Below are 115,343 nucleotides of genomic sequence, written 5' to 3'. Positions count from 1 at the left end.
AAGTTGTTGCATCACTACTCGCAGTCACTACCGTTTTGATGGTGCAATTGCCCTGGCACTTGCCAGTCTGGGCGATCTTTATCAGCTGGGCCGGAACCTTTGCAATGGGCGGGCCGACACCGGCCAACCTCAAGCGCATCTGGCCGACATTACCGATAGGATCGATAGCCGGCTTTTTGGTCGTCACAGGTTTTGGCATCGCATCGAAGAATTTTTCCGGCAACACGCTGGTGATTGCCGAGATGGTGATTTTGTTCTGTCTGAATGCGGGCATGATGTTGTTGGCGCGCATACCATTTTTCGGCTTTATCCCTGGCATGTTCTTCGGCTTTGCGTCCTTCTTTGCGACGATGTTCGGTGGCTTCGGTCCGGTGGCAAAAGATCCATTCTCCGCTTTGTATATCGTGATCATCATGAATGCAATCGGCCCGGTCTATGCATGGATCACCGCCAATTTCTCGCATCGTCACGTACCGCTGGAAAACACCTTCCCGAAATCTTCAGCACACGGTCACGCGCAAAATAAAGTTTGAGAGTGCTCCCAGCCGCCATCTAGCCCCGGTGCTTCATGGCGGTTTTTTTTCGGGAAAAAATGAAACAAGCTTGCCAGCGTGCGGACCGCAAATGGTGCGCACCGCTGGTCTCCATCATGGATACGGAGAGCATATGAGAAACAGATTTTTACCCAATATGAATAGAAGAGATTTCCTGTCTGCTTCGGGGGCAATGGCGTTAGGCAGCATGACACCTTTGTCGATGGCGCTTGAAGCAAAATCTAAAAGCATGTTGGCAACATCGAGCAAGGGCATGGTGACCAGCCCGCATGAATTGGCAACCACTGCCGGCCTCGATGTATTGAAGTCAGGTGGCAATGCGCTTGAAGCAGCGATTGCAATTGCATCGTGTTTGAACGTCACCTATCCGCATTTTTCCGGATTCGGCGGCGATGCCTTCATGATCATCAGCGATCGCAATGGCAAAGTCAGAACGCTATCCGGCATCGGTCAGGCACCTGCTGTGCTGCCGAATTACAGTGGCACGATTCCGGTGCGTGGTCCGCAATCGATGCTGACAACCGCTGCGAATGTCGACACCCTGGGCAAGGCTTTTGACATCAGCCGCAATGAACTCGCAGGAACCAAGAGTTGGGCAGAATTATTGAAACCGGCAATCGGCTTCGCACGCAATGGTTTTCCCGTTTCGCCATCCGAACGTTTCTGGATGGATTTCCGCCAGAAAGAAATGAATGAACTGCCGGGCGTGGCGCAAAACTTCATGGTCGATGGCAAGGTGCCGGAAGTGGGGCAACTGTTCAAACAGCCGAAACTGGCAGATACGTTGGAGATGCTGGCCGTGCGTGGTTACCGTGATTTCTACGATGGTAAACTGGCGGAGCGTATCGCTCAAGGTTTGAAGAGTGCGGGCTCGCCGTTGACAGCTGCCGATCTCGCCGCGACGCAGGCGCGCATAGAGCCACCGCTGCGCGTCGCTTATCGCGATGGTGTTTTGCTGGCCAATCAGCCGCCTACCCAAGGCATTACTACGCTGGAAATCATGGGCATACTCGATCGCTTCGATTTGAAAAAGATTCCCGAAGGCAGCGCCGATTATTATCATCTGCTGGTGGAAGCGGTGAAGCGTGCTTTCATCGATCGCAACAACTATGTGGCCGATCCAGAGTTCGTGAATGTGCCGTCGGCGAAATTGCTATCGAAGTTGAACCTGGATCAGCGAGCCGGCAGCATACAAATGGAATACGCACTGGCGTGGCCGCATGTATTCAAGACTGGCGATACCGTGTATATCGGCGCCACCGATGCACAAGGTAATTCAGTCTCCATGCTACAAACGGTTTACTTCGATTGGGGTAGTGGCGTGATGGCGGGCGACACCGGCATCCTGTGGCATAACCGCGGCGCGTCATTCAGTCTGAAGCCCGAGCACCCGAATGTTTTGCAAGCCGGCAAGCGGCCTTTCCATACCCTCAATCCGGGCATGTACCTGAAGAATGACAAACCACATATTCTGTACGGTACGCAGGGCGCCGATGGTCAGCCGCAGACTTTGACGACGATACTGACGCGCATGATTGATTACGGCATGGACCCTTTGACGGCCTTGTCCCGACCGCGCTTCCTGTTGGGGAAAACATTCTCGGATAGCCGCGATTCATTGAAGCTGGAGAAGGATGCAGGAGAACAGGTATTTAACGAGCTGGCAAGACGTGGTCATGAGATGAGTGTCATCTCTGCACAAAGCCCGTTGTCAGGGCATCCGGGAGCGATTGTGATTGATCAAAAGACGGGCGTCTTTTCAGGTGCTCACGATCCGCGCAGCGATGGCAGAGCGTTGGGCGTGTGAATCGGAAAATCAAAATGGCCTGGTCAGTATCCGGTCTGACCAGGCACAAAAAGACAGGCGATGCCTGTCTTTTTATTTGCAGCTAACGATTCAGCTTAGGCGGCAGGAGCAGCTGCTTTTGCTTTCTTTTTGCTGGTGTGTTTCTTTGCGTGTGTTTTCGATTTTGTTGTCTTGGCGTGCGCTTGAGTTTTAGCAGCAACTGGAGCCGGTGCAGCAGCAGGTGCTGGCGCAGCAGCTTGTGCGAAAACGGTGGAGGCAAACAGACCGGCAACCAGGGCAGCGATTAATTTATTCATTTGTATGCTCTCTTAAATAAGTAAAAAATAGTGCGAACTGTATGTTCAGTTCGTATGTGCATAACGCCAGCCGGATGAAGTGGTTGACGATTTTTTCGAATTATTTTTTATCGTTTTTCATAGGAGAAAAGCGATGTTTTGCGTGAAGATTGCGTTAAGAATTCGTGGGAATATTTTTGGGAATTTCAAAGTTCGATTTTTTAATGCGTACCTGATTTTTGTTTATTTTGGTCGCGGTAGTCGAAGACCTTTGTCGGGAACCGATAAGTGGTTAGCCCTGAGTTCAACCACCGCCACCGCTACTGCCCTAGCGACATTTTTTACTTCTTCCTGCATCGCGTGATCATGATCCAGCGTCTCGTGGCTTTCCGCATACGATTCGTAATAGCCTATGTATCTATCCAGTTTTGAAAGTGCCCCCGCATCGATCAAGCCCATCCAGTCCAGCCAATCGCATAGTCCGCGTCGCACGCCTTCAATGCCGGCGACATCGCCATGTACGACAACGCCATACGCGCGGCCTGCAAGATGTTTGGGATACGACCATCCATCCAGTTCTATTGCCTTGGCTTTCTCCGCATTCTTACCCGAGGTGGTAGTTGGATCCGGATTGCCGCCATCGGCGCATACCAATCTGTCTATCATCAACTTCAAGACGCTAGGCGTTTGATACCAATAGACAGGTGTCAGAATAATTACCGCGTGGGCTGCGGTCCATTGTTCATAAATTTCTGCCATCCAGTCGTTGACCTGGCGTTGCGCATGATTCGGGTAACAACTGCATGGCCAGTGACAAAGTGGCATCGCAGTCGATACGCAACCCTTGCATGGATGAATATGACGTTCGTAATCGGAAGTGAGCAAGCTCAGATCGAGCAGATCCACTTCGATGCCGCTGCCCTCCAGTACTTGCTGTGCAAGTTCAGCCATGCGGAAGGTCTTGGACATTTCGCCTGGGCAGGAGCCATCGTTTCTGGCAGAGCCACAGATCAATAAAACGCGCGATGGCGTCGTAGAATCCTTTTGTCGTGCTTCAGCAGCAAGTAATTTGTCGCGGGTGGCGCGCCATTCATCCGACAAGTCGTAATCGGGATCTGCGAACTCTGGGCCGGCTTTTGCTGTGAATGGAGCTTTATGTGAGTGGCTGTAGTTGTTCCATGCAATTTCTTCTATTTGCGCTATCGCCTCATGTGCAAGGTCAAATGTCGGATCTTTGAACGATCCTGAAAAACGTAGATGGAATTCATTGCGATCCAGCTTGGGTGGAGCTTGTCCTGTGCGTGGCTTGGTCATGGCGTCCTTTTCCTGTGGGATGGGGTGTTGCAGCATGTGTATCCACGCTATTAAGCGTACTCACATCAGAACAGACCATATAAACCGGGAAAAGTTTGCACCAGAGTGCAGCTTGTGTAGAGTTGCGGTTTAGGTGAACATGAGCGCCTAAAATGTCATATAGCGCTAAATTCAATCAATGGTCGGATCGTCTTGTAGGTACAAGGCCGCCGTCAAGGCAATAGACACTGGACACGCTGATGCGATTAAAACAAGTAGACAGATTGCGACTTGCCACACTGGTGACCATAGGTGTGTGTGCAACTGTCCTCGTCACGATGCTGGCGTTATTGATTCTTGTTGATCATTTCGCAACGGGTTACGCTAAACAGCAGGCTTATGAACGTCTGCAGCAATTGTCATGGCAAATGCGTGATTCTCTCGATAGCGGTATTGACCGCGTCATTGATCAGACGCTTGTAGTGGCGGATATGAACACAGTGCGTGACGCGAACAGTTCTGACGATATACGTCAAATTTTTGACAATCTGCAAAGTAAATTTACCGACTATGCGTGGATAGGGCTGACGGACGTATCCGGCGTCGTTTTTGCTTCTACCGGCGGGCTGTTGCAAGGTGTTGATGTGAGCGCGCGGCCATGGTTTCAAAACGGCAGGCAGCAGTTATTTACCGGCGATTATCATCCTGCCCTTTTGCTCGAAAAGAAATTGCCCGAGATCGAGGGAAACTGGCGCTTTGTCGATGTGTCGTTGCCTGTCAGGCGCGGTAATGGCGAATATCGTGGCGTGCTGGGTGTGCACCTGAGCTGGCAATGGGCACGCGGTGTCGCCGATGCCTTGCTGATCCCTGCCGACAGGCAGTATATGGTTGAAGTGCTGGTGGTGCGCGATGACGGCATGATTATTCTCGGTCCTGATTATCTGCAGGAAACCAAGATCAATACCTCCAGTTTGAATTTGGCGCGCTCCGGCAAGGCCGGTGCCATCTCTGAAAAATGGCCGGATGGAAGGCGTTATCTGACCGGCTATACGCAGACCGGCACGAACTCCAACGAGTCTTCACTTAAGTGGTCGGTATTGATACGTCAGCCTGAAGAAGTGGCGCTGGCAACCTTTCACGATTTGCAGCAGCAGATTTTGATGGTCGGGGGCGGTATTGGCTTGTTGCTCGCCATTGTTGCTGTTGGCTTGACGCGGCGGCTGGCCAAGCCGCTGGACGATTTGAGCGCTGCCATCATGCGACAACGTGAAGACGGCATGATAGACGCCATTCCCATTCTGCACGGCTACCATGAGGTGCACTTGCTTTCGATGACGCTGGCGAACATGGTGGAGCGTGAACGACAGCATGTCATGCACTTGCAGTCCTTGAATGAGAACCTTGAGCAGCTGGTGCAAGAGCGTACCAGCGAGATCGAACAAAAAGCCAGGGCGCTGGAAGAGTCGCTCGCGCAGCAAATGCTGATTCAACAGCGGCTGCAGGATAGTGAAGCAGAATTGCGCGCGACTTTGCAAAATGCGAATGATGCTTTCATTGCAATGGATCAGGACGGCATTATTGTGGACTGGAACGATCAGTCGGAACGCTTGCTGGGCTGGGCGCGGCACGAGGCGATTGGGCGCAAGGCCATAGACTTGATGATACCGGCGGCGTTGCTGGATGGCCTCCAGCAGGATATGCATCGCTTTTTGCTCACAGGCGAAAGTAATTTCCTCAATCGCCGCCTGGAGTCTACTCTTGTCCGCCGCGATGGCGTCGAGTTTTCGGTAGAGATTGCATTGGCGACTGTGCCGCTACAGCAGGGCTACCGTTTTATCGCCTTCCTGCACGACATTACAGAAAGACAAATACAACAGGCATCGTTGAAGGCGATGGCATTGAAGGATGCGTTGACCGATTTGCCAAATCGCCGTGCCTTGTTGCTGAAGTTGCCCGAATCGATGGCGCGTACCAAGCGTATCGGAAAGCCGCTGGCTGTATTCTTTCTCGATCTGGATGGTTTCAAGGGTGTGAATGACGGATACGGGCACGAAGCAGGCGACGAATTGTTGCGGACGCTGGCGCAACGCATTGTGAGCGTCGTGCGTACCACCGACACCGTGGCAAGGCTGGCGGGAGACGAGTTCGTCGTGGTGCTCGAAATGCTGAACGGTAATGCGGATGCACTCGAAGTGGCTGAGAAAATATTGCAGGCGTTGCAACAGCCTTTTGAGCTGACAGCAGCAACACTTACCTTATCGGGAAGCATCGGCATCACCATGTACTGGCCCGAAGATCCAACGAACGCAGATCAATTGATCACGTTGGCGGATGGCGCAATGTATGCCGCCAAAAAAATGGGGAAAAATCGCGCCGTCATAGTCTGAACCTAGTGATGGTCCGATGTGAGTAAGCGTTGTTTGCTGCGCTTTTCGGCATACATGTTTGCGTCCGCTTGCTCGCATGCCGCGATCAAGCCTTTTTCCGGATGACGACTGGCAACGCCGATTGAGGCCGACACGGCGGCTTTCTCAAAACTGCGACGCAAGCGATCTACCAACACTGCAGCATCCTCGGGGGTGCATTCCACGCACAGGATGGAGAATTCATCGCCGCCTACTCGTGCAGCGATGTCATTCAAGCGAATGACATCATTGATCGCCGCGCCTGCTCTGACTATGAGTTGATCCCCTGCGGAATGTCCCTGGCTGTCATTGATTATCTTGAGTGCATCCAGATCGATAGAAATCACGCACGTTGGATTGCCATAACGGCGGCAGCGATCTTCTTCGCGCATCAGTAGCTCGTCCCAGCCGCGGCGGTTATACAGTGCTGTCAAGCCATCGCGCGCTGCTTCTGCTTCGGCACGTTCGGCACGCCGCGTCGCATCGGCAACCGCCAGTTCCTTGTGCAGGATGCTGCTGAGCAGGTCTGCCATCATTTCGATCAGTTTCTGTTCTTCCCGGATACTCTCCGGCTGCGGGTGAGGGTCGATTGCGCACAGTGTGCCGAAGAGAGTTCCATCTTCTCGCATAATCGGGACGCCGACGTAAGCGCCTATCTTGATCCTGGAGGCAATCGGTGTGGTTCTATAGACTTCTATCGCATCCGATTGTGGTGCGACGCGCGGCCCTACGCCTTCAACCATGCGTGAACAGAATGAGTCGGACCAGTTGAAAACCTTGCCGGCTTTGACGTCGTAGTACGATTCTTCTACCGCCAGGACGATCCAGTCGTTGCCTTCCGTGCGAGTGATCATCCATAAATCGAGATCGAATCGATTACGTAAAAACTGGATGATTGCATTAGTCGCCGAAGCAAAATCATGAACCATTTGGTCTCCTTTTTTAATATATTTTTGCGTAAGTATGTACCGATTTTTGACGCGAATAAACCGGATTTTTAAAGCGAGAGTTGAATGAAAGTTGAATGGTAGGCAGCGGTATATCCACAATATTTTTTCGCTACATAACTTTTATTCTATGTTTTCCCATGCATTCGGTTCCTTGCGGATATCCAGCAGGCGCCGGTAACGGCGCCCACCCAGCCATAGGCTCAATGCAATCAAGGTAAAGAGCAGTTGGCCAAGTGCCAACGCAACCGGCGAGTGCGACAGGATTGGCGCAATCACACCGGCCACCAAGGCGCCCAGCATGGTCAGCGTAAATGATTGGCAGGATGCGACGATGCCGCGAATATTCGGGAACAGATCCAGGACCAGCAAAGTCACGCCGGGTGCCACCATCGACATGCCGAAGGTATAGAAAAACAGCGGTGCAACCGACCACGGCAGCATAGGCGGGAACAGCGCGTGATACAGTAGGTTGAAACTCCCCGCGCCGATCAAAAAAGCAAATCCAATCAATACCTGGCGCCCGACAGGAATATGGCCAGCCAGGCGATTGGCGGTCAATGCACCGCAGAAAATACCTCCCACAGTCGGGACAAACTGCCAGCCGAATTGATCCGGCCCCAGACCCAGATGTTCAACCAGGAAGACCGGCGCTGCCGCGACATACAAAAACATGCCGGCAAAATTGAAGGCAATCGCACCGGATTTCAAATGAAACAGCGGCGAGCGAAATACACGCTTGTAGCTTTGATATAAAAATTCAGGATTGAAGGGTTGTCGCTTCTCAGCTGGCAGGGATTCCGGCAAGCGTTTGTAGCAATAGATCAGCAGCAGTACTGCATAGGCAAACAATCCAAGGAAAATGGCGCGCCAATCCATGTGCTTGACGACCCAGCCGCCCAGTATCGGTGCGATTGCCGGTGCGATCGAAAAAATCATGGTCACTAGCGACAGCAGTTTCTCTGCTTCGGAGCCCGCGTATAGATCACGAATAATCGCGCGACCGATGACTACCCCCGCGCCGGCAGCCAAGCCCTGCAGCATACGGAACGCCCACAGGTATTCGATGCTATGGGCCGATGCACAACCGAGGGTGGCAACGGCAAACACGGCCAAGGCAACCAGAATAATATTGCGTCGCCCAAATGCGTCCGACAGTGCGCCATGCCAAAGAATCATGACTGCAAAAGAAAACATATAGGCGGTCAGTGTTTGCTGAACTTCGATCGCACTGGCGCCCAGTGATGCCTGAATATTCGGAAAGGCCGGTAAATACGTATCGATGGAAAAAGGCCCTAGCATGGACAGTGCCGCTAGCATGATCGCGAGTGCGCTACTGTTGATGGCGATTGACGTGCTGGCGACGGACGATGGGCGTGTTTTTTCAGCGGACATCAGACTGCTTTCTTTGCGGGGTATGTACGGGTTTTTCTTGCTGGCGTGATGCGACCGCGCTAGCCGTCGTGCCATCGATACAGAAGAAGCCAAATTATGCGCTTTTCTGTCAATAAGGTTTTACGTCGGCAAATATCAAGGGCCGGCACCATGCGCACGCTGTCTGCTACATCGCGTTAATCCATCACTTTTCATCACCTTGCTAGCGTGATGAAAAGTGGGAGGGCGAACAGCATTATTTGAAAAACAATCTGCGGAAGAAAAATCCTGGTCAAGCGCAGTCTTACAAGCCGAGATCCGACAGGCCGGGATGGTCATCCGGACGGCGACCCAAGGGCCAATGGAATTTGCGGTCCGATTCCTTGATAGGCATATCGTTGATGCATGCATGTCTATGCGTCATCAAGCCATCGGCGTTGAACTCCCAGTTCTCATTGCCGTATGAGCGGAACCAGTTACCGGCATCGTCATGCCACTCATAGGCGTAACGAACCGCGATGCGATTGTCGGTGTAGGCCCACAGTTCCTTGATGAGACGATAGTCAAGTTCCTTGTTCCATTTGCGTTCGAGGAAGGCTTGCGCTTCTTGCCGACCATTGATGAATTCTGCGCGATTGCGCCATTTGGTATCCACACTGTAGGCGAGCGAAACTTTTTCTGCATTGCGGCTATTCCAGCCATCTTCTGCTCCGCGAATTTTCTGCATCGCGGTTTCGCGGGTGAAGGGGGGCAGCGGTGGGCGGGCATTAGGATTGACTGACATCTCGATCTCCATTGGTTGAGTGGGACTGCATGGGATTCAACTCAGGTGATGGGTAAAAAAACAACTTCAAGGTTGCAGCAACTTGCGCGCGAGCTTCTTTGCATCGCGTACCGCTTCCTTGTTGCCCATTACCAAAGCAACCGTAATCGCGCCATCGATCAGAATGAGAAATTCCATCGCCAATTCATCCGGATTTTCAGCGCCATATTCTTCTGCCAGCTCGCGCAAAAAATTGCGCAGCTTGATCTTGTGTTCCTTTGCGACAGCACGAATGGACGTACTCGCATCGCCGATTTCTCCCGCCGCATTGATGAAGGCACAACCGCGGAAATCAGGCGTGAAAAACCATTCTTCCAGCGCGTCGAAGGTGGCCAGCAAACGTTCCTCCGGAGTATCCGCCTTGTTGCTGGTAGCGATAAACCAGCGCATCCAGTGCTCATCACGTTTACTCAAGGCCGCGGCAACCAGCTCATCCTTGGTGGCGAAATAACGGTAAATGGTTTTTCTGGCGACACCTGAGGCCTTGACGATCGCATCCATGCCGGTCGCGCAAATGCCGCCTGCGTAGATCAGGCGTTCTGTTGCGGCCAACAGCTTGGCCATCGTTTCGGTTGTTGCGCTATCTTCCATGCGACAAATGGTAGAATGATCGTTCTACATGCGTCAAGCTTTTTTTATAAGGCTAAAAACCTGACGAATAGGGAAGCGATTTGGAGCCGATTTATTTTTGTATGTATGATGTATGCGCGTGAAATACCGGATGGCAGTACGCATCATGCAGAAGCGCTCCTGACAGCTTGGTGTCAGGAGCGCTTCAGTCTTTCCGTGATAAGTATTGCTGCAGTTGCCGCGGTCAACGCTGCGGCATTAAAAGCCTATTCGGCGGATTCTGCTTTCGGTTTGGCTTGCTCGCGGCGATTGAAGCCGGCCACCATATCAAAGCGGAACAAACGGCATTCGAGGGCGCCGTTGAAGAACGGCGTCTTGCGTGCTTCTTTCAGGCGCAGCAATTTAGGCAAGCCCAGATCTGCGGTAAACAAAAACACCTGCCAGCCGGCGAAGCGCTGTTTCAATGTTGTGCCAAACGCGCTGAAGAAATCCTTGGCCATGTCGTCCGCTTCGATGGTGCTGTCGCCGCGTACGCCGATACGTTCGCCATAGGGTGGGTTGGTCAGCAGGATGCCTGGCACTTCGCTAGGTGCTTTCACTTCCTGTGCTTCGATCTGCTTCAACGGTACCTCGAAGCGGATGCCTGCCTTGTTCAGATTGTTGCGTGTCATCGCCACCATGTCGCCGGAAATATCGCTACCGAAAATCGTTGGTTCGGTCGGCAACATGTTGGGTTTGACGCTGTTCTTGATCGCGGCCCATTCTGCCTTGTCAAAGCCGGCGAATTTCTCGAAGGCGAAATCGCGGTGCAAACCGGGTGGAATGCCCGCCAACATTTGCGCAGCTTCAGCCAGGATGGTCCCTGAGCCGCACATAGGGTCGAACAAGGTCATGCCGGGTTTCCAGCCTGAAGTGCGCAGCAGACCGGCTGCCAGGTTTTCGCGCAAGGGCGCGTCACCGGTTTCCATGCGCCAGCCGCGCTTGAACAAGGCCTCGCCGGACGTGTCGAGATAGACGGTAAAGTTGCGGGCATCGAGAAAGCCGACGATGCGCATGTCCGGCATTTTGGTATCGACGGATGGGCGTTCGTTGTAGATATCGCGGAAACGGTCACAAATCGCATCCTTGATTTTCAAGGTTGTGAATTCCAGGCTGCGGAGCGGCGATTTAATTGCGGTGACATCGATACGGATAGTGTGATGCACGGCGAACCAGTCTTCCCACGGTTGCGCCAGCGTCAAATCATAAATGTCGTTTTCAGTCGTGTAGCTTGCGTGTGCCATGCGCATCAAGACGCGCGATGCAATGCGTGAATGCAGGTTGATACGATAGGCATCCTGCAAGGTGCCTGAGCAATGCACGCCGCCGGGAACCTGCAAATGTACCTTGAGTGTGTTGCCGCTGCCGGGCGCTGCCGCGATCTCGCTGAGTTCTTCGGCGAGGGCGATTTCCAAACCGCGCGGGCATGGACAGAAATAGGAATGGGGTGCTGACATGAGGGGGACCTTTTATCCGTTATGAAAATAGACGCGCGACCGCATCTTGGTGATGCGCCGCGCGAACCGGGTGTTGTAGTACTTCTTTAAAAACTGTTCAGTCAAACTTGCGAGGTGAAGCGGGGCAGGGAAACGCGTCAGGCACCTTGAAAAGCGCGCTCAACGAAGTCCAGTCTATCCTGACCCCAGAACGCCACGCCATCGACGACATACCAGGGGGCGCCAAATACGCTGGCGGCCATGGCATCATTGGTGAATTGCTCGTACTCATTTTGCACTGCTGTCGTTTCTGACGATTTCAGCAAGGCGTGGCCGTCGTGGCCGGCCGCATTTGCCAGTGCGATCAGCGTATCTGCATCCATGATGTTCTTGTCTTCTGCCCACAAGGCACGCATCACCGCAGTGGTCAGCGCGAGCGCCGCATCAGTGCCATGTGCGAATTTGGTGGCGATGATCAATTTGGCCGATGTATCGCCCGATACCGGGGAAAACTTAGGTTGCGGATTCAAAGGCAAGTCCAGATGTTCGCTCCAGCGTTTTAATTCAATCAGGCGATAAGCCTGACGTTGCGGCGGACGTTTGGCCAGGGGCAAGCCGCCGGATACGCTGAAAATTTTCGACAGATCGATAGGCTTCATCTCGATCTGTACATCGTATTGTTGCGCCAGCGTGAGCAGGCGTTCATGGCCGAAATAAGACCATGGCGATTGCGGTGCAAAATAATATTCACAAACCTTGGCCATGAAGCCTCCCAATTTAAAACGGTTTGACAACGACCAGGATAACAATCAGCAGCAATAGGATAACCGGCGCTTCGTTGAACCAGCGATACCATACGTGACTGCGCCGGTTTGCGCCGCGCTCGAATTTTTTCAACAGCGAACCACAGGCATGGTGGTAGCCGATCACCAGCAATACCAAAAACAGCTTTGCATGCAGCCAGCCATTTCCAGGTCCTTGTCCAAAACCATACATCAGCAAAGCGCCACCAAAAATCAGGGCGGGAATCGCGAGTATCGTCGTGAAGCGGTACAGCTTGCGCGCCATCAGCAGCAAACGGGTGGTCGTCGTGGTATCGGTTTCCATTGCCAGATTGACGAAAATGCGCGGCAGATAGAACAAGCCGGCAAACCACGACATCACAAACACGATATGCAGCGCTTTAATCCAGAGCATGGTGTTTCCCGGATGAAGAAATGACTGTGCGCAAATCAGGCGTGGACTTCACCTTTGTTAAGCAAGAAGGTCGCGCGTCATGGCCCTGTACCTGCGTAACTGTGTTGCCGTGCAAGACAACACTCCGTCTGCATGGCTGTTGGTCCGACATCACGTACGAATTTCTCCATGCCCGAAGACGACATATTTCAAAGACGTCAATCCATCCAGACCGACCGGGCCACGTGCATGCAGCTTGTCGTTGGAGATTCCGATTTCTGCACCCAAACCATATTCAAAGCCATCGGCAAAGCGTGTCGATGCATTGATCATCACTGAAGCGGAATCGACTTCGCGCAGGAAGCGCATCGCGCGCGTGTAGTCTTCCGTCACGATGCTGTCTGTGTGCTGCGACGAATAGTTATTGATGTGCTCGATCGCTTCATCCATATTCTCGACAACTTTAACTGCGAGGATAGGTGCCAGATATTCTTCGCTCCAATCCTGTTCAGTGACTGCGGTCAAATGCGGGTAACCTTGCAGGATTGCGCGCGCTTCATCATCAGCGCGCAATTCCACTTCTTGCGTTGCATACAATTTCGCCAGCTCTGGCAAAACCGTAGGTGCGATTGAACGCGCGACCAACAAAGTTTCCATCGTGTTGCATGTGCCGTAACGATGGCATTTTGCATTGAATGAAATATCCACTGCTTTCTTCAAGTCTGCACTGCTGTCGATGTAGACGTGGCAAATCCCGTCCAGATGTTTGATCATCGGCACTTTGGATTCCTTCATCAAGCGCTCGATCAAACCTTTGCCGCCACGTGGCACGATGACGTCCACGTATTCAGGCATGGTAATCAATTCACCGACTGCGGCTCTATCCGTGGTTTCCACAATTTGCACTGCATCGGCAGGCAAGCCCGCGCCAGCCAAACCTTCGCTGACGATTTTTGCCAGCGCCTGATTGCAGTGAATCGCTTCTGAGCCGCCACGCAAGATGGTCGCGTTACCGCTCTTGATGCACAAACCTGCAGCGTCGACGGTTACGTTTGGACGTGCTTCATAAATGATGCCGATCACTCCGAGAGGGACGCGCATCTGACCAACCTGAATCCCGGTTGGACGATATTTCATATTCGAGATTTCGCCGATAGGATCGGGCAGCGCAACGATTTGCTCCAAGCCTTCTGCCATCGTGGTAATCGCTTTATCGGACAAAGTCAGACGGTCGAGCAATGCCGGTGCCAAACCGCTGGCACGCGCTGCATCCAGATCCTTTTGATTTGCTGCGCGCAAGATATCGGCGTCGCGATGAATCGCAGCAGCGATCAGCGACAAAGCCTTGTTCTTGGCAGCGGTATCAGCCTTGGCCATTGCACGCGAAGCCTTGCGTGCACGTTGACCGACTTCTTTCATGTATTGCTTGATATCCATTTTGTTCAGGAATGGTTGGTACTTCGATTAATTAAAGACAACGCGTACAACGAAAACTGTTTGCAACGATTTCTCGGAATTGATGGGCTGGCTACTGCTGTCACTATTGACATAGTCCCCGAGCTTCCTCATACATGGCTGCGGCAAGCTTTATCGCAAGTGTTCGGTAATCTGCGTACTTGTTCAATCAACCGCGTGCGATCTTCAATCCCAGTTGCAGCATTGCATCCCAGGCATCACCAGAAAACTTCTTGGCGCGTAAACCTTTTACCATCTTATCGATTTGTGCCGCTTCCTGCAGCGCGCTTTCCAGTGTCGCTAATTTTAGTCTGCGCAATGCCGGCTCTATCAAGCGTTCACGCGGACCCCAGATCCGATGTTCTTTTGTTAACTGGCTTAATGGGCGGCCTTGTGCCATCCCGGATTTTAATTTCAGCAAGGTGCGAATTTCTTCCGCAACGGCCCACAACACCAGCGGTAATGCCTCGCCTTCACCTTGCAGACCTTCCAACATACGCACCAGTCTTGCAGTATCGCCGCTCAACATTGCTTCATTCAGCTTGAATACATCGTAGCGCGCGACATTGAGAACGGCGTCATGGATTTGTTCGAAGCTCAGCGCACCTTCAGGATAAAGCAGTGCCAGCTTTTGTATTTCTTGATGCGCGGCCAGCAGATTGCCTTCGACACGCTCCGCAATGAAGTCCAGGCATTCGCGGTTCGCACTTTGGCGCTGCGCTGCCAGACGCATGCCCAGCCAAGCCGGTAATTGCGCACGCTCGACCAGCGGGATGTCGATGAAGACGCTGGCTTGCTGCAAGCTGGCAACCCACACCGCTTTTTGTGTGGCCCAGTCCAGCTTGGGCAAAGTAATCAGGGTGACGTTGTCGGGACTAAGCGACGCAGAATAATCCTGCAAGGCCTTGCCACCATCCTTGCCGGGTTTGCCGGTAGGGATACGCAGCTCTATCAACTTCTTGTCGCCAAATAGCGATTGCGATTGATTGGCTGACAGCAGTTCGCCCCATTTAAAGCTGCGATCGACGACTAGTACTTCGCGTTCGGAAAATCCTTGCGCGCGCGCTGTCTTGCGTATTTTGTCTGCAGCTTCCAGTGCCAGCAGATGTTCATCGCTCGTGATCACGTACAAGCCGGCTAGCGGCTTGCTCAAATGCGTGTCCAGAGCGTCGAAGCGCAGTTGCATTGTGGCGGCGCAGTCTTATTGCGGCGTCGCGCTGCTATCCACCGGCTTGATCGCTGCCATGCGGCGCAGAATCTGTTGCACGAGATCTGACTGCATGTCGCGATACAGCATCGCTTCTTCGGATTCTTTGGCCAGCACCTGGTTTTCGTTGTAGCTGATGTCGCGTTTCAAGACGATCTGTGTCGGCGCCAGCAACTCGACATTCTTGCTGTCGCGCACACGGATGTTGACGCGGTAGTACAGCACGTATTCGCGCACGCGACCCTGACTGTTAAGCGACAAAATCACCTTTTCACGTATTTCATTGGTGATATCGAGAGTCGCCTCCGCATCTTCCTGTCTATCCTTGATCTCGAGCTCGCCGCTGCCGCGTATATAGCGGCGCAACTCTATACCCAGCGCCGAGGTTTCCGGCACGGCCAGAAAAATCGATTTAAATGGCAGATTGCTGCCGAGGATAGAGCCGCGCAGCTTGAAACCGCATGCCGAAAGCATGACAGTCGAAGCCAGAGCGATACAGAGAAGACGGCGATTTTTTAGCATGGGTAATCCTGCGTGATTTTTACTTTAAACCAGTACTTCAAAATGAGCACTTCAACTAATACTTCAAAAGCGATGGCGTTACCTTGATTGCTCAATCCCATCAGCCATCACATTTACGAACAAATCAGGCAACGATGTTGACCAGCTTGCCAGGCACCACGATGATTTTCTTCGGTGTGCCTTCGATGAACTTCTGTACGGTTTCATTTGCCAGTGCGGCGGCCTCGATGCTGGCCTTGTCCGCGTCCTTCGCGACGATGATGCTACCGCGCAGTTTGCCGTTCACCTGAATCATCATTTCAATTTCCGCTTGTTCCAGTGCCGCTGCATCGACTTGAGGCCACGATGCGTCGAGTATATCGCCATGTACTTTTGCAAAGCCCAACTCTTGCCACAGCGCGTGCGTAATGTGTGGTGCGATCGGATTGAGTATGCGCAGGAAGATAGACAAGCCTTCGCTGATCACTGCATTCGATGCAGCAGAATCATCCAGCTTGGCAGCTTCCAGCGTATTCAACATTTTCATGCTGGCAGAAACGACGGTGTTGTATTGAATCCGTTTGAAATCGCTGTCGGCTTGCTGCAGAATTTTGTGCACTTCGCGACGCAAGGTTTTTTGCGCTTCGGTCAGCTTGCTCAAATCAATAGTCGTTGCTGCTGCAATGCGTGCCGATTGATTGTACGAATAAGCCCATACGCGACGCAGGAAACGATTCGCACCTTCGACGCCAGCGCCCGACCATTCCAGCGTCTGCTCTGGTGGCGATGCAAACATCGTGAACAGACGAGCGGTATCTGCACCGTACTGATCAATTTGCGCTTGTGGGTCAATGCCGTTGTTCTTCGACTTTGACATTTTTTCCGTGCCACCGATTGCAACCGGTTGACCATCGGTAGTGAGTTTTGCAGAAACGGGGCGACCTTTTTCATCCAGCTCAAGTTGTACGTCGGCCGGGTTGTACCAAGTTTTCTTGCCGTTGCTTTCTTCGCGATAGTAGGTTTCGTTCAGCACCATGCCCTGCGTCAGCAGATTGGTGAACGGCTCGTCGAATTTGATCAGGCCAAAGTCGCGCATGACCTTGGTCCAGAAGCGTGCGTACAGCAAATGCAGAACTGCATGTTCGATGCCACCGATATACTGATCCATCGGCATCCAGTAATCGTTGCGGCTGTCGACCATTGCATCGCTGCTGTTAGGCGAGCAATAGCGCATGTAATACCACGACGAGTCGACGAAGGTATCCATCGTATCGGTTTCGCGACGAGCAGGTTTGCCGCATTTCGGGCAATCACATTTAAGGAAGGCTTCGTGCTTGTTCAGTGGATTGCCGCTACCGTCCGGTACACAATCTTCCGGCAGGACGACCGGTAAATCTTTTTCCGGTACAGGTACCGCACCGCAATCGGCGCAGTTGATCATCGGGATCGGTGTGCCCCAGTAACGCTGACGCGAAATGCCCCAGTCGCGCAGGCGATAGGTGATTTTCTTTTCGCCGAGGCCGAGCTCTTCCAGATCAGCGGCGATCGTATCAACTGCCTGCTGATAATTTAGGCCATCGTACTTGCCGGAATTGATGCAGCGACCGTTTTCCTTGTCGGCATACCAGTCGTGCCAGCTGACGTCTGAAAAAGTTTTACCTTCCACATCGATGACCTGATGAATAGGCAATACGTATTTTTGTGCGAATGCGAAATCGCGCTCGTCATGCGCCGGCACGCCCATCACTGCGCCGTCGCCGTATGTGATCAACACGTAGTTGCCCACCCATACTTCGACCAGTGAGCCCGTCAATGGATGTTTGACGAAGAGGCCGGTCGGCATGCCTTTCTTTTCCATCGTCGCCATGTCTGCTTCAATCACGCTGCCGAGTTTGCATTCGGCGATGAAGTCGGCCAGCTCAGGATTCGATTTTGCTGCGAAAGTCGCCAATGCGTGTTCCGGCGCAACCGCGCAGAAAGTCACGCCCTTGATCGTGTCAGCACGCGTTGTGAAGACCCACAACTTGCCATCGTTGAGGAGTTTGTCGTCGTCTTTGATATCGTGCGTGAATGCGAACCGTACGCCTGTCGATTTGCCTATCCAGTTGGATTGCATGGTGCGCACGCGTTCCGGCCAGCCCGGCAATTTATTGTCGACGTGGTCCAGCAATTCTTCTGCGTAATCGGTGATGCGCGCGTAGTACATCGGGATTTCACGCTTCTCGATCAGCGCGCCTGAGCGCCAGCCGCGACCATCGATGACTTGTTCGTTGGCCAGAACTGTTTGATCGATGGGGTCCCAGTTTACGGTGCCGGTTTTTTTGTAGATGATGCCTTTTTCGAGCATCTTCAGGAACATCCATTGGTTCCATTTGTAATACTCAGGCTTGCACGCGGTCATTTCGCGCGACCAGTCGATCGCAAGGCCCATGGACGCCATTTGCGTCTTCATGTATTCGATGTTCGAATAAGTCCATTGCGCCGGCGGCACGTTATTCTGCATCGCTGCGTTTTCTGCCGGCATGCCGAAGGCATCCCAGCCCATAGGCATCAGCACGTTGTAGCCGTTCATGCGCAGATAGCGATACATCACGTCGTTGATCGTGTAATTGCGCACGTGACCCATGTGCAGCTTGCCGGATGGGTAAGGCAGCATCGAGCATGCGTAGAATTTTTTCTTGTCTTTGCCGTTTTTATCTTTGGCGTGTTCGACGGCTTTGTATGCGTCGATTGCCTGCCAATGGTCGTGCGCCGATTTTTCTACTTCGGCGGGGCTGTATTTATCTTGCATGACGGATGGAGCCAAAAGTGAGGGTGAATGTAGATACGAACCCATGATTATACTGGTTCGCCCACCCTGATGGCGTGTCGGTAGCGAGGCGATTGCAAGCCGGCCCTTGCTTGCCTCAGATGGGTTTCACTTTCACCAAGTTTCGGTGTTCACGCGAGTTTGAGTTCAAGCGCAGGATTTTCGCCATAATCGGCGTAGCGCTCGTTGATACCTTCTATGCAGAAGGTGACTTCTTCGAGGAGATCGGGGGCATTTTTACGCAGGATGTCTGCATGATCGACGACGATTTGCAGCTTCTCATTCGGTTTGAGAATGAATTTCGTCATGTTTTCTTCATCGCGCAAATAACTCAGGCAATCGACCCACGCATCCATGCTGCAGCCATAGAAATCGGGGAAGCCGAATACAGTCTTGCACGCGGTATGAAAAGTATTCCAGTCAGCGATGGTTTCGCCATTCAAATGTACGACAGCCATGAATTTACTTTTTTGTTGGTGGCGCCGAGGTCGGCACGTCAGTGACGAAACCCAACTTGGTCAAGCCATTGGTTTGCGCCGCGGCCATGACTTGCGCGATGACTTCGTAACGCGTGCCTTTATCGGCGCGCAATTGCAATTGCGGTTGGGGTTGCTGCTTGGATGCAATAACCAATCGACTATTTAGTGCTTCTTGCGTAATCGGATCGTTGTTCCAGAAAATCGCGCCTTCGCCATTGATGGAGAGGGAAATCGTGCTCGGTTCGGTAGGTGCAGGCGCAGATTGCGCAGCCGGCAAGTCGAGCTTGATTGCATGCGTGAAGAGTGGCGCAGTGATGATAAAAATCACCAGCAACACCAGCATCACGTCGACCATGGGCGTGACATTGATGTCGGCCATCGGTGCCGGCTGCTTGTTGTCGTTGAATCCGCCGAATGCCATGTTTTGTGTTCCTACGCCTTTTTGTCCATGTTCATTGGAAAGGGCAATGTCATTTGCCGACGCGTGTGCCAGTTGTCAGGTAGGCATGCAAGTCATGCGCAAATGCATCCAGTTCTGCCAGCGTGACGCGATTGACGCGGGTAAAGGCGTTGTAAGCCAGTACCGCGGGAATTGCCACTGCCAAGCCCAGCGCTGTCATGATCAGCGCTTCGCCAACCGGGCCGGCCACCTTGTCGATTTGTACCGTCCCAGATGCCGAGACGGCGACCAGTGCATGATAAATCCCCCACACCGTACCGAACAAACCGACGAAAGGCGCGGTAGAACCAACCGATGCCAGCAAGGTCAGTCCGCTTTCGAGCCGTGCTGAAACGCGATTGATCTCCTGACGCAGCGTGCGCGTGATCAATTCGCCCGGATCGGTATTGGCGTTGAGTGAGTTGGCGTGCGGTTTGATATTGGCGGCTTCGGCACTTTGTGCAGCCAGCGGCGTATAGACGTTTTCACTGTCAGCCAGCTTGATGGTGGCAATGGCATCGGTCAGTGTGGGCGCCTGCCAGAAACCTTCCAGCGCTGCGGCGCTGCGCCGTATGCGCCATGAACTCCAACCTTTGGACAGGATGTAGTACCAGCTGAGTATCGACATGATCAACAGCGCATAAGCGACGGCGTGCGAAACAGCATCACCTTGTGCCCAGTAATGGGCCAGACCCAATCCTTGTTCTGCAGTGGAGTTCATGATGTCGATCTGAGTAGGCTGGATGTAAGCTGGATTGATCGGTTAAAGCTTGCAGTGCTTGCGGTTCTGTTGCCTGAGCTGTGGCCTCTTAAATTGCGCGCAGGCCCAATACGTCCTGCATGTCGAACAAGCCGGTTTTTTTAGTTGCCAGAAAGCGTGCGGCGCGCAAACTGCCATGCGCGTAGGTCACGCGACTCGACGATTTGTGTGAAATCTCGATGCGTTCGCCGATACCGGCAAACAGCACGGTGTGATCGCCGACGATGTCACCGCCACGTATGGTGGCAAAACCGATCGAAGACGGATCACGTTCGCCGGTCACGCCTTCGCGCGCCCATACGGCGACGTCGTTCAATTCCTTGCCCAAGGCGCCAGCAATGACTTCGCCCATTTTGATAGCGGTGCCGGATGGCGCATCGACTTTGTGGCGGTGGTGTGCCTCGATGATTTCGATATCGTAGCCTTCGGAAAAACTCTTGGCCGCCATTTCCAGCAGTTTCATGGTGACGTTGACGCCTACACTCATATTCGGCGCAAACATGATCGCGGTTTTTTCAGCTGCGGCGGCAATCGCGGCCTTCCCTGCAGCGTCGAAACCAGTCGTGCCTATGATCATCTTGATGCCGTGCGCCGCGCAATATTCAAGATGCTTGAGCGTACCTTCAGGACGCGTGAAGTCGATCAGGAAATCGGCATCGGCCAGGCCTTTGGCGAAGTCCGATTCGATCAACACGCCGGATGGCTTGCCGAGAAAAGCTGCGGCATCGGTGCCGACGGCAGGGGAGGCGGCGATATCCAGTGCGCCGGAAAGCGCCGCATCCGATGCTTCCAGGATGGCTTCGATCAACATGTGGCCCATGCGGCCGGACGCGCCTGCAACCGCGATTTTCATTTGATTCATGGCTAAATGGTGTTCAGTGTGTTCAGGGAATTATTTAACTTTTGCTTTGTCGGCAATGCGTTCCAGATAGTCTTTTTCTGTCGGCAGATCGCCGCCTTCAAAACTCGAGACCAGCTTGTCCTTGAAGAAAACTGTCACGCGGCTGGTGGTGATTTCGCCATTGCCTTTTTGCAGGCGGAAGGCGTAGTCCCAGCGATCGGCGTGAAACACATCGGTCAGCAAAGGTGTGCCAAGCAGGAATACGACCTGATCTTGCGTCATGCCGGGTTTCAGTTGTGCGACCATTTCTTGCGAAACGAAGTTGCCTTGCTGAATGTCAGGACGGTAAGGGCGGAAAATGCCGAGGAAGCGGTTTGCCTGCTTGGTTTGCACGCCCGTCGATGTGCCTGCGCGTGCGGTGACTGGCGCGGCAGCCGCTGCGACCGGCGCTTCTGGCGAAGCTTGCGTGGCGGCGGGAACGACTGGAGTCGCGCTTGCCGTGGCGGACGCAGGTGTATTCTTTTGTTCGGCGACTGGCGTTGCTGCAGGTGTTTGTGCAACCGGCGCGGCGGCTGGTTTGGCTTTTGCCGCAACGGGAGTTGGTTCTTCCATTAATGGGTTTTTCGATGCGCAACCCGTCATGGCAGTTGCCAGCAACAGACAAAATGCACCGGCGATAGCCGGGGTACGATTAAAATAAGAGGGCAGCATGTGCATATGAAGTCTCAAGGGATTGAGCAATTGTACGAAAACGCTATATGATAAGGCAGATATCCTTAATCTGAACAAAACATGCCCAACAATCCATCCGAGTTAAAAGCCAGCGGTCTGAAAGCGACGCTGCCCCGCCTGAAAATCCTCGATATTTTTCAAAATGCCGAAGTCCGTCATCTGAGCGCAGAAGACGTCTACAAGATGTTGTTGGCAGACAATCTCGATGTTGGTCTGGCAACCGTTTATCGCGTTCTGACGCAATTTGAGCAGGCCGGATTGCTTCAACGGAATCATTTTGAAACCGGTAAAGCGGTGTTTGAATTGAATGAAGGCTCACACCATGACCACCTTGTTTGCCTCGATTGCGGCAAGGTAGAGGAATTTTTTGATGCCGAAATCGAAAAACGCCAGGTAAAGATTGCGCATGAACGCGGCTTTGAGATCGCCGATCACGCATTGGCTTTATACGGTCACTGCAAGGATTGCCGCAAACCCAAGAAATAAATTGCGACGACGTTAATGTCGGCCGCATTTGAAAAAACGCCATGCACTTGTTATCGAGTGCATGGCGTTTTTAATTGGGGGCGGCCGATGTAACTTCAGGCGGGTATCAAGAGTGCATTCAAGTGTGTATATGGCTAAGCGCATTCGAAAGCAGTTTGGCAGTGATGTCGACGATTGGAATCACGCGTTCATACGCCATGCGGGTCGGCCCGATCACCCCCAGCGTCCCGACCACCTTGCCGTTGACCGTGTAAGGTGAAGTCACCACGCTCATCTGGTCCATGGGCACTAGATTCGATTCCCCGCCGATGAAAATCTGTACACCCGTGGCCTTGTTTGATACATCCAGCAATTGCATGAGGCTGGTTTTCTGTTCAAACAGATCGAATAATTTGCGTAGCGAAACCATGTTTGAGGACAGATCGGTCACGCTGAGCAAATTGCGTTCGCCCGAGATCACTACGTCGTCGCTGTTGTCATTCATCGCATCGCTGCCTGCTTCAACGGCGGCCTGCATCAGGCGCGTCATATCGTCGCGCAATTGCTTCAATTCGCTTTGTAACCGTATCCTGACTTCTTCAAAGCTCAGTCCGCCGTAATTCTGATTGATGTAGTTCGCTGCCTGCACCAGTTGCGATGGCGAATAATCGACATCGGTCAACAGCAAGCGGTTTTGTACATCGCCGGTGGGGCCGACGATGACCAGCAAGATGCGTTTTTCCGACAGACGTAAAAAATCGATTTGCTGGAACACCGATTCGCGACGCGGAGTTAAGACAATGCCGGCGAATTCGGACAGCGAAGATAAAATTTGCGCCGCATTCGAGATGATTTTGTGCGAAGAACCGCTTTGCAGTGTGGCCTGCAGCTTTGATTCCAGGCCGCTTTCATCGATAGTCTGCACCGTCAGCAGGGTGTCAACGAAGACGCGGTAGCCGCGTGGCGTCGGTACCCGGCCAGCCGAAGTATGCGGGCTGGCAACGAAACCCATTTCTTCCAGGTCGGCCATGATGTTGCGTATGGTGGCAGGCGACAGGTCCAGCCCGGAAATTTTTGAAAGTTCGCGCGAGCCGACAGGCTGGCCGTCCGCTATATAGCGTTCGACCAGGGCTTTCAGCAGGGTTTGAGCGCGGTTATCGAGTTGCATGATGATCGTATTGTAATGAGTGGCGGTGCGGGACGGCAAGCGTGCAGCCTACACGAGATACCTGCGTTCGCCCTTATTTATATCTGCTGTTAATTTTGCATGTTGTGACTGAATCGGGAGGCTCAGGCTGGTATTAAGCGCATTATGCGCGCTTCAGCCAGGCGTTGAGTTCGTGCAACGTGGTCAAGCTGGCTGCCGGCACAATATAATCTGGCAATGTGCGTTGAAAACGATTCATCCACACCGCTTGCAAACCGGCATTTTGCGCGCCTTGAATATCCAGCACGGGGTCGTCGCCGACGTATACTGCTTCATGCGGGGCGATCGCGAGCGCATCGCAAGCAGCAAGGAAAATTTCCGGATTGGGTTTGGCGCTGCCAAATTGATGTGCCGCAATTGATGTTTGAAAATGTTGGTCTATGCCTATCGCAGCCAGATCCGCGAATCCATTTGAAATCGACCCCACCATGTATTGCCCGCTCAAACTTGCCAGGCCGGGTACGACATCGTCGAACAGTGTCACGGCATTGCGCGCTTCGGAAAAGACAGCCATCGCCTGATCCACCAGTTCCTTGTTTTCACTGGTGAGGTGGCAGGCATGCGTCAACGCGGCATGACGCAAGGCCCATACATTGAATTGATATTCCGGCTTGGTCGGCAATAATTCCATGCGCAGTTCGCGCAGTTCATCATTGCTGAAGCGCTGCACGACACCCGGAATATGCTCGGTCAGCCAGTCGTATAGCGTGGCTTCGGCCTTGACCAGCGTGGGTACCAGCGGCCATAAGGTATCGTCCAGATCGAATAAAACGGCTTTGACAGGGGAAGACTTCATGCGGGGAGGATCCGATTCTGCAGATGATTTTGCCATGGTGTTTAAAATTTATTCCTGCTCATGCGGCATCGCATAGTGCAAGATAAAGAGGAATTATGGTCTAATCTGCAGCATGTTGCCTACCTCACATCCCTATACAGCCTCGTCGTTCCAGACCATTGCGATTTTCGCCAAGCAAAAAGCGGGTGAGACCGCGCATTCGGTTGACGATATTGCACACTCATTGACCCAGATTGCCGATTTCCTGAAGGAAACCGGCCGCCGCGTGGTGTTCGGTACGCAGACTGCCGATCGCTTCCATCTCGATCGCTATGAATCGATGGACCTGATCGACATTGGCGAGCTCGCCGATGTGGCGATCATCGTCGGTGGCGACGGCACCATGCTCGGTATTGCGCGCCAATTGGCGCCTTACCATGTACCCATGATAGGGATTAATCAGGGCAGGCTCGGTTTCATGACCGACATCTCGCTCGATGACATGATGCCGCTATTACAAGAGATGTTGAACGGCAAGGTCACCTCCGAAAAACGCAGTCTGCTGCAAGGCACGCTAGAGCGTGATGGTTCCGTCATGCATCACACGCTGGCCTTGAACGATGTCGTACTATCGCGCGGTTCGGGTTCCGGCATGGTCGAGCTGTGCGTGCATGTCGACGGACACTATATGTATAACCAACGCTCCGATGGTTTGATTGTTGCGACGCCGACCGGCTCAACGGCCTATTCTTTATCTGCCGGCGGCCCTTTGCTGCATCCTAGTCTGTCCGGCATCGTGCTGGTGCCGATTGCCCCGCACGCATTGTCGAATCGACCTATCGTTGTGTCTGAATCCAGTGAAATCGTGATCGAGGTCGTCGGTGGTCGTGACAGCAACGTTAATTTTGACATGCAATCGGTGGCGCGCCTGCAGCACGGCGATCGCATCATTGTGAAAAGTGCCGAGGATACGATTACCTTCCTGCATCCTGAAGGGTGGAGTTATTACGATACCTTACGCGAGAAATTGCACTGGAACGAATATCCGTCGGTGCACGGACGATTAAAATAATTGGCAGGACCAGAGCCCGCGTGCATCTGGTCTTTTGCAGCCTCGTTTGAGTTATATTTAGCCACTGTTACGCCGGTCCAAATCTAATTTTCACTTGCTGCGTTGCTCGCAGCAAGATCGAACTACTCGGGAAGAATCCACTCCACATGTTGCGCACGCTTTCCATCCGCGATTTCGTGATCGTCGAAGCGATCGAACTTGAGTTCTCATCAGGCTTCTCGGTATTTACCGGTGAAACGGGTGCGGGCAAATCGATCCTGATCGACGCCTTGGCCTTGGCCCTGGGCGGGCGCGGCGACGCCAGCGTTGTCCGCGAAGGCGCACCTAAGGCGGACATTACGGCTGAATTTTCTGCCTGCCCTGAACTCGATGCCTGGCTCGCCGAAAATGAATGTGCTAATGAAGAGGGCGGCGCTTTGCTGCGTCGTGTGATCGATAATGCAGGGCGCTCCAAAGCCTTCATCAATGGCATCGCCGCGACCGCAACGCAGTTGCGCGAGCTGGGTGAAAAACTGGTCGATATCCACGGCCAGCATGCACATCAGTCGCTGCTGAAGCAGGATGCGCAACGTGTATTGCTGGATAACCAAGCCGGTTTGCAGGATGAGGTGAAAGCCGTTGCCACCGCGTATAAAACCTGGCGCGCACTTGCAAGGCAACGCGAAGAATTCGAAACCAATGCCAAGAATGTGTTGCTGGAACGTGAACGCCTTGAATGGCAAGTCGGCGAACTGGAAAAACTGTCGGTCAAACCCGGCGAATGGGCTGACATCAGCAATGAACACAGCCGCCTGTCACATGCGGCCAGTTTGATCGAAGGTGCGCAAGATGCGCTGACCCTGATATCCGAATCGGATTCAGTACCGATGTTGTCGCAACTGGCCTCACTCAATATCCGTATCGGAAAACTGGTCGATCTCGACGCCGGTTTGCAACCGGTACTGGATGCGCTGGAACCTGCGCGCATTCAATTGCAGGAAGCTGTCTACGCATTGAATGATTATTTGAGCCGTGTTGAACTGGACCCGGCGCGTTTGCGCGAAGTGGAAACGCGTCTGGAAAACATCCATTCCGCTTCCCGCAAGTTCCATGTGGCTGCAGATGACTTGCCGCAGGAACTGGAAACCTTGTCTGCGCAACTGAAGCAACTGGCCGACGCCAGCGATCTTGACGCCTTGCGTGCACAGGAAGAAAAATTGAAAGTCGCCTATGTGGCTGCGGCGCAAAAACTATCCAAGGCGCGTGCCAAGGCCGCCAAAGCATTGAGCGATGCAGTGACTGTCGCAATGCAGGAACTTAGTATGACAGGCGGCAAATTCGCGATTGCCCTGCAGCCTTGCGAACCGGCGTCCTACGGTATGGAGCAAATCGAATTCATGGTTGCCGCCCATGCCGGCACGACACCGCGCCCGCTCGCTAAAGTTGCTTCGGGTGGTGAGCTGGCGCGGATCGCATTGGCGATTTCCGTCATCACATCGAGTGCCACCGCGACGCCGACGCTGATTTTCGATGAGGTCGATAGCGGCATCGGTGGCGGCGTGGCCGAAGTGGTCGGCCGCCTGCTGCGCAAGCTGGGGCAGGACCGACAAGTTTTGTGTGTCACGCATTTGCCGCAAGTCGCCAGTCAGGCCAATCAACATTTTCAAGTCAGCAAGCAAAGTCACAACGGCAAAACTTTATCGTCTATCGATGCGCTCGACGATCACGCCCGCGTGGAAGAAATCGCGCGCATGCTAGGCGGACTGGAAATCACCGCGACCACGCGCTCGCATGCCCGTGAGTTGCTGGCTACGTGAACCACCACTGTTTCGCCCCAGCGGGTCCCTTGCATCACTAATTACATTCCAGGTCCCCATGTCATATAGAACTGAACCGCCGTACTCCCATGGCAGCGTGCCAAAAACGGCCGTGGTGCTGATCAATCTCGGTACGCCAAATGCGCCGACAGCGTCGGCGGTGCGGCCGTATTTAAGGGAGTTTCTGTCCGATCCGCGGGTCGTGGAAATTCCGCGTGCGATCTGGTGGTTCATTCTGAACCTGATCATTTTGCCGTTTCGTTCCGGCAAGTCGGCTAAAAAATACGCATCGATCTGGACCAATGAGGGCTCACCGCTCAAAGTGCATACCGAAAAACAGGCGAAGCTGCTGAGAGGTTATCTGGGCGCGCGCGGTCACGAGGTGCGGGTCGAATATGCAATGCGTTACGGTAGCCCGTCGGTGCCGCAAGTGTTACGTCAGTTGAAGGCGGACGGTTGTGAACGTATTCTGGTATTGCCCGCCTATCCGCAGTATTCGGCGACCACCACGGCATCGATTTTCGACGCAATATTCAAGCATTATGCGCAAGAGCGCAATGTACCTGAGTTACGGTTCATCAAGCATTACCATGACCACGACGCCTATATCCGTGCTTTGCAAAAGTCAGTGCTTGCTCACTGGGATATGTCTGGGCGTCCGGACAAGCTGGTCATGAGTTTTCACGGTGTGCCGAAGCGTACCTTGCTGCTTGGCGATCCCTATCACTGCGAATGCCACAAGACCGCGCGTTTGCTGGCGAAGGAACTGGGTTTGACCCAGGATCAATATCTGGTGACGTTCCAGTCGCGCTTCGGCAAGGCAGAATGGCTGCAACCGTATACCGCGCCTACCGTAAAAAAACTGGCGCAGGAAGGCGTTCAACGCATAGACGTGATTTGCCCGGGCTTCACCAGCGATTGCCTGGAAACGCTGGAGGAAATCGCGATGGAAGTGCGCCACGATTTTCTGCAGGCCGGCGGCAAGGACTTTAATTACATTGCTTGCCTGAATGAAGACGACGCCTGGATCAAGGCACTGTCGCAGATTGCGGAATTGCACATGATAGGCTGGCCGACGATTTTATCGCCAGCTATGCGCGCGGAGCGCGAAGCGCAGGCGCAGATTTCCAAAGCAGACGCCATGCGGCTGGGTGCGTCAGAATAGCGTTTGAAGGCCGGATTGTCTGCAGCTTGGCAGCAATTCTGCACACAAGGTCTAGGTATGAGTGGAAAAAACGGCAGTTGCCAGCGCAAAACTACTGTTGTGAAAGTAGGCTCTGTTCACCTGAGCTGTGATTATCTGCTCCGCTTTTACAGGTTGGTATAGCAGATGATGGCAACTGCAATTGCGGTATAGGCAATGATCGACACGGAAATAAGCGGCAGTTTCACGATACGTTCCTCAGGCTACGACGACGTAAACACCTCTTTCTACCTATAGCCTAGCTCCCGTGCAGCAAAATACCATCCCATGGATAGGTGATTTTTGTAATAAGCCGCTCGTAACGCGCTTATAAGCGGGATATCATCGCCGCTTTATGCATTTATGCACATTTCTCAAAAATACCCCTTGAAATAGTAAGGGATAGCCTCATGTGTTGTGTCGCATTGACAATTTTTGTCATAACTCATTGATTGTTGGAGATTTTTTCATGCAAGACCAGGATAAATACGCCGAGCAAGCCGCTTCGATAGATCAGCCTGCGGCGCCGGAAACCGCGTCCCCTGCGCAGACGCTGGAAGAGCAACTCGCAGCTTCGCAGCAATTGGTGCAGGAATTGCAGGATTCATTCTTGCGTGCCAAGGCCGAAGTCGAGAATTTCCGTCGTCGCGCGCAGGAAGACGTGACCCGAGCGCACAAGTTTGCGATTGAAGGTTTTGCCGAAGCGCTGGTGCCGGTAAAAGACAGCCTGGAAATGGCTTTGCAAGTTGAAACACCGTCTATCGAATCCTTGAAGGAAGGCGTCGAAATGACCTTGAAGCAGTTGAGCGCTGCCTTCGAAAAAAACCGTTTGCTGGAAATCAAGCCGCAGCAAGGCGACAAGCTGGACCCGATGAAGCATCAGGCGATTTCAATGGTGCCGGCAGATCAGGAAGCCAACACCATCGTCAGCACACTGCAAAAAGGCTATTTGATCGCTGATCGCCTGTTGCGACCGGCCTTGGTGACCGTGGCACAAGAAAAATAGCTTGAAAGCACGCATTCGCACCGCATATGAGACACATCAAATTTCGTAGTTAACCAATATTTCGTATTACAGACATTTAAGGGAAAGACCATCATGGGCAAAATAATCGGTATCGATTTGGGCACGACCAACTCCTGCGTAGCAATCATGGAAGGTGGCAAGCCTAAAGTCATCGAAAACTCGGAAGGTGCACGTACTACGCCATCCGTGATCGCATATCAGGAAGACGGCGAAATTCTCGTTGGCGCACCTGCCAAACGCCAGGCTGTCACCAATCCTAAAAACACGCTGTACGCAGTCAAGCGTTTGATCGGCCGTAAATTCGACGAAAAAGAAGTGCAGAAAGATATCGGCATGATGCCGTATCAAATCGTCAAAGCCGACAACGGCGATGCATGGATTTCGGTGCGCGACAAAAAACTCGCGGCACAGCAAATCTCTGCAGAAATCCTGCGCAAAATGAAAAAAACCGCTGAAGATTACCTCGGCGAAGAAGTGACTGAAGCAGTCATTACCGTTCCTGCGTACTTCAACGATGCACAACGTCAGGCAACCAAAGACGCTGGCCGTATCGCCGGTCTGGATGTCAAACGCATCATCAATGAGCCAACCGCGGCAGCGTTGGCGTTCGGCCTCGACAAGGGCGGCAAGGGCGATCGCAAGATTGCCGTGTACGATCTGGGCGGCGGTACCTTCGATATCTCGATTATCGAAATCGCTGACGTTGATGGCGAAATGCAATTTGAAGTCTTGTCGACCAATGGCGACACCTTCCTCGGCGGTGAAGATTTCGATCAACGCATCATCGATTACATCATTGACGAATTCAAAAAAATCAACGGTCTCGACCTGAGCAAAGACGCGATTGCACTGCAACGCATCAAGGCTTCGGCAGAACGCGCGAAGATCGAATTGTCGTCGTCGCAGCAAACCGAAATCAACGAACCGTACATCGCGATGGCGAATGGCGCACCTGTCCATTTGAACCTGAAAATCACGCGTGCCAAACTGGAATCGCTGGTTGAAGAACTGATCGCGAAAACCATCGAGCCATGCAAAATGGCGATCAAGGATGCTGGCGTCAAAGTATCGGACATCGACGACATCATTCTGGTTGGCGGCATGACCCGTATGCCTAAAGTGCAAGAGACAGTCAAAGACTTCTTTGGCAAGGAACCACGCAAAGACGTCAATCCTGATGAAGCGGTTGCAGTCGGTGCAGCGATTCAAGGTTCGGTCTTGTCCGGCGATCGTAAAGATCTGTTGTTGCTCGACGTTACACCACTGTCACTCGGTATCGAAACCCTGGGTGGCGTGATGACCAAGATGATTCAGAAAAACACCACGATCCCGACCAAGTTCTCGCAAGTATTCTCGACCGCTGACGACAATCAGCCTGCGGTAACCATCAAGGTTTACCAAGGTGAGCGCGAAATGGCAGTGGGCAACAAAGGCTTGGGCGAATTCAATCTGGAAGGTATTCCACCATCGGCACGCGGTACGCCGCAGATTGAAGTGACCTTCGACATCGACGCTAACGGTATCTTGCACGTCGGCGCGAAAGACAAGGCTACCGGCAAGGAAAACAAGATCACCATCAAGGCAAATTCAGGTTTGACCGAAGAAGAAATTCAAAAAATGGTGCAGGACGCCGAAGCCAATGCGGAAGAAGACAAACGTCTGAAAGAAGTCGCCGAAGCGCACAACCAAGGCGATGCACTGGTGCATTCGACCCGCAAATCGCTGGCAGAATACGGCGACAAACTGGAAACCGGCGAGAAGGAAAAAATCGAAGCAGCGATCAAGGATCTGGAAGACGCATTGAAAGGCAGCGACAAAGCCGCTATCGATGAAAAATCCGCAGCCTTGTCGGCAGCCGCGCAAAAACTCGGCGAGAAGATGTATGCCGACATGCAAGCGCAGCAAGCTGCCGGAGCAGGCGCTGCTGATGCAGGTGCCGATGCCGGTCATGCAGAAGCCAAGGCGCAGCAGGACGATGTCGTTGATGCTGACTTTAAAGAAGTAAAAGACAAATAATTGATTGGTCAAGCGGCCTGGATGTGAATGGCAAAGCTGCCTGGCACTTTAATTAATTGTGCGAAGTGCTGTGATTTGTTAATCGTCTGATGTCGTAAGACTCGCCGGGTTCAAGGTTGAAAAACCTCGACTCGGCGTTTTGCATAAATAAGTACATAAAGAAACAGGGTGCCTACAGATGGCAAAACGTGATTTTTACGAAATTCTTGGCTTGGCAAAGAATGCTTCCGATGAAGAAATCAAGAAGGCCTATCGCAAGCTGGCGATGAAGCATCATCCGGATCGCAATCCGGATAGCAAGGGTGCGGAAGACAAATTCAAAGAGGCCAAAGAAGCCTACGAAATGTTGTCTGATCCCCAGAAGCGCGATGCCTATGACCGTTACGGCCATGCCGGCGTAGACCCGAATATGGGTGGCGGAGGTGGGGGCGGCGGTTTTGCCGATGCCTTCGGTGACATTTTCGGTGACATTTTCGGTCAAGCCGGCGGCGGCCGTGGTGGTCGCGCCGGCCCGCAGGTTTATCGCGGTGCCGATCTGCGTTACAACCTCGAAATCACGCTCGAACAGGCCGCACACGGTTACGACACGACGATCCGTGTTCCTTCGTGGGATAGTTGCGAAACCTGTGACGGTAGTGGTGCCAAACCAGGCACGGCGCCTATCACATGCACGACTTGCGGTGGACATGGTCAAGTCAGAATGCAGCAAGGCTTCTTCAGCGTGCTGCAAACCTGTCCGAAATGTCACGGCAGCGGCAAGATTAATCCGTCACCTTGTACTGCATGTAGTGGCGCCGGCAAGATCAAGCGCAACAAAACGCTGGAAGTCAAAATTCCGTCCGGTATCGACGACGGCATGCGGATACGTTCATCTGGTAATGGCGAGCCTGGCATGAATGGCGGGCCGCCGGGCGATCTGTATGTGGAAATTCGCATCAAGCAACATCCGATGTTCCAGCGCGAAGGCGATGACTTGCATTGCGAAATTCCGATCTCCTTTGCAAAAGCGGCTTTGGGCGGTGAAATCGAAGTGCCGACCTTGAGCGGCAAGGCATCGTTCACGATTCCTGAAGGCACGCAGTCGGGCAAGACTTTCCGACTGCGCAGCAAAGGTATCAAGGGCGTGCGCTCCGGTTATGCCGGCGATCTGTTCTGTCACGTGGTGGTGGAAACGCCAGTCACGCTGACCGAAAGACAAAAGGAATTGCTGCGCGAGTTTGAAGAGCTGACGATAGAAGGCGGCTCGAAACACAGCCCGCAAACCAAGTCATGGAAAGACAAGGTCAAGGAATTCTTCGAATAAGCATTCCAGCCTTACTATATGTCTACCCCATGCCGGCCGAGAAATCGACCGGCATTTTTTCTGGTTGATCCCGTTGCCACAAGCTTCTATGCTGGTATACAAAAATCACTGGAGACGCCATGCAAACCTTCAAGGCAATCGGCTGCATCCTCGCCGTATCTTGCGCGCTGAGCTTTGCCCACGCCGCATCTGCAGTCGAACTGGCTGGCATCAAGCTCGACGACAGCGTCAGGCTGGTGGACCAGAATCTCCGTTTGAATGGGGCCGGCATACGCCACAAAGTAGTGTTCAAGGTGTACGTAATTGGCTTGTATCTGACCGACAAGAAAACTACTGTGTCCGATGTACTGGCGGCTGCGGGCGCGCGCCGGGTCACGCTCGTTATGTTGCGCGACGTCGGTAGCGAGGAATTCGGCAAAGCCTTTGCTGTCGGCATTGAGCAGAATACCGATGCCGCCGAGCGCGTTACGCTGTCTGCACCGATGGCCAGGTTCAATGCCATGTTTACGTCTATTGCAGAGCTTAAACAGGGTGATGTGCTGAATCTCGACTGGGTACCCGGTAGCGGCATGGTGGTAATTCTGAACGGGAAGAAAATACTTGAGCCAATGAACGATGCGGCGTTTTACAACGCAGTGTTGCGCATCTGGCTGGGGAGCAAGCCGGTAGACGATAAACTCAAGCGTCAGTTGCTGTCGGAACCGTGAAGCGTACTTCCCGTTTGCGCTTGTGATGTCGCCATCAACGGAAAATCGCCGCCTGGTATGGGCGGCGTTTTTTTCATGAAATCGACTGAGCCTCATGCGACTCGTCGATTGATGATGATTCCGGATAAAATGGCGCCATTGCTGATGCGCCGCTTGCGTATCAGCCCGAAGCCGGATTGATTGAAATGACAGAAAAAAACAAAGAAGTACTCGCGCTGGAACAGCTGTTCCAGAAAAATCGTGCATGGGCAGCTGACAAGGTGGCGGAAGATCCGGACTTTTTCGTCAAGCTTGCATCCCAACAATCGCCTGAATACTTGTGGATAGGCTGCTCCGACAGCCGCGTACCGGCAAATGAAATAGTCGACCTGGCACCGGGCGAACTATTCGTGCACAGGAACATCGCCAATGTGGTTGCGCATTCCGATCTGAACTGTTTGTCGGTGCTGCAGTTCGCAATCGATGTATTGGGTGTCAAGCATGTGATCGTCTGCGGCCATTACGGCTGTTCCGGCGTGCATGCCGCGATGACCCGCCGCCGCGTAGGTTTGGCGGATAACTGGTTGCGTCATGTGCAGGATGTGCATCAAAAGTATGGCCGGTATCTGGGCGATGCCTTGCCGACGCAGGCGCAGCATGATCGTTTATGCGAATTGAATGTGATCGAACAGGTAGCCAATGTATGCCGCACGACCATCGTGCAGGATGCATGGGAGCGTGGGCAGGAACTGACTATCCACGGCTGGGTGTACGGCTTGAAGGATGGCTTGCTGGGCGATCTGGGCGTGACGATTGATTGTCCCGATGCGGCGGATGAAAAGTTGAAGAACAGCTTTGCGCGTTATGAAGCTGAAGTGACTGCGCATTCTGCATCCTGATTTTATTTAGGATCATAATCCGGTGACAGTACCGGACTGGAGACGTCATGAAATGGGAAGGTAATCGCGAAAGCGACAACGTAGAAGACAGGCGTGGCGGTGGCGGCGGTTTTGGCGGGCGTTCCATCGGTATCGGAACCATCGTTATTGCTTTGCTGGGTTCGTACTTTTTCGGCGTCAGTCCGGCGACCATTATCAGCTTGTTGAGTGGTGGTGGCGGTCAGATCACGCAGCAGGAGCCTGCACAACGTCCACCGGCGGATGATCCCATGGCGCGCTTTGTCGCCACGGTTTTGGCCGATACCGAAGATACCTGGGGCCCGATTTTCAGAGAGCAAGGTGCGATCTATATCAAGCCGAAACTGGTGTTGTTTACCGGCCAGACACCAACCGCTTGCGGTACCGGTGACACGGCATCCGGTCCGTTTTATTGCCCCGGCGATCAAAAGATTTATATAGATCTCGCGTTTTATCAAACCATGCGCGACCGCTTTCGGGTCTCCAGCGATTTTGCACAGGCTTACGTGATCGCGCATGAAGTCGGTCATCACGTGCAGCACATCAGCGGCATTACTGAAAAAGTCGAACAGGTACGTCGCAGCGGTACGCAAAAACAGGTGAATGCGATTTCGGTCAAACTGGAGCTGCAGGCGGATTGTTTTGCCGGTGTGTGGGCCTATCACGCTAATCAGGCGCGCAGCATTCTGGAAGACGGCGACGTAGAAAGTGCCTTGAAGGCAGCCAGCGCAATCGGTGATGACACCTTGCAGAAGCAGTCGCAAGGTCATGTTGTCCCTGATTCCTTTACTCATGGCACTTCGGCACAACGCGTGCGCTGGTTTCAGCGCGGAATTCAAGAAGGCGATTTGAATTCCTGCAATACCTTCGCTGCCAGACAGCTTTGATTTAGATTAATAAACGACATTTGATGATGATCGCGTGCCTGAAGAAGTGAACAGCAGGTCGCGTAGATTGAGCAGGAGAGAGTAAATGGAACATCCCGAATTGGCAGCACTGCGCATCGAGATCGACAAGATCGATGCACACCTTGTTGAGCTGTTAGCCCAGCGCTTCGACATTACCAATCAAGTTGGCGTGTTGAAGGCGCAAAAGAAATTGAGTGCAATTGATCCTGAACGTGAAGCACGTCAGGCACAACGCTATACCGAGCTGGCAAATGAATTCGGCGTCAAACCGGCGGTAGTGCAGAATCTGTTTCGCGGCATCATCGATGAAGTCGTCATCAATCACCGTGCAATTGCCGTGCAAACAGCATTTCAATAAAAATGCAGTAACGATTCAGAATCGTTGCTGCATAAAATTTCACTGACATTTTCAATGCTCGCTGCAGTCTTAGATATCAAGGACTGCAATGCCCCCATCAGTCGGTCATTTCAGAAGCAATGTTCCGGTGCCGGGAAAGTACCTTCCTTGACCTCGCGGATATACGCGCGCACTGCACCTTCTATGCTGGTCTGTCCCTCCATGAAGTTCTTCACGAAGCGCGCTTTTTTGCCAGGGAAGACGCCGATGAAATCATGCATCACCAATACCTGACCCGAACAATCCGGACCGGCACCTATTCCTATGGTTGGCATCGTCAATATATCCGTCACTTCCTTCCCCAGGCTTGCCGGGATTGCTTCCAGTATCAGCAAGGACGCACCGGCAGCTTGCAAGGCGAGCGCATCGTCTTTCAACTGTTTGGCCGCTTCCGCTGTTTTGCCTTGTACCTTGTAACCGCCGAAGCGATGCACCGATTGCGGCGTCAGGCCGAGATGCGCACAGACCGGGATTTCACGCTCAACTAGGAAGCGTACGGTATCGACTACCCATGCACCACCTTCAATCTTGACCATTTGTGCGCCAGCCTGTATCAGTTTCAGCGCGTTGGCGAAGGCTTGCTCGGGCGTCGCATACGTACCGAAAGGCATATCAGCCAACAATAGCGCAGTCTTGTTGCCGCGCGCCACGCTCGCAGTGTGATAGGCGACGTCATCTATGGTGACCGGCAAGGTTGAGTTATGTCCCTGACACACCATGCCGAGCGAATCGCCGACCAGCAGGGTCTCGACGCCACACATATCCATCAATGCGGCGAAGCTGGCATCGTAGGCGGTCAGCATGGTGATTTTCTCGCCCTTTTCGCGCAATGCAAACAGCGCAGGTACGGTGATGGCCTTGCTGCGGCCGGCGGATTCATTTTCCTGCAGATAGCTGGCCATACTTATTCTCCACGACTAAAAAATTCACGCTTGCCGCGCATGCTTGCAATGCGTGTCAACAAGAGTCCAAAGTCTTCGTCATTATCGATAGGGTTCAGATTTTCCGTATTGATGATCAGTAAAGGCGCAGCATCATAATCGTAGAAGAAGCGGCTATAACTTTCGCACAGACGCTGCATGTACGGCTCCGAAATGCCTGCTTCTATCGAGATGCCACGCTTACGAATGCGGTCGATCAGCGTCTCCGGCTCGGCTTGCAGATAAATCACAAGGTCAGGCAAGGGAGCCTGCGGACGCAAGTGATCGTATAGCTGTTGATACAGCGCTAACTCATCATCCCCTAGAGTCAGGCGGGCAAAAATGGGGTCTTTGTCCAACAAAAAATCAGACACGATGCGTGCGTCAAATAAATCTGGCTGGGCAAGTTCGCGCAATTGATTCATGCGCTGGAACAGGAAAAACATTTGTGTCGGCAGTGCGTAACGAGCGGCATCGCGATAGAACTTTTCCAGAAATGGATTTTCTTCCGGCATTTCCAGCAGGGTTTGTGCTCCTAATTGCGCTGCAAGCTTGCTGGCGAGGGTGGTCTTGCCGGCACCGATCGCACCTTCGACGACAACGTATTTGTATTTTTCAAAATCCATAATGATCTATCTGGCCTTGGTTAGCCGTGTTAGTGCAGCATGTCGAAATTTTCAGATTCATGCGCGGAAAATAAAATAAACCGCACCCACTAGGCAGAGTGCTGCCCATACATAATCAAGTTTGAACGGTTGGTCCATGAAAATGATTGCGAACGGGACGAACACCGTGAGTGTAATCGCTTCTTGCATAATTTTCAGTTGGGCCAGACTGAACTGTGTATAGCCGATGCGGTTGGCCGGTACCTGCAACAGGTATTCAAACAGCGCAATACCCCAGCTGATCAGAGCGGCGATCCACCACGGTTTTGACGACAAGCCTTTCAAATGTCCATACCAGGCAATGGTCATGAAGACATTGGATAACGTCAGCAAGCCGACGGTTTGAACGATGACGGGAATTTGCATGGCGTCTCAATAAGGGACTAGGACTTGGTCATCATATTTGATGGGGTGGGCCATGATTTCATTCCCGACTCAACCTTGATTTAAGTTTCAGGAAATATGATCAGGCAATTTTTTGAATGGCTTGCTTTGCTACGCCGGGAACGAATAGATGAGCCGCTCCTAGGCCTGGAATCTGGATAAAAGGATCGATCTGCAGCAACGGAATCAAGACGAAGGCGCGCGCCGTCATGCGTGGATGTGGCACCGTTAATGTTGACGTCGAAATGATTTGATCGCCGTACAGCAAAACGTCCAGATCCAGCGTGCGCGGGGCATTCAGATAAGAGCGCTCACGGCCGAAATCTTGTTCCAGTTGCAGCAAGGCTTGCAGTAATTCTTCAGCGGATAAACTGGTGCTAACGCGAGCGACAGCATTGATGTAGTCATCGCCATCGGCGTCTATCGGCCCAGTACGGAACAAGGACGATTGTCCCGTCAAGCTGCTTGACGGCAGCTTGGCTAACTCAAGCAGCGCATTGCGTACATTGTCTTCAGCGTCGCCCAGATTCGAGCCTATGCCTATGCAGGCAACAATCTGCCTGTCTGTCATTCAGGTTTTCCTGCCGCTGCACCTGCAGGTTTGCGACGGCGACGTGGACGTTTCTTCGCCGGGCCTTCATTAGTGGTGACGGATTTTTTCGCCAACAGTTCTTCGCGCTCGGCACCATCGCCGGCGATGAACGCAGTCCACCATTCGCCAATTTCACTATCAATCTCGCCGGATGCGCAACGCAGCAGCAGGAAGTCGTAGCCGGCGCGCAGGCGCAGATGTTCGAGCAATTTGTATGGTGTCTTGCCGACGCGTCTGTCGAAGCGCGGTTGCATCGCCCAGATGTCGCGCATGTCAGAGGCGATTTTGCGTTGCAATGCGAGTTTGTCGGTTTGCGTATTCAAGACATCGTCAGCAGCCAAATGCAAGGCAGGAATCGGATATTCGCCGGCCGCCTGATAGGCATTCCATTTTTCGACAACCTGATGCCATAACAGCGACGCAAACAGGAATCCTGGCGAGACGGGTTTGCCTTCCCGGACGCGCTCATCGGTACTCGCCAACGCGAGGCGGACGAATTTTTCACCCAGCGGTTGCTCCAGCACGACGTCCAGTAAAGGCAGCAAGCCGTGATGCAAGCCTTCCTTGCGCAATTGCTGCAGACAGGCAAGGGCATGGCCGCTCATCAACAGCTTGAGCATTTCATCGAACACGCGTGCGGCCGGTACGTTGTTGATCAACGGTGCCATTACGGCGATCGGTGCGCGGGTATCCGGCGCGATCGCGAAATTGAGTCTGGCCGCAAACCGAACTACGCGCAGCAGTCGTACTGGATCTTCACGATAGCGCTCTTCCGGTACACCGATGATGCGCAGTGTCTTGTTGCGGATATCTGCAATCCCGCCGTGATAGTCCAGCACGATCTGTGAGGCTGGATCGTAGTACATCGCATTGATGGTGAAGTCGCGTCGCAATGCGTCTTCGTGCTGTTCGCCGAAGGTGTTGTCGCGCAAGACGCGACCGTGTTCATCTTTCGGTGCGCCATCGGTTGCGGAGCCGCGGAAGGTGGTGACTTCCAGCAAATCCTGGCCAAACATTACATGCACGATTTGAAAGCGCTTGCCGATGATGAAGGCGCGACGGAATAGGCGCTTGACCTGCTCGGGCGTCGCATTGGTCGCGATATCGAAATCCTTGGGTTTGACGCCGAGCAGCAAATCGCGCACTGCACCGCCGACCAGGAAGGCCTTGAATCCGGCGTCCTGCAGGCTGCTGGTAACGCGTATCGCATTGGACGAAACCAGCTTCGGATCGATGCCGTGTTCTTTCGCAGTCAGCGTGACAGGTTGCGTGTAATCGCCTGTTTTTTGTTTGGTGCCGAGGATGCGACGGATGAACTTTTTAATCATTGAATAGATTGATGATCGGCCAGCCATGCGCTTGGGCGTGCGCAGTGAGCAAGGCGTTGGGGTTGGTGGCTATCGGGTCGGTGACGATGGATAACAAGGGGATATCGTTTTGCGAATCGCTGTAAAAGTAACTGCGTGGAAAATCGCTCAGTGCAAGGCCGCGTGTCGCCAGCCATGCGTTGGTATGCGTGATTTTACCCGCACCGGAGGTCGGTACACCGAGCAATTTTCCGGTGATAGAACCATCTTCGTTGAATTCCGGTTCGGCGGCGATCAGGTGTTCGACGTCCAGCGCACGGGCAATCGGGGCGGTGACGAAACGATTGGTGGCGGTGACGATGGCAACCAGGTCGCCGGCATCCTGATGTTTTTTTACCAAATCACGGGCAGCCGGCAAGATCACAGGTTCAATGACTTCGCGCATATACGCCAGATGCCATTCATCAATTTGCCGGCGTGAAAATTGTGCCAGTGTGCTAAGTGCGAATTCCAGGTATTCGACCGGGTCCAGTGTTCCCGCTTTGTACTGTTCAAAAAAAGCATTGTTGCGGGCCTTGAAGGCATGCGGTTCGATGGCACCTGTGCGCGTCAGGAACTCACCCCATTCGTGATCGGAGTCGATAGGCAGCAGGGTGTGGTCTAAATCAAAGAGAGCAAGGTTCATGCGTGGGTATATAAGCTAAATTCGAGCTAAGTTCGAGCAAAATTTACTGGTGAAAAGGCTATTTAAAGGCGCCTTCATTAGCGGGTTAATCTGTTAGTCATTTCGTTGCAGCAGTTCGCGCAGCAGAGGCAATGTAATTGGTCGCTTTGTTTCCAGAGAATACTCATCGAGTGCGTCCAGCATCGCCGATAAAGAGCGCATATCGCGGGCAAAATGATTGAGCAGATAGGGTAACACGCCGGGCGACAGTGTCAGGCCACGTGCAGCGGCGGCATGCGTCAGCGCGGCAATCTTTTCGTCATCGCTCAAACCATGCACCTGATAGATCAGGCCCCAGCCGAAGCGCGTGCGCAAATCTTCGCGCACAGCCAATGTTGCCGGTGCGACGTTGCCGGCCGCCAGCAGGCAGCCACCTTGCTCGCGCACCTGGTTGAAAAGGGCGAAGGCGGCGATTTGCGCGTCGGGCGACAGTTTGTGGCTATCGTCGATCAGGTAAAGCGTGGTGCTCGACCGATAGTTAAACGCATCTGCGGCGGCGTCGCCGGGGATATAGAGGGCGGTGTCAGATGCTGCCAATGCCTTTAACAAGTGGGTCTTGCCTGCAGCGGCATCGCCCCACAGATAGACAAAGCGCTCGTCCAGGCCGACCGGCACTTGTTGTTCCAGGCGCTGCAGCAGCTGGAGCAGCTCTGCATTTGCACCGATTACAAACGACGCCAGGGTTTGCGGTTTTTCGGCAGGTAAATCGAGTAACAACTGCCTCATACGTGGTTCATCATATTGTTATTGTTAAAAAATACAGTTTGTTCCGACCGCTTGCTGCAATTCTGCCGCATATCCCCAGCTATTTTGTCGCTTCGACAAAGAAAGTGCCATCAAATGAGGGAGGAAGGGGAGCGATTTGATAAAATACCGCTTTGCCCGAACGCTTGCTCGAACGCTTTTTTGAATTATAGAGCCTGATTGACCCAGTTTTGTCCAGTTTCGAAAGTATGGATCTTGCCGCGATGAGGAATGTTCATTGCGACCCTGATCTGGCCCCTTATGGATAACTCAACGCTGATCAACAGGCTAGCCATCCGGCCACAACTGCTATTTTACTGCCTCTGCTGACTATCACATCATGAGTTCCACTTCCAATATTTCACTTTCCTACCGCGACGCCGGTGTTGATATCGATGCAGGCGATGCGCTGGTCGAAGCGATCAAGCCTTTTGCCAAACGTACGATGCGCGAAGGCGTGATGGGCGGCCTCGGCGGTTTCGGTGCCATGTTCGAAATCAGCAAGAAGTACAAGGAACCTGTGCTGGTATCCGGTACCGACGGCGTCGGTACCAAGCTGAAGCTGGCATTTGAATTGAATCGTCACGACACGGTCGGCATCGATCTGGTCGCGATGAGCGTCAATGACATTCTGGTGCAAGGCGCAGAGCCGCTGTTTTTCCTCGATTACTTTGCTTGCGGCAAGCTCGATGTGGCGATCGCCACCGACGTCATCAAAGGCGTAGCCAAAGGTTGCGAGCAGGCCGGTTGTGCATTGATCGGTGGTGAAACCGCCGAAATGCCTAGCATGTACCCGGCCGGTGAATACGATCTGGCCGGTTTTGCAGTCGGTGCAGTGGAAAAATCAAAAATCATCGACGGCACTAAAATTACCCCGGGTGACGTCGTGCTTGGTCTGGCTTCGTCGGGCGCGCACTCCAACGGTTATTCGCTGGTACGCAAGATCATTTCGGTGGCCAAGCCTGACTTGAATGCTGATTTCCACGGTCGCAAACTGGCGGATGTGTTGATGGAACCTACTCGTATTTACGTCAAGCCTTTGCTGGCATTGATGGATGCGATGGAAGTCAAAGGCATGGTGCACATCACCGGCGGCGGTTTGGTGGAAAACATCCCGCGCGTACTGCAGCCGCACCTGACAGCTGTGCTGGAAAGCAGTGCATGGGACATGCCGCCATTGTTCAAGTGGTTGCAAGAGCATGGCGGCGTTGCCGATGCGGAAATGCACCGTGTGTTCAACTGCGGTATCGGCATGACGGTCATCGTGGCCAAGGAAAATGCAGATGCCGCGCTCGCACAATTGAAAGCCGCTGGCGAAACCGTGATGCGCATCGGTGAAATCCGTGCTCGTCAAGAAGGCCAGGCGCAGACCATCGTTCTGTAAGCTGGGTAAAAGCTTGCAGCATTAAAAAGGGCGGTAGATGCAATGGCATCTACCGCCCTTTTTGTTTGTCTTTCTCGTTTTCTGCCTGGTTGATGCAGTAGCGCGCTGTCACGCCCAACTTAACTCATGTACGTCAATGTTGCTTGCCGCTTGCATCGTCCTGCGCCAGTGTTTGCAAGGGGCCGGGTGGAGTGGCATCAATGCCAAAGGCTAGCGGGGGCGCGATACGTACTGGCTGGCTCTTGCTGGATACGCTAGACAGCACATTGCTATGCGCATCGGGTGCCGCATTCCAGACTGGGTCTGTGATGCTTTCAAATACGGTTTTCAACTGCTTGGCCCATGTCGTGCGGATCATCTGGAAGTATTGATTGCCTTCGTCAATCGTGACAAAGCGCGTTACGGCCAAGGTGTCGTTCTCATAAATCAGCAGATCAAGAGGCAGACCGACCGAGATGTTCGAGCGCAAGGTAGAGTCCATCGAAATCAACGCGCACTTTGCCGCTTCATCCAAGCCTGTCAGTGGCGTGACCACGCGATCGATAATTGGTTTGCCGTATTTGGCTTCACCGATCTGGAAGTAAGTATTTTCGTCGTGCGACTCAATGAAGTTACCAGCAGAATACATCTGGAACAAGCGGCAGCGTTCGCCCTTGATCTGGCCACCAAAAATCATGCTGACATTGAAGTCGATACCGAATTGTTGCAGTGAATTGGCATCGCGTTCCCGCACGATACGGATTACTTCACCGACGACTTGCGCTGCTTCATACATCGTCGTCGCATTCCAGATACTTTTACCGCTAGCCGTGACGTGTTCGGCCACGATCTGTCGTACGGATTGCGAAATCGATAAATTGCCGGCGGTCATCAAGACCATCATGCGATCGCCCGGTGTCTCAAAAACCGTCATTTTTCTAAAGGTGCCGATATGATCGACCCCGGCATTCGTTCGCGAATCGGATAGGAAAACCAATCCCGCATCCAGACGCATCGCAACACAATAAGTCATGACAGTGAGAGAAAAAGCAAAACACGAATTTTACAGGAATCACCCCGCCATTGTTGGCGCAGGGGAACAAAACAACGGTATGGTCGTTTACACAAAAAATGCCTGTTGTCACCCGCATCAGGCTGGATGATTGCGCGAGGATGGCCGGCGGTCACGGACATTTTTGGTTGCTTGTTTATTGCGACAAGGGTGTCACGTTGACGCGCACATCCAACGACTCTTCGCCGCCGCCGCGTCGCACGCCGCTGACCGGTGCGGCAGAATCGTAGTCGCGCGCTACTGCCAGACGACAATGCGCATCACTGGCGTAGCAGGCATGGGTGACGTCGATACTGACCCAGCCGGTGAAATCATCCTCCGCGACCCAGACATCGACCCACGCATGGCTTTCTGCATGACCGCTACTGCCGGAGTTGATATAACCGGATACATAACGCGCCGGAATATTCCGCATGTGACAGCAGGCAATAAATAGATGTGCATGATCCTGACACACGCCCTGACCCAACAACAGTGCATCGTTGGCGGTTGTCGTTACGCCAGTTGCACCGCTTTGGTACGAGACTGCACCGCAAATGGCTGCAGCGAGTTGCAACAGGTCTTCGCTTTGATTGCCACGCAGATTTTGCGAAGCGAAGGCACGTATCCCCTCGCTGGGTTCGGTCAGGCGTGTCGTGACGGTAAACACTAGCGGTGATAATGTGCCAGTTTCGTGCAGACGTCCCAGAAAGAGCGGCATGACCTCGATTTCGCCGCTGACCACAATACGTACTTCATCATGGTTACCAGTAATGGTCAGCATGTGACACAGATTGCCGTAGGCATCCGTAAATGCATTGCGCTGTCCAGAGGTATCGATATGCCACGCCAGCATTTGTTGATGCATTTCGATACGCGGTGTCAGGCGCAGTTGCTGAATCGTGTACGCCAGTGGAGACGTATAGCGGTAAAGCGTTTCGTGACGTATGGCGAGTCGCATTTAGGCTACCAGTGGTACCAGGAAATCGCGGCTGACGCGATTACCCAGTTCAAATATGTTTTCAAGGAATTCGGTCAGGTAATCATGCAAACCTTCTTCCAGAATATCCTCAATCCGGGCGAATTTCAGATCCGCATGCAACTTGCCTGCAAAGCGTAACGTATCGCTGGATACATCAGCGCTCACATAACGCAGATTGCGCAAGACTTCCGTCAGACTCGCCAGTAGCGAGCGCGGCATGTCGGCGTTCAGCATCAGCAGATCGGCAACGCGTGCAGGCGTGATCGCATCGCGATAAACCTTGCGATAGATTTCAAATGCAGAGACCGAGCGCAGGATCGCCGCCCAGTAATAAAAATCGCGCTGATTTTCATTGCCGAGTTTTTCACCTGACTGCACGGCCGCGCTGGCGCCATGAAACTTTACATCGAGTATCCGTGCCGTATTGTCGGCGCGCTCAAGAAAGGTGCCGAGACGAATAAAGTACAACGCTTCGTCCGATAACATGGTGCCGAAGGTCACGCCGCGCGACAGATGCGAGCGATGCTTGACCCATTCAAAAAACTGGCTGGGGTCCTGTTCGAACTCGCTTTCCTTTAACTGATTGGAAAGCTCAAGCCAGGTAGTGTTGTGGGTTTCCCAGACTTCCGTCGTCAGTGTTCCGCGCACCGCGCGTGCGTTTTCGCGAGCGGCACGCAGATAGGAGGAAATTGAAGACGGATGCGTGGTATCGCGCACCATGAAGTGCAACACGTCTTTTGGCGTCAGTTTGCTGTACTTCTCGTCAAAGGCTTCCTGCAGCTCGGAGATGCCGAGCGTGGCGCGCCAGCTTTGTTCAGCTGCGCGGGCAGATTGCGGGAGCAGCGCAGTCTGGACATTGACGTCCAGCATGCGCGCGGTATTTTCGGCACGTTCCGTGTAACGCGCCATCCAGAACAGGTGATCGGCGGTGCGGCTGAGCATCTTAGTTCTCCAGTATCCAGGTGTCTTTGGTGCCGCCGCCTTGCGACGAATTCACCACCAGCGAACCTTCCTTGAGCGCAACGCGCGTCAGGCCGCCCGGCACCATGGAGATGGTCTTGCCGGACAACACAAAAGGTCGCAAATCGATGTGGCGTGGCGCGATGCCTGCATCGACAAAAGTAGGGCAGGCCGACAAGGCCAGCGTCGGTTGTGCAATATAACCGTCTGGCCGCGCGATGATGCGCTGGCGGAAGTCCTCGATTTCCGCCTTGCTGGAAGCAGGACCGACCAGCATGCCGTAGCCGCCGGCACCATGTACTTCCTTGACGACCAGATCAGGCAGGTTGGCGAGCACGTAAGACAGCTCGTCCTTTTTGCGGCACTGATAGGTCGGCACATTATTCAGGATAGGTTCTTCCGACAGGTAGAAACGAATCATGTCGGGTACGAATGGGTAAATCGATTTGTCATCGGCGACGCCGGTGCCGATCGCATTTGCCAGTGTGACGCGGCCGGCGCGATAGACAGACAGCAATCCCGGTACACCCAGCGTAGAGTCGGCGCGGAATGCGAGCGGATCCATATAGTCATCGTCAATCCGGCGATAAATCACATCGACCCGTTTCGGACCGCGTGTGGTGCGCATGTAGACTGCGTTGTCGTTGACGAACAGATCCTGGCCTTCCACTAGTTCGACGCCCATTTGCTGCGCAAGGAAGGCGTGTTCGAAGTAGGCCGAGTTGTACATGCCGGGTGTCATCACGACCACGGTTGGATCGCTGACGCCTATCGGTGCGACCGAGCGCAGATTGTCGAGCAACATGTCGGGATAATGTTCAACCGGGGCGATCTGGTGGCGTGCAAATAGTTCGGGGAACAGCCGCATCATCATCTTGCGGTCTTCCAGCATGTAAGACACGCCGGACGGCACACGCAAATTATCCTCGAGTACGTAAAACTCGCCTTGTCCGGCACGTACGATATCAACGCCGGCGATGTGCGCGTAGATATCCGACGCCACCGAAATTCCCTGCATTTCCGGACGGTACTGCGCATTGCGGAATATTTGTTCCGGCGGGATGATGCCGGCCTTGACGATGTTCTGGTCGTGATAAATATCGTGGATGAACATGTTCAGCGTACGTACGCGCTGCACCAGTCCAGCTTCCATGTGCGCCCATTCCTTCGCGGTAATCATGCGCGGGATGATGTCGAACGGGATTACGCGTTCGGTGCCGGCTTCATTGCCATATACGGCAAACGTAATGCCTACGCGACGGAAAATCAGGTCAGCTTCGGCACGTTTGCGTGCAATGGTGGCGGCCGATTGGGTGGCTAGCCATGCTTCGAATTCAAGGTAGTGGTCGCGTACATTCTTCGCGCCATCTGTATACATCTCGTCGAAAAAATTGGGCATCGTCTGGCCTGTCCTTGCGCTATAACATTGTTTTCAGGGGAGATGCTGCGTTAACCCTATCAAGAAATATGCCAGACCGCCAGCATTAACCGTTCATGGCGTACGCAAATCCTTGATTAGTGCTTCGGTTCGCTGGTCGGGCGCGGGGGTCAGCAGGCTGACAATGACGATGGCCAGCATGCCGGCCGGAACACCGAATACTCCTGCCGAAATCGGCGCGATATGGAACCATTGCGCGGCAGGTGTGCCACCCAGCGTGGGATGTGTGTGCAACATATAGAACGCACAGACGCCAAAGCCGATCAACATGCCGGCGATGGCACCTTCCTGATTGGCGCGCTTCCAGATCGCCCCCAGTGCCAGCGCCGGAAACAGAGCAGAGGCGGCGAGAGAGAAGGCGGCACCCACCAGCGACAGAATGTCGCCGGGTTTGAGTGAGGCGATATAGGCAGCGACCAGCGCCACCATCAGCAACAATAGTTTGGACACCGTCACGCGCTTCTGCGTCGTCGCGGTCGGATCCACAGTCTTGTAATACACATCATGCGACAGTGCATTTGAAATGGTCAGCAACAAGCCATCGGCAGTGGACAGTGCCGCTGCCAAACCACCGGCTGCGATCAAACCGGAAATGACATAAGGCAAGCCCGCAATCTCCGGCGTGGCGAGGACGACTATATCGACGTCCATCACGATTTCAGCCAGTTGCACGATGCCGTCGCGATTGACGTCATTGATGGCAACCAGCGGATGTAGCTTGTCGATGTTGGCCCAGTAGGAAACCCACTCCGGCAATTTTGAAAAATCGCTGCCCACCAGAGACGTGTAAATATCGTATTTGACCAGCACTGCCAGCGCCGGGATCGTGATGTACAGCGCCATGATGAAAAAGATGGTCCAGAATACCGAGTCACGCGCTTCCTTGACGGAGGGTGTGGTGTAGTAGCGCACCAGCACGTGCGGCAAGGCGGCTGTACCCAGCATCAGGCAGAACACCAGCGCCATGAAGTTATTGCGTTTGATATCTGACGCGGCCTCACTGTCGCCAGGGAAGGGGTCGGTATGCTGTGTCGGCGGTTTGGCCCGCTCGCGATTGGCAGCGCGCTCTTCTATCCATCTGCGTTCGGCATCTTCAGCATCCTTGGGATAAGTGGCGAGTTCGCGTCCGGTTTGCTTGATTTCCAGCAACGGCGCATTCCCAAGTTTTAAGGCTTCCAGATTGTGCTGTATCTCGGCACGACCGTTTTCCCACGATTCAGGCAGCATCTTCAGTTTGTCGCCCAGGTCATCGGCGTACAGATTGAAGATGGCACGCACTTCTTTTTCCTTAGGATCGTCAATCAAGACTTTTTCACGTTCGCTCAGTTTTGCGATCGCGGAACCGTAGGCAATCGGCGGTACCGGAATATTGGTATGTTTGATCGACAGCCATACCACCGGGATCATGTACGCGATGATCAGGATGATGTATTGCGCAACTTGTGTCCATGTCACGGCACGCATGCCACCGAGGAAAGAGCACACCAGTATGCTGGCCAATCCGAGAAAAATACCGACCGAAAAATCGACGCCGGTAAAGCGCGATGTGATCAGGCCGACGCCGTAAATCTGCGCAACAACGTAAGTAAACGAGACGATGATGGTGGCGACGACCGCGATGATGCGCACCACATTGTCGCTGTACCTGCCGGTGTAACGCGCACTCAGATAATCCGGAATCGTGTACTGACCGAACTTGCGTAAATAAGGGGCTATCAGCAAAGCCAGCAATACGAAACCGCCAGTCCAGCCCATCAAGTAAGCGAGTCCGTCAAATCCCCACAGGTACAAGCCGCCAGCCAGACTGATGAAGCTGGCGGCAGAAATCCAGTCGGCGGCGGTTGCCATGCCATTGAAAAAGGCGGGGACGCGACGTCCCGCGACGTAGTACTCCAGCATGTTCGAGGTGCGGCTGATGACGCCGATGATCGCGTACATCACGATCGTGCAAAACATGAAGACGTAACCTATCCAGACGCGCGGAAATCCTTCATGTTCAAGGATGGCAAGCGCGAAAAGAAACAACACAAAGCCGATCGTGAACAGCACGTAGTAACGCATCAGGCGACGCAAGAATGATTTAGTGTTCATGGCCGCTATCGTTATGCTGGCGCTGGTCGTGCAGATAGCGCTGGTCGAGTTTATGCATGCGCACTGCATAAATGGCGATGATCGCTACATAAATCAGGATGCTGCCCTGCGCAGCCATGAAGAACGAAATCGGCCAGCCCAGCAGGGTGTAGTTTGACAAGGGACGTGCAAAGAACATCGCGGTGAAGGTGACGGCAAACCAGACTAGTAATAGCCACAATGTCATGCGGCGGGTACTTTGCCAATATGTTCGGGCAGCATCAGATTGCTGTTGTTCTATTTTTTCAGGCATATCAATTGCTGTAGTCAAGCGGGACGGTGTTCGGTTCCAGATGCAGGGTGACGCGTACCACGCATCCCGGTGATTTGTGACCCTTGCAGTGCGGATTGTTCAGGATGTCGATCTCGGCATCATGTTGCTGTGCGATTTCGCGCACGATTGCCAGACCTAGTCCGCTGCCTTCGACGTTGCTGCCGAGAATACGATAGAAGCGTTCGAAAATATGTTCGCGTTCATGCGGAGCAATCCCGGGGCCGTTGTCTTCGACTTCCAGAAATGCCAGTTTATTTTTTTCATCGGCACTTACGCGCACCGTTGCATTCCCGCCCGCAGGGGTGTAATTGAGTGCGTTATCGATCAGGTTGTTTAACAACTCGTGCAGCATGGTGGGATCACCTTTGATCAACACCGGATAGTCAGGCTGCTCAAAACCGAGATCGATTTTCTTGTTGAACGATGTCTGTACCCAGTTCTGCAAGGTGTCGCGTGCCAGCTCGGATAATTCCAGTAACTGCATGGGTTTGGTGGCGGGTGTTTGATTTTCTGCGCGTGCCAGCGCCAGCAATTGATTAACCATGCGCGTTGCTGATTTGGAACTTTTTGCGAGCTGCTCCAACGATTTGTGAATCTCTGCCTGATCGGTTTGCCGCAAGGCGAGTTCGGATTGCATGCGCATGCCGGCCAGCGGCGTTTTCATCTGATGCGCCGCATCGGCAATAAAGCGCTTTTGTATATTGATACTCTGCGACAGGCGCTCCAGCATTTCATTCAGCGAGCCAACCAGCGGCAGGATCTCCTCCGGAACATAACCCGAATCGATCGGGCTTAAATCATCGGGACGGCGCGCGCGTATGCGTTGCTGCAGTTCGGCCAACGGTCGCAAGCCGCGCGTCAATGCAAACCATACGAGGATAAGTGCCACAGGAAGAATAATGAATTCCGGTACGATCACGCCCTTGATGATCTGGTTGACCAGTTGCGAACGCTTCTCCAGCGTTTCGCCGACTTGAACCAGTGCCAGACGCGGTTCTATGCTTAGTTGCGGCTCGACCTGTGTCTTGTGCAGATCGACGTAAAGGTAGGCAATGCGTACTTCAGTATTGCGCACAAAGTCGTAACGGAACTTGGTAGCCCAGGGTTGCGGCGGATCGGTGTCAGTAGGCAAAGGCATTTCCGGATCGCCTTCGACCATGATGCCGCGCGAATCGAGGATTTGATAATAGATATTGTCGACGTCGTCGGCATGCAGGATGTCGGTGGCAGCCCCGGTCAGACGCGTGATGACTTTTCCGTTTGCCTCCTTGACCTGCTGGGCGACGACGGTGACCTTGTCTTCCAGCGCGCGATCGAAGGGTTCATTCGCAATTGATTTGGCGACCAGGTAGGTAATGGCAATGCTGAGCGGCCACAGCAATAAAAGTGGCACCAGCATCCAGTCGAGAATTTCACCGAACAATGAACGTTGCGTGCGTTCTTCCGTCTGACCAGCACCATCTGCAGCGCTTGCCGTCGATGTAACCACATCGACGGCGGGTGGATTCAGTCGGTGTGCGTCTGGCATTGCTGCTTCAGCGTGATGGCGTGACGGTGTTCGCTGCTGCGGCAGGGGCGACAGGTTCGGCAAATTTTTCGAGGCAGTAACCGAGGCCACGTACGGTGGCGATGCGCAGGCCACCAATTTCTATCTTTTTGCGCAAACGATGAACATACACTTCAATTGCGTTATTGCTGACTTCTTCACTCCATTCGCACAGGTGATCAACCAGCTGCTCCTTGGATACCAGACGGCCGCTGCGCTGCAGAAGAACTTCGAGCAAACCAAGTTCGCGCGCCGATAAATCCAGCATCTGATCATTGATGTAGGCGATGCGACCGACTTGATCGTAAGACAGCGGACCGTGCTTGATTACAGTAGGCCCACCACCCGCGCCGCGCCGAGTCAGTGCGCGTACGCGTGCTTCAAGCTCGGACAGCGCAAACGGCTTGGCCATGAAATCATCTGCACCCAGATCCAGCCCCTTGACGCGCTGTTCGATCGAATCACCAGCCGTCAAAATCAAGACTGGCAGATGCGAATTGCGCGCGCGCAGGCGTTGCAAGACCTCCAGGCCGGACATTTTCGGCAGCCCCAGATCGAGAATAAGCAAATCGAAGTCTTGAGTAGACAAGACCGAGTCCGCCTCTAAACCATTTTTAACGCAATCTGTGACATAACCGGACTGGCGCAAGGATCGCGTCAAGCCATCGGCCAGTACACTGTCGTCTTCGGCAAGCAAAATTCGCATAGGGGAGGGTGTGAGAGAGTTGGTTTGTAGTCTATTGGGTTTCGTCTGTAGCAGCAAGACAAGTGTTCATGCCTTGCGCTGCCATAAAAATGAGCCCTTGCTATTAATACAGCAGGCGCCATTTGTTCGTGTTGGCCCTCATGGTGGCACATAAGATGAAGGCAGTATGACTGCTTGCTGCGAAAGCGCATCTGCGACGTCATTTTTCCTGCGTGGAATCCAGATAAAGCGCACGTCATGCAATTGCGCCATCAGTTGTCGCGCATGCGTGCGATGGCTGCTGAGTATAGGTGCACCGCGGGTCTTGCTCTGCACATCATCGAGTACTACGCGGCTGTCACCATAGACGATGAGTTTGTGCGGGCTGGCATCGACGGCAGCCTGTAGAACGGCGAGCAGCGCCAGATATTCAGCTTCACTGCTATCGCCCTGGCCGGCCGAAAAACTGATACTGGCGACGAGCTCACCCTGCGGGTTTTTAAGCAGGCCGCCTATCCCCATTCTCCCGGGGTTGGGATGGCTGGCACCATCAAACCAGGCGAGCCAGGCGTTTGGGTCCGGCATTGCCGTTGCGGCTATGCGTGCATTTGCTTTTTCCTGCTTGCGAGTGACGATTTTTGCTGCCGCATCGGCTGCTTCTTGCCGCCGCTGGTCGATAAAAATATGCAGCGGCTGAGCGCCAGCGATCTTCTCCATGACCTTCTTCAAGCCATGTTCTTCCGATATGCCGAGTTGCCTTGCCATCCGGCGACCGCTGACGCGCTCCTTTTTATAGGCAACTTCAATTAAATCGGCATAGCTGGGCATGTAGGGAAGTGGCTGTATAGCGGGCATAATTAGCCCGATTTTACGTGCATTTCCGAAGCGAGGTTGCTGGTGGCAAACAAAGCCTGAAAAATTGCTCTTTTAACTATTAACAAGAAAATATTCAGAAGGCGCTTGCACAAAGCACTGTTTTTTTATACAGTACGGTTTCTGGAAGCAAAAATCGCTTCCAAGCCATTTTGTTTCAACACCCAACCGTCGAAAGAATCCTCATGGACGATAAAAAAACAGCACCGAGCTCGGACAAAAGCAAGGCACTTGCCGCTGCCTTGGCGCAAATCGAAAAGCAATTCGGTAAAGGCTCGGTCATGCGCATGGAAGACGGCGCAGTCGTCGAAGAGGTGCAAGTCGTTTCCACCGGTTCGCTCGGTCTGGATATTGCGCTCGGCGTTGGCGGTTTGCCACGCGGCCGCGTCGTTGAAATCTACGGCCCTGAATCGTCGGGTAAAACGACATTGACACTGCAAACCATTGCGGAAATGCAAAAACTGGGCGGCACCTGCGCCTTTATCGATGCGGAACATGCGCTGGATGTGACGTATGCACAAAAGCTCGGCATTAATTTATCCGAGTTGCTGATTTCGCAACCAGATACCGGCGAACAAGCGTTGGAAATTTGCGATGCACTGGTCCGTTCCGGTGGCGTCGATCTGATCGTCATTGATTCGGTCGCGGCTTTGACGCCACGTGCCGAGATCGAAGGCGATATGGGTGATTCCTTGCCGGGTTTGCAGGCACGTTTGATGTCGCAAGCCTTGCGCAAGCTGACGGGTAGCATCAATCGCACCAATACCCTGGTGATTTTCATTAACCAGATTCGCATGAAGATTGGTGTCATGTTCGGCAATCCGGAAACCACGACCGGCGGCAATGCGTTGAAGTTCTACGCTTCCGTGCGTCTCGATATCCGTCGCACCGGCTCCATCAAATCCGGTGATGAAGTCATTGGTAACGAAACCAAGGTCAAAGTCGTCAAGAACAAGATCGCGCCACCATTCCGCGAAGCACACTTTGATATTCTGTATGGCGAAGGCACTTCCCGCGAAGGTGAAATTCTGGACCTGGGTTCGGATGCCAAGATCGTCGAGAAATCCGGTGCCTGGTACAGCTATAACGGCGAACGCATCGGCCAGGGCAAAGACAATGCACGCAACTATTTGAAAGAACGTCCTGAACTGGCACGTGAAATCGAAAACAAGGTTCGCGCTTCTTTGGGTGTGCCTGAACTCGGTGTGATCAAATCGGACGAACCGGTTGCGAAGAAGGCTTCCACGAAGAAAAACGAAGAAGCCAAAGAACTGAAAGAAGTCGAATAAAGCATATTGGCTAGCCGATCGCATTTGATATGCGCTGCTTTATCGATACGACTAACAAGCGCCCGCGTTGAAGGACTCATATGGCAAAACTGCAAGTGAGTCTGAAAGCGCGGGCGCTTCGTTATTTATCGGCACGCGAACACAGTCGTCAGGAATTGGCACGCAAGCTGGCGCGTTACGCGCAAGAGGGCGATGACATAGATGCTTTGCTCGATACGCTCACCGAGGCTAACTTCATGTCTGAAACGCGTTTCTCTGAATCGCTGGTCAATCGACGCGCTGCACGGTTTGGTAATAGCCGGATTTTGTCAGAGTTGAAAAGTCATAATATTGACGCTGACTCACTGACTGAAATCAAGGCTGGATTGGCACAGGATGAATTTGCGCGGGCGCGCGAAGTCTGGCTGCGGAAGTTCGGCATGGTCGCAACGGATGCAGCCGGACGCGCGAAGCAAATGCGGTTTTTGCTGCAACGCGGATTTTCGCATCGAGCCATACAGGCGGCGATGCGTGAGACAGAAGAAGATGAAGATTAGAAGCCGGTATTAATTAGCAAAGTAAATACTCTTCAGTTTGTTCCTGGTGTCTATATCCTCACTGGGTGCATACAAAGAGGCAAGTTCAAGCAATAGGGGCGATGCACATTCGTTTGTGCATCGCCCCAATTTATGTGAAGAACGCATTGAATCGATCGCGCATAGATCGCGCATCGATGGTGCATTAATTTTGCATTTTGCAGCGATCAGTGATCCATCAATGCTTTAACGTGAATTGCCGTGGCAGACGCCAGACCTTCCAGGCTGTAACCGCCTTCAAGAATGGAAACCACGCGGCCTTCGCAGGTTTCATCAGCAATTTTAAGCAACTCGCGGGTTACCCAATCGAAGTCATCGTCTTGCAGATTCAAACCGGCCAGTGGATCCAGATGATGTGCATCGAAGCCGGCAGAAATGATCAAGAGTTCAGGATTGAATGCGCGAATTGCCGGCAACATTTTTGCTGCAATCTGTTCGCGAAACAGTGCAGAATCACAGCCGCGTGGCAGCGGCACGTTCACGATATTGTGCGATACGCCGGTTTCCGCTTCTGATCCTGTGCCGGGGTAAAAATGCGACTGGTGGCTGGATGCGTAAAACAGCTCAGGCCGGTCGTAAAACGCTGCTTGCGTGCCATTGCCGTGATGAACGTCGAAATCGACGACGGCGACGCGTTCCAGTTTGTGCACGTCATACGCATAAGCCCCAGCAATCGCTGCCTGGTTGTAAATGCAAAAGCCCATTGCCTTGTTTGGTTCTGCATGGTGGCCGCAAGGGCGGGTTGCGCAGAAAACATTGTGCGCTTCCTTGTCCATCACTGCATCGACGCCTGCGCAGGCTGCGCCTACACAGCGCATGACCGCTTCCAGCGAGCCTGGCGACATGACGGTATCGCCACCGTCGAGCGGCATAGTGCCGCGATGTGGCGAGGCATCTTCCACATCAGTCACGAAATCTTCGGTGTGGATCATCAACACTTGTTCGCGTGTGCCCATGGGCGCTTCGCGCCATTCTGCGCCATCGAATTCCGGTGTGCGTAATGCGCGCAAAACTGCTTTCAAACGCTCTGGTGATTCGGGATGGCCAGCGCCCGGTTTGTGTTCCAGACAGGCGTCGTGTGTATAGATCAGTGTTGTCATAATCATTATCGATGCCGAAAGTAACTCGGCATCTGCTCCATTATTTGTAAAAGGCGGTTGGAGGGGCGCAACGTGGGCGGCCCGGCAAGTGAATCTCTCGCATTATAAGTGCCGGCAGTCGCAGTTGGCGAACGTTGGCATGCATGTTTGAGTGCAGTACCAGAACCAAATGATCTGAATGTCTCACTTGGGCATTCAGGATTGATGAGGTCGCTTATTTGAATTAAACATATATTACGGATTGATGGAAGAAGGCGATTGGAATTATGTCCTTTTTCAATGCAAACGCAATTGTTGATGGGTAAAGGCCTGAATTAGCCAAAATTCCGGCTAATCCATCGCAAACGCGTAGTTTCCATGGCGAAAGCAGATATCATCTAATGTCAGATAGAGAATATTTTTGGCACTCGAGTCGCCGGACTTCTTTTCCTGCAAAAATATGTCTGTTTCCAACGTCGCTTGACCCAGTCGTTAACTCTCCACGTCTATGGCGCCATCACTCGTTCTTCAGTTTGCATTCAAAACCGATACGGGATTGGTGCGTTCGCATAATGAAGATGCGATCGAACTGAACGCTGATTATAAAATCGCGGTACTGGCAGATGGTATGGGCGGCTACAACGCTGGTGAAGTCGCCAGCGGCATTGCGACTAGCGTGTTTTCCGCAACGCTGGAGCAGCGTTTGCAGCAGCAAGCCGAAAAGCGGCACGCACCGGGCAGTAAATTTCTCCAGTGCCTGATGAAGGACTCAGTGTGCTCGGCGAATGCCAAAATTCTGGAAGCGGCCCGCCGCCAGCCGCAGTTCAGCGGCATGGGGACCACACTGGTTGCTGCTTTATTCCATCGCAAGCGCGTTGTCCTTGCACATATAGGTGATTCGCGCGCCTATCGATTCCGCCGAGGAGTACTCGCGCAACTGACGCATGATCATTCCCAGTTGCAGGAGCAAATCGATGCCGGCCTGGTCAGTCCGGAATGGGCGCGTTTTGCGCCGAACAAAAACCTGATCACGCGCGCGCTGGGCGTCGCTGCAAGTCTCGACGTTGAGACGGGTGTGCATCTGATTGAAGCGGATGATCTTTACCTGCTCTGTTCGGATGGCTTGTCGGACATGCTGTCAAATGAACAGATGGTTTCCTTGATCAACAGCAATCGTGTCGATCTTGATTTATTATGCGGGTCCCTGGTCGATGCAGCGAACGACAATGGCGGCCGAGATAATATTTCAGTCATCTTGATCAAAGTGCAATCATGTCCGCCAGCCGAACACGGCTTGCGGCATCGTTTGAGCACATGGTTGCAACGCCTTATCCCCGCGTCTGCCTAGACTGGTTGGCATACATCTTGTATGTCCTTGAAAAGATCGCCTGTTTTCAGGTTTGAATTGAGTGGCTTGGCGCGAGCGCTCAAGCCCCGGATGCGGGCACGATCATCCATGCCCCTATGAAGTAAAAAAGGAAGTTGAATAAAGAATGGCCACGATTATTTTGGCAAAAGACGGCATTGCATTGCAAGAGCTGCCGCTCCTGAAAACCCGCATCACCATAGGACGACGAACCTATAACGATATCGTCATCGACGCGCCCGGCATCAGCGCTGAACACGCAGTTATCGTCACCACCCCAAGCGAATCCTATTATGAAGATCTGGATAGCACCAACGGTAGTCGCCTGAACGGCCAGCCAGTGAAAAGACATGTGCTGCAAGGCCGCGATGTAATCGAACTTGCCACACATACGATTCAATACTGTGCGAATGAAAGCGCCTATGAAGCGGTAGCCAGTCCGGCGTTGACGAGCGCCGCAATTCAACATCAACATGCAGACCGATTTTCCGGCAATCCAGCAGATGCAGATTCTGCATTTGACGGCATTTCCTTGTCGCTTGCACTCATCAAGATGTTGAATGGCCCGGGTAAAGGGACTGAAATCCCATTGACCAAAGCGCTGACAACGATAGGTCGCCCCGGAGCGCAAGTCGCCGTATTAACAAATGCGTCAAATGAAGTTAGCCTGACCCATGTAGAAGGGGACGTTTATCCTGTCGTAAATGGCGTGAATATAGGGCTGAAAACGCAGGTATTAAAAACCGGGGACGTGATTCATTTGTCAGGAACCGAGATGATGTTCTTGAGTTAATCCAACTTTTTTGTTCTTTTGAGGATTAACAAAATACGGCGCGAACAGCCAAAAAATTCCGCTGGATGTGACAAAAATTGGCGCTGGATAACCGAAATTGTTACTTATTGTTTAATTCCATCCCTGAAAATTTCTGATTTATGCCGTTTTAAGCTGGCACAAGGATTGCTCAATGGTAACCGTGGCAGAAACCTGCCCTCTACCCAAACAGGAGAAACAAATGAAATCGATGAAAATGATGAAGAAGGCACAAGCAGGTTTTACGCTGATCGAATTGATGATCGTTGTAGCGATTATTGGTATTTTGGCGGCAGTTGCGATTCCTCAATATCAGGACTACATTATTAGAGCAAAGCTGTCCAAAGCGATTGTTGCAATTGATCCTGTTAAGACGGCTTTATCTGAATTTGCACAAAATAATGCAGGTAGCTTTTCAACCCTAACAGCTGGTGTGTCAGGCACCGCTGGCGCGGGTTGGACGTCACTTGGCTTTACTAATCCTGCTGATGGCAGCGCTTCGTTCCCTACTTTGACAACTGAAGCAACCGGAATCGCAGTTGCCAATGGCACCGGCGTTATCACCCTCACGGTAGGTGGCACCGGTAACACTGTTTATGATGGGAAAACAGTGACAATTACGCCAACTGTTGGTACTTCGGCGATTAGCTGGAATACGACAGCATGCTCAAGCACTGCAGGTAATGCAAACATGAAAAAAATATTTGGATGTCCATAATATTAATTTCCTGAATTAGTAGATTTTTTATTAAAAAACCCATGCCCAGATGAAGGGCATGGGTTTTTTATTTGGTGTTTTTAATAAATTCCAATATTTAAATCTCCATTTTTAAGTGCTACTCTTTTCACGTATCGCACTTGTGGTTGGTGGTTTCTTTACTTGTCGACGTGGAAACATGGCAGCTTATCGTTCTTCCTTTCTGATCATCACAACCATTGCAATACTTGCTAGCCTTCTCTACTGGCCGTTTTTGCACAGCGGACTGATTTTCGATGATCAGGGCTTGTTTCTAACGGGTGTCATTTACGATTACGCACAGATTCCTTTTGATTTTCGGCCTCGCACCTTTCCCTATTTCACATTAGGGTTTGTTAGCGTATTGAATAGCGCACTTGAGGCTAACCGCATCGTCAGCCTTGTGCTCCATATATTGTGTGCCTGGGGACTTTATTTTTTACTGAAAACCTTGCTGATCCAGACGTTGGATATATCGGGCAAAAATGAGGTAAAGGAAACGAGTCGGCAAGCGACCATTCTTGCCTTTCTAGGGGCGGCTTGGTTTTCCATTCATCCGATTGCTGTGTATGGTGCAGGCTATCTGGCGCAGCGCACCATCCTTTTTGCAACACTGTTTTCAATCCTTTCCCTTTGGTTTTATCGTCGTGCATTTGCAAAAAAGCGGAATGTAGATATGCTTACTGCGGCGTTGTTTTACGCGCTGGCGCTATATTCAAAGGAGCACGCAATCATGCTGCCCTTGGCGGCGGTGACGCTGACGGCGATTTATGATGGCAGTTTGCGATCGAATTTCAAACGAATCGCGCTTTACCTTGCACTTTGTTTTCCTGTCGCTGTGAGCGTGTTTTGGGCGAGTAAGCATATCGTTGCAAGCAGCTATGAGCCTGAAGTCGGAGCGATGCTTTTATTGTTGCGTGATATTTCAATAATCGCCGAGCCTTGGGGGAAATGGGTTGTCAGTATCATTCTCCAAACTGGTTTCTTTTTTGACTACATGGCATTCTGGATCGTACCAGATGTGAGTTTGCTATCAGCGGACATGCGATTTGATTTTGTTCGGATCTGGTTTTCTTGGTGGATATTTCCGAAAGCTTTCCTTTTTTTCCTTACTGCTGCTCTTGCCATTTATTTTTTACGCAAAAAGGGATTGATAGCTCTTTTTTGCTGTGGGTTTCTATATTGCTGGTTTCTTTTTTTGACTGAGCTCGCTGCAGTGCGATTTCAGGAGCCATTCGTCTTGTATCGAAGTTACTTGTGGGCTCCAGGTTACGTGATGATGATAGTCGCAGTGTGCGCGCGCGTGCCGCACCGCTGGCTGATGATAGCTACAATCCCGGTTTTTGCGTTTTTCCTGTTGCTGGCACGGGAACGTTTGACTAGTCTTGCGACTGAGGCGAGTGTCTGGAAAGATGCGGCCAGCAAGCTGGCATTGCCATCTCTCATAGGCAGCGATCGTATTTTTTACAATAGGGGGCGGGCTTACCTGCAAGAGAAAAAATATGCGGAAGCGATTGCCGATTTTTCGCTGACGATCGAACACAATCCCAAGGTTTCACAAGCTTATTACAATCGTGCTTTGGCTTACTTCTCACTTGAGAAATTTCCGGAAGCGCTGTCTGATCTTAAGACGGCCTCAGTATTAAACAATAAAAACAGTTCTATTTTGAATACTCAAGGTTTAGTGCTGGAACGTCTTGGGTGTTCAGTAGCCGCAATGCATTCATATTCTGCAAGTATGGAGCTTGGTGATCAGTTTGCAAAAATAAGACTTCAGGAACTTGTCAGATTAAATACTGTTTCGAAAAATAAAAACCACCGCTTGGATGGCGCAGAATGTCCCGGATGACAGGCTGCCAGTCTTTCAGCTGACTGAGTCGGTGTGGGTACTCCAACTTCCGGACTTCCCGCCGTGTTTTTCCAGCACCTTAATATCCATCATCGTCATTCCCCTATCCACCGCCTTGCACATATCGTAAATCGTCAATAATCCGATTTGCACTGCGGTGAGCGCTTCCATCTCCACGCCGGTTTTACCAAAGGTTTCCACCTGTGCAGTACAGCTGATGCTGGACTGCGCGTTGTTCACCGCGAAATCAACCGTGACCCGCGTCAGCGCCAGCGGATGGCACAGCGGTATCAAATCGCTGGTGCGTTTGGCACCCATGATGGCGGCGATGCGCGCGATGCCTAGTACGTCGCCTTTTTTTGCGGTGCCGGATTCTATGATAGCCAGCGTTTCCGGTTTCATGCGGATGATGCCGCTGGCGATAGCGATGCGGTGGGTTTCTTTTTTGCTGCCGACATCGACCATGTGTGCCTGGCCGGTGGCGTCGAAATGGGTCAGGCCATCGTTGGCGGCGGTATTTTTGTCGTGGTCTTTGTGTGAAGTCATGATGGCAGGAAAGCAGTGCGGCTGGTGAAGTGGAACGATTGTGAGGAGCGGGTATCATAGCATCGTGAAACCGAAATCCATTTTTCAAACGAGTAATTTTATGCCGCGCCTGTCTGTGCGCCCTATGGTATTTGCGACTTTGTTGTTCGCATGTACCTTGCCGCCTGCGATCTTGCCTTTGCCTTCCGTTGCGCAAACCTTGCCCAGCCTTGGCGATACAGAACGGGAAGAATTGTCACCGTTGATGGAGCGCAAGCTGGGCGAGCGCATTATGCGCGAGATTCGGCGTAACCGTGACTATCTGGATGATGAGCCCTTGCAGGAATACTTGGAGGGTCTGGGGAATAGTTTGCTTGCGGTGCGTCCGGAGGCGCGTGGAGAAACCCAGTACGATTTTTTCTTTTTTGCGGTGCGCGATCCGATGCTGAATGCGTTTGCATTGCCGGGCGGTTTTATTGGCGTGCATTCGGCTTTGATATTGGCGGCGCAAAATGAATCCGAGCTGGCTTCGGTGATGGCGCATGAAATCGGCCACGTTGCGCAGCGCCATATCGCGCGCATGCTGGGCAAGCAAAAGCAGGATATGTTGATACCTCTGTCGGCGATTGTATTGGGTGCATTGGCGGCGATCTCCAATCCGGATGCCGGCATGGCGATGATGATGGGCGGGCAGGGACTTGCCATGCAGCGACAGCTCAACTTCAGCCGCGATGCCGAGCGCGAGGCGGACCGGGTTGGTTTGGATATCATGCGCGAAGCAGGTTTTGAGACTTCCGGGATGATCAATTTTTTCGGTCGCTTGCAACAAGCCGGTCGCAACTACACCGATAACACGCCGCCGTATTTGCGTTCGCATCCGATGACAACGGAACGGATTGCCGATATAGAGGCGCGTACGCGCGATCTGCGTTACCGCCAGCATGCGGACAGTCTGGATTTTGCATTGATTAAAGCAAGAGTAAAAGTCTTGCAAGATTCATCGCCGCAGGGCTTGATCGACGCAACCGCCGCTTTCGAACGGCAGTTGCAGCAGAAATCCCGCCCGTCGACTATTGCCGGTAAATACGGTCTGGCTTATATCGCATTGAAGCAAGGTCAAACCAGCAAGGCGCAAAGTATGCTGGACGATGCACGTACGGCGCTGAAGAATGGGACGCCGGCAGCTAGAAACGTTGTGCTGAGCAGTCTGGCAATTGATATCAAACTGGCTGCGCATCAGGCGAAAGAGGCGTTGGATGAGGCGGAACTGGCGCGCAACCAATTTCCCTTGTCGCGCGGAATTGCCCATCAATATGCGGATGCGCTTTATGCGGCAGGGCGATATGAAGAAGCAGTGACCTTCTTGCGCGACCAGACCCAGTTATATCGCAGTGAACCGAAACTGTATGACCGTTTGGCCAAGACCTATGCGGCATTGAACAAGCAGGCGCAACAGCATCTGGCTTTGGCAGAATCCTATGCATTGAAAGGCAGTTTGCCGGCAGCGATTGAGCAGTTGTCGATTGCGCGCCGCGCGCCGGATGCATCGTTTTACGATCAATCGATTATTGATGCCCGTGAGCGTGAGATGAAGGCGCAGCGACTGGAAGAAATTCGCCAGGAAAAAGAAGGTTGAGCGCCAGCGGCAATTGCGCCGAAGGCTTGGTTGATATTTTTCTGAGTGCAGTCTGCAATCAGCGCGATGGACGCGGTTTACGGACGAAATTGAATTTCGCAGCAATTGCGTTTTCTTCGATATAGCCGACGGAAATTTTCTTGCCGGCATATTGCAGCGACAGGCTGGTGTCAGCGCCGAGCTCGTCTAGCCAATCCATCAGCCTTTCATCGGTCACAGGCTGTTCGTCCAGTTGTAGCGCATTCAGACACTGTGCCAGATCACGATCATCGAGCAAGGCGATGTGTGCTTCAGCCTGCAAATACACTCTTCCCTGATCGCTCAGCCACGCAGCCTGAAGTTCGCGCATAGCCGAACCATTTTGCAGCACGCATGCAAACGCAGCATCATGCGTCAGTTCAGTATGCGCGATATAGGGAGTGGCTTCCAGATCGACATACACGCGTTGCGGGCCGTTCTGGAAATACCAGTGGTCTTGTTCGTCGTGCGTGTAATTGCGCTGAATGAAGGCGATAAGCGCTGAATGAATGATTTTTTCACCGGGCAGATTCGCTAATTGCGCCTGTTCGTTGCGCATGCGCCAATTGCCGCGCGCGTCCAGTGCCAGCCAGCCGTAGCAGTGCGGTACATTCGGCCATTTCGCCAGTGCCTTCTCGACTATCGCATCCAATTCAGTTGCTCATCATCAGCGTGGACTTTGCAGAAATTTGACCATGCGTTGCGGCAGCCAGTTCAATTGGCCGGGAAAAGGGCCAGCAGCAAAACCAACGTGGCCGCCGTGTTCCGGTTGTTCCAGCGTCACTCTGTCACTGGCTACGTTTGGTAAATATTGTCTCGGTAAAAAAGGATCATTCCTGGCGTTCAATACCAAAGTGGGAACGGTAATGTCATTGAGCACGTGTTTGGCACTGGCGCGATGCCAGTAGTCTTCGGTGCTCAGGTAACCGTGCAAAGGAGCGGTGACGATATTGTCGAACGCATACAGATCCCGTGCATTCATCATCGCATCGCGATTGAACAAGCCGGGGAATTGCATGAGTTTCTCCGCGCATTTGGGTTTGAGCGTTTCCAGAAAAATACGGGTGTAAAGCATGTTCACGCCATGCGACAATGCACCGCCGCCGCCCGCCAGATCGAGAGGCGCAGAAATGGCGCAGGCTGCATCAACGATCTCTGCCTGATGTTGTGATTCTCCCAGCCAGCGCAACAGCGCATTGCCACCTAGCGATACGCCGCTTGCGTAGAAGTGGCTGGCGCCGCGCTCGCGAGCATACGGTGCTAATCTGCGCAGTACCCACTCTATTTCCTGGGCGTCGCCGGAATGATAAAAGCGCGGCGCGTGATTCAGCTCACCCGAGCAGCCGCGAAAGTGCACGACGACTCCCGACCATCCGAGCGTTGCAATATGCGCCATCAATGCGCGTGCGTAATGACTGTTGGACGAGCCTTCCAGACCGTGGAACAGGACCAGAAACGGCAATCCTGGTGTGCCGTCGACAAAATCCAGATCGATGAAATCATGGTCCGGAGTATCCCAGCGTTCGCGCCGATAGTGCACTGGCGGTTTCGCGATGCATTTTGCAGGATAGATGGTTTGCAGATGGCCGCCTGGCAGCCAGCTTGGGGCAGGGTAGATCATTTGGGAAATCATTCCATGGGAGTTGATGCTGGCATGGATAGCAGTCATTTGCGTGAAGCGTCAACGCTTTACAGGTTGCGTTCTGCTGTCAGACACTTTTTCTGCAAATGAAATTTTGGTCAAGTGAAAATGCGATTCGACTATCAATGCAGGACATTGTTTGCAAGCAACTCCGTTTTCGCCTTGCCGGGTGCAGTCGAGGCGTGATGCAGGACGATACGCCAGCCGGCTGGTGTTTTCACATAAACATTGGTGGCAAGTATATGTACATCGCGTTGCGTACCTTCCGGCGTGTACACGGCTTCAATCAGGTTGTGTACCGAGCTCATCAGGTTGTGCGAAGCGTGCAACTGCAACGGCAGTATGTGTACGCCGCCGCGGGAAAAAATCTCTTCCCACGACGCGCGGATCGCTGCATAGCCAATCAGGCGCGTGCCGTCCGGATGGATACAGACGATTTCTTCATCGTCTGCCCACAATGCCATCAGTGCTTCCAGATCGGCGCGACCGATTGCATCGTACAAGGCGATTTCTATATCGTCTGCCGTGCCGAACTGCTTGCGTGCTTTTGGCATGATGATTGATCAGTGGCCGTGTGCGGCTGCACCGGGTTTCAGGCGATAGACAGTACCGCAATACGGGCATTTTGCTTCGCCGCCGTGCGAGAACTCCAGGAAAACGCGTGGATGCGAACTCCAGGCCGGCATGGCCGGGTTGGGGCAGTAGGCTGGCAAATCTTTGCCATCGAGTTCGATTGCGGACGCGCCTTGCGTTGCTTGTGTCATTTGATTCTCCGAATTGCTTGATAAATAATTACTGAATTAAGTTGTTAATGCGCTAAACGCTTGCTGCATGTTGCAAATAGTAAAGTGAAGCGCGGCTATCGTATAGCAAATAATCCGCCCTTCCAAGCTGATGATCATATGATCGTCAGCCAGTGGCTGTATTGCGGTGCACGTCCGGCAACCGCATCGAAAAATACCGTTTGCAGTTTTTCGGTGATGGCTCCGCGCTTGCCTTCACCAATGGCGCGATTATCCAGCTCGCGTACCGGCGTGACTTCTGCTGCCGTTCCGGTAAAAAAGGCCTCGTCGGCGCAATATACTTCATCGCGGGTGATGCGTTTTTCGATGACTTCGATGCCGAGATCGCGTGCAATCGTCAGTACCGAATCGCGGGTGATGCCGTCCAGGCAAGAGGCGAGGTCAGGCGTATAAAGCTTGCCTTTCTTGACGATGAACACGTTTTCGCCTGAGCCTTCCGAGACGTAGCCGTCGGTGTCCAGCAACAAGGCTTCGTCATAGCCGTCGGCCAGCGCTTCCTGATTGGCGAGGATGGAATTGATGTAATAGCCGGAGGCCTTGGCGCGTACCAGCGAGACATTGACGTGGTGACGACTGAACGAAGAGGTTTTGACGCGTATGCCTTTGTTGAGGCCGTCTTCGCCCAGATAAGCACCCCAAGGCCAGGCGGCGACCGCTACATGGATAGTGTTCCCTTTGGCGGAGATGCCGAGTTTTTCATCGCCGATCCATACTAATGGACGCAGATAGCAGCTTTCCAGCTGGTTTTCGCGCACTACCTTCAGTTGCGCCTGTGCGATGGCTTCCTGATGGAAGGGTATGTTCATCTGAAAGATCTTGGCAGAATTAAACAGGCGTTCGGTATGTTCGCGCAGGCGGAAGATCGCCGTGCCTTGGTCTGTTTTATAGGCACGCACGCCTTCGAACACGGCCATGCCGTAATGCAGCGAGTGCGTCAGGATGTGTATGCTCGCATCGCGCCAATCTATGAGTTGGCCGTCTTTCCAAATTTTGCCGTCGCGATCAGACATCGACATTGGCAACCCCAGTCGTTTTGCAAGAGCTCGATTTTAACGGATTACAGCAGGAAAAAAGAGGTCGCAAAGCTAGCGCAGGGGCCCGCAAATGGGTTTGGTTATTTGGATGCTGGTTCATTTCCATGCCTTCAATTTTCTGCCGAGTGACTGCAAAATGATAATTAAAAGATAATTTATTATATTAAAAATGAATCTATTTGCTGAATAGCCTTCTAACTGACGACTTTGCAATTGGCTTCATTCGATGAAACAGCCGGCAATTTCTCCTCTTTCCACCTTTTCCGCATAGAACATTGGCATGAAACCAAGGTTTTTGCGCCTTCCGGTGCGGTAAAATAGCGGTCTTTCGTCAAACCCACTAACGAATAACTCCATGCAATTCAAAAGATTGAGCGATTTGATCGCGCGTAATGAACTGACGGGCAAGCGCGTATTTATCCGTGCCGATCTCAACGTACCGCAAGACAGCCAAGGCAATATCAGCGAAGACACGCGCATACGCGCTTCGGTGCCAGCGATTCAACAAGCACTGAAAGCAGGCGCAGCCGTAATGGTAACGTCGCATCTTGGCCGTCCGATCGAAGGCGAATTCAAGCCGGAAGATACACTTGCACCGATTGCACAGCGTTTGAGCGAATTGCTCGGCCAGCCGGTTGAATTAAAACAAAACTGGGTCGATGGGGTTGAAGTCGCAACAGGCCAAGTGGTTCTGCTGGAAAACTGCCGCGTCAACAAGGGTGAGAAAAAAAATGACGATGCACTCGCCCGCAAAATTGCCGCGCTATGCGATGTCTATGTGAACGATGCGTTCGGCACGGCGCATCGCGCTGAAGCAACGACGCATGGCATCGCCAAATATGCGCCTGTCGCTTGCGCCGGTCCTTTGCTGGCGGCAGAGCTGGATGCCCTGGGCAAGGCCTTGCACCAACCGGCCAGCCCATTGGTGGCGATAGTCGCCGGCTCCAAGGTATCGACCAAGCTGACCATTTTGAAAACGCTGGCTGACAAGGTTGATAACCTGATTGTCGGTGGCGGTATCGCTAATACTTTCATGCTGGCTGCTGGGTTGAAAATCGGTAAATCGCTGGCGGAAGCCGACCTGGTCGGTGACGCCAAAGTCATCATCGACATGATGGCCAAGCGCGGTGCATCGGTCCCGATTCCCGTCGATGTAGTGTGCGCCAAAGAGTTTTCGCCAACGGCCGCAGCGACCGTCAAGGATGTGAAAGATGTGGCTGACGACGACATGATTCTGGATATAGGACCGAAGACTGCCGAAATCTTGGCACAACAAATTGCGCATGCCGGCACGATTGTCTGGAACGGTCCGGTCGGCGTGTTCGAGTTCGATCAATTTGCCAACGGTACCAAAACCCTGGCACGCGCGATTGCAGAATCCAAAGGTTTTTCAGTTGCCGGCGGTGGCGATACGCTGGCGGCGATTGCCAAGTACGATATTGCCGACAAGATCGGTTACATCTCTACCGGCGGCGGCGCTTTCCTGGAATTTTTGGAAGGTAAAACCTTGCCTGCGGTCGAGATTCTGGAACAGCGCGCCAGCATTTAATTTGCAAAAATAATGTGTATGCATGTAATGATTTACGCGCCTGCTGATGCACAAAAACGTAGTACGGATGTTTGAAGTTTTAGAAAACTAATTTGTTGTGATGATGAACGTGTCGCTGCGGATCAAGCGCGTGGCATCAAGACATCATCTGTTCGGCAAACCTTAATTTACTGTTTTGGAGAATTACCATGCCACTCGTATCCATGCGTCAATTGCTCGACCACGCAGCCGAAAACGGCTACGGCCTGCCTGCGTTCAACGTCAACAACCTGGAACAGGTGACGGCCATTATGGAAGCCGCCGATGAAGTCGGCTCGCCGGTGATCATGCAAGCTTCTGCTGGCGCACGCAAATATGCGGGCGAACCGTTTTTGCGTCACTTGATTGAAGCGGCGATTGAAGCCTATCCGCACATCCCGGTTGTCATGCATCAGGATCACGGACAGACACCGGCAGTCTGCATGGCGGCGATACGCTCCGGTTTTTCCTCAGTGATGATGGACGGCTCCTTGAATGCAGACGGCAAGTCGGTTGCCAGCTATGAATACAATGTTGAAGTGTCGCGCAAGGTAGTCGAGTTTTCGCACGCAATCGGCGTTACGGTAGAAGCAGAGCTGGGTGTGCTGGGTTCGCTGGAAACCATGATGGGCGACAAGGAAGACGGTCACGGTGCCGATGGCAAAATGACGCGCGAACAATTGCTGACCGACGTTGAGCAGGCTGCCGACTTCGTCAAGCAAACTCAATGTGATGCATTGGCAATTGCCATCGGCACTTCGCATGGCGCATACAAATTTACGAAAAAGCCGACAGGCGATATCCTCGCGATAGAACGCATACGCGAAATCCATGTGCGTATTCCAAACACGCATCTGGTGATGCACGGTTCGTCATCGGTACCACAGGAATTGCTCGCGGAAATCCGCGAATTCGGCGGCGATATGAAAGAGACCTACGGCGTGCCGGTGGAAGAAATTCAAATCGGCATCAAGAACGGTGTGCGCAAGATCAACATCGATACCGATATCCGTTTGGCGATGACAGGCGCGATCCGTCGCTACCTGATCGAGAATCCGACGAAGTTCGATCCGCGCGATTACCTGAAACCGGCAAAAGAAGCGGCGAAACAGGTCTGCAAGGCGCGCTTCCTTGCTTTCGGTTGCGAAGGCCAGGCTGCAAAAATCAAACCGCTGTCGCTCGATAAAATGGCAGAAAAATATAAAGCCGGCGAATTGTCGCAAATCGTTCAGTAACCGTTCGATTAACAGCAGATCGCTCGGTGAGCACAGTGCCATGAGTGATCTGCAACACAGATTTAGCAAGCCTATTCAGTAGTGCAACCACGTATCGGCGATTCTCGGAATCGCCGTTTCAGATTTATGGAAACGTCATGACCAGTTTGTATCAGTCCAGCATCACTTCATTGCCTTTACTCGGACGCGGCAAGGTTCGCGAAAACTACGCCGTCGGCGATGACAAGATTTTGATTGTCACCAGCGACCGTTTGTCGGCATTCGACGTCGTGATGAATCAACCGATACCGGACAAGGGACAAGTGCTGAACCAGATGTCTGACTTCTGGTTTGAAAAACTGAAGGACATCGTGCCGAATCATCTGACCGGCATCGCACCGGAATCAGTGGTTGCGCCAGACGAAGTGTCGCAGGTCAAGAACCGCGCTGTTGTCGCCAAACGCCTGCAACCGATCTTGGTCGAAGCCGTGGTGCGTGGTTATCTGATCGGTTCCGGCTGGAACGATTACAAGAAAACCGGCGCAGTCTGCGGTGTGCAATTGCCGGCCGGTTTGAAGCAGGCAGAGAAACTGGCGGAACCGATTTTTACGCCAGCCGCCAAAGCTGATCTGGGTGAGCATGACGAGAACATCACCTTTGCCGACATGGAGCAGCGCATCGGCAAGGAACTGGCGAACAAGATTCGCGACGTCAGCATTCAGCTGTACAAGACGGCCGCGGATTATGCTGCGACACGCGGCATTATCATTGCCGATACCAAGTTTGAGTTCGGTCTGGATAAAGATGGCGTGCTGCATTTGATGGATGAAGTACTGACTGCTGATTCGTCGCGCTTCTGGCCTGCTGATTCCTACGCGACCGGTATTTCGCCACCGTCGTTCGACAAGCAGTTTGTACGCGATTATCTGGAAACGCTGACCGACTGGAACAAGACCGCACCGGCTCCTACCTTGCCGGATGATGTCATCGAAAAAACCGGCGCGAAGTACCGTGAAGCGTTGACCCGTTTGACTGGCGAAGACCTGAAAGGCTGATATGACAAACGAAGCATCGAGCCAGCCTGTTATTGGCGTCGTAATGGGTTCTTCGTCCGACTGGGATGTGATGCAGCACGCGGTCGCGATGCTGAAAGAGTTTGGTATTGCACATGAAGCGCAAGTGATTTCTGCGCATCGGATGCCGGATCAAATGTTTGCCTATGCAGAGTCGGCGCGCGCGCGTGGCTTGCGTGCGATCATCGCCGGTGCCGGCGGTGCCGCCCACTTGCCTGGCATGCTGGCAGCAAAAACCATCGTGCCGGTTTTGGGCGTGCCTGTTCCTTCCAAATATTTGCGCGGTGAAGATTCATTGCTGTCCATCGTGCAGATGCCGAAGGGGATTCCCGTATCAACCTTCGCGATCGGCGAGGCAGGCGCGGCGAATGCGGCGCTGGCTGCAATAGCAATGCTTGCTACTACCGATGACAAGCTTGCCGCTAGCCTGCAAGAATTCCGCGCCAAGCAAACAAAAATCGCTTTAGAAATGATCTTGCCGAAATGACGAAAAAATTATCACCTTTGAATCCATCCGCTGCACCGGCCACCTGGCTGGGCGTGATGGGCGGCGGACAGCTGGGACGCATGTTTGCACATGCTGCGCAACAAATGGGCTTCAAGGTGGCAGTGCTGGAGCCGGCACTGGACTGTCCTGCGAGCCACGCTGCCGATCAGTTGATTAGCGCTGACTATACGGATGCCGATGCGTTGATCAAGCTGGCGGCGCAATGTGCGGCAGTGACCACCGAATTTGAAAACGTCTCAGCCAAGAGCCTCGCGTTTTTGGCTGAGCGCACGTTCGTCGCGCCGTCATCGTCGTGTGTTTCCATTGCACAGGACCGGATGGCAGAGAAGCGTTTTTTCATCGAGTGCGCGGCCACTTCCGGCGTGTTCCCTGCGTCGCATAAAGAAATTAATTCTGATGCTGACGTGGATGCCGTGCCTGACGATTTACTGCCAGGAATATTGAAAACCGTGCGCATGGGTTATGACGGCAAAGGCCAGGTTCGCGTGAAGACGCGCGCCGAATTGCACGATGCCTATGCCGGCATGAATGGCGTCGCCTGCGTGCTGGAAAAAATGCTGCCGCTGGCTTATGAAATTTCCGTACTGGCAGCGCGTGGTGCCGACGGCAAGGCGGTGGTTTATCCGATTGCGGAAAACGTGCATAGAGACGGCATCCTGTTCACCACGACGGTACCGGGTCCCCACATCACCACAGCCTCTGCAGAAAAAGCGCAGGCGGCAACGCTGGCCGTGATTGAACAGCTCGGTTATGTCGGCGTCTTGTGCATAGAATTTTTTGTACTCACCGATGGCTCACTGGTTGTCAATGAGATGGCACCGCGTCCGCATAACAGTGGTCACTACACGATCGATGCATGCGTCACCAGCCAGTTTGCGCAACAGGCACGGGCCATGGCGCGCTTGCCTTTGGGTGATGTGCGTCAGCATTCGCCGGCAGCCATGCTGAATATTTTGGGTGACATCTGGTTTGAAGGAAAATCGGATGAGGCGCGTGAGCCGGCATGGGACAAAGTGTTGGCGCTGCCTGGTGCAAATCTGCACTTGTACGGCAAAGATACCGCACGCCGTGCACGCAAGATGGGTCACATTACTTTCATCGCGCCGACACTGGAAGAAGCGCAAGCCAATCTGCACAAAGCCTGTGTGATTCTCGGCATCGAACCTTGATCGTCGATAGTGTTGAATAAGCAAGCGATGCCTGAATCACTGGATTTGCCTGCAATCCAAGATGCCGCGCGCCGCCTGGAGCGTGGCGAACTGGTCGCCTTTCCTACCGAGACCGTCTATGGCCTCGGTGCGGATGCCGAAAATCCAATGGCAGTTGCCAAGATTTATCAAGCCAAAGGCCGTCCTTCCAATCATCCGGTCATTGTGCACCTGGCACCGGAAGCCGACCTTGCTTATTGGGCGCAATCTGTTTCGCCTGATGCACGTAAATTGATTGCCGCCTTCTGGCCAGGCCCGCTGACCTTGATCGTCAAGCGGGCCGAACATATTCCCGATACGGTTGCCGGCGGTCAGGATTCCATCGGGCTGCGTTGTCCTTCACATCCGGTCGCACAAGCCTTGCTGCGCGCGTTCAAGAATGGCCAGGGTGGTGTAGCTGCGCCCTCTGCCAACAAGTTTGGCCAGGTCAGTCCTACCACTGCGCAGCATGTCCATGATGAATTTGCAGATGATCAGGGCACGCTGCTGACCTGCATACTCGACGGCGGCCAAAGCGAAGTCGGTATTGAGTCGACGATCGTCGACGTATCGCGCGGCCATGCCGTCTTGCTGCGGCCGGGTCATATCACGGCAGCTCAAATCGCGGATGTATTGGGCAGCTGGCCCGCCTTGCCGGATCACACCGCACCACGCGCTTCCGGCACCCTGGAATCGCATTACGCGCCGCGTACACCGGTGGTCTTGGTCGATAGCGTACAGTTGAGCGACATGCTGCAAAAATTGGATGCCCGTGGTCGTCGCGTCGCATTGATGGAATACGATGCAGAAGTGCATACGCCGGTTTTTGCGCGCATTGCGCTGCCAGAGAATCCTGCCGGTTACGCGTATGCGCTGTATGCTGCCTTGCGCGCGATGGATAACGCGAATGCTGATGTCATTGTGGTGCAGACACCGCCTGTGGAAGACGCGTGGAACGGCATCAATGACAGATTGCGCCGGGCCGCGCATGATTCATCCGGTATTTTGTCGCGCCTGCTGCAGGATTAATATCCCGTTATTTGCCGCGCTTGCGTTCGCTGTGCCAGTTTGACACGCTGGAATCCTGATCTTATTCAGACAATAAGCGACCACCGTGAAAGACCAATGGTTCTTTGGGCGACACATCGCAACACTCGACTTCTCCCACAAAAATGACGTGATCGCCTTCCGGATAACGGCTGCGATTATGGCATTCAAACCATGCTGCGACGCCTGAAATGATCGGCAAACCAGTAGGTGACAATTTGAAATCCACACCTTCAAAACGATTCTTGCTTGGGCGCGCAAACTGATGGGCGAGAGCGGCCTGATCGGCTGCCAGAATATTAATGACGTAGTGCGAATTGTTTGTGAAGACGGGCATGCTGTTCGCAGTCTGCGCGAGACTCCACAAGACCAGCGGTGGGTTGAGCGAAACGGAATTGAATGAACTCGCAGTCAAGCCGAGAAAGCTGTTGTCGGGCAAACGTGTGGTGATAATGGTCACTCCCGTCGCGAATTGAGACAGCGCATCGCGAAAATGGCGTGCATCAACAACGGGTACGGTATTGCGTGAAGGAGTGATAGACATCGATGATCCAGGAAATTTCATTCATTATGCCGAAAAAATTAACTCCCATGGTTAAACGCTGCATGGTGCATGCGGTTTTTCCGTAGAATTCAGGTTGCGGAGAAATTTACACATGAATCTTTTCACCATCTTGCGTCAACATGTTGCGACCCAGCCGAATGCGATTGCATCTCGCTCGAGTCGGCGTGTAGTCACCTACAGAAAATTCTGGTCGCGTATCGAACGGGCCACTGCACGTCTGAAAAGCGAATGGCATGTGAAGGCGGGCGATACGGTTGTGTACTGGGGCCAGGGGCATCAGGATGCATTGATGTTCTATATCGCAGTGGCACGCTGCGGTGCGAAGCTGTTGCCGCTGGAGCACGCACCCTTGCATCTGGAAAGTCTCGCCATACTCAAGAACATACCGGCGGTGCTGTTGCTGCACGATGACGAGACGATATTCGAAGTGCCGCCTGCGGCGCCTGTCATCGCGAACCTGTCGTCGCTGATTGCGACCCGCTGCCACCATACGCCAAGCGTGATTGAGGATTTTACGCAGCCCAGCCTGATCTCTTTGCTCGTTCTGGAAAACGGTGGTTTGCGAGTGGAGGAGCAAAGCTTGCAGCAACTGATGGAAAGCTCAACCGCTCGCTTGCAGTCGAATGCGGCGCAGGAATTCAGGATTGCGGAAGCCCTGTTTGATGCCGATATTTTTGCACCGCAGGTATTGCCGGTGCTGGTCAATGGCGGCACCATTATTTTTCGCTGAACCTGATTCGCAGCCTGTATCTCAGCGGCCCACACTGTTGTTGACGCGGCAATTGCCCTCCGATTTCTATGCACATTGATCGCTTTGCGCTACAGTCATGACATCTGGTAGCGCTATTTGACGACATTATTCAATCACGGAGCAAATGTATGGCAACGGAAATCGCAACTCTTGGTGGCGGCTGTTTTTGGTGTACTGAGGCTGTTTACCAACAGCTTAAAGGCGTCATCGCCGTTGAATCCGGTTACACCGGTGGCCAGATTCCAAATCCAAGTTATGAACAGATTTGCGAAGGCACGACCGGTCATGCTGAAGTGGTGCGCCTGACGTTCGACCCGACCGTTGTCAGTTATCGTGAAATCCTTGAAGTGTTTTTCACGATCCATGATCCCACCACCCTGAATCGTCAGGGCAACGATGTAGGTACGCAATATCGCTCGGTGATCTATTACCACACGCCGCAACAGCAAGAAACGGCCAGGCATGTTATTTCGGAAATGGCGAATGTGTGGGATGCGCCCATCGTGACTGAACTCAGCCAGGTGGAAACCTATTACAAGGCCGAGGCATATCATCAGAATTATTTCCGGCAAAATCCGATGCAGGGTTATTGCGCGTTTATCGTTGCGCCCAAGGTGTCCAAGTTCCGGCAAACCTTTCGCGACAAACTCAAGACCGATCTTTCCTGAAGTGGCGTCTTGCGATGGATGTTTTGATGCTGGATACACCATGACGGAGGTGTTATGCATATCGAAGAATCGGTCAAACTGGATTTCAAGGATGTGTTGATACGCCCGAAGCGCTCGACGCTGACTTCGCGGCTTGGCGTTGATATCCGGCGCGAATTCATTTTCCATCATTCCCGCAAAACCTATCACGGCATTCCCATCATCGCTTCCAATATGGACAGCACCGGCACCATGGAAATGGCGCATGCGCTCGCTGTGCATCAGCTATCGGTTGCCTTGCACAAGCATTATTCAATTGATGAACTGGAAGGGTTTTTTCTGTCGCTGAAGAATGGTGATACAGCTCCGTCCAGTGCGTTTTATTCGATGGGCATCAGTACATCCGATTACGAGAAATTCACCTCGGTGATGGCCCGCCTGAACGGTGCCATCGACTATGTCTGTATCGATGTCGCCAACGGTTACACCGAAGGTTTCATCAATTTCGTCAAGAAAGTACGCAAGGCATTTCCGCATTTGACCATCATGGCCGGCAATGTCGTGACCGGCGATATCACCGAAGAATTGATACTGGCGGGTGCCGATATCGTCAAGGTAGGTATAGGCCCGGGGTCGGTCTGCACCACGCGCAAGATGACCGGTGTCGGTTATCCCCAATTATCCGCCGTGATTGAATGTGCCGATGCTGCGCATGGGCTGGGTGGGCAGATCTGCGCCGATGGCGGCTGCGCGGTACCGGGCGATCTGGCCAAGGCCTTCGGTGGCGGTGCCGACTTCGTCATGCTGGGCGGTATGCTGGCCGGCCATGATGAATGCGCCGGCGATGTGGTGGAGCGCGATGGCAATAAATTCAAACGTTTTTACGGCATGAGCAGTCGCGCCGCGATGGAGAAGTACGCCGGCGGGGTGGCAGAATATCGCGCCGCAGAAGGCAAGGAAGTGTTGGTTGAATATCGCGGCCCGGTTGCCAATACCTTGCAGGATATTCTTGGCGGCGTGCGATCCGCATGTACCTATGTCGGTGCGCACAAGCTGAAGGAATTAACGAAGCGCACTACCTTTGTACGCGTGACACAACAATTGAATGAAGTCTTCGGCAAGTCCTGAAGCGGCCAATCGCTGAGGGCTCAGCCGGCGGGATTATGCCGATTGGTCATGATTCACTGCGCTTGCTGTACCGGTTTCTGAATCTGCATCTACATGTACATTTGCTTCGGCCGCCAGCTTGCGCAATACGTGTGCGGCGGCGACCAAGCCAAATGATGCCGTCACTACCATCGCCGAGCCGAAGCCGGCGCAATTGAGTCCGGTAATCCCTGCCGCTTCATCACCATCAACCGCGCACACTTCCAGGCTTTCCGGGAAGCGTAACGGCTCGGTAGAAAACACAGCATCGATACCGAACTTGTTTTTTGTCCCGCGCGGAAAACCATGTTCGGCACGCAAGCGCTTGCGGACTTTCGCCAGCAGCGGTTCCTGTTCGGTGCGGCACAGATCCAGTACTTCAATTCGGGTCGGGTCGATTTGTCCACCCGCGCTGCCTATGGTCACGAGTTTCAAACCATGCTTGCGACAATAGGCAATCAGCGCAGTTTTGGCACGGACATTGTCGATGGCATCGATGATGTAATCGTAGTTGCGCGTGCCTATCATTTCGTCCAGATTGTCTGCCGTCAGAAAATCCTCGATTTCGGTCACGATGCAATACGGATTGATTTGTGCGATGCGCTCGGCCAATGCGGTCACCTTGGCTTTTCCCAGGGTATCGGTGAGTGCGTGAATTTGGCGGTTGACGTTGGACTCTGCGAGGTTGTCCAGATCGATCATGGTGATGCGTCCGATCGCACTGCGTGCCAGCGCTTCCACCACCCAGGAGCCGACGCCGCCGACCCCAACCACGCACACATGCGCCGCGCGAAAACGAGTCAGGCCGGACTGTCCGTAGAGACGGGCAATGCCGCCAAAGCGGCGGTCAAAATCGATCTCTTGATCAGGAGATGAATGATCAGGAGATGAAGTCAGGGAAGCAGAAGGAGAAGTCATGTCGCCATTTTAACGGACGCGGAGGATAAAGCTCTGCTGTACTGATTTTCTTTTATTGAAAAGTACTGTGGTTGCCGCATTGCGGTTATCACATTGCCAAATTATTTACGGTATTCTTCAGATAGATTGAGATGGATCAATTCTGGCGTGTAACGCTCCATTTACTCTGCGGATGACAATTAGATGGAAGGGGCGTGCAATATAGCGTGTCGCGCATGTCGAAGTGAATCCGTATGGTTCAGGTCGTATATGTTGACACTGCCTGAACACAGCTAACGAAATAACGCACCATCAATGTAGAGATAGAAAGAGAATTCATGTCGATTGCAGATATTCGCACTGATTACACACAAGCTGACTTGTCCGAGACCGATACTGATGCCGATCCTATCGTGCAATTTTCGAAATGGTTTGCTGAGGCACTGCGTGCTGAAGTGCCGGAACCGAATGCGATGGGCGTATCGACCGTCGGCGAAAATGGCCGGCCTTCATCCCGCATTTTGCTGATCAAGGATTTCGATCAACGCGGGTTCACATGGTTTACCAATTACGAAAGTCGCAAGGGTCTGGAGCTGGATAAAAATCCGTATGCAGCCTTGTTGTTCCATTGGATTGCACTGGAACGCGAGGTCCGTATTGAAGGTCGCGTCGAGAAAGTGTCGGCGGAAGAAAGCGAGCAATATTTTCAGAGTCGTCCGATCAAGAGTCGCTTGAGTGCAATCGCTTCGGCGCAGAGCACCCTGATCGCAGATCGCCCGGCTCTCGAGGCACAGTATGCGCAGGCTGAGGCGCAATATGGCGAAACCACACCGCGTCCCCAGCATTGGGGCGGTTATCGTCTGAAACCGGAGTACATCGAGTTTTGGCAGGGGCGCAGGTCACGTTTGCATGACCGTATCGCCTATACGCTGGAAAAAGACGGGCAGTGGAAGCGGCAGCGCTTGCAACCCTGAGTGGACATTCTCGTCAGCGACATCGCGTGATGCGTATGCGCCGACGAGAGCAGTAAAACGTTACTGCAAAAACTACAGTGATGCAGGTTTCTCGCTGCAGTCCGCTTGTGGCGGAATGATGCCCCACTCGATCACGACTCTTGGGCCATCAGCCTTCTTGGTCCATGCAATGTCCAGTATGCCGTGTTGGGTGCTTTGCGCCATCAGGGCGATCACTTCATTATCGATTTCAGGCGGGTTGTCCTTGCTGCGGTTGATCGCAACCAGCATCCCGCATTTATCCGCCTGTTCTTCATTTACCCACGGCGATTTGGTGTAATCGCCATCGATCAAGACTTGCACCTGAGGACCGATATGGGTGGCGATATTGCCGCCCAACCATGTATCGGATGCCACCAGCTTGAGCGGCGTGTGCATATTGGCTTGCCATGCTGCATGCACTTGGCGGGATACTTCTGCGCCCGGGAAGGTGGCGCGGCTAGGACGTCCCGCTTTATCTGCCAGCGGACCGCGTGCCAGGCCGTAGCCGGCTGCGCCCAGAATCTGCATCAGCACGATGACGATTACCGTCTTGCGCAAAAGAGCGACATCGTCGCCACTACGCAAAAGCCAGAACGAGAAAAAGCCGAACAGGATGAAAAAAGTGGTGGCCCAGTGGGCTGCCAGCGGGATCTTCATCGCTCCCGCAATCAGCATCGTCAGCACCAGCGGCGCGATGCCGATCACCAGCAGGAAGAAACGATCCGATGCTGCCAATTGGCTGGCGATGGTAGGGGGACGCGCAGATTTCGGCGTCAATTTATACTGGCGCGCACTCCATATTGCAACGATGGCCACGGCCAGGATCAGTGCGGCTATGCGTCCCAGATTGGTGATGGAAAAGCTCAGCAAATCCTGCAGCTCAAGCAAATAGCTTGCGAGCGGTACCATTTCGCTGCCCGCATACGCTACCGGACCTGCCGCTTGCTGTTTGAGCCACAGCAAATGCGGTGTCACCATCGCGATCAGTATGACCGTCGATAATCCGATGCCCTTCCAGGTCTGTGCGCGACGCAGATGGCCGGCGCATAACAGGTAAAGCGCGAATGCCGCGAATTGAATCAGCGCGCTGTATTTGGTCAAAAATGCGCATCCGCAAAAGAAGCCGAGCAGGGCCCATGCGCGCATGCTGCCGGTATGCGTGGCGCGATACAGCATCCAGATCGCGCCAGCGACCGACCATAACTGCATCGTATTGTGATTGTTCATCACGCCGCGCACCGTGAAGTACGCAACCACGGAAACCAGCAAGGTGGCGATCAATGCGCGACGTTGCGAGGTCATTTCGCAGCCCAGCTTCCAGACCATCCACAAGGCCAGGATGACGCTCAATTGGCCGGTGAAAAAAGTTAGCCAGACCGGGCGGCCGAAGATGGATACCAATCCGTAAAGTATCCAGGACGGCAGCGGCGGATGTTTGTAATATCCCCATTCCAGCCCGCTGGCCCAGACCAGCTCTTCCATATTGTCCCAGTCGGGCGAGCGATGGCTGATGCCGGTGAAAATGGTCCACAGGGCCAGATGCAGCAAGAGCAGCAGGATCACCAGCGGCGCGATATTGTCTGCGCTCGGCGAAAACAGCCGGACGAACTTATTGGACGAGGAAACTGGCTGGAGTGACTGGGTTGGCATCATCGGTAACAGGTAAGTTATGTGCGTAGAAATCCGGAAACAATTTCAGTTTGGCAATCGCATACAGTGGCGGTGAATTATAATCGTTGGCCATAATGCTCCGCTAAATTTTTTACCCGACAGCCAGCCCGAATTCCTCATGCTTAAAGGCTTGTGCGCTGTCTGGCTGCTTGATCCAGAAAGGTTATTCTCATGGTGACATTGACCGCACTGCCGCAACATCGTCCGGCCGATGCGTTGATTTCCTGCGTGATTCCCGCATACAACGAGGCCGCTCATCTTGCCGCGTTTTTGCAGGATTTGCGGAAAACCCTGGAGACCTTCGCCCCCCGTTACGAAATCATAGTCGTCAACGACGGCAGCAAAGACAATACCAATGAAGTGATGGCGCCTTTGCTGGCAGATGCGGGTTTACGCTACATCAGTTTTTCCAGAAATTTTGGCAAGGAAGCTGCCTTGTCAGCCGGTATCGATGCAGCCAGAGGCGACGCCGTAATCCTGCTGGATGGCGACTACCAGCATCCCTTGGAATTACTGTCTGAAATGGTCAGATTATGGGCCGGCGGCATCGACATGGTGTACGGCGTGATCAGCGACCGCAGCAACGAATCGCGTCTCAAGCGCTGGGGTACCGGGATGTTTTATCATCTGATGGAGTCCGGCGCACCGATCACTATTCCGCGCAATGCTGGCGATTTCCGCTTGATGGACCGCAAGGTGGTCAACGCCTTGCGCCAACTTCCGGAACGCAATCGGTTCATGAAGGGCTTGTATGCGTGGGTCGGGTTCAGCAGCATTGCGCTGCCCTTTGTACCTAACGATCGCGCAACCGGCGTGTCCAGCTTTAGTTATCGCAGTCTGAGCCGGCTGGCATTGGCAGGCGTGACGGCATTCACGACTTTGCCTTTGCGGATATGGAGCGCAGTCGGTGTCGTGATTTCCATTATCGCGATTCTGTATGCATTCTGGATTGCGGGCGAAGCCATCTTCTTTGGCAATGATGTGCCGGGCTGGTCCACTCTTGCCGCAGGCTTGATGTTCTTTTCCGGGATACAGTTGATCTCGATAGGCGTGCTGGGCGAGTATGTGGGGCGCGTGTATGACGAAGTCAAAAAGCGTCCGCTCTATGTCATTGCGCACGATATAGATAATGGAACCTTCGATAAACCAGCGCGCAATGCATCTGCAGACAAAGACACACTTGCGAACACCCATGCGCCTGACTGAGCTGTTGCGGCTGGCGCGTTTCGGCATCGTCGGTCTGAGCGCTGCTGCCGTACATTACTGGGTTGTGATTGCGCTGGTTGAGTTGCTGCATATCGCTCCTTTGCAAGCCAACGTCGGTGGCTTCGTGGCCGCATTCTGGGTCAGTTATTTCGGTCACAGGCACTGGACATTTTCCGATGCGATGGCCACGCATGGCGAAAATAAGCACGCATCTTTCCCGCGATTTTTGCTGGTTGCGCTGCTCGGGTTTGGCATGAATCAATTGATGTTTTACCTGCTGCTGCGATACGCTGGCTGGCCGTATTATCTCGCCTTGGCCGTGGTGGTGTTTACCGTCGCCGCCATGACCTATGTGCTCAGCCGCTTATGGGCATTTCGCCACGCTTCCCATTGATGAAGAATGCCATGACACCGATTGCACTTTGTTCCGATGACTATGCGCAGAACCCGGGTATCGATGCCGGCATACTCGCATTGCTGGCGGCAGGTCGTCTCACGGCAGTCAGCTGTTTCAGCACCTCGCCGCACTGGCAATCTGTATCGGCACCGGCCTTGCGTCCGTATCGCGAACAAGCTGATATCGGTTTGCATTTCAATCTGACCGAAGGTTTTGGCGCAGCGACACCCAGCCTCAATGCCGTGATTTTGCGTAGCCTGTTGCGCCGCATGAATCTGCAAACAGTGGAGCAGCAACTGGAACGTCAGCTCGATGCATTTGAAGAGGGATACGGACAGGCGCCGGATTTTATCGACGGCCATCAGCATGTGCATCAATTTCCCGGTGTGCGCCAGATAGTGTTGAAGGTGATCAAGCGTCGCTATGCCGATCATCCGCTATGGGTACGCAACACCATGCCGGCGAACCCGGCATGGGGCGGCAAGCCGCAAATTCTCAAATATCTGGGCGGCCAGGCGCTGGCCAAAGAATTGACAGCTGCGCGGATCGCCAGCAACGCCGGGTTTGCCGGTGTGTATGGTTTCGATCAGGAAGACTATGCCGCTTGTTTCAAAGTTTGGCTGGATGCGGCGCAACCCGGCATGCTGATCATGTGCCATCCGGCGACCGAGCCTTATCCCCATGACGAGATCGCGCAACAACGCGTGGTCGAATATCGCTTCTTTCAGTCCGAGCAATTCGCCCAGATGCTTGCTGCTGCGCAAGTCAAGCTGTCGCGTCTGTCGCATCCTGTCTCGAATCCCATCTAGCGTCACATTCTTGCAGACAACTAGCCGCTGAATCATCAGCGGTATTTATCAGCGGCTGCATGTCAGCGGCTTCACACAAGCCATTCATATAAGCAATAACTCAGGACCGACCCGATTGCGTCGCAAACGCACGTTTGCCACGGATAAACAGAATATTTCATAGAAAGTTGATATGGCATAAGCAATGCCGTAGTTGTCATTGACACACTGCGCAAGGCTATGAGAAAAGCACTGCTTGTAAGCGGTTGATTACCGAGGACTTATTCAGACCTGAGGCATCACTCCATGCAAGCGACATTCGCAAGTGCATCATCAAAGATTGAGCTGCGCTATGCGCAGATCGACTGCATTGCGCCTCACATCATTTGGGGCGTGCTGGCCACAGTTGCGCTGATGTTGCCAGCCTGTACCTTGCTCGCTCCTGCCTATCAGACTCCGCCTCTTCCTGTGGCAGCGCATTATCCAGGCGATGCCACCCCGGAAGGCGCGCTTGCAGCAACGGTGGGTTGGCGCGATTACTTCACCGATCCGCGCCTGCAAGATTTGATTAGCCGGGCGCTGGACAATAGCCGCGACTTGCGCACTGCGCTGCTGCGTGTGGAAGAAGCGCGCGCGCTGTTTGGCATACAACGTGCGGAGCAATTTCCCACCATGGCAGCGCAGGCAGGCATGGAGCGCGCGCGTGTTCCCGCAGATCTCAGCCTGACGCGCCAGTCGATGCTGGGCAGCCAGTATCAGGTGAGCCTGGGCATGGCGAGTTGGGAAATCGATTTCTGGGGTCGTGTGCGCAACCTGCGCGATGCTGCACTGGAAAATTATCTCGCCAGCGATGAAGCGCACCTTGCCGTTGAATTGGGGCTGATTGCGCAGGTGGCTGACAGCTATCTGACGCTGTGCGAACTGGATGAGCGCATCGCACTGGCGCGCCTGACCATTGCCAGTCGCGAAGAAAGCCTGCGCATCTTCACGCGGCGGCTGGAAGTCGGTTCGACCTCGCGTTTGAACCTGACGCAGGTGCAAACGCTATTGACGCAGGCGCAGGGGCTGGCGGCGCAATTGGAGCAGGCGCGTGCGGTACAGGCCAATGCATTGAATCTGCTGGTTGGCGCGCCCCTGGATCTGTCGGCCAGCGAGCGTCTGGATGAGGGAAAAATGCTGGTGCCGCTGAGGCCGGGTTTGCCTTCGGACTTGTTGCACCGTCGCCCCGATATTGTCGCTGCCGAGCATCAGCTGAGGGCTGCGCATGCGCAGATTGGCGCTGCGCGTGCGGCATTTTTCCCGCGCATTGCACTGACGGCATCTTTCGGTACCGCCAGTGCCGAGCTGGATGGCTTGTTCACTGCCGGCAGTCGCGCCTGGACTTTCGCCCCCAGTATTTCGCTGCCGCTTTTCGATGCCGGCCGCCGTAGCAACAACCTCAGTCTGGCTGAAGCGAGACGAGATATCGCGGTCGCCAATTATGAAAAAACCATACAGGCAGCTTTCCGTGATGTATCGAACGCGCTGGCCGCACGTCAGTGGCTGGCGCAGCAGTTGACCATTGCACAGGCTGCGCTTGCGACACAGGCGGAGCGTGCACGCTTGTCCCAGCTGCGCTACGACAATGGCGCTTCGGCGTATCTGGAAGTGCTGGATGCGCAGCGCGACTTGCTGGTCGCCGAGCAGCAGCTGGTGCAAATACGCCGGGCCTTATTGTCCAGCCAGGTCAACTTGTATGCGGCACTGGGCGGCGGCGTGGTGACTGTAGACGCTGAACCGGTTCATCCTATTCCTTGAGCAGATAATCTGGTCTGGCCATGAATCTTGATTTCAAAAAACCGCTGCTTCCCATCATCATCGTGGCGATGCTATTGGGCGCTGCAGCCTACGCCTGGGTCAATTTACGCGAGACGGGGCCGGGTGCCGGCTTCGTCAGCGGCAATGGGCGCATCGAGGCGACCGAAGTGGATGTAGCGGCCAAACTGGGTGGACGCGTGGCAGAGATACTCGTCAATGAAGGTGATTTTGTGAGTGCCGGTCAGCCCCTCGCACGCATGCAAATAGATACGCTGACCGCCATGTATGACGAAGCGCGCGCAAGTCAGCAGCAAGCGGTAGCGGCGATCGCCAGCGCGGAAGCACTGGTGGCGATGCGCCAGAGTGACAAGCAGGCAACACAGGCCTTGGTAGCGCAACGCCAGAGCGAAGTTGATGCAGCACAGCGTCGTCTGGTACGGTCGCAGACGCTGGCGCAGGAAGGCGCATCCTCGCTGCAGGAACTCGATGACGACCGTGCACGCGAGCGCAGCGTGCAGGCGGCGCTGGTGGCAGCACGCGCACAAGTTGAGGCTGCGCAATCCGCGATCAACGCCGCGCAGACCCAGGTGGCGGGAGCGCGTGCCACCGCTGTTGCAGCGGCAGCGTCGGTAGCGCGCATACAGGCGGACATCAATGACAGTGTATTGACCGCACCCCGTAGCGGTCGCGTGCAATACCGGATTGCAGAAGCAGGTGAAGTGATAGGCGCTGGCGGCAAGGTGCTGAACCTGGTGGATTTGTCGGATGTTTACATGACCTTCTTCGTGCCGGAAACCATCGTTGGCAAGCTGGCGCTGGACAGCGAAGTCCACATCGTGCTCGACGCCGCACCGCAGTATGTGATTCCGGCCAGGCTGTCTTTTGTGGCCAGCACTGCACAATTTACGCCGAAGACGGTGGAAACCGCCAGCGAGCGGCAAAAGCTGATGTTCCGCGTCAGGGCGCAGATAGACCGCGCGCTACTGGAAAAACATTTAAAGCTGGTCAAGACCGGTTTGCCTGGCGTGGCGTGGCTCAAGCTCGACCCCAGGTCGGCATGGCCCCCTGCGCTGGCCATCAAGTTGCCGGAGTGAGCCATGCCTGATGCGGCGCTTCCGGTAATCCGACTGGCTGATATCAGTCTGCAATACGGCAAGACAGTAGCGCTGGCCAGCATCAGCCTGGATATCCCGGCGCAATGCATGGTGGGACTGATAGGTCCGGATGGTGTCGGCAAGTCCAGCTTGCTGGCATTGGTGGCTGGCGCACGCAAAATGCAGCAGGGCAGCGCCGACGTATTAGGCGGTGACATGCGCAGCAAGCGGCATCGCGATGCAGTGTGTCCACGGATTGCCTATATGCCGCAGGGCTTGGGCAGGAATTTGTATCCGACCTTGTCGGTCGAGGAAAACCTGCAGTTTTTTGCGCGCCTGTTCGGCCACGATGCTGCCGAGCGTCGTCGTCGCATCGACAGTCTGACGCGCAGCACCGGCCTGTTTCCCTTCCTCACACGTTCGGTCGGCAAGCTTTCCGGCGGCATGAAACAGAAACTGGGTTTGTGCTGTGCGCTGATCCATGATCCCGACTTGCTGATACTCGATGAGCCGACTACCGGCGTCGATCCGCTGGCACGGGCCCAGTTCTGGAACTTGATCGCGGGCATACGCCAGGAGCGCCCGCAGATCAGCGTGATCGTGGCGACCGCTTACATGGATGAGGCGCAAGGTTTCGACTGGCTGGTGGCTATGGATGGGGGGCGGGTGCTGGCTACCGGCGCACCGCAGGACTTGCTGGCGCAGACCGGCAGCGCCAATCTGGAAGCGGCATTCATCGCGCTGTTGCCGGAAGAAAAAAAGCGCGGCCATCAGGCAGTCGAAATCCAGCCGCTGGCATTGGGTGCGGATGCCGAAGTGGCCATCGAGGCGCGTGACTTGACGATGCGCTTTGGCGATTTCACCGCGGTTGATCATGTCAATTTTCGTATTCGGCGCGGTGAGATATTCGGCTTTATCGGTTCCAACGGCTGTGGCAAGACGACCACGATGAAAGTGCTGACCGGCTTGCTGGCGGCAAGCGAGGGCCTGGCCTGGCTGTTCGGGCATGAAGTCGATCCGCATGACATCGCCACACGGCGTCGCGTCGGCTACATGTCGCAATCGTTTTCACTATATTCCGAGCTCAGTGTCATGCAAAACCTGGTGCTGCATGCGCGCCTGTTCAATGTGCCGGAAGCCGAAATTGCAGGGCGGGTACAACAGATGCTGGATCGTTTCGGGCTGGCCGGAGAGTGTGATGCATTGCCGAACAAGCTGCCGCTGGGGATGCGCCAGCGCCTGTCACTGGCCGTGGCAATGGTGCATGGGCCGGAATTGCTGATTCTCGATGAACCGACTTCGGGCGTGGACCCGGTGGCGCGTGATAATTTCTGGCGGCTCTTGATCGCGTTGTCGCGCCGTGATCGCGTGACAATTTTTATTTCTACCCACTTCATGAATGAAGCCGAGCGCTGCGACCGGATTTCGCTCATGCATGCGGGCAAGGTGCTGGTCAGTGATACGCCGGCGCAACTGGTCGCACGATGCCGGGTAGAGACACTGGAGCAGGCGTTCATCGCCTATCTCGAAGAGGCGAGCGGCGTAGCAGCCGCTGCAAATAATCAGGCGACATTGACTGTTAGCGCGGAAACCGGCAACGCGGCGCATAGTGCAGGAGGCAACGCAGCGGGCAGTGCAGAAGACAACGCAGCAGATGAAGTAACTCATGCCGCTCCGGCTTATCTGCGTCGCCATTTGAGCATGGGCCGCGCCCTCAGCTACATGTGGCGCGAGACGCTGGAACTCAGGCGCGATCCCGTACGTGCGACGCTGGCGCTGCTGGGCACGACACTGCTGATGTTTATCATCGGCTACGGCATGAACATGGATGTCGACAACCTGTCGTATGCCGTGCTGGATCAGGATCAAACCACGGTGAGCCAGAATTACACGCTCAATCTCGCCGGCTCGCGCTACTTCATTGAAAAACCACCAGTGCGCAATCATGCAGAACTGGACCGGCGCATGCGCAATGGCGAGTTGTCGCTGGTGCTGGAAATTCCCTCCGGTTTTGCCCGCGACTTGAAGCGTGGCCATGAGGTGCAACTCGCCGCCTGGGTCGATGGCGCTATGCCGGCGCGCGCAGAAACTGTGCGCGGCTATGTGCAAGCGATGCATGCCTTATGGCTGGCCGACATGGCGCAGCATCGGCTCGGTGTGGCGCTGCCGGTGGTCAGCCAGATCGAAACCCGATTCCGCTACAACCCCGATGTCAGAAGCGTGATGGCGATGGTGCCGGCCGTGATCCCCATGTTGCTGATGATGATTCCGGCGATGTTGTCAGCGCTGTCTGTGGTGCGCGAAAAGGAATTGGGTTCCATCATCAATCTGTACGTCACGCCCGTCACCCGTACCGAGTTCCTGCTGGGAAAACAGTTGCCTTATATTGCGCTGGCGATGTTCAATTTCCTGATCCTGACGTTGCTGGCGGTGACTATATTTGGCGTGCCGCTGAAGGGCAGTTTCCTTACGCTGACGCTGGCCGCATTATTGTTCGTGATTTCTTCGACTGGTCTGGGTTTGCTGGCTTCGAGCTTCACCAAGAGCCAGATTTCCGCCATGTTTGTCACGATGATAGGGACGATTCTGCCTTGCGTGCAGTTTGCCGGCTTGCTCAATCCGGTATCGTCTCTTGAGGGCGTCGGTGCGTTTATAGGCCGGATTTATCCAGCCACCCATTTCCTGACGATCAGTCGTGGCGTGTTCGGCAAGGCGCTGGATTTCAGCAGCCTGCAATCTTCGTTTTTGCCGCTTTTCATCGCGGCTCCGGTGATTGTCGCCGCTGCCATCCTGTTGCTCAAGAAGCAGGAGTCCTGATCATGCGTAACATTGCTATCGTCAATATTTATCGCCTTGGGATCAAGGAATTATGGAGCTTGCTGCGCGAGCCCACGATGCTGGTGCTGATCGTTTATACCTTTACCGTGGCGATCTATGTGGCGGCGACTGCGGCGCCCGAGAATCTGCATAATGCCGTGATCGCGATCATTGACGAGGATGACTCGCCGTTGTCGGCGCGCATTGTCGGCAGTTTTTATCCGCCGCACTTCAAGACGCCGCGCTTGATTACGCATGCCGAAATGGATATCGGTATGGATAACGGCGACTACACTTTCGTGCTCGACATACCAGCCAATTTCCAGCGCGATGTATTGGCTGGCGAGGCACCGGCCGCGCAGCTCAATGTGGATGCCACCCGCATGAGCCAGGCGTTTATCGGCAGCGGTTATGTGCAACAGATTGTGGCCGGCGAAGTGAGCGAATTCGTGCAGCGCCATCGTGGCAGTACCAGCATGCCGGTCGAACTGAATCTGCGCATGCGTTTCAATCCCAATCTTGAACAATCCTGGTTCGGCTCGCTGATGGAGATCATTAACAGCATCACCATGCTCTCCATCATTCTCACCGGCGCAGCACTGATACGCGAGCGCGAGCACGGCACCATAGAACACTTGCTGGTGATGCCGGTGACACCGACCGAAATCATGCTCGCCAAGGTTTGGGCCATGGGGTTGGTGGTCTTGCTGGCAGTTTCGGTCTCTCTCCTGTTTGTGGTGCAACTGGCCTTGCGCGTGCCAATACAGGGATCGATTATCTTGTTCATGGCGGTGACGGCCTTGCATCTGTTCGCCACCACGTCCATGGGTATTTTCATGGCGACAGTGGCGCGGTCCATGCCGCAGTTCGGCATGTTGATGGTGTTGATACTGATGCCGCTGGAAATGTTATCGGGTGGCATGACACCACGCGAGAGCATGCCATGGCTGGTACAGCAGGTCATGCTGGCAGCACCGACCACGCATTTTGTTTCAGCTGCCCAGGCCATCCTGTTTCGCGGTGCGGGCCTGGATGTAGTGTGGCCGCAAGTGCTGGCTATCCTGCTCATAGGCGCGGTGCTGTTTATTGCGTCGCTGCGACGCTTTCGCAAGACCATCAGCCTGATGGCTTGATGCGTCCAAAACGAAAATCCGCTGATTTTTCAAGGTTTGAATATCTCGCCCGGAGCAAAGTCAGCTAGCTCTTTCTTACTAAGCCTTGTTGTCGACTCTGCCGGCAGTCGCCGCTGCTGGCCATGCTCAAAAATGTAATTAGTATTGTTTTTATGACTTGTTGTTATTCAGGACGATACGCTTAAGTAATCGTGCCGTCGTCGTACTGCTCAGATTCGCTCGGTGACTTTCTACAGGAAAACTTTTATCATGGAACGATTCATGTCCCAACTGAAAGTAATTCTTGAATTTCCTTTTTTCAAAAGCCGTGCTGCCGCTGGGACTGGTAGCTTGCGGCATCGTTTTTGCCCAAACACCTCCGAACGCCGGCTCGCTGAACCAACAAATGGAACGAGAACAAGCGCCTCGTATTCCCGCGACAACAATTACTGACATTCGTATTGAACAGGGCGCTGAACCTGTTGCCGCCGCCTCTGATAATCAGAAAATTCTTGTCCGTAGCCTGCAAATTACGGGTGCACACGTATACGCCGAAGCCGCGCTGCTGGAAGTGACGGGCTTCACTAGCGGTCGCGAACTGACATTATCAGACCTGCGCGGTATGGCATCCAGGATTGCACGCCACTACCATGTGCACGGTTATCTGCTGGCGCAAGCTTATCTTCCGGCGCAAGACATCAAGGACGGCGCGGTGAAAATCGCCGTGCTTGAAGGTCATTACGGCAAAGTCACTTTGCGCAACAGTAGCAATCTCTCGGATGATGTGGCCCGCAGCTTGCTGAGTAATCTGAACAGCAGCGATGCAGTTGCTATCGCTCCGCTGGAAACCAGCCTGCTGCTGCTGTCTGACCTGCCGGGTGTGAACGTAAGATCGACCCTGGTGCCTGGTGCTTCAGTCGGTGCCTCCGACCTGATCGTCGATGTAACACCGGGCCAGCGAGTAAGCGGAGCCGTTGATGTCGACAATGGAGGTAATCGCTATACCGGCGCTAATCGAATTGGCACGACGGTTAGCATCAATGACCTTACCGGTCATGGCGATGTTGCAACGTTGCGGGCGCTGACGTCAGGCTCCGGCCTCAACTATGCGCGCGCTTCCTATCAGACGCAGTTCGGCCGCGCCAAAGCCGGCGTCGCCTATGCCAGCATGCACTACCTTCTGGGACAGGATTTCGAGAGCCTGCAGGCGAACGGCACGGCGCAGATTGCCAGCGTCTATGGCAGCGTGCCGCTGATTCGTTCACGCAGCAATAATCTGTATGCAGTGATCAATTTCGATGCCAAGACCTTTCAGGATAAGGTGGATTCGACCGCTACCCTCGCAGACAAGAAAGCCCGGGTGGTAATGGCCAGCCTGACCGGTGATCGTCGGGACGGTTTCGGCGGTGGCGGGTTGAGTACATATGCGCTTACATGGAGCACTGGGCAGATCGATATCCGGAGCACGGCGACACTTGCCACCGATGCTGCGACAGTGCAAAGCAACGGCCATTACGACAAGCTCGGATTTAACGCAGTGCGTCTGCAAAGCCTGACCGATAACATTTCACTTTATGCTGCAGTCAATGGCCAGCTCGCTTCAAAAAATCTGGATACCTCGGAAAAGATGGGACTGGGCGGCTTGAATGGCGTGCGCGCTTATCCGGAAGGCGAAGCGTATGCCGACCAAGGGTATGTAATCAATCTGGAAGCCAGAGCGCTGCTGCCGCACTTTTCGGAGTGGCAGTCGGGGCAGATGCATTTAATCGGTTTTGTCGATACCGGCACGGCGATGCTGAACAAAAACCCGTGGGCCAGCGGACAAAATCGTCGAACCCTGAGTGGCGCGGGAATAGGACTTAACTGGTTCGACAGCAACAATTTCATGATAAGGGCGTATTACGCCTACAAGCTGGGTAATGCGAAAGCAATGTCGGCACCGGATGAGACGGGACGCTTCTGGCTACAGGCGGCCAAATATTTTTGAACGCCGTATAGGGCAGGTATCGCAACGAACATGGACTGTACTCAGTCTTCAGGAACAACAGAAAGTCCATCATGAACCACATTTATCGCTCGATCTGGAATAGTCGGAGTGGCACATTCACGGCAGTTTCAGAGAACACCAGAACCGGCGGCAAGCAAGTGTCGGCGGGCGCAAGTGTCATGACGGAAGCCGGGTTCGCATTGAAAGCGCTAGCAGGCTCGTTGCTGCTGGCATTTGGAGTCAGCAGCTACGCTTTGCCGGTCGATGGTGTAGTCGTGGCCGGCAGCGCTTCTGTCGCCAGCGGCAATGGCAGCATGACCATCAATCAGAGTAGCCAGAACGTGGTGCTCAACTGGCAGAGCTTCAATATCGGTGCGGCGGAAACGGTAAATTTCGTACAGCCCAACATCAATTCAGTCGCGCTTAACCGCGTCATCGGTGCCGATCCATCGAGCATACTCGGCAGTCTGTCGGCCAACGGCAAGGTGTTCCTCGTCAATCCGAATGGCATTCTGTTCGGCAAAGGCGCATCGGTCAACGTCGGCGGGCTGGTCGCATCGACGCTCAATATTTCCGATAACGACTTCATGGCAGGCAAGTACACGTTTGCCGGCGCGGGTGGCGGTAGCATCCTCAATCAGGGCAGCATCAATGCCGATGGTGGCTATGTCGCGCTGCTGGGTGCAAATGTTTCCAATGAAGGCATCATCAATGCAAGGCTGGGCAGTGTTGCACTTGCTGCCGGCAATGCGATCACGCTCGATGTTGTCGGCGACGGTTTACTGAATGTTGCAATCAACGAGGGCGCGGTGCATGCGCTGGTCAGTAATGGCGGCATGATTCAAGCCGATGGCGGGCAGGTACTGCTGAGCGCGCAGGCGGCCGGCAATCTGCTGCAGACTGTTGTCAACAATACCGGCGTGATTCAGGCCCAGACGATTGAAAACCATAATGGCGTGATCAAACTGCTGGGCGACATGCAAAGCGGGACAGTCAACGTCGACGGCAAGCTCGATGCCAGCGCGCCGAATGGTGGCGACGGCGGCTTTATTGAAACCTCTGCAGCGCATGTTCAGGTGAAGGACGGCGCGCGCATCACCACTGCGGCACCGCAAGGTCTGACCGGCAGTTGGCTGATCGACCCTACTGATTACACGATTGCGGCATCCGGCGGCAACATCACCGGTGCGGCGCTGTCGGCCAATCTGGGCAGCACCGACATCATCATCCAGAGCATCTCAGGCGGTAGCGGCACTGCGGGCAATGTCAACGTCAATGACACCGTGAGCTGGTCGGCCCACAAACTGACCTTGAATGCGCAAAACAATATCAACATCAACGCCAACCTGAACGCGTCGGCCACCGCTAGCCTGGCGCTGGAATTCGGGCAGAGTGCAGCGGCAGTGGGCAATACCAGCCGGGTCACTACCAGCAACGGCGCATCCGTCAACTTAACCGCTGGCACGACAAATTTCACCACTAAACAGGGCTCGGACGGCGTCGTCAAAGCCTACACGGTGATCACCAGTCTCGGTGCTGCGGGCAGTACCACTGCCGCCGATCTGCAGGGGATGAACGGCAACACGACGCTGAACTATGCGCTGGGTGCGAACATCGATGCGACCGCGACATCGGGCTGGAACGCAGGTGCGGGTTTCGTGCCGATAGGTACTGATCCTTCGCGCTTCGCTGGCATTTTTGATGGACTGGGTCACACGGTTTCCGGTCTCTTCATCAATAGAACCGGAAGCAACTTTACAGGCTTGTTCGGCTACACCGCCGCGGGCTCGATGGTTCGCAATGTGGGTTTGATCGGCGGCAGCGTCGCCAGCAATATGTGGGGCACTGGCTCACTCGTCGGCGCGCTCGGCGGTACGCTGATCAATAGTTATGCAACCGGTAGCGTTTATGGCTTCCAGACAGTAGGTGGGCTGGTCGGCGTCATCGACGGCGGTGCCATTGTCGATAGTCACGCAACAGGTAATGTGGTTGGTGGCCCAAATGGCGAGGCAGGCGGGCTAGTAGGATTGAGTTGGGGGCCGGGTGGTGGAACCGTTAACAACAGTTACGCCACTGGCAATGTGAGCAGCGCCGTCGGTAACGTCGGCGGGCTGATGGGGATCAACTGGGGCACGGTCACCGGCAGCTTTGCGACCGGGACAGTCAACGGTACCGACTATATCGGTGGCCTGATTGGCAATAACAGCAATGGCTCGGTTGCTAGCAGCTACGCCACCGGTGCAGTGAACGGAAACAACCGGGTCGGTGGTCTTGCAGGTAATAATTCCAATAGCATCACCAATAGTTACGCGACTGGTGCTGTAACCGGCATCGATGACGTCGGTGGCTTGGCAGGCAGCAATAACAGCACGATCACAAACAGCTACGCTACTGGCATTGTAAACGGCCACAATTTCGTTGGCGGACTGATCGGGCAGTCAGTCACCGGCAATGTGACCAACAGTTATTCCGCTAACAGCCAGGTCGCTGGAACGGATTCGGTGGGTGGGCTCGTGGGCTACAACAACACTGCGACGATTAACGATAGTTACTCATCCAGTGCCGTTAGTGGGCAGAGCAGAGTCGGCGGATTGTTCGGGACAACAAACGGTGGCGTTATCAATAGTCGCAACTATGCATCCGGCAACATTATCGGTACCAATTCCGTCGGTGGACTCGTTGGTGAAAATGGTTTCGCCTTTTATATTTTCGACAGCTACGCGACTGGCAATGTCACCGGCGTCGAAAGGGTGGGCGGCCTGGTGGGCTACAACGGCAATAACGGTAGCATCGCAAACAGTTACTCGATTGGAGCGGTCTCCGGCACCACCAGTGTCGGCGGTTTGGTAGGTAGCAATATCCACACTGTCAGCAATAGCTTCTGGGATACGCAGACATCCGGCCTGGCGACGTCAGCCGGCGGCATCGGTATGACCACTGCGCAGATGCATACGCAAGCCAATTTCAACTCTGCCACGGTTGCCAATGACAACGTGAATCCCGGTTGGGATTTTTCCAATACCTGGATTGGGTACGATGGTCATACATCGCCCTTGCTGCGCTCTTTCATGACGGCTCTGACAGTGACCGCCAACAGTGCGACCAAGACTTATGACGGATTGGGCACCACCGGCGGCAACGGCGTGACGTATTCCACTATACCCAATGGCAATCTGCTCGGCACGGTCAGCTACAGTAGCGGGATTAATGTCGGCAGCTCCACCATTACGCCGGGCGGTCTCTATTCTAATCAGCAGGGCTATATCATCAGCTACGTCGATGGCGCATTGACGGTGAATAAAGCCGACCTGACACTTGGCACCAGCAATGTCAGCAAAATCTATGATGGCAGCTTGACGGCAGCAGGCACGGCTACCGTGGCTAGCGGTACGCTGTTCGGTAGCGATGCGCTCAGCGGCGGCACATTCGCTTTCACCGACAAAAATGCTGGCATCGGCACCAAGACGGTGACGACTACAGGCGTCACCGTCACCGACGGCAATAGTGGCGGCAACTACAACGTTACGTACACCGACAATACCAGCAGCACAATTACACCCAAGTCGCTCACAGTTGTCGGAGCAACCGCGCAGAACAAGGTCTATGACGGAACCACGCTGGCTACACTCGTCGGCGGCACGCTGGCAGGCTTGATCTCTGGCGATAGCGTGACCTTGATCGAGGCAGGGACATTTGCCACGCGGGAGCCCGGGAATGGAATCGCAGTTGCGGCAGCGGTCACGCTCGCCGGTACCTCTGCGGGAAATTATTCAGTAACGCAACCCACCGGCCTGACAGCTAATATCACTGCGCCGGTAACCCCTGCGGTTGGGAATATGCCTGATCTCGATACACGCAATCAGGGCGCCATCACCAGTGCGGTTTCGACCACGTTTTCTATGCCTTTGCAGACTGGGATGGCAGGCGAAAAAATGCTATTGAATCGCAAGAGCAGTGATTTGACAACCTCGACAACGGGGGATGAACCGGTATCAATTTTATCCTCCATCGTTTCGATACCTGGCGAATTAATCGGCTTGAATCTTTTGATCAAGGGTGATGGCTTAAAATTGCCGTCCGGTGAGCGATCAAGCGACGAGCGCGAAGACAAGAATTAAAAATTTCAGGTATTGATCGATGAATTCTGACTTTATCGACATGCTTGAATTGCTGCGAGCCAGTTTCATTATGTCTACATCAATCATGGAAAAGTCGGCGAGAACAAGCATCCAGGAATGATCACGTGACTTTTCCGCTAAGCTTTGTACGGGTATGCGATCGTAGAAATTCTGACTTTTCTGATTGCGCAAAGTCAGTCGTCCATAACTTATCGTTGGCGATGCCGTGCGCATCTGCATGAAACAGATCAGTCTTAGAATCCTTGTCGTTGATTTAACCTCCCATTTTTATTTTGGAAGTATTTTTGAAGCACGAAATGAAATATTTGGCGGGTTACCCCGAAGATTTAAAGAAACAGGTTCAGGGTCTCGTTGCGGAAAAAAAACTGGCGAGCTTGCTGCTTAAAAAATATGCAGTGGCGCATGAAGTCCGTACCGACAAGGCGCTGTATCAATATGTGTTGGATTTGAAAAGCAGATTCCTGCGCAATGCTGAGCCAATCAGCAAGGTGGGTTTTGATAACAAGATTCATGTTCTTCAGCATGCGCTGGGGATGCATACTTTCATCTCCAGAGTGCAGGGTGGCAAGCTCAAGGCCAAGCATGAAATCCGCATCGCTTCCGTATTCAGGAACGTGCCGATCGAGTTTCTGAGGATGATCGTCGTGCATGAACTGGCGCATTTGAAAGAGAAAGAGCACGACAAGGCGTTCTACAAGTTGTGCCAGCACATGGAGCCGGATTACCATCAGTTCGAATTTGATCTACGACTGTACTTGACCCATATCGATCTGGCGGGCGAGGCTTTGTGGGGCGGGCAGGCTGAGGCTGTATAAGTACGAGCGACTAGCAGGAAATCGTGTAACCACCCGCAAGATAGGTATTTATGTGTACCTGACCCGCTCCTACCGCTTTCATCGACGACTGAGCCACTTATGGATTGAACCCATCAGGCTGGGCCGAAGTAGGAAGATGAAGTGATCGACGTTCTCCGACTTCTCTCGACAAATACGCGTTCAAGCTGTTGCTCTCAACGAGTAGAATTTGCGTGGTATCGCACATTCGCAGAGCGAGAAAACCTCTGCGGGGTGATTTATCTCAGATTCATCTACGCCCAGCAGGCAAGATCCGATTCTGATGTTAGAAGCCTGATTTAGCCTGCATCACTCTTCATCGGCAGATAACGCGAAGACCAAGCGGTTATGAGGTCAGCCACATAGTCAGCATCTCGTTGTTGCGTGAGCAAATGATTAGCATCGTCGAGAGAAATAAAGCTTTTTGGATGTTTTGCTGCGGCAAAGATATGTGCGGCGTTGTCGACATATACAGTGTCGTCACCTGGTGCATGCATTACCAATAGTGGCCGTTTCAAGTCTGCGATGTGCGAGCGCAAATTGTTCTCGCGCAAAGCATCGATCAGAGTCTTACGAACAAAAAAAGGACGACCAGCCAAATGAACTTCAGCTTCTCCGTTCGCTTCGATTTCTTCTAAAGCGGCCGGATCGAACTGATGCAGTACATTTTTTAAATCGTATGGTGCGCCGATCGTTACGACCGCGCGAATATTGGGCATCATGCTTGCCGCCATCAAAGACGCAGCGCCACCCAGGCTATGACCGATCAACAATGAAGGTTCCTTGCCCGCGGCCGTCATTGCGTGTCCGGCAGCAATCAGGTCAGCCACATCTGCCGCAAAAGTCGAATCGCCGAACTTACCCTGACTCGCCCCTAAGCCGGCAAAATCAAAACGCAACACGCCTACACCACGCACACCCAAAGCGCGTGTCGTGCGCGTCGCAGCCAGGCTGTCTTTGCCGCACGTAAAACAATGCGCAAAAATCGCCCATGCATGCGGCGCTTCCGGACCTTCAATGCGTCCGGATAGTCGATAGCCTTTGGGTCCCTCAAAATCAAATACTTGCGATGCCATATTCGGTCCTTAGTATGCAAATTCCACTTAATTGATGAATGCGGAATATGTTCTGAAGGTTAAGCGGTTTTGTTTTTCATTTTCCTGACGATATGACATGCGCCATATTCTGGTACCCGCTGCTGTGATCTCAAGATACATGCTCAGGCCGTCAGCCAATATCTGGACTTTTCCTTCAAACGGTTTGGCAGTACTTACGTGTGTGTCAGTGAGTGGTTTTACGAGTTTGTGCATTTTGCATCCATGCATTTTTTGAATAAGGCCGGATGGATGCAAGTGTGGCTGTAAAAGGGTTGAATTGCAATGGACCCAAAAGACGCCATAAAACAAAAAACCCGCATCAGCACGGGGCTTGATACGGGTTTTTGGACTACTTTGGACTTTACTGCATGTACGACTGGTGCGAGAGCCGGACTCGATTGGTGTTATAACAAATTGATTTATAAGAAAATATTTAATTTTAATATTTTTGTACCAACATATATACCAGCATGTGATTCCCGGTTAGACAAAATGCCTATTTATAAGCACATGCGGCAAGACACTACGAATTACCTGCTATGACACCATAATAGAGGTCGGCCGCAGCCTATCTCATTTTCGTGGCACTCGCGACAGCGCTCATCTGTGCTGTGTTCATCCAATTGAGAATTCATAGGTGTGTTTGGACTCCGTAGGTTTAGATCGTTTTGCATATGAAATTAGACACGATGAAAGAAAAGAAGAAAAAACAAAAAAGCTACGATCTCCGCTACCCAAAAGAAATATGCAGATTCGATGACGATTTTTTACAAGATGATTTGGCGTACATACAAGACATCAAAATCTTAAATACGCTAAAACAGAAATGTGAGGATGCCAAAATTCTTTGGGAGGCGTCCGATCAAGCCAGTATTTACAATTTGTCAGAGGGATATGTTAAAGGGAATGATCCCATATCCTACGTTTTCACCCGTCCCAAACAGTTTTTAGTTTATTTGCATCTAGCAATTAGCTACGCCAAGTTGTTGGCTTCCAAGGGTAGATTGGACAGACATAGGTCGTTGTCGGTAGACAAACAAACAATAGGTAAACTCTACTGCGATAGTTTTGGAAAGGCTAAATTTTGTCTGGAGAGAGAGCTGTACACATGCGACATGAACTTTTCTCACCCCTTTGCCAAACTAATTTTGATCCGAACGCCCGATGAAGCAGTGCAGGAAATTCAATCTGCCAATTACAAAAGGGAAGAGGCGCTCTTTATTAGGGCAAGCAATTCTGACCGGAAAATAATTTTAGACACCATAGTCGAACAGATAGCGCTCCACAAAAATATTGTTCTTCATAGATTTCAAATCTCTACCGAAGCCATTTTCGCTTCAAGTGCCATCGTCGGCTCCAATCACTATAAAAGCGATTTAAGTATTCTTTATGATCGAATCAGTTCTCTTTCAAAAAATAACCTGATATGTGCGATACATTCCATTTTTCCTAGCGCTTTATCCCGGGCTGGCTTAGAAGGTTTTGAAGGAACGATTGGTCACCTTGCATTGGTTTTCTCGAAAAACGCTTTAACTCAGGACAAGAACTTTTCTTTATCTCTTCTAAATTCCCGTTTTTTGAACAACAACATTGCCTTTGGGGCGATCGCTATGGATCCAACCCAGAAGGGCTATAAAAACAAAGCCATCGGGAGTGTCCCCTCTCTCCATTCCTGCCAAGCGCTTGAGCAGTTGGCTGACTTTATGACAATAGAACGGCGATACATAAGGCCAGGATTTAGAATTCCTTGCGCTCCTAGTTTTACGCCCGGCTTAAAAAAACAACATACTCTTTTCGTAAAACAGTTTAAATAATGTTGTCAGATAATTTGCAAATCTCAATCTCTTTTTCGTTGTTTTTAGCATCTTAAAGATGATTTAATTATTCTTTAATATAAAATAGTTAAGTAGTTTATGTGTGAAATTAGCTAATTTCGTCAATTAAAGTACAGATTTTATTTATTCCTTGATATTCACAATCCCATCTGCCAAAGGACTACTTTAAAAAAGAGATTTATTACATCCGAGTTGCAAGCGATAAGACGTTTTCACCGCATTATTTAGAGTTATCGAAATGCATAGACGCGAGATTGAGGTAGTTGAAGCGGGGATAGGAATTAGCTTTCAAGATGCTAGTGCGTCCTTGAAAGGCCATGGTGAGCCGCTTTTCAAAATAGGGTATTTAATAGGTAAAGCGGGTAGTCGCATCAAGCTTGGAGATAGTCTGATGCTGCGTAAAGCAATCCACCTCTACATATCTTTGGCCAATGAGGTGCCATGCTCGCATTTCAATTGGAATGATGAAATCAATTGTGGTGAGTTTTCAGGTCTTGGAAAGCGACTTGTCGCTTGCATTGACCTTTACCAGAAACAAATATTAGGCCTAGGCGATGATACCGGTATCGAATTAAGCTGGAATTCCGACATATATGCTGAGTCAGCAAATGTAAGAATATTTCGTAAAGTTTTGGTTCGAGCAGCGGACGAGATCAGAAAAAAACATCGAATTGAATATCTAAGCAATATCAAATTAGGGTTTGACGAAACCGAGGCGCTTCAAAGAAGTATGCGTGGAGTACTTGCACTTATGAACAGGCCATGGGCACGAAGTCGCAATAAGCGCCTATACGACGAGATGTTCAAAACAAAGCATTCTCTGCAGGAGTGTCTGCAGAAGATAAAAAATACCTGTCCTAGATTCGGTGTTCTCCCTTTAATTCTTTCGTTTTCTAGTGAGGAGAGATCCCGGCTGCTTAGCATGCTCCCAAGCATAAACATATTGCGAACAAGGGCTTTCCCCGCAAACTATTTGAATCATTTCGAGCACGCATCTGTATTCGCTTCCAGTGTGAAGAAGCAGCTCAATAGGGAGGTAGTAGGCCATCTCATCAAATTGACCGGTGCAAACTCGTCCGATCCTCAATGCATACTACTGCTGTTTTTTACGCCAGAAGCATGCTCAAACATCAAATTACTCAAACTCCATTTAAATTTAATATGGGCAGACCATGTATTTGGGGTGACTGATATAAACCTAAGAAGCGTTCCTTTTGCCCCTGGTATAAAAATCAATACGATGATTGAAACATCGAAGAATTCAGAAGCCGTTTCAAACTTGGTAGAAAGTGTTTTTATTCGGGATCTCAAATACCAGCGTTTACGGCTGCCCGCACGACGTCGATCTTGGTCTAAAAGTAATTTTGATTGACCGGTGACGTTCAATTAATCTCAGAGTAGAAACACTCCTGTGCTCCTGTTTATTAGCCTGATTGTCGCGAATTGTGTGGCAGATCTTCCTTGTTTTAGAGTACGTCAACTTGTTGGTTTAGTAGTATAGATAAAGAGGGAAGGTACTAGATAGATAGTTCAGTAAATGCTGAGATAGATATAGAGAAGCAAGCCTACATTCAAGACGTAATAAACCATCATCAATTATTCCCTGATAGTTCGGTTGGAAGCAAGGTGAAAAAATAATCAAAGTATTACTCCATATGTACACATTCAAATGGAGAAACGCTATGAATACTTTTACCTATAATCCCGCCTACCAAGCCAGCATTGCTGCCACCGTAGCAACTGCCTTGCAAATTCATAACCGGGTAACAGCCATCCGGGTAGATCTCAGACTGCCCGATAATTTTGGTGGCATAGACATGTCCAATTCCATCATTACCCGTTTTTTTGAATCACTTAAAGCCAAAATAGCTGTTGGCCTAAAGCACAAAAATAAGGCTTGGGGGCGTAATCACACTTGTATCTTGAAATACGTGTGGGTACGGGAAGTCGGACACCGCAACGGTAAGATGCATTTTCATATTTTGGCATTGCTGAACAAGGATGTTTATTACTCATTGGGAGATTTCAATGATGAATCAGGGAACTTAGCATGCATGATTCGCCAAGCTTGGAGCAGCGCCTTGGGCTTGCCATTTCTCGGATACCAGCAGTTGGTACATTTTCCTGACAGAGGAGTTATGTTCATGGATAAGAACTCACCTGAATTCATGCCGCAACTGCAAATAGTTTTAGATAGGGCGAATTACTTGGCCAAAGAATTCACCAAACAGTACGGAGACGGTCAACGCTCCTTTGGCTGTAGTCGTTGATTGCGTAGTTTTTTGGATAGTTTTTTATTGTGGCGCACATCGTGTAGAGAAGTGACCGGTAACTTTCTATCGGCAACCACTTCTGCCTTTTCACCAAGACAGGAGCACACGATGTCTACTACCATTTCCCTTTTGGAAGATCAGTTTGTCGATATGAGTTTTATGACCCGTTTAACCGGATTGACGGACAAATGGTTCTACAAGTTGATCCAAGACGGCGAATTTCCGCGTCCGATCAAATTCGGACGCAGTTCACGTTGGTTAAAAAGTGAGGTGGAGGCATGGGTTCAAGTACGTGTCCAGCAAGCCCGGAAAGCATAAATGCACACAGCGGTTGCTGCCGACCTTGCAGTAATACAATCGAAAGCTTTAGCCCTTACTAGAACTCAGATCATCCTGCCCCTTGGTACATCTGGTGGTGGAAAAACACTCAGGTCAATATTCAAACAAACTGACCTGAGAAAGTAAGTGCATGTTGGCTTAATGAATGACCGCTTTGGGTCGGGACCAGACGGCTGCTTTCGGCCAGAAGCGGACGTTACATCGTCGTCCTTTGGAGCAGTCAGAAGATCAATTGCAGTAATTCCTCGAACATTCTTCCAAACTCAGCACTTCAAGTCTAAAATGGAATACTTCTCATTTCTGTGATAAATCATGCAGGTTGCTCGTTTTAAGTATCAAATCTTCGTCATCACGCTTTTTTTTATTGCCTTGGTGAGCAGCTCCGTCAGCTACGCGCAGAACACGGCAACGCAAGACAAAGCCAAACAGATTTGGCAAGTTCTGGATTACCTCGCAGTTGACTACGGTGCTGCCGTACAAAATGGCGTCGTCGTGAGCATAGACGAATACGCAGAGATGGAAGAATTTTCGGCTAACGCTGAAAAGCAACTGTCGGAATTGCCGAAAACAGATGCGAGCTTAAAGCTGGTCCAACAATCAGGTGAATTACGCGCTCTGATTGCGGCCAAAGCATCGCCCGAACAAGTCGCGACGCAATCGAGAGCATTGGCAGCCGACGTGCTGAGGGTCTATCCTGTTCCGCTGTCCCCAACTCAGGCTCCTGATCTGAAAACAGGTGCAGCGCTTTATCAAGCGAACTGCGCCTCTTGCCATGGTGCTGCAGGACACGGAGATGGGCCACTTGCCAAGAGTTTGAATCCACCACCGATCGCTTTTTCCGATCACGAACGCGCCAGAGAGCGAAGCGTATTTTCGCTTCAGCAAATTATTTCCCACGGCGTTGCAGGCACGTCAATGCCAGCTTTTACCCAACTGTCAGAGAACGACCGTTGGTCCATCGCATTCTTTGCGTCTACGCTGGCGTACAGTGACGTCGATCGGGAAGCCGGAAAAAAAGCGCGTGCCGAAAATGCCTCGCTTCGCAACGCGATACCAGACCTGAATGCGCTGACCCAAGCGACTGAGGCGGGGCTGGAAAAACAGATAGGCAAAGATGCACGTCCGCTGCTGGCGCATTTGCGCAGCGAGCCAGGTCAAGTGATGGCGTCGAACGATGACAGCCTCGCATTGGCCAAGAAACGGCTCGCAGAAAGCGTGCAAGCCTTACAGGCAGGTGATAAGGCAAATGCGTCTCGCTTGGCGGTGTCTGCCTATCTAGATGGATTTGAAATTGCGGAACCGGCCTTGTCCGCAAAAAACAAAGCGTTGTTCAATGACTTGGAAAAGGGAATGGGCGCATTCCGGGTAATCGTTAACCGCGGCGAATTAACGGAAGCAAAAGAGGCTGAACAAAAACTGCAAATGATGCTGACCCAGGCACAGGACGCGCTAACGACCGCTACCGATGATCGGCTTGCTGCGTTCCTAGGCGCTTTCACTATTCTTCTTCGCGAAGGACTGGAAGCGCTTCTTGTCGTTGTGGCGATGGTAGCATTCTTGAAAAAAGCGGACCGCAAGGACGTCTTGATATATGTCCATGCCGGGTGGGTAGTAGCGTTAATTGGTGGTGGCGTCACGTGGGCCGTTGCGACTTACCTGGTCGATCTCAGTGGTGCAAGTCGAGAAATGACTGAAGGGTTCGCAGCCATATTTGCGGCGGTCGTACTGCTAGGTGTTGGTATATGGATGCACCAAAAGAGCATGGCAGGCCGTTGGCAGGCCTATGTGAAGGAGAAATTGTCGTCGGCGCTCAATCGTCGATCCGCATTCATGCTTTTCATTCTGTCGTTCGTGACAGTTTATCGCGAGGTATTCGAGACTGTCCTGTTCTACGCCGCTCTATGGACCGGCGGAAATGGTGGGTATATGCTGCTAGGCATGGGCGCCGCGATTGTGATTCTGGCGGTAGTGGCTTTCGTTCTATTACGAACATCTGCGCGTTTGCCTATTGGCCAATTCTTTGCGGCTAGCTCGGCATTGGTTGCGATGCTCGCCTTTGTCATGATCGGCAAGGGGGTTGCCGCTTTGCAGAAGGTTGGCATATTCGACATAACGCCGATCTCTTTCCCACAAGTCGATTTACTTGGTATTTATCCGACGACGCAAACCGTTATTGCCCAACTGTTGATATTGGTAATCATTGTTGCCAGCGTCATCTATAACGTTCGATCGTCAAAAAAATAGGATGCAGATTCTCTGCCCGGTAGATGCGAGATGTTCAATGGTACTGGGCAGTACCTCAATAACGTCCGGTTTTAACCATTGCGGTTGTTTTGAATTGTTCTGCTGTCAGGGCATGCAATACGCCACATTGACTGGAAGTACGCTGCCGGTCACAACTGTGGCGTAAATTTGTGAGTTGAACCTGCAGCGTATTGAGCGCCTGTATCTGCCGTTCGACGTCTTCTAAATGATCCTCAATCAATTGATTGAGGTCGTTGCATAGCTAGTCGGATTCTTTTGCAGTTCGATAAGCCTGATAATTTCCTCAATGGTCAGCCCTAATGGAAGGTTGGGAAGGGAGCATGAAGTCCCTTTCGCATGTTCATGTGCTTTGGATGGAACTTGGTTGACTATATAACAAGAGTCTGTGCCTACGGCCATTCAAATTTTATAACAGTGTCGCGAACAGGTATTTGGCTTTTAGGTTGCGGCCAGAATCCATCACGACTATAATCCGCGAGCAATGAAAAAACTTCTGCTGATTTTTGCGCTAGTCATCTTTCCGCTTCAGGTAGCATGGAGCGCGGGAGATGCATATTGCCAGCAAGCAGAAAACGTCAAGCTTCTTCAGTGCCTAGATTGCGTTCCTAATACGCAAACAGGGTTGGACGATGTCCCCGATCTGGACGTCTCCAAATCCGACACGCCCGATCGCGATTGCAGTCAATGTAGCTCAAGCGGTATTGCGTTGATTGCAATGCTGCATGACGTTCTTATCTTCCTCTCTACTTCCATGCCTGCGGAAGTCGTGTCACATCTTCCCCCATCAAGTCCTGTACTGCCTCCTGAGCGCCCGCAGTGGCCGCTCGCTGCCTGACCCTGGTTTTTACCCATTCTGAATCATAGCCCGGCGTTTGTGTTGCCGGACATGCGGCTACGCTCTTTTGGCCAGCGGTCTATTTCCTGCTTGCGCAGCACCTGCTTAGTGCCTTTTCACTAACGGAGTGCAAGCGTAGTGATTCAGAACTAGCTCCCTACAGGGATACACGGAAACACTGCAAGAGGAGCCTGTCATATGTGTTCGCAAATTGGATCGATACCTGCTCCCGTAATGACGTACTTCATCGGTAGTACGGTGATTGCCTTCTTGCTCATTGCCATTTTGGTTTTCTGGAAGGGCGCAGGCAAGCCAATTCAAAAGTCTCATTTAAAGACAGTGGGGCACAGACAGCCGCACAGAGAAAAAAAGCGCAAGCACCGATGATACAAAAGCTGAGTATTGAACGTCGACCTTTGCGGGAAAATTTTGTAAGCCGAGAGAAATTGTATGGAGATATCGATTCGCATGACAAGGATCATCATCTTTCCCACGATACAGCGCATGTATCAGCATTCTTGGGCTATGTAACATGACTATTCGTCACCACATATTAATTCTCGCGTTATCGCTATTACTCGTTGCCTGTGGCGAAAAACGTCCATCACCACCGAAGTTTAATTCGATCGATATTACCAATGCGAAGTGGGGCACAGACTTTCGGCTGACCGACCACCTTGGCCAGCCCAGAAGCCTTAGCGACTTCCGGGGGAAAGCTGTCGCGGTGTTTTTTGGCTACGTGAATTGCCCAGATGTATGTCCGACCACGCTGGCCAAACTGGCGGAAGTGATCAGGACCCTCGGCAAGGATGCGCAGCGCGTACAGGTATTGCTCGTGACGCTTGACCCTACGCGCGACACACCAGACATCCTGCAGAACTACGTCCCTGCGTTTCATCCTTCCTTTGTTGGCTTGTACGGTGATGAGCAGGCAACCGAACAGATCGCGAAAGAGTTCAAAGTGTTTTATCAACGCCAGAAGCCAGACGCGCATGGGTTTTACACCGTCGACCACGGCGGTGGCATCTTCGTATTCGATCCGCAAGGCCGCATCCGTCTCTTCATAGGAGACGAGCATTCGACCGATGTGATCACTCGGGATATAAAAACCTTGTTGGCGCAGTCTGACGGAAAAAGTGGGCAATGAGCGATATCACAACAGCCCGCAGCAGTTATGTCGCCCACATCCCAGCCCAGCTTGAGGCTGACGGCGTGGAATGCTTGCGGGGCGAACGGCGTTTGCTCAAAAACCTGACACTGCAAGTCGGAACTGGTACGTGTCTTTTGGTACAAGGCCCGAACGGTAGCGGCAAAACAAGCCTCTTACGCATCTTGGCCGGCTTGACGCAGCCTGCAGATGGATGTGTGCGTTGGAAAGGGCAGCCAATTAAGCAGTTGGGGGATGACTATCGAAATGATTTGCTGTACTGCGGCCACCACAATGCGCTCAAGGACGAACTCAGCGCAGAAGAAAACCTGCTGGCTGCCGCGGCATTGTCGGGTACGCCGGTAACTATTGACGCAGTACGCGAAGCCTTGCATCAAGCTGGCCTAGCAGGGCGCGAGCGCTTGCCGGTGCGCGTTCTGTCTCAGGGACAAAGACGGCGCGCGAGCCTTGCACGGTTGCTGCTGCATTACCGACCGGTCTGGATTCTAGACGAGCCATTTACCGCGCTGGATACTGATGCAATGCAGTGGCTATCCGCTTTGATTGACCGCCATCTAGCACTCGGCGGATTGACAGTGCTGACCAGCCATCAGGACATTTCCCTGGCAAGAGGCGTGCGCACACTGCGGTTAGGGGTATGACCGACATGACCATTGCATCTGCGTTAATAGGCGTTGTACGCCGCGACCTGCGGCTGGCCATGCGGCGCAAATCCGACATGCTCACCACGCTGTTTTTCTTTGTCATCGTGGTGAGCCTCTTTCCGCTGGGGATTGGACCGGAAATGAGCACCCTGCGAACCATTGGACCGGGCGTGCTGTGGGTGGCGGCGTTACTGGCAACCATGCTTTCACTAGGCCGATTGTTTGAGCAAGACTATCTGGATGGCACGCTAGAGCAGCTAGCCTTATCTCCGGCCCCGCTTGGTGTGCTGGTAATGGGCAAGATTATGGCGCACTGGCTGCTGTCGGGTCTGCCCTTGACGTTTCTGACACCAATCCTGGCATTGCAATTTGATTTGTCACTGCCAGTCATTGTGGTGTTGGCGCTATCGCTCGCTCTCGGGACACCCGTGCTGAGCCTAATCGGTGCCATCGGTGCGGCATTGACTCTTGGAATACGTGGCGGAGGGGTGCTGGTGTCACTTCTGATTTTGCCCCTTTATATACCGGTGTTAATTTTTGGTGCCGGTGCAGTGGAAGCGCAAGCTTCGGGCTTGACGGCCGACGCTCACTTGTCGTTGCTTGGCGCGCTGCTCGCCTTAGCAACATTTTTTGCGCCATGGGCAACGACTGCTGCATTACGCATTGCATTGGAATAATGGAAATACGAGTGAATACCTTATTGAAATATTCTTCCCCGCGCACGTTCTATCCGTTCGCAGGAAAGCTTGTCCCATGGTTCGCTGTCGCAGCAGCCCTATTTGCCATTGCTGGCCTGTTCGTGGGATTTTTTATTGCACCTACTGACGCGCAACAGGGTGAGGGTTATCGCATTATCTTTGTGCACGTGCCGGTCTCGTGGATGTCCATGTTCATTTATCTAGTCATGGCGATATGGGCGGGGATAGGACTTGCGCTCAACAGTCGCCTGTCGGGCATGATGGCGTCCGCCTTGGCCCCGACTGGGGCCATCTTTACGTTCCTGTCGCTATGGACAGGCGCCTTATGGGGCAAGCCGATGTGGGGCGCGTGGTGGGTCTGGGATGCGCGGCTGACGTCCGAATTGATCCTGCTGTTTCTTTACCTTGGCTTTATTGCGTTGCAATCTGCGATCGACGATCCGCGTCGAGCAGATAAAGCCGGCGCCGTGCTGGTCTTGTCCGGTGTCATTAATCTTCCCATCATTTATTTTTCCGTCCAGTGGTGGAACACGCTGCATCAGGGGGCGTCCGTGTCGCTGACTAAGGCGCCTTCCGTGGCTTCCGTAATGCTCACCGGCATGCTGCTGATGGTAGCAGCATGCTGGATGTATGCGGCGGCGACGTCACTTGCGCGCATACGTTGCATCATTCTAGAACGGGAACAGCATGCGGACTGGCTCCAAGAGTTGCGTGAGGTAAGGCAATGAACTGGAACAGCGCGGCAGAATTTTTGGCAATGGGTGGCTACGGCCTGTACGTATGGGGCTCCTTTGCGGTCACAGCCATGTGTCTGATGGCGGAACTGATCTCGCTGCGTCTACGGCGCAAAGCGGCGTTGGCGGTCTTGGACGATGAGGCAGCACTAAAAAAGGAAATGTTGAATGAAAAACCGTTATAAGCGCACTGCACTGATTGTCGGCGGCGTAGCCACACTGGGCATTACTGCAGCGCTGTTACTCAATGCATTCCAAAGCAATCTGGTGTTTTTCTTTACCCCGACACAAGTGAGTGCAGGGGAAGCACCGACTGCCCAGGCCTTTCGGATTGGGGGAATGGTGCAATCCGGCAGCGTGCAGCGTCAACGCGACGATCTCACGGTCAAGTTTATTGTTACCGACACCGCCAAAGAAATGCCGGTGATCTATACCGGAATTCTTCCTGATTTGTTTCGCGAAGGTAAAGGTGTTGTGGCACAGGGAAGACTTGGCAGCGACGGCATATTCCGTGCCGAAACTGTTCTAGCAAAACACGATGAAAATTACATGCCCCCTGAAGCGCAGCATGCGATGGATCAGGCAAAGAAATCTGCTCAAACCGTGAGGCCATAAACATCATGATTCCTGAACTTGGCCATTTTTCCCTGATCCTCACGTTTTTTGTCGCAATCGCACAAGGTGGTTTGGCGTTAGCTGGTGCGGCGCGTGGCAACGTCACATGGATATCCTTTGCGCGACCAGCCGCACGCGTTCAGTTTTTCCTCATCGTCGTGAGCTTCGCTTGCCTGACCTGGGCATTCATTGACAAGGACTTTTCGGTTACCTACGTTGCGAATAACTCAAACACGTTACTCCCGCTTGCTTATCGTATTGCAGCGGTATGGGGCGGCCATGAGGGCTCGCTATTGCTGTGGATGTTGATGCAAACCGGCTGGGCCTATGCGGTGAGCCTGTTTTCCCGGCAATTGCCCGATGCGATGGTGGCACGCGTATTGGGCGTTTTGGGGCTGGTTGCAGCCGGATTTTTGCTGTTTATCCTGTTCACTTCCAACCCTTTCGAGCGCTTATTGCCGGCTGCTCTAGAAGGACGTGATTTAAATCCCTTGCTGCAGGATCCGGGCCTGATTTTTCATCCGCCTATGCTGTATATGGGCTATGTCGGCTTTTCCGTCGTTTTTGCCTTTGCCATTGCTGCGCTTCTAGCAGGTCAACTCGATGCAGCATGGGCACGTTGGTCGCGCCCTTGGGGAACGGCTGCTTGGATTTTTCTCACGCTTGGCATTGCATTAGGAAGCTGGTGGGCATACTACGAACTCGGCTGGGGAGGGTGGTGGTTCTGGGATCCGGTGGAAAATTCCTCCTTTATCCCGTGGCTAGTGGGCACGGCGCTCATCCATTCGCTGGCGGTCACGGAAAAGCGCGGCAGCTTCAAGAATTGGACGGTGCTCCTTGCAATCAGCACCTTCTCACTGTCGCTTCTGGGCGCCTTCCTCGTGCGCTCCGGCGTATTAACGTCCGTGCATGCGTTTGCCACCGATCCGCGTCGTGGCGTTTTCATCTTGATTCTTCTCGCCGTAGTCGTTGGAACCTCGCTGTTTCTGTTTGCTGTACGTGCGCCCAAGGTCGGCTTGGGCGGGCGTTTTGAACTGGTATCCCGCGAGTCGTTCTTATTAATCAACAACGTGGTGCTGGTCGCGGCTGCAGGCTCGGTACTATTAGGCACGCTTTACCCCTTGCTGATTGATACATTAGGCTTGGGAAAACTCTCAGTCGGCCCTCCGTATTTCAATACGGTATTCGTCCCCTTGATGATACCGGCCCTGTTGCTCATGGCGTTAGGACCATTGGCACATTGGAAAAAAGCTAATCTCCTCGATATTCTCAAGCAACTAAGGCTGCCTGCAATACTTGCGTTGTTGGCAGGTGTCATGCTGCCGTTTGTCCTTGGCCGATGGTCGTTGCTGCCTGCATTGGGGCTGGGCGTGGCCGCATGGATTATGACCAGTGTTGCAGTAGCCATCGTTGAGCGTGTTAAAACCACCCGTGGCGGCGTATTGGGGCAGCCACGCAGCTGGCTCGGGATGCATGTGGCGCATTTAGGCATCGGGGTCTTTGTAGCAGGGGTGACGCTGGTCACGAGTTACGGCGTAGAGAAAGATGTGCGCATGGCACCGCACGACACAGTCAGTGTCGGCGGCTACGACTTTACCTTGCTCGGTTTGCGTCCGGCTAAAGGCGCGAATTTCATTGCTACTGTAGGCGACGTTGAATTGTCGCGCGACGGGAACGTAATCAATACATTACATCCAGAAAAGCGCACCTACACTGCGTCGAGCATGCCCATGACCGAGGCAGCAATCGACGTCAACGGACTGCGCCATCTGTATGTATCGCTCGGAGAGCCGCTCGACAGCAACGCGTGGAGTGTACGGATTTATTACAAGCCATTTATAGACTGGATCTGGGGCGGTTGCGTGCTGATGGCACTGGGCGGTTTGCTTGCAATAAGTGATCGTCGCTACCGATTAAAACAGCGTGAGCAACGCAAAGTAGGCGCTGCGGTTGGAGCGTCGTCATGAACCGCTTCATGTGGCCATTGATTAGCTTTTTCGTACTGTTGGCATTTCTTGGTGTGGGTCTCACGTTAAAGCCCAGCGAGGTGCCTTCTCCCTTGATAGGCAAGCCGGCACCGGATTTTTCCTTGGGGCAGCTCGACGCGCCCGAGCAAACGTTTTCCGCACAGGGCATGCAGGGCAAAGTGTGGCTGCTCAATGTCTGGGCATCCTGGTGTGCAGCCTGCCTAGATGAACATCCTGTCCTCCTGGACTTGGCAAAAAGCGGTGTAGTTCCCATCATTGGCCTGGACTACAAGGACGCACGCGATGATGCATTGGCGTGGCTGCGCCGACATGGCGATCCCTATGCATTATCCGTATTTGACGCTCAAGGGCGGGTAGGCATCGACTACGGTGTGTATGGGGTGCCGGAAACCTTCGTCATCGACAAGGCTGGAATCATTCGGTACAAGCACATTGGCCCAGTGACTTCTGCTGTCATACGCGACACGATTCTACCGTTGGTGCAGGAGTTGCAGAAATGAAGCACTGGGTGTTAGCAGTGCTATGGGCTGCGTTAGCACTGCCAGCTTTGGCGCAGAATCCTGCCCCTTCCTATCAGAGCGCACAGATGGAGCAGCGGGTTATGGCGATCGCAACTGAGCTGCGGTGCCTGGTGTGCCAGAACGAATCCATCGCCGGGTCGCGTGCCAGTCTGGCGGTCGATTTGCGTCAGCAGATCCGCGAGCAGGTCGCCGTTGGGAAGACGGACGAAGAAATCATGGCATATATGGTCGCGCGCTACGGTGACTTTGTGCGCTATCGCCCACCGCTTAAAGCCACGACCATGTTTCTTTGGTTCGGACCGGCAATCCTACTTGCTGCGGGTCTGGCCATTCTTTTGCTGCACTTGCGGCGCCGACGCGGCCAGCCCGACGTACTACCGTTAAGTAATGCCGACCGAAAGCGCGCCGAAGCGTTGCTACACAAATCTTCCGAGAGCAGAAAATGACCATGGATTATCTTTTCTTTGGCAGTGCGGCAGTGCTTACGTTGGCTGTGGTGTCAATGCTTGTCCCCCGGTTGTGGCGAGGTACTGCAGCCAACAGTGTCGAGCCCAGCGACGTCAATCTGGCCGTACTGCGCAATCAGATGGATGAGCTGGAGCGTGACCTGGCAAGTGGCACATTGTCCCGCGCCGTCCATGAACAAGCCAAGCAGGAGCTGCAACGGCGAGTGCTGGAAGAAGCGAGTGCGAAGGTTGCAACAAGCGCCGCCGCTAGCAGTAGCAAACCTGTGGCTACAGCACTGGCAATTTTGTTACCCATCGCAGCCTTGAGCAGCTATCTAGCTCTGGGTAATCCAGCTGCGATTGCTCCGCAGGCTCAGACATCCTCCGTTGTCACTCAGACGGACATCAACGCCATGGTGGCGTCACTCGAAGAGAAATTAAGGCGCAATCCTGACAATTCACCGGGGTGGGCCATGCTCGGGCGTTCTTATCGTGCATTCGGTCGCCATGAGGATGCCGTCATGGCGTTTGCGAAGGCTGGATCGACTGTGGACATTGACCCGCAGCTACTCACCGAATACGCAGAATCGCTGGCCTTTTCCCGCAATGGCGAGCTGGCGGGCGAGCCAACTCAGTTATTACAGCGCGCACTAAAGCTTGATCCAAATCATGCGCTCGCACTCGTTCTGGCTGGATCAGCCGCAGCCCAGCGCACTGACTATGCCAATGCGATCATCTATTGGAAGCGACTCCATGCGCAAATGCCGCCTAATTCCGAAGGTGCGCGCTCGATTGAGGAAAGTCTTGAGAGGGTGCGTCGTGCACAACGTGATGCGATGAAAGCGTCCATTAGAGAAAATTCAAGATGAAGATTCAAAAACCATCTGCAACGCGGATGTTGTTCATTACGGTCGTATGCGCCAGCATTTTGATCGGCGTATATGTCGGCTTGCGTGACTACGGTGAAACTGGAGCAGACGTAACCGGCGCAAGTGGATCGAGTGTCACCATCGACATTGGCGGGCAACGGTTTGTGCGCTGGGACGAGCCGCGACCATTGCCTGCTTTATCGTTTCAAGACCAAGACGGTAAAACAGTAAGCTTGGAAAACTTTTATGGTCGCGTAGTGCTATTGAATGTGTGGGCAACGTGGTGTCCTCCCTGCCGTAAAGAAATGCCTTCCTTGGATCGCCTCAACGCCAAGCGTGGCGGCCAGGATTTCGAAGTGGTGGCGCTGTCGATCGACCACGATCCAAGCGCGGTCTTGCCGTTTTATCGTGAAATAGGTATTAAAACGCTGCGAGGCTACTTTGATTCTAATGCCCGTGCATCTGCCGCACTCGGCGCGTTTGCCGTACCGGCTACGCTATTGATTGACAAGAGCGGCCGGGAAATTGGTCGTGCGCTGGGGCCGGCTGAATGGGATAGTGCCGCGGTTGAAACATTAATTGAGCAGGCGCTAAGTTCGCCTTTCAACAACGATTAAGCAAAGGAAGCGCAACGTGAAGCACCTTATTACAAAGTTAACCCGTGCTTGAGCTCTCTATCGCGGGCCTCCTTACCGCATTTGTTGGCGGCATTGCCTCGTTTCTGTCGCCTTGTGTCCTGCCTTTAGTACCTGGATATCTGTCTTACATTGCCGGCGGTACGGCACCGTTGCAGACTGCAGACGCAGATTCTCGCAGTGAGCGCTGGCGAGCGCTTGGCTTAAGTGGCTGTTTCGTTTTGGGCTTTTCGATTGTGTTCCTTGCCTTGGGTGCGAGCATCACCGCCATCGGCCGACTTTTTCTGGCGTATCGCTATGAAATGAATATCGCCGCCGGCATTGCGATTGCATTTGCCGGATTAGTCGTGATGGGCGTGTTGCGTATGCCGGTTTGGGTGCATCGCTATTACCGTTTCGATCCTGCTGCAAAGGGCGGCAAGCCGTTACCAGCGGTCGTACTGGGCATGGCGTTTGGATTTGGCTGGACACCGTGTATTGGTCCGGTATTGGGGGGCATCTTGGCGCTAGGCGCCACAAGCGACAGTGTTGGCCGCGGTACGCTTTTGCTGGGCGTATATGCAATTGGTCTAGGCATTCCCTTTTTGCTCGCGGCGTATTTTATGGCCCCGTTCACGCGGCGCCTTGCCACATTGCGCCAGGCGGGCCGATACCTGCAGGTAATTACCGGTGCGATCCTGGTCGCAATGGGAATTGCAGTCGCGAGTGGCCAGTTGATGCATTTTGCAATCTGGCTGCTCAAAATCTTTCCCGTTCTTGGACGGATAGGATGATGTCAACGTATTGAAATCAAGGAACATAAACATGAATAAAACAATGGTAATGACGATTTTTTGGTTGCTATTAGGAACAGCGGTCCAAAGTGCCACGGCTGCCAGCACTAATAATGCAACAGGAGCGTCGGCTGCATCGAGTACAAGCATGCCGACCGTTACTGGCGCATGGGCACGCGCGACAGCACCTGGTCAGATGGTTGGAGCGGTCTACATGACCATTGCCAGTCCGGTAGGTGCGCGCTTGCAGAAAATCGAAACCAGCGCGGCAAAGATGGTGGAAGTGCATGCTATGGAACATCAGAACGGGATCATGCGCATGCGGGCGGTGCCATCTCTGCATTTGGCGGCAGGGGCCACCGTCGACTTGGCACCCGGTGGCATGCATTTGATGTTGATGGGGCTAAAGCAACCACTCAAGGCGGGAGACACCCTGCAGCTCACGATGACATTTACCACAGACAAGCTTGCCGCGAACACACTCGTAGTTGATGTTCCAATTCGGACAACCAAGCCGCAATGATTTTGGCAGGGCAGAACCAGCGGGATCACAAAACTTTACAAACTAAAAAGGGCATCATGAAATTTATTTCCCATGTACTCACCGCAATTTATTTTGGCGTATTTGCTTATGGTGCCGCAGCTTCTCCTGCAAATCCGCAAAACGGTGTGGACTATCGCACGCTTGAAAAGGCGCAGCCTACCGAATCGGTAGACAAAGTTGAGGTGACGGAGTTCTTTTGGTATTCGTGCCCACACTGCTATGAGTTTGACCATCCGTTGACTGAGTGGGTAAAAAAGCAAGGAAACAAGATTGCCTTCAAACGTGTACCGGTCGCATTTCGGGATTCATTCGTTCCACAGCAAAAGCTGTATTACACGCTGGAATCATTGGGAAAGCTCGATAGGTTGCACGGCAGAGTGTTTCAGGCCATTCATGGTGAACGCAACCGTTTGGATACAGATGCCGCAGTAGTTGACTGGGCTGTCAAACAGGGCTTGGATAAAAAGAGCTTCTCGGATTTGTATTACTCATTCAGTACCCAAGTTAAAGCGAATCGAGCGACGCAACTGCAAAATGCCTATCGCGTCGATGGCGTGCCTTTGGTGGCCATTGATGGACGGTATCTCACATCGCCATCGATTGTGGGCCAGCGCATGAAAAATCAACCCGAGTCGGCACTACACGGTGCCACGTTCCAAGTCATGGACTGGCTGGTTGCGCGGGCAGGCAAGGACAAGGGTCAGCGTGCTATGCCGGCAATGCAAAGCGCGCCGACCAAAAACCAATAGTAATGGGGAAAAGGGCATCCATGAGGTGCTGCGTATTTGGATAGGATAAACATGTCGCTAATTAGAACCACCCTGAGTGCAGTTTCCCGCACCTTGCAAGGCAACCATAGGTGGATAGCGGCTTGTGCCTTGTTGACGATAGTGTATGCACATGCGGCTGTACCGGGCAAGGAAAGTAAGCTGCATTTACCCGTGTCGTCGCAGCATACCAGCCCCGATAGCTTGTTAAATCAAATCTATCAGGCGATGGCGGCAAACAATCTGCGCGCAGCGGAGGAAAAGGCGGATGCGCTGGTTGCTGCATTCCCGAACTTTCGGCTTGGTCATTTGATTCGCGGCGATCTATTGCTCATGCATACTCGGCCAGTCGCGGCGCTGGGCGCTGCATACGCACAGGAAAATGAAAAACTGCAGGAGCTGCGCGCAGAAGCGAGGGCACGTCTTCACTCCATTCGCAAGCGTCCTGACCCGACACTGATACCCCGTGCGCTTTTAATGCTGCGTGGCGATCAAAAACACGTCTTGGTTGCTGACACTAAGCGCTCGCGCTTGTACGTTTATGAAAACCAAGGCGGTCAGCCCAAACTGTTGGCTGACTACTATGTGAGCCAAGGAAAACTCGGCATCGATAAACTAAAAGAAGGCGATAGAAAAACACCGCTTGGCGTTTATTACATTACAGCTCGTATTCCATCATCGCGGCTACCGGACTTCTATGGTTCAGGTGCCTTGCCGATCAACTATCCCAATGAATGGGACAAGCGCACGGGGCGCGGTGGGTCGGGCATTTGGTTGCACGGTACACCGACAGATACCTTTAGCCGTCCACCACTGGCTTCGGAAGGATGCTTGGTATTGACCAACCCGGACCTGCAAGCCCTGTACAAGCTAGTTGACATTAACAATACGCCTGTTGTAATCAGCAGCCAAGTCGAGTTCGTCACCAAGGAAACTTGGAGCAAGGAACGCAGGCACGCGGCACAATTTTTTGAAGGCTGGCGACGAGATTTCGAGAGTCGGGACTTAAAAAATCTGCTTACCCATTATTCCAGTCAGTTCACATCCGCAAACGGCACACGTATCGCCTCCGAGCTTGGAAAACAAATGGCAACGTTGCAGGGCAAAAAGAATATGTCGATTTCATTGCAGGATATGTCGATTTTTTATTACCCAGGATTCAGTGACATGATCGTGGGTACCTT

At 53.1% G+C, this 115,343-nt stretch carries 112 protein-coding genes (2 of these 112 cut by a window edge); 63 read left to right on the top strand and 49 right to left on the bottom strand.

What is annotated here, in order from left to right:
- Positions 1–533, top strand: partial view of a DUF1097 domain-containing protein gene (locus tag ACFQO0_RS11710; RefSeq protein ID WP_382234817.1) — the 3' portion only. 19 nt of this gene lie to the left of the window's left edge; 533 of the gene's 552 nt are visible here — the last part of the coding sequence; its start codon lies beyond the left edge, outside the window; its stop codon occupies positions 531–533.
- A gap of 133 nt (positions 534–666) precedes the next feature.
- Positions 667–2,361 carry a gamma-glutamyltransferase gene (ggt, locus tag ACFQO0_RS11705; protein ID WP_382234815.1) on the top strand — a complete coding sequence of 565 codons (1,695 nt, stop codon included), beginning with the start codon at positions 667–669 and terminating at the stop codon, positions 2,359–2,361.
- 95 nt (positions 2,362–2,456) lie between these two features.
- Here ggt and ACFQO0_RS11700 read toward each other — a convergent pair whose 3' ends face one another.
- Both ACFQO0_RS11700 and ACFQO0_RS11695 read right to left on the bottom strand, forming a co-directional pair.
- A complete protein-coding gene (locus tag ACFQO0_RS11700) occupies positions 2,457–2,657 on the bottom strand; it encodes a hypothetical protein (protein ID WP_382234813.1) in 201 nt (66 codons plus the stop codon).
- Positions 2,658–2,879: 222 nt separating this feature from the next.
- A complete protein-coding gene (locus ACFQO0_RS11695; protein WP_382234811.1) occupies positions 2,880–3,950 on the bottom strand; it encodes a flavodoxin family protein in 1,071 nt (356 codons plus the stop codon).
- Between the two features lie 239 nt (positions 3,951–4,189).
- Between ACFQO0_RS11695 and ACFQO0_RS11690 the strand changes: the two genes are divergently transcribed.
- On the top strand, positions 4,190–6,316 hold the full coding sequence (locus ACFQO0_RS11690; protein ID WP_382234809.1) for a diguanylate cyclase domain-containing protein: 2,127 nt from the start codon (positions 4,190–4,192) through the stop codon (positions 6,314–6,316).
- A gap of 2 nt (positions 6,317–6,318) precedes the next feature.
- On the opposite strand, the gene ACFQO0_RS11685 is transcribed toward ACFQO0_RS11690, so the two are convergent.
- The 16 genes from ACFQO0_RS11685 to ACFQO0_RS11610 form a co-directional block, all read right to left on the bottom strand.
- The gene (locus ACFQO0_RS11685; RefSeq protein ID WP_382234807.1) at positions 6,319–7,263 is read right to left on the bottom strand and encodes a sensor domain-containing diguanylate cyclase; all 945 of its coding nucleotides are present in this window, start codon (positions 7,261–7,263) and stop codon (positions 6,319–6,321) included.
- A gap of 141 nt (positions 7,264–7,404) precedes the next feature.
- Positions 7,405–8,676, bottom strand: coding sequence for a multidrug effflux MFS transporter (locus tag ACFQO0_RS11680; protein WP_382234805.1), 1,272 nt, complete (start codon positions 8,674–8,676; stop codon positions 7,405–7,407).
- 283 nt (positions 8,677–8,959) lie between these two features.
- Positions 8,960–9,439 (bottom strand): nuclear transport factor 2 family protein, encoded by a 480-nt coding sequence (locus ACFQO0_RS11675; RefSeq protein ID WP_382234803.1) that lies wholly within the window; start codon positions 9,437–9,439, stop codon positions 8,960–8,962.
- Between the two features lie 66 nt (positions 9,440–9,505).
- Positions 9,506–10,069, bottom strand: a complete 564-nt coding sequence (locus ACFQO0_RS11670; protein WP_382234801.1) for a TetR/AcrR family transcriptional regulator — start codon at positions 10,067–10,069, stop codon at positions 9,506–9,508.
- Positions 10,070–10,314: 245 nt separating this feature from the next.
- Complete coding sequence (locus ACFQO0_RS11665) at positions 10,315–11,544, bottom strand: THUMP domain-containing class I SAM-dependent RNA methyltransferase (RefSeq protein ID WP_382234799.1); 1,230 nt, start codon at positions 11,542–11,544, stop codon at positions 10,315–10,317.
- 137 nt (positions 11,545–11,681) lie between these two features.
- The gene (locus ACFQO0_RS11660) at positions 11,682–12,287 is read right to left on the bottom strand and encodes a 2-hydroxychromene-2-carboxylate isomerase (protein ID WP_382234797.1); all 606 of its coding nucleotides are present in this window, start codon (positions 12,285–12,287) and stop codon (positions 11,682–11,684) included.
- A gap of 13 nt (positions 12,288–12,300) precedes the next feature.
- Positions 12,301–12,720 (bottom strand): CopD family protein, encoded by a 420-nt coding sequence (locus tag ACFQO0_RS11655; RefSeq protein ID WP_382234795.1) that lies wholly within the window; start codon positions 12,718–12,720, stop codon positions 12,301–12,303.
- Between the two features lie 150 nt (positions 12,721–12,870).
- Entirely contained in the window at positions 12,871–14,136 is a 1,266-nt protein-coding gene (locus tag ACFQO0_RS11650) for a glutamate-5-semialdehyde dehydrogenase (RefSeq protein WP_382234793.1), read from the bottom strand.
- Positions 14,137–14,323: 187 nt separating this feature from the next.
- Positions 14,324–15,340, bottom strand: coding sequence for a DNA polymerase III subunit delta (gene holA, locus ACFQO0_RS11645; RefSeq protein ID WP_382234791.1), 1,017 nt, complete (start codon positions 15,338–15,340; stop codon positions 14,324–14,326).
- A 15-nt stretch (positions 15,341–15,355) separates the two neighbouring features.
- Entirely contained in the window at positions 15,356–15,883 is a 528-nt protein-coding gene (locus tag ACFQO0_RS11640) for an LPS-assembly lipoprotein LptE (RefSeq protein ID WP_382234789.1), read from the bottom strand.
- Positions 15,884–16,007: 124 nt separating this feature from the next.
- A complete protein-coding gene (leuS, locus tag ACFQO0_RS11635) occupies positions 16,008–18,653 on the bottom strand; it encodes a leucine--tRNA ligase (protein ID WP_382234787.1) in 2,646 nt (881 codons plus the stop codon).
- Positions 18,654–18,802: 149 nt separating this feature from the next.
- Positions 18,803–19,129: a barstar family protein gene (locus ACFQO0_RS11630; protein WP_382234785.1), complete on the bottom strand. Its 327-nt coding sequence runs from the start codon at positions 19,127–19,129 to the stop codon at positions 18,803–18,805.
- Between the two features lie 4 nt (positions 19,130–19,133).
- The gene (locus ACFQO0_RS11625) at positions 19,134–19,571 is read right to left on the bottom strand and encodes an ExbD/TolR family protein (protein WP_382234783.1); all 438 of its coding nucleotides are present in this window, start codon (positions 19,569–19,571) and stop codon (positions 19,134–19,136) included.
- Between the two features lie 49 nt (positions 19,572–19,620).
- Entirely contained in the window at positions 19,621–20,310 is a 690-nt protein-coding gene (locus ACFQO0_RS11620; protein WP_382234781.1) for a MotA/TolQ/ExbB proton channel family protein, read from the bottom strand.
- Positions 20,311–20,398: 88 nt separating this feature from the next.
- Positions 20,399–21,211, bottom strand: a complete 813-nt coding sequence (dapB, locus tag ACFQO0_RS11615; protein WP_382234779.1) for a 4-hydroxy-tetrahydrodipicolinate reductase — start codon at positions 21,209–21,211, stop codon at positions 20,399–20,401.
- A gap of 30 nt (positions 21,212–21,241) precedes the next feature.
- Positions 21,242–21,901, bottom strand: a complete 660-nt coding sequence (locus ACFQO0_RS11610) for an outer membrane protein assembly factor BamE (RefSeq protein ID WP_382234777.1) — start codon at positions 21,899–21,901, stop codon at positions 21,242–21,244.
- Positions 21,902–21,982: 81 nt separating this feature from the next.
- Here ACFQO0_RS11610 and fur point away from each other — a divergent pair, with 81 nt between their 5' ends.
- Positions 21,983–22,408: a ferric iron uptake transcriptional regulator gene (fur, locus tag ACFQO0_RS11605; RefSeq protein WP_382234775.1), complete on the top strand. Its 426-nt coding sequence runs from the start codon at positions 21,983–21,985 to the stop codon at positions 22,406–22,408.
- Between the two features lie 118 nt (positions 22,409–22,526).
- Here the strand turns inward: fur and hrcA are convergent, their stop codons facing one another.
- Together hrcA and ACFQO0_RS11595 are read right to left on the bottom strand one after the other, a co-directional pair.
- Positions 22,527–23,555: a heat-inducible transcriptional repressor HrcA gene (hrcA, locus tag ACFQO0_RS11600; RefSeq protein WP_382234773.1), complete on the bottom strand. Its 1,029-nt coding sequence runs from the start codon at positions 23,553–23,555 to the stop codon at positions 22,527–22,529.
- A gap of 142 nt (positions 23,556–23,697) precedes the next feature.
- Complete coding sequence (locus ACFQO0_RS11595) at positions 23,698–24,390, bottom strand: HAD family hydrolase (protein ID WP_382234771.1); 693 nt, start codon at positions 24,388–24,390, stop codon at positions 23,698–23,700.
- A 112-nt stretch (positions 24,391–24,502) separates the two neighbouring features.
- On the opposite strand from ACFQO0_RS11595, the gene ACFQO0_RS11590 reads away from it, so the two are divergent.
- From ACFQO0_RS11590 to ACFQO0_RS11545, 10 genes are all read left to right on the top strand, one after another.
- Positions 24,503–25,441 carry an NAD kinase gene (locus tag ACFQO0_RS11590; protein WP_382234769.1) on the top strand — a complete coding sequence of 313 codons (939 nt, stop codon included), beginning with the start codon at positions 24,503–24,505 and terminating at the stop codon, positions 25,439–25,441.
- A 146-nt stretch (positions 25,442–25,587) separates the two neighbouring features.
- Positions 25,588–27,237 carry a DNA repair protein RecN gene (gene recN / locus ACFQO0_RS11585; RefSeq protein WP_382234767.1) on the top strand — a complete coding sequence of 550 codons (1,650 nt, stop codon included), beginning with the start codon at positions 25,588–25,590 and terminating at the stop codon, positions 27,235–27,237.
- Between the two features lie 58 nt (positions 27,238–27,295).
- On the top strand, positions 27,296–28,402 hold the full coding sequence (gene hemH, locus ACFQO0_RS11580) for a ferrochelatase (RefSeq protein ID WP_382234765.1): 1,107 nt from the start codon (positions 27,296–27,298) through the stop codon (positions 28,400–28,402).
- Positions 28,403–28,889: 487 nt separating this feature from the next.
- On the top strand, positions 28,890–29,426 hold the full coding sequence (gene grpE / locus ACFQO0_RS11575) for a nucleotide exchange factor GrpE (protein ID WP_382234763.1): 537 nt from the start codon (positions 28,890–28,892) through the stop codon (positions 29,424–29,426).
- Between the two features lie 93 nt (positions 29,427–29,519).
- Positions 29,520–31,463 (top strand): molecular chaperone DnaK, encoded by a 1,944-nt coding sequence (dnaK, locus tag ACFQO0_RS11570; protein WP_382234761.1) that lies wholly within the window; start codon positions 29,520–29,522, stop codon positions 31,461–31,463.
- A gap of 178 nt (positions 31,464–31,641) precedes the next feature.
- A complete protein-coding gene (gene dnaJ / locus ACFQO0_RS11565; protein WP_382234759.1) occupies positions 31,642–32,766 on the top strand; it encodes a molecular chaperone DnaJ in 1,125 nt (374 codons plus the stop codon).
- Between the two features lie 119 nt (positions 32,767–32,885).
- Positions 32,886–33,473 (top strand): chalcone isomerase family protein, encoded by a 588-nt coding sequence (locus ACFQO0_RS11560; protein ID WP_382234757.1) that lies wholly within the window; start codon positions 32,886–32,888, stop codon positions 33,471–33,473.
- Positions 33,474–33,658: 185 nt separating this feature from the next.
- Positions 33,659–34,351, top strand: coding sequence for a carbonate dehydratase (gene can, locus ACFQO0_RS11555; protein ID WP_382234756.1), 693 nt, complete (start codon positions 33,659–33,661; stop codon positions 34,349–34,351).
- A gap of 47 nt (positions 34,352–34,398) precedes the next feature.
- Complete coding sequence (ypfJ, locus tag ACFQO0_RS11550) at positions 34,399–35,256, top strand: KPN_02809 family neutral zinc metallopeptidase (RefSeq protein WP_382234754.1); 858 nt, start codon at positions 34,399–34,401, stop codon at positions 35,254–35,256.
- Positions 35,257–35,341: 85 nt separating this feature from the next.
- Entirely contained in the window at positions 35,342–35,635 is a 294-nt protein-coding gene (locus ACFQO0_RS11545) for a chorismate mutase (RefSeq protein ID WP_382234752.1), read from the top strand.
- 110 nt (positions 35,636–35,745) lie between these two features.
- On the opposite strand, the gene panB is transcribed toward ACFQO0_RS11545, so the two are convergent.
- The 7 genes from panB to hda form a co-directional block, all read right to left on the bottom strand.
- Complete coding sequence (gene panB, locus ACFQO0_RS11540) at positions 35,746–36,576, bottom strand: 3-methyl-2-oxobutanoate hydroxymethyltransferase (RefSeq protein ID WP_382234750.1); 831 nt, start codon at positions 36,574–36,576, stop codon at positions 35,746–35,748.
- Positions 36,577–36,578: 2 nt separating this feature from the next.
- Positions 36,579–37,220 (bottom strand): deoxynucleoside kinase, encoded by a 642-nt coding sequence (locus ACFQO0_RS11535; protein ID WP_382234748.1) that lies wholly within the window; start codon positions 37,218–37,220, stop codon positions 36,579–36,581.
- Between the two features lie 57 nt (positions 37,221–37,277).
- Positions 37,278–37,625 carry a DMT family protein gene (locus ACFQO0_RS11530; RefSeq protein ID WP_382234746.1) on the bottom strand — a complete coding sequence of 116 codons (348 nt, stop codon included), beginning with the start codon at positions 37,623–37,625 and terminating at the stop codon, positions 37,278–37,280.
- 100 nt (positions 37,626–37,725) lie between these two features.
- Positions 37,726–38,214 carry a 2-amino-4-hydroxy-6-hydroxymethyldihydropteridine diphosphokinase gene (folK, locus tag ACFQO0_RS11525; RefSeq protein WP_382234744.1) on the bottom strand — a complete coding sequence of 163 codons (489 nt, stop codon included), beginning with the start codon at positions 38,212–38,214 and terminating at the stop codon, positions 37,726–37,728.
- Positions 38,211–39,563: a polynucleotide adenylyltransferase PcnB gene (gene pcnB, locus ACFQO0_RS11520; RefSeq protein WP_382234742.1), complete on the bottom strand. Its 1,353-nt coding sequence runs from the start codon at positions 39,561–39,563 to the stop codon at positions 38,211–38,213. The genes folK and pcnB overlap by 4 nt, the downstream gene beginning before the upstream one ends.
- Positions 39,556–40,227, bottom strand: a complete 672-nt coding sequence (locus tag ACFQO0_RS11515; protein WP_382234740.1) for a histidinol-phosphatase — start codon at positions 40,225–40,227, stop codon at positions 39,556–39,558. The genes pcnB and ACFQO0_RS11515 overlap by 8 nt, the downstream gene beginning before the upstream one ends.
- 93 nt (positions 40,228–40,320) lie before the next feature.
- Positions 40,321–40,992, bottom strand: coding sequence for a DnaA regulatory inactivator Hda (gene hda / locus ACFQO0_RS11510; protein WP_382234738.1), 672 nt, complete (start codon positions 40,990–40,992; stop codon positions 40,321–40,323).
- A gap of 358 nt (positions 40,993–41,350) precedes the next feature.
- Here hda and purM point away from each other — a divergent pair, with 358 nt between their 5' ends.
- Positions 41,351–42,394 (top strand): phosphoribosylformylglycinamidine cyclo-ligase, encoded by a 1,044-nt coding sequence (gene purM / locus ACFQO0_RS11505; RefSeq protein WP_382234736.1) that lies wholly within the window; start codon positions 41,351–41,353, stop codon positions 42,392–42,394.
- 133 nt (positions 42,395–42,527) lie between these two features.
- Here purM and ACFQO0_RS11500 read toward each other — a convergent pair whose 3' ends face one another.
- The 9 genes from ACFQO0_RS11500 to ACFQO0_RS11460 all read right to left on the bottom strand — a co-directional run bounded on the left by ACFQO0_RS11500 (position 42,528) and on the right by ACFQO0_RS11460 (position 52,294).
- Entirely contained in the window at positions 42,528–43,406 is an 879-nt protein-coding gene (locus ACFQO0_RS11500) for a proteasome-type protease (RefSeq protein ID WP_382234734.1), read from the bottom strand.
- A gap of 175 nt (positions 43,407–43,581) precedes the next feature.
- Positions 43,582–44,385 carry a transglutaminase family protein gene (locus ACFQO0_RS11495; protein ID WP_382234732.1) on the bottom strand — a complete coding sequence of 268 codons (804 nt, stop codon included), beginning with the start codon at positions 44,383–44,385 and terminating at the stop codon, positions 43,582–43,584.
- Positions 44,386–45,348, bottom strand: coding sequence for an alpha-E domain-containing protein (locus ACFQO0_RS11490; RefSeq protein WP_382234730.1), 963 nt, complete (start codon positions 45,346–45,348; stop codon positions 44,386–44,388).
- 1 nt (position 45,349) lies between these two features.
- Positions 45,350–46,765: a circularly permuted type 2 ATP-grasp protein gene (locus ACFQO0_RS11485; protein ID WP_382234728.1), complete on the bottom strand. Its 1,416-nt coding sequence runs from the start codon at positions 46,763–46,765 to the stop codon at positions 45,350–45,352.
- Between the two features lie 93 nt (positions 46,766–46,858).
- Positions 46,859–48,895 carry a sodium:solute symporter family protein gene (locus ACFQO0_RS11480; protein WP_382234726.1) on the bottom strand — a complete coding sequence of 679 codons (2,037 nt, stop codon included), beginning with the start codon at positions 48,893–48,895 and terminating at the stop codon, positions 46,859–46,861.
- Positions 48,885–49,187, bottom strand: coding sequence for a DUF4212 domain-containing protein (locus ACFQO0_RS11475; RefSeq protein ID WP_382234724.1), 303 nt, complete (start codon positions 49,185–49,187; stop codon positions 48,885–48,887). The genes ACFQO0_RS11480 and ACFQO0_RS11475 overlap by 11 nt, the downstream gene beginning before the upstream one ends.
- Before the next feature lies 1 nt (position 49,188).
- Positions 49,189–50,736 carry a sensor histidine kinase gene (locus ACFQO0_RS11470; RefSeq protein WP_382234722.1) on the bottom strand — a complete coding sequence of 516 codons (1,548 nt, stop codon included), beginning with the start codon at positions 50,734–50,736 and terminating at the stop codon, positions 49,189–49,191.
- A gap of 7 nt (positions 50,737–50,743) precedes the next feature.
- Positions 50,744–51,460, bottom strand: coding sequence for a response regulator (locus tag ACFQO0_RS11465; RefSeq protein ID WP_382234720.1), 717 nt, complete (start codon positions 51,458–51,460; stop codon positions 50,744–50,746).
- Between the two features lie 138 nt (positions 51,461–51,598).
- Complete coding sequence (locus ACFQO0_RS11460; protein ID WP_382234718.1) at positions 51,599–52,294, bottom strand: reverse transcriptase-like protein; 696 nt, start codon at positions 52,292–52,294, stop codon at positions 51,599–51,601.
- 203 nt (positions 52,295–52,497) lie between these two features.
- Between ACFQO0_RS11460 and recA the strand changes: the two genes are divergently transcribed.
- On the top strand, positions 52,498–53,601 hold the full coding sequence (recA, locus tag ACFQO0_RS11455) for a recombinase RecA (RefSeq protein ID WP_382234716.1): 1,104 nt from the start codon (positions 52,498–52,500) through the stop codon (positions 53,599–53,601).
- An 80-nt stretch (positions 53,602–53,681) separates the two neighbouring features.
- Positions 53,682–54,137 (top strand): recombination regulator RecX, encoded by a 456-nt coding sequence (recX, locus tag ACFQO0_RS11450; protein ID WP_382234714.1) that lies wholly within the window; start codon positions 53,682–53,684, stop codon positions 54,135–54,137.
- A 206-nt stretch (positions 54,138–54,343) separates the two neighbouring features.
- On the opposite strand, the gene ACFQO0_RS11445 is transcribed toward recX, so the two are convergent.
- Positions 54,344–55,276 carry a histone deacetylase family protein gene (locus tag ACFQO0_RS11445; protein ID WP_382234712.1) on the bottom strand — a complete coding sequence of 311 codons (933 nt, stop codon included), beginning with the start codon at positions 55,274–55,276 and terminating at the stop codon, positions 54,344–54,346.
- 487 nt (positions 55,277–55,763) lie between these two features.
- Between ACFQO0_RS11445 and ACFQO0_RS11440 the strand changes: the two genes are divergently transcribed.
- The 4 genes from ACFQO0_RS11440 to ACFQO0_RS11425 all read left to right on the top strand — a co-directional run bounded on the left by ACFQO0_RS11440 (position 55,764) and on the right by ACFQO0_RS11425 (position 60,017).
- The gene (locus ACFQO0_RS11440; protein WP_382234710.1) at positions 55,764–56,603 is read left to right on the top strand and encodes a Stp1/IreP family PP2C-type Ser/Thr phosphatase; all 840 of its coding nucleotides are present in this window, start codon (positions 55,764–55,766) and stop codon (positions 56,601–56,603) included.
- 145 nt (positions 56,604–56,748) lie between these two features.
- Positions 56,749–57,414: an FHA domain-containing protein gene (locus ACFQO0_RS11435; RefSeq protein WP_382234708.1), complete on the top strand. Its 666-nt coding sequence runs from the start codon at positions 56,749–56,751 to the stop codon at positions 57,412–57,414.
- A 229-nt stretch (positions 57,415–57,643) separates the two neighbouring features.
- Positions 57,644–58,150: a pilin gene (locus ACFQO0_RS11430; protein WP_465261968.1), complete on the top strand. Its 507-nt coding sequence runs from the start codon at positions 57,644–57,646 to the stop codon at positions 58,148–58,150.
- Positions 58,151–58,328: 178 nt separating this feature from the next.
- Positions 58,329–60,017 (top strand): hypothetical protein, encoded by a 1,689-nt coding sequence (locus ACFQO0_RS11425; RefSeq protein ID WP_382234704.1) that lies wholly within the window; start codon positions 58,329–58,331, stop codon positions 60,015–60,017.
- A 15-nt stretch (positions 60,018–60,032) separates the two neighbouring features.
- Here the strand turns inward: ACFQO0_RS11425 and moaC are convergent, their stop codons facing one another.
- Complete coding sequence (gene moaC / locus ACFQO0_RS11420; protein ID WP_382234702.1) at positions 60,033–60,563, bottom strand: cyclic pyranopterin monophosphate synthase MoaC; 531 nt, start codon at positions 60,561–60,563, stop codon at positions 60,033–60,035.
- 100 nt (positions 60,564–60,663) lie between these two features.
- Here moaC and ACFQO0_RS11415 point away from each other — a divergent pair, with 100 nt between their 5' ends.
- Positions 60,664–62,178, top strand: coding sequence for a beta-barrel assembly-enhancing protease (locus ACFQO0_RS11415; RefSeq protein WP_382234700.1), 1,515 nt, complete (start codon positions 60,664–60,666; stop codon positions 62,176–62,178).
- Positions 62,179–62,236: 58 nt separating this feature from the next.
- Here ACFQO0_RS11415 and ACFQO0_RS11410 read toward each other — a convergent pair whose 3' ends face one another.
- The 5 genes from ACFQO0_RS11410 to ACFQO0_RS11390 all read right to left on the bottom strand — a co-directional run bounded on the left by ACFQO0_RS11410 (position 62,237) and on the right by ACFQO0_RS11390 (position 65,657).
- The gene (locus tag ACFQO0_RS11410; protein WP_382234698.1) at positions 62,237–62,848 is read right to left on the bottom strand and encodes a DUF2946 family protein; all 612 of its coding nucleotides are present in this window, start codon (positions 62,846–62,848) and stop codon (positions 62,237–62,239) included.
- A 15-nt stretch (positions 62,849–62,863) separates the two neighbouring features.
- Positions 62,864–63,817: a YheT family hydrolase gene (locus ACFQO0_RS11405; RefSeq protein ID WP_382234696.1), complete on the bottom strand. Its 954-nt coding sequence runs from the start codon at positions 63,815–63,817 to the stop codon at positions 62,864–62,866.
- A 143-nt stretch (positions 63,818–63,960) separates the two neighbouring features.
- Positions 63,961–64,392 (bottom strand): YybH family protein, encoded by a 432-nt coding sequence (locus ACFQO0_RS11400; protein ID WP_382234694.1) that lies wholly within the window; start codon positions 64,390–64,392, stop codon positions 63,961–63,963.
- Positions 64,393–64,401: 9 nt separating this feature from the next.
- Entirely contained in the window at positions 64,402–64,602 is a 201-nt protein-coding gene (locus ACFQO0_RS11395; RefSeq protein ID WP_382234692.1) for a zinc-finger domain-containing protein, read from the bottom strand.
- Between the two features lie 134 nt (positions 64,603–64,736).
- Positions 64,737–65,657 (bottom strand): branched-chain amino acid transaminase, encoded by a 921-nt coding sequence (locus tag ACFQO0_RS11390; RefSeq protein ID WP_382234690.1) that lies wholly within the window; start codon positions 65,655–65,657, stop codon positions 64,737–64,739.
- A gap of 373 nt (positions 65,658–66,030) precedes the next feature.
- Here ACFQO0_RS11390 and ACFQO0_RS11385 point away from each other — a divergent pair, with 373 nt between their 5' ends.
- From ACFQO0_RS11385 to ACFQO0_RS11360, 6 genes are all read left to right on the top strand, one after another.
- Positions 66,031–67,224, top strand: coding sequence for a phosphoglycerate kinase (locus ACFQO0_RS11385; protein WP_382234688.1), 1,194 nt, complete (start codon positions 66,031–66,033; stop codon positions 67,222–67,224).
- A 188-nt stretch (positions 67,225–67,412) separates the two neighbouring features.
- The gene (gene fba / locus ACFQO0_RS11380; RefSeq protein ID WP_382234686.1) at positions 67,413–68,477 is read left to right on the top strand and encodes a class II fructose-bisphosphate aldolase; all 1,065 of its coding nucleotides are present in this window, start codon (positions 67,413–67,415) and stop codon (positions 68,475–68,477) included.
- Positions 68,478–68,614: 137 nt separating this feature from the next.
- The gene (locus ACFQO0_RS11375) at positions 68,615–69,511 is read left to right on the top strand and encodes a phosphoribosylaminoimidazolesuccinocarboxamide synthase (RefSeq protein ID WP_382234684.1); all 897 of its coding nucleotides are present in this window, start codon (positions 68,615–68,617) and stop codon (positions 69,509–69,511) included.
- 1 nt (position 69,512) lies between these two features.
- Complete coding sequence (purE, locus tag ACFQO0_RS11370) at positions 69,513–70,016, top strand: 5-(carboxyamino)imidazole ribonucleotide mutase (RefSeq protein ID WP_382234682.1); 504 nt, start codon at positions 69,513–69,515, stop codon at positions 70,014–70,016.
- Complete coding sequence (locus ACFQO0_RS11365; RefSeq protein ID WP_382234680.1) at positions 70,013–71,206, top strand: 5-(carboxyamino)imidazole ribonucleotide synthase; 1,194 nt, start codon at positions 70,013–70,015, stop codon at positions 71,204–71,206. Before purE ends, ACFQO0_RS11365 begins: the two co-directional genes overlap by 4 nt.
- 27 nt (positions 71,207–71,233) lie before the next feature.
- Positions 71,234–72,253 (top strand): L-threonylcarbamoyladenylate synthase, encoded by a 1,020-nt coding sequence (locus ACFQO0_RS11360; RefSeq protein ID WP_382234678.1) that lies wholly within the window; start codon positions 71,234–71,236, stop codon positions 72,251–72,253.
- 61 nt (positions 72,254–72,314) lie between these two features.
- On the opposite strand, the gene ACFQO0_RS11355 is transcribed toward ACFQO0_RS11360, so the two are convergent.
- On the bottom strand, positions 72,315–72,815 hold the full coding sequence (locus ACFQO0_RS11355) for a flavin reductase family protein (RefSeq protein WP_382234676.1): 501 nt from the start codon (positions 72,813–72,815) through the stop codon (positions 72,315–72,317).
- Between the two features lie 112 nt (positions 72,816–72,927).
- On the opposite strand from ACFQO0_RS11355, the gene ACFQO0_RS11350 reads away from it, so the two are divergent.
- From ACFQO0_RS11350 to ACFQO0_RS11340, 3 genes are all read left to right on the top strand, one after another.
- The gene (locus ACFQO0_RS11350) at positions 72,928–73,566 is read left to right on the top strand and encodes an AMP-binding protein (RefSeq protein ID WP_382234674.1); all 639 of its coding nucleotides are present in this window, start codon (positions 72,928–72,930) and stop codon (positions 73,564–73,566) included.
- A 149-nt stretch (positions 73,567–73,715) separates the two neighbouring features.
- Positions 73,716–74,255, top strand: a complete 540-nt coding sequence (gene msrA, locus ACFQO0_RS11345) for a peptide-methionine (S)-S-oxide reductase MsrA (protein WP_382234672.1) — start codon at positions 73,716–73,718, stop codon at positions 74,253–74,255.
- 54 nt (positions 74,256–74,309) lie between these two features.
- Positions 74,310–75,362 carry a GMP reductase gene (locus tag ACFQO0_RS11340; protein WP_382234670.1) on the top strand — a complete coding sequence of 351 codons (1,053 nt, stop codon included), beginning with the start codon at positions 74,310–74,312 and terminating at the stop codon, positions 75,360–75,362.
- A 33-nt stretch (positions 75,363–75,395) separates the two neighbouring features.
- Here the strand turns inward: ACFQO0_RS11340 and tcdA are convergent, their stop codons facing one another.
- Complete coding sequence (gene tcdA / locus ACFQO0_RS11335; RefSeq protein WP_382234668.1) at positions 75,396–76,298, bottom strand: tRNA cyclic N6-threonylcarbamoyladenosine(37) synthase TcdA; 903 nt, start codon at positions 76,296–76,298, stop codon at positions 75,396–75,398.
- Positions 76,299–76,615: 317 nt separating this feature from the next.
- Between tcdA and pdxH the strand changes: the two genes are divergently transcribed.
- Complete coding sequence (gene pdxH, locus ACFQO0_RS11330) at positions 76,616–77,251, top strand: pyridoxamine 5'-phosphate oxidase (RefSeq protein ID WP_382234666.1); 636 nt, start codon at positions 76,616–76,618, stop codon at positions 77,249–77,251.
- Positions 77,252–77,323: 72 nt separating this feature from the next.
- On the opposite strand, the gene ACFQO0_RS11325 is transcribed toward pdxH, so the two are convergent.
- Complete coding sequence (locus ACFQO0_RS11325) at positions 77,324–78,835, bottom strand: glycosyltransferase family 39 protein (RefSeq protein WP_382234664.1); 1,512 nt, start codon at positions 78,833–78,835, stop codon at positions 77,324–77,326.
- A 46-nt stretch (positions 78,836–78,881) separates the two neighbouring features.
- Entirely contained in the window at positions 78,882–79,016 is a 135-nt protein-coding gene (locus tag ACFQO0_RS11320; RefSeq protein WP_382234662.1) for a hypothetical protein, read from the bottom strand.
- Between the two features lie 98 nt (positions 79,017–79,114).
- On the opposite strand from ACFQO0_RS11320, the gene ACFQO0_RS11315 reads away from it, so the two are divergent.
- The 10 genes from ACFQO0_RS11315 (at position 79,115) to ACFQO0_RS11270 (ending at position 95,095) form a co-directional block, all read left to right on the top strand.
- Complete coding sequence (locus tag ACFQO0_RS11315) at positions 79,115–80,149, top strand: glycosyltransferase family 2 protein (RefSeq protein WP_382234661.1); 1,035 nt, start codon at positions 79,115–79,117, stop codon at positions 80,147–80,149.
- Positions 80,136–80,543: a GtrA family protein gene (locus tag ACFQO0_RS11310; RefSeq protein ID WP_382234660.1), complete on the top strand. Its 408-nt coding sequence runs from the start codon at positions 80,136–80,138 to the stop codon at positions 80,541–80,543. The genes ACFQO0_RS11315 and ACFQO0_RS11310 overlap by 14 nt, the downstream gene beginning before the upstream one ends.
- A gap of 11 nt (positions 80,544–80,554) precedes the next feature.
- Positions 80,555–81,355, top strand: a complete 801-nt coding sequence (locus ACFQO0_RS11305) for a ChbG/HpnK family deacetylase (protein ID WP_382234658.1) — start codon at positions 80,555–80,557, stop codon at positions 81,353–81,355.
- Positions 81,356–81,748: 393 nt separating this feature from the next.
- Positions 81,749–83,131 (top strand): efflux transporter outer membrane subunit, encoded by a 1,383-nt coding sequence (locus tag ACFQO0_RS11300; RefSeq protein ID WP_382235092.1) that lies wholly within the window; start codon positions 81,749–81,751, stop codon positions 83,129–83,131.
- A gap of 20 nt (positions 83,132–83,151) precedes the next feature.
- A complete protein-coding gene (locus ACFQO0_RS11295) occupies positions 83,152–84,225 on the top strand; it encodes an HlyD family secretion protein (protein ID WP_382234656.1) in 1,074 nt (357 codons plus the stop codon).
- A 3-nt stretch (positions 84,226–84,228) separates the two neighbouring features.
- Positions 84,229–87,042 carry a ribosome-associated ATPase/putative transporter RbbA gene (rbbA, locus tag ACFQO0_RS11290; protein ID WP_382234654.1) on the top strand — a complete coding sequence of 938 codons (2,814 nt, stop codon included), beginning with the start codon at positions 84,229–84,231 and terminating at the stop codon, positions 87,040–87,042.
- Positions 87,043–87,044: 2 nt separating this feature from the next.
- Entirely contained in the window at positions 87,045–88,175 is a 1,131-nt protein-coding gene (locus ACFQO0_RS11285; RefSeq protein WP_382234652.1) for an ABC transporter permease, read from the top strand.
- Positions 88,176–88,458: 283 nt separating this feature from the next.
- Positions 88,459–90,141 (top strand): ShlB/FhaC/HecB family hemolysin secretion/activation protein, encoded by a 1,683-nt coding sequence (locus ACFQO0_RS11280; RefSeq protein ID WP_382234650.1) that lies wholly within the window; start codon positions 88,459–88,461, stop codon positions 90,139–90,141.
- Positions 90,142–90,212: 71 nt separating this feature from the next.
- On the top strand, positions 90,213–94,259 hold the full coding sequence (locus tag ACFQO0_RS11275; RefSeq protein ID WP_382234648.1) for a beta strand repeat-containing protein: 4,047 nt from the start codon (positions 90,213–90,215) through the stop codon (positions 94,257–94,259).
- A 317-nt stretch (positions 94,260–94,576) separates the two neighbouring features.
- Positions 94,577–95,095 carry a M48 metallopeptidase family protein gene (locus tag ACFQO0_RS11270; protein ID WP_382234646.1) on the top strand — a complete coding sequence of 173 codons (519 nt, stop codon included), beginning with the start codon at positions 94,577–94,579 and terminating at the stop codon, positions 95,093–95,095.
- Between the two features lie 317 nt (positions 95,096–95,412).
- Here the strand turns inward: ACFQO0_RS11270 and ACFQO0_RS11265 are convergent, their stop codons facing one another.
- Complete coding sequence (locus ACFQO0_RS11265) at positions 95,413–96,189, bottom strand: alpha/beta hydrolase family protein (RefSeq protein WP_382234644.1); 777 nt, start codon at positions 96,187–96,189, stop codon at positions 95,413–95,415.
- A gap of 27 nt (positions 96,190–96,216) precedes the next feature.
- On the bottom strand, positions 96,217–96,423 hold the full coding sequence (locus ACFQO0_RS11260) for an integrase arm-type DNA-binding domain-containing protein (protein WP_382234642.1): 207 nt from the start codon (positions 96,421–96,423) through the stop codon (positions 96,217–96,219).
- Between the two features lie 461 nt (positions 96,424–96,884).
- On the opposite strand from ACFQO0_RS11260, the gene ACFQO0_RS11255 reads away from it, so the two are divergent.
- The 21 genes from ACFQO0_RS11255 to ACFQO0_RS11155 all read left to right on the top strand — a co-directional run.
- Positions 96,885–98,024: a hypothetical protein gene (locus ACFQO0_RS11255; RefSeq protein WP_382234640.1), complete on the top strand. Its 1,140-nt coding sequence runs from the start codon at positions 96,885–96,887 to the stop codon at positions 98,022–98,024.
- 259 nt (positions 98,025–98,283) lie between these two features.
- Positions 98,284–99,417 carry a hypothetical protein gene (locus ACFQO0_RS11250; RefSeq protein WP_382234638.1) on the top strand — a complete coding sequence of 378 codons (1,134 nt, stop codon included), beginning with the start codon at positions 98,284–98,286 and terminating at the stop codon, positions 99,415–99,417.
- A gap of 310 nt (positions 99,418–99,727) precedes the next feature.
- Complete coding sequence (locus tag ACFQO0_RS11245) at positions 99,728–100,315, top strand: inovirus Gp2 family protein (protein WP_382234636.1); 588 nt, start codon at positions 99,728–99,730, stop codon at positions 100,313–100,315.
- Between the two features lie 111 nt (positions 100,316–100,426).
- Positions 100,427–100,636 (top strand): helix-turn-helix transcriptional regulator, encoded by a 210-nt coding sequence (locus tag ACFQO0_RS11240; RefSeq protein ID WP_382234634.1) that lies wholly within the window; start codon positions 100,427–100,429, stop codon positions 100,634–100,636.
- 333 nt (positions 100,637–100,969) lie between these two features.
- Positions 100,970–102,901, top strand: a complete 1,932-nt coding sequence (locus ACFQO0_RS11235; RefSeq protein ID WP_382234632.1) for an FTR1 family protein — start codon at positions 100,970–100,972, stop codon at positions 102,899–102,901.
- A gap of 502 nt (positions 102,902–103,403) precedes the next feature.
- Complete coding sequence (locus ACFQO0_RS11230; RefSeq protein ID WP_382234630.1) at positions 103,404–103,757, top strand: hypothetical protein; 354 nt, start codon at positions 103,404–103,406, stop codon at positions 103,755–103,757.
- A 532-nt stretch (positions 103,758–104,289) separates the two neighbouring features.
- Positions 104,290–104,904, top strand: a complete 615-nt coding sequence (locus ACFQO0_RS11225; protein WP_382234628.1) for an SCO family protein — start codon at positions 104,290–104,292, stop codon at positions 104,902–104,904.
- Complete coding sequence (gene ccmA / locus ACFQO0_RS11220) at positions 104,901–105,566, top strand: cytochrome c biogenesis heme-transporting ATPase CcmA (protein ID WP_382234626.1); 666 nt, start codon at positions 104,901–104,903, stop codon at positions 105,564–105,566. Before ACFQO0_RS11225 ends, ccmA begins: the two co-directional genes overlap by 4 nt.
- Before the next feature lie 5 nt (positions 105,567–105,571).
- Positions 105,572–106,246 (top strand): heme exporter protein CcmB, encoded by a 675-nt coding sequence (gene ccmB / locus ACFQO0_RS11215; protein WP_382235090.1) that lies wholly within the window; start codon positions 105,572–105,574, stop codon positions 106,244–106,246.
- Positions 106,246–106,995 carry a heme ABC transporter permease gene (locus tag ACFQO0_RS11210; RefSeq protein WP_382234624.1) on the top strand — a complete coding sequence of 250 codons (750 nt, stop codon included), beginning with the start codon at positions 106,246–106,248 and terminating at the stop codon, positions 106,993–106,995. The genes ccmB and ACFQO0_RS11210 overlap by 1 nt, the downstream gene beginning before the upstream one ends.
- The gene (gene ccmD / locus ACFQO0_RS11205; protein WP_382234622.1) at positions 106,992–107,186 is read left to right on the top strand and encodes a heme exporter protein CcmD; all 195 of its coding nucleotides are present in this window, start codon (positions 106,992–106,994) and stop codon (positions 107,184–107,186) included. The genes ACFQO0_RS11210 and ccmD overlap by 4 nt, the downstream gene beginning before the upstream one ends.
- On the top strand, positions 107,170–107,616 hold the full coding sequence (gene ccmE / locus ACFQO0_RS11200) for a cytochrome c maturation protein CcmE (protein ID WP_382234620.1): 447 nt from the start codon (positions 107,170–107,172) through the stop codon (positions 107,614–107,616). The genes ccmD and ccmE overlap by 17 nt, the downstream gene beginning before the upstream one ends.
- Positions 107,617–107,621: 5 nt before the next feature.
- Positions 107,622–109,583 (top strand): heme lyase CcmF/NrfE family subunit, encoded by a 1,962-nt coding sequence (locus tag ACFQO0_RS11195; RefSeq protein WP_382234619.1) that lies wholly within the window; start codon positions 107,622–107,624, stop codon positions 109,581–109,583.
- The gene (locus tag ACFQO0_RS11190; RefSeq protein WP_382234617.1) at positions 109,580–110,104 is read left to right on the top strand and encodes a DsbE family thiol:disulfide interchange protein; all 525 of its coding nucleotides are present in this window, start codon (positions 109,580–109,582) and stop codon (positions 110,102–110,104) included. The genes ACFQO0_RS11195 and ACFQO0_RS11190 overlap by 4 nt, the downstream gene beginning before the upstream one ends.
- Positions 110,101–110,571 (top strand): cytochrome c-type biogenesis protein, encoded by a 471-nt coding sequence (locus tag ACFQO0_RS11185; RefSeq protein ID WP_382234615.1) that lies wholly within the window; start codon positions 110,101–110,103, stop codon positions 110,569–110,571. Before ACFQO0_RS11190 ends, ACFQO0_RS11185 begins: the two co-directional genes overlap by 4 nt.
- A 2-nt stretch (positions 110,572–110,573) precedes the next feature.
- Positions 110,574–111,440: a c-type cytochrome biogenesis protein CcmI gene (gene ccmI, locus ACFQO0_RS11180; RefSeq protein WP_382234613.1), complete on the top strand. Its 867-nt coding sequence runs from the start codon at positions 110,574–110,576 to the stop codon at positions 111,438–111,440.
- Positions 111,437–112,057: a TlpA family protein disulfide reductase gene (locus tag ACFQO0_RS11175; RefSeq protein ID WP_382234611.1), complete on the top strand. Its 621-nt coding sequence runs from the start codon at positions 111,437–111,439 to the stop codon at positions 112,055–112,057. The genes ccmI and ACFQO0_RS11175 overlap by 4 nt, the downstream gene beginning before the upstream one ends.
- 44 nt (positions 112,058–112,101) lie before the next feature.
- Positions 112,102–112,848 carry a cytochrome c biogenesis CcdA family protein gene (locus ACFQO0_RS11170; protein WP_382234609.1) on the top strand — a complete coding sequence of 249 codons (747 nt, stop codon included), beginning with the start codon at positions 112,102–112,104 and terminating at the stop codon, positions 112,846–112,848.
- A 31-nt stretch (positions 112,849–112,879) separates the two neighbouring features.
- Positions 112,880–113,371 (top strand): copper chaperone PCu(A)C, encoded by a 492-nt coding sequence (locus tag ACFQO0_RS11165; RefSeq protein ID WP_382234608.1) that lies wholly within the window; start codon positions 112,880–112,882, stop codon positions 113,369–113,371.
- Positions 113,372–113,427: 56 nt separating this feature from the next.
- Positions 113,428–114,141: a thiol:disulfide interchange protein DsbA/DsbL gene (locus ACFQO0_RS11160; RefSeq protein WP_382235088.1), complete on the top strand. Its 714-nt coding sequence runs from the start codon at positions 113,428–113,430 to the stop codon at positions 114,139–114,141.
- A 129-nt stretch (positions 114,142–114,270) separates the two neighbouring features.
- Positions 114,271–115,343 carry the 5' portion of a L,D-transpeptidase family protein gene (locus ACFQO0_RS11155; protein WP_382234606.1) on the top strand. The gene runs 106 nt beyond the window's last position, so only the first 1,073 of its 1,179 coding nucleotides appear in the window; the start codon lies at positions 114,271–114,273; the stop codon falls past the right edge of the window.

This window comes from Herminiimonas aquatilis (assembly GCF_042665175.1).
In the GTDB taxonomy this organism is placed as follows: Bacteria; Pseudomonadota; Gammaproteobacteria; order Burkholderiales; family Burkholderiaceae_D; genus Oxalicibacterium; species Oxalicibacterium aquatilis.
This window is presented reverse-complemented; position numbering and strand designations above follow the sequence as displayed.

Bases quoted from the DNA above. Each gene is read 5' to 3' on its own strand.
- ggt (WP_382234815.1), top strand. From the start codon at position 667: ATGAGAAACAGATTTTTACCCAATATGAATAGAAGAGATTTCCTGTCT.
- ACFQO0_RS11700 (WP_382234813.1), bottom strand. From the start codon at position 2,657: ATGAATAAATTAATCGCTGCCCTGGTTGCCGGTCTGTTTGCCTCCACC.
- ACFQO0_RS11695 (WP_382234811.1), bottom strand. From the start codon at position 3,950: ATGACCAAGCCACGCACAGGACAAGCTCCACCCAAGCTGGATCGCAAT.
- ACFQO0_RS11690 (WP_382234809.1), top strand. From the start codon at position 4,190: ATGCGATTAAAACAAGTAGACAGATTGCGACTTGCCACACTGGTGACC.
- ACFQO0_RS11685 (WP_382234807.1), bottom strand. From the start codon at position 7,263: ATGGTTCATGATTTTGCTTCGGCGACTAATGCAATCATCCAGTTTTTA.
- ACFQO0_RS11680 (WP_382234805.1), bottom strand. From the start codon at position 8,676: ATGTCCGCTGAAAAAACACGCCCATCGTCCGTCGCCAGCACGTCAATC.
- ACFQO0_RS11675 (WP_382234803.1), bottom strand. From the start codon at position 9,439: ATGTCAGTCAATCCTAATGCCCGCCCACCGCTGCCCCCCTTCACCCGC.
- ACFQO0_RS11670 (WP_382234801.1), bottom strand. From the start codon at position 10,069: ATGGAAGATAGCGCAACAACCGAAACGATGGCCAAGCTGTTGGCCGCA.
- ACFQO0_RS11665 (WP_382234799.1), bottom strand. From the start codon at position 11,544: ATGTCAGCACCCCATTCCTATTTCTGTCCATGCCCGCGCGGTTTGGAA.
- ACFQO0_RS11660 (WP_382234797.1), bottom strand. From the start codon at position 12,287: ATGGCCAAGGTTTGTGAATATTATTTTGCACCGCAATCGCCATGGTCT.
- ACFQO0_RS11655 (WP_382234795.1), bottom strand. From the start codon at position 12,720: ATGCTCTGGATTAAAGCGCTGCATATCGTGTTTGTGATGTCGTGGTTT.
- ACFQO0_RS11650 (WP_382234793.1), bottom strand. From the start codon at position 14,136: ATGGATATCAAGCAATACATGAAAGAAGTCGGTCAACGTGCACGCAAG.
- holA (WP_382234791.1), bottom strand. From the start codon at position 15,340: ATGCAACTGCGCTTCGACGCTCTGGACACGCATTTGAGCAAGCCGCTA.
- ACFQO0_RS11640 (WP_382234789.1), bottom strand. From the start codon at position 15,883: ATGCTAAAAAATCGCCGTCTTCTCTGTATCGCTCTGGCTTCGACTGTC.
- leuS (WP_382234787.1), bottom strand. From the start codon at position 18,653: ATGCAAGATAAATACAGCCCCGCCGAAGTAGAAAAATCGGCGCACGAC.
- ACFQO0_RS11630 (WP_382234785.1), bottom strand. From the start codon at position 19,129: ATGGCTGTCGTACATTTGAATGGCGAAACCATCGCTGACTGGAATACT.
- ACFQO0_RS11625 (WP_382234783.1), bottom strand. From the start codon at position 19,571: ATGGCATTCGGCGGATTCAACGACAACAAGCAGCCGGCACCGATGGCC.
- ACFQO0_RS11620 (WP_382234781.1), bottom strand. From the start codon at position 20,310: ATGAACTCCACTGCAGAACAAGGATTGGGTCTGGCCCATTACTGGGCA.
- dapB (WP_382234779.1), bottom strand. From the start codon at position 21,211: ATGAATCAAATGAAAATCGCGGTTGCAGGCGCGTCCGGCCGCATGGGC.
- ACFQO0_RS11610 (WP_382234777.1), bottom strand. From the start codon at position 21,901: ATGCTGCCCTCTTATTTTAATCGTACCCCGGCTATCGCCGGTGCATTT.
- fur (WP_382234775.1), top strand. From the start codon at position 21,983: ATGCCCAACAATCCATCCGAGTTAAAAGCCAGCGGTCTGAAAGCGACG.
- hrcA (WP_382234773.1), bottom strand. From the start codon at position 23,555: ATGCAACTCGATAACCGCGCTCAAACCCTGCTGAAAGCCCTGGTCGAA.
- ACFQO0_RS11595 (WP_382234771.1), bottom strand. From the start codon at position 24,390: ATGAAGTCTTCCCCTGTCAAAGCCGTTTTATTCGATCTGGACGATACC.
- ACFQO0_RS11590 (WP_382234769.1), top strand. From the start codon at position 24,503: ATGTTGCCTACCTCACATCCCTATACAGCCTCGTCGTTCCAGACCATT.
- recN (WP_382234767.1), top strand. From the start codon at position 25,588: ATGTTGCGCACGCTTTCCATCCGCGATTTCGTGATCGTCGAAGCGATC.
- hemH (WP_382234765.1), top strand. From the start codon at position 27,296: ATGTCATATAGAACTGAACCGCCGTACTCCCATGGCAGCGTGCCAAAA.
- grpE (WP_382234763.1), top strand. From the start codon at position 28,890: ATGCAAGACCAGGATAAATACGCCGAGCAAGCCGCTTCGATAGATCAG.
- dnaK (WP_382234761.1), top strand. From the start codon at position 29,520: ATGGGCAAAATAATCGGTATCGATTTGGGCACGACCAACTCCTGCGTA.
- dnaJ (WP_382234759.1), top strand. From the start codon at position 31,642: ATGGCAAAACGTGATTTTTACGAAATTCTTGGCTTGGCAAAGAATGCT.
- ACFQO0_RS11560 (WP_382234757.1), top strand. From the start codon at position 32,886: ATGCAAACCTTCAAGGCAATCGGCTGCATCCTCGCCGTATCTTGCGCG.
- can (WP_382234756.1), top strand. From the start codon at position 33,659: ATGACAGAAAAAAACAAAGAAGTACTCGCGCTGGAACAGCTGTTCCAG.
- ypfJ (WP_382234754.1), top strand. From the start codon at position 34,399: ATGAAATGGGAAGGTAATCGCGAAAGCGACAACGTAGAAGACAGGCGT.
- ACFQO0_RS11545 (WP_382234752.1), top strand. From the start codon at position 35,342: ATGGAACATCCCGAATTGGCAGCACTGCGCATCGAGATCGACAAGATC.
- panB (WP_382234750.1), bottom strand. From the start codon at position 36,576: ATGGCCAGCTATCTGCAGGAAAATGAATCCGCCGGCCGCAGCAAGGCC.
- ACFQO0_RS11535 (WP_382234748.1), bottom strand. From the start codon at position 37,220: ATGGATTTTGAAAAATACAAATACGTTGTCGTCGAAGGTGCGATCGGT.
- ACFQO0_RS11530 (WP_382234746.1), bottom strand. From the start codon at position 37,625: ATGCAAATTCCCGTCATCGTTCAAACCGTCGGCTTGCTGACGTTATCC.
- folK (WP_382234744.1), bottom strand. From the start codon at position 38,214: ATGACAGACAGGCAGATTGTTGCCTGCATAGGCATAGGCTCGAATCTG.
- pcnB (WP_382234742.1), bottom strand. From the start codon at position 39,563: ATGATTAAAAAGTTCATCCGTCGCATCCTCGGCACCAAACAAAAAACA.
- ACFQO0_RS11515 (WP_382234740.1), bottom strand. From the start codon at position 40,227: ATGAACCTTGCTCTCTTTGATTTAGACCACACCCTGCTGCCTATCGAC.
- hda (WP_382234738.1), bottom strand. From the start codon at position 40,992: ATGAGGCAGTTGTTACTCGATTTACCTGCCGAAAAACCGCAAACCCTG.
- purM (WP_382234736.1), top strand. From the start codon at position 41,351: ATGAGTTCCACTTCCAATATTTCACTTTCCTACCGCGACGCCGGTGTT.
- ACFQO0_RS11500 (WP_382234734.1), bottom strand. From the start codon at position 43,406: ATGACTTATTGTGTTGCGATGCGTCTGGATGCGGGATTGGTTTTCCTA.
- ACFQO0_RS11495 (WP_382234732.1), bottom strand. From the start codon at position 44,385: ATGCGACTCGCCATACGTCACGAAACGCTTTACCGCTATACGTCTCCA.
- ACFQO0_RS11490 (WP_382234730.1), bottom strand. From the start codon at position 45,348: ATGCTCAGCCGCACCGCCGATCACCTGTTCTGGATGGCGCGTTACACG.
- ACFQO0_RS11485 (WP_382234728.1), bottom strand. From the start codon at position 46,765: ATGCCCAATTTTTTCGACGAGATGTATACAGATGGCGCGAAGAATGTA.
- ACFQO0_RS11480 (WP_382234726.1), bottom strand. From the start codon at position 48,895: ATGAACACTAAATCATTCTTGCGTCGCCTGATGCGTTACTACGTGCTG.
- ACFQO0_RS11475 (WP_382234724.1), bottom strand. From the start codon at position 49,187: ATGCCTGAAAAAATAGAACAACAGCAATCTGATGCTGCCCGAACATAT.
- ACFQO0_RS11470 (WP_382234722.1), bottom strand. From the start codon at position 50,736: ATGCCAGACGCACACCGACTGAATCCACCCGCCGTCGATGTGGTTACA.
- ACFQO0_RS11465 (WP_382234720.1), bottom strand. From the start codon at position 51,460: ATGCGAATTTTGCTTGCCGAAGACGACAGTGTACTGGCCGATGGCTTG.
- ACFQO0_RS11460 (WP_382234718.1), bottom strand. From the start codon at position 52,294: ATGCCCGCTATACAGCCACTTCCCTACATGCCCAGCTATGCCGATTTA.
- recA (WP_382234716.1), top strand. From the start codon at position 52,498: ATGGACGATAAAAAAACAGCACCGAGCTCGGACAAAAGCAAGGCACTT.
- recX (WP_382234714.1), top strand. From the start codon at position 53,682: ATGGCAAAACTGCAAGTGAGTCTGAAAGCGCGGGCGCTTCGTTATTTA.
- ACFQO0_RS11445 (WP_382234712.1), bottom strand. From the start codon at position 55,276: ATGACAACACTGATCTATACACACGACGCCTGTCTGGAACACAAACCG.
- ACFQO0_RS11440 (WP_382234710.1), top strand. From the start codon at position 55,764: ATGGCGCCATCACTCGTTCTTCAGTTTGCATTCAAAACCGATACGGGA.
- ACFQO0_RS11435 (WP_382234708.1), top strand. From the start codon at position 56,749: ATGGCCACGATTATTTTGGCAAAAGACGGCATTGCATTGCAAGAGCTG.
- ACFQO0_RS11430 (WP_465261968.1), top strand. From the start codon at position 57,644: ATGAAAATGATGAAGAAGGCACAAGCAGGTTTTACGCTGATCGAATTG.
- ACFQO0_RS11425 (WP_382234704.1), top strand. From the start codon at position 58,329: ATGGCAGCTTATCGTTCTTCCTTTCTGATCATCACAACCATTGCAATA.
- moaC (WP_382234702.1), bottom strand. From the start codon at position 60,563: ATGACTTCACACAAAGACCACGACAAAAATACCGCCGCCAACGATGGC.
- ACFQO0_RS11415 (WP_382234700.1), top strand. From the start codon at position 60,664: ATGCCGCGCCTGTCTGTGCGCCCTATGGTATTTGCGACTTTGTTGTTC.
- ACFQO0_RS11405 (WP_382234696.1), bottom strand. From the start codon at position 63,817: ATGATCTACCCTGCCCCAAGCTGGCTGCCAGGCGGCCATCTGCAAACC.
- ACFQO0_RS11400 (WP_382234694.1), bottom strand. From the start codon at position 64,392: ATGCCAAAAGCACGCAAGCAGTTCGGCACGGCAGACGATATAGAAATC.
- ACFQO0_RS11395 (WP_382234692.1), bottom strand. From the start codon at position 64,602: ATGACACAAGCAACGCAAGGCGCGTCCGCAATCGAACTCGATGGCAAA.
- ACFQO0_RS11390 (WP_382234690.1), bottom strand. From the start codon at position 65,657: ATGTCGATGTCTGATCGCGACGGCAAAATTTGGAAAGACGGCCAACTC.
- ACFQO0_RS11385 (WP_382234688.1), top strand. From the start codon at position 66,031: ATGCAATTCAAAAGATTGAGCGATTTGATCGCGCGTAATGAACTGACG.
- fba (WP_382234686.1), top strand. From the start codon at position 67,413: ATGCCACTCGTATCCATGCGTCAATTGCTCGACCACGCAGCCGAAAAC.
- ACFQO0_RS11375 (WP_382234684.1), top strand. From the start codon at position 68,615: ATGACCAGTTTGTATCAGTCCAGCATCACTTCATTGCCTTTACTCGGA.
- purE (WP_382234682.1), top strand. From the start codon at position 69,513: ATGACAAACGAAGCATCGAGCCAGCCTGTTATTGGCGTCGTAATGGGT.
- ACFQO0_RS11365 (WP_382234680.1), top strand. From the start codon at position 70,013: ATGACGAAAAAATTATCACCTTTGAATCCATCCGCTGCACCGGCCACC.
- ACFQO0_RS11360 (WP_382234678.1), top strand. From the start codon at position 71,234: ATGCCTGAATCACTGGATTTGCCTGCAATCCAAGATGCCGCGCGCCGC.
- ACFQO0_RS11355 (WP_382234676.1), bottom strand. From the start codon at position 72,815: ATGTCTATCACTCCTTCACGCAATACCGTACCCGTTGTTGATGCACGC.
- ACFQO0_RS11350 (WP_382234674.1), top strand. From the start codon at position 72,928: ATGAATCTTTTCACCATCTTGCGTCAACATGTTGCGACCCAGCCGAAT.
- msrA (WP_382234672.1), top strand. From the start codon at position 73,716: ATGGCAACGGAAATCGCAACTCTTGGTGGCGGCTGTTTTTGGTGTACT.
- ACFQO0_RS11340 (WP_382234670.1), top strand. From the start codon at position 74,310: ATGCATATCGAAGAATCGGTCAAACTGGATTTCAAGGATGTGTTGATA.
- tcdA (WP_382234668.1), bottom strand. From the start codon at position 76,298: ATGACTTCTCCTTCTGCTTCCCTGACTTCATCTCCTGATCATTCATCT.
- pdxH (WP_382234666.1), top strand. From the start codon at position 76,616: ATGTCGATTGCAGATATTCGCACTGATTACACACAAGCTGACTTGTCC.
- ACFQO0_RS11320 (WP_382234662.1), bottom strand. From the start codon at position 79,016: ATGGCCAACGATTATAATTCACCGCCACTGTATGCGATTGCCAAACTG.
- ACFQO0_RS11315 (WP_382234661.1), top strand. From the start codon at position 79,115: ATGGTGACATTGACCGCACTGCCGCAACATCGTCCGGCCGATGCGTTG.
- ACFQO0_RS11310 (WP_382234660.1), top strand. From the start codon at position 80,136: ATGCGCCTGACTGAGCTGTTGCGGCTGGCGCGTTTCGGCATCGTCGGT.
- ACFQO0_RS11305 (WP_382234658.1), top strand. From the start codon at position 80,555: ATGACACCGATTGCACTTTGTTCCGATGACTATGCGCAGAACCCGGGT.
- ACFQO0_RS11300 (WP_382235092.1), top strand. From the start codon at position 81,749: ATGTTGCCAGCCTGTACCTTGCTCGCTCCTGCCTATCAGACTCCGCCT.
- ACFQO0_RS11295 (WP_382234656.1), top strand. From the start codon at position 83,152: ATGAATCTTGATTTCAAAAAACCGCTGCTTCCCATCATCATCGTGGCG.
- rbbA (WP_382234654.1), top strand. From the start codon at position 84,229: ATGCCTGATGCGGCGCTTCCGGTAATCCGACTGGCTGATATCAGTCTG.
- ACFQO0_RS11285 (WP_382234652.1), top strand. From the start codon at position 87,045: ATGCGTAACATTGCTATCGTCAATATTTATCGCCTTGGGATCAAGGAA.
- ACFQO0_RS11275 (WP_382234648.1), top strand. From the start codon at position 90,213: ATGAACCACATTTATCGCTCGATCTGGAATAGTCGGAGTGGCACATTC.
- ACFQO0_RS11270 (WP_382234646.1), top strand. From the start codon at position 94,577: ATGAAATATTTGGCGGGTTACCCCGAAGATTTAAAGAAACAGGTTCAG.
- ACFQO0_RS11265 (WP_382234644.1), bottom strand. From the start codon at position 96,189: ATGGCATCGCAAGTATTTGATTTTGAGGGACCCAAAGGCTATCGACTA.
- ACFQO0_RS11260 (WP_382234642.1), bottom strand. From the start codon at position 96,423: ATGCACAAACTCGTAAAACCACTCACTGACACACACGTAAGTACTGCC.
- ACFQO0_RS11255 (WP_382234640.1), top strand. From the start codon at position 96,885: ATGAAATTAGACACGATGAAAGAAAAGAAGAAAAAACAAAAAAGCTAC.
- ACFQO0_RS11250 (WP_382234638.1), top strand. From the start codon at position 98,284: ATGCATAGACGCGAGATTGAGGTAGTTGAAGCGGGGATAGGAATTAGC.
- ACFQO0_RS11245 (WP_382234636.1), top strand. From the start codon at position 99,728: ATGAATACTTTTACCTATAATCCCGCCTACCAAGCCAGCATTGCTGCC.
- ACFQO0_RS11240 (WP_382234634.1), top strand. From the start codon at position 100,427: ATGTCTACTACCATTTCCCTTTTGGAAGATCAGTTTGTCGATATGAGT.
- ACFQO0_RS11235 (WP_382234632.1), top strand. From the start codon at position 100,970: ATGCAGGTTGCTCGTTTTAAGTATCAAATCTTCGTCATCACGCTTTTT.
- ACFQO0_RS11230 (WP_382234630.1), top strand. From the start codon at position 103,404: ATGAAAAAACTTCTGCTGATTTTTGCGCTAGTCATCTTTCCGCTTCAG.
- ACFQO0_RS11225 (WP_382234628.1), top strand. From the start codon at position 104,290: ATGACTATTCGTCACCACATATTAATTCTCGCGTTATCGCTATTACTC.
- ccmA (WP_382234626.1), top strand. From the start codon at position 104,901: ATGAGCGATATCACAACAGCCCGCAGCAGTTATGTCGCCCACATCCCA.
- ccmB (WP_382235090.1), top strand. From the start codon at position 105,572: ATGACCATTGCATCTGCGTTAATAGGCGTTGTACGCCGCGACCTGCGG.
- ACFQO0_RS11210 (WP_382234624.1), top strand. From the start codon at position 106,246: ATGGAAATACGAGTGAATACCTTATTGAAATATTCTTCCCCGCGCACG.
- ccmD (WP_382234622.1), top strand. From the start codon at position 106,992: ATGAACTGGAACAGCGCGGCAGAATTTTTGGCAATGGGTGGCTACGGC.
- ccmE (WP_382234620.1), top strand. From the start codon at position 107,170: ATGAAAAACCGTTATAAGCGCACTGCACTGATTGTCGGCGGCGTAGCC.
- ACFQO0_RS11195 (WP_382234619.1), top strand. From the start codon at position 107,622: ATGATTCCTGAACTTGGCCATTTTTCCCTGATCCTCACGTTTTTTGTC.
- ACFQO0_RS11190 (WP_382234617.1), top strand. From the start codon at position 109,580: ATGAACCGCTTCATGTGGCCATTGATTAGCTTTTTCGTACTGTTGGCA.
- ACFQO0_RS11185 (WP_382234615.1), top strand. From the start codon at position 110,101: ATGAAGCACTGGGTGTTAGCAGTGCTATGGGCTGCGTTAGCACTGCCA.
- ccmI (WP_382234613.1), top strand. From the start codon at position 110,574: ATGGATTATCTTTTCTTTGGCAGTGCGGCAGTGCTTACGTTGGCTGTG.
- ACFQO0_RS11175 (WP_382234611.1), top strand. From the start codon at position 111,437: ATGAAGATTCAAAAACCATCTGCAACGCGGATGTTGTTCATTACGGTC.
- ACFQO0_RS11165 (WP_382234608.1), top strand. From the start codon at position 112,880: ATGAATAAAACAATGGTAATGACGATTTTTTGGTTGCTATTAGGAACA.
- ACFQO0_RS11160 (WP_382235088.1), top strand. From the start codon at position 113,428: ATGAAATTTATTTCCCATGTACTCACCGCAATTTATTTTGGCGTATTT.